Here is a 111,608-nt window from a genome sequence, read left to right on the forward strand (position 1 = left end):
GTGAAGCCGGCTCTTTTATGTATGGCGCACCCTAGAGGATTCGAACCTCTGACCTTTGCCTCCGGAGGGCAACGCTCTATCCAGCTGAGCTAAGGGTGCATTGTTTCTGGCTGCAGGCGGGGCTCTGGTGCACAGGGCCTGCCGCAGGGAGGCGCCATAATACTGATCTCGGTCAGTGGCGTCCAGCAGCGGTTCAGCGCACTTCCAGGTCGTAGTCGATGATCACCGGCAGATGGCTGGAGAACTGCTTGGTCTTGTAGATGGTGGCGTACTCCACGCGGCCGGCCAGGGTCTCGGAGATCACCTGGTAGTCGGTGCGCCAACCGTCGCCTTCGCCCAGGCGACCGGCTGGCCAGTAGCTGTACTCATCGCGGTCGGAGTTGCCGAGGCGGAAGGCGTCGGCATAGCCTACCTGGTTGAACAGCTGGTCCATCCACTGCTGTTCGTGGGGCAGGAAGCCGGAACTGCTGGCGTTGTCGGCGGCGTTCTGCACGTCGTGACGGGTGTGAGCCATCTGCCAGTTACCGCAGAAGATAAACTCGCGACGCTTGCGGGTAATCTTGTGCAGGTGCGCCTGCATGTCGTCAAAGAACTGGATTTTGACTTCCTGGGACTCGGCTTCGGAGCTGGCAGAGGGTGCCAGCAGGGAGCCTATGCTGATGTGCTCGAAGTCCGCCTGCAGGTAGCGGCCTTCCATATCCACGCCGCTGCTGAAGCCGAGGCCAAAGATCAGGGCCTTGGGCTGGTGGCGGGTATAGATGGCGACACCGTTGTAATGCTTGATGCCGGAGTCGAAAAAATAGGCAAAATAACCGTCCAGGTGGAACGGGTCGCCGTCGAGCTCATATTCCAGAGCCCGTAAATCCTGAAGACAGATGATGTCGGCATCCTGCTCGGACAGCCACTCGTACAGGCCGCGCTGGGCTGCCTGATGAATGCCGTCCACACTAAGACTGATAATGCGCATGTTCGCCCCTTGTTTACAGGCTGCGTATGATACCCGAGCTGGCGTCTTAATTGTTAACTTTTATAAAGGGTATCGTTGACTGCGACCACTGAAATCAGGGGTGCCGGGGAGTTTCCCTGTCCCCGGTCAAGGCACAGCCAGCCTGCGAATTTGACTCAATAATAGATGATGTTGCCACCGATACCAGTGGCAGATTGACGGTGCTGATATACGGTGTCTGTCACCCGGTAGCCCGGGGCGTGTGACAGGGTTGCTGCTGGCTGTGTATCATATCTGTTGTACCTGTCACATTAATCAACATAGATTCGGACCTAGTTCATGGAGCAGTACCAGCGAGACTTTATAGAATTGGCCATTAGCCACCAGGCCCTGCGTTTCGGCGAGTTCACCCTGAAATCGGGCCGCACGAGCCCCTATTTCTTCAACGCCGGGCAGTTTCAGACGGGTGCTGCGCTGGCAGCCCTCGGTCGCTATTACGCTGATGCGCTGCAGCAGTCCGGGGTGGATTATGACGTGGTCTTCGGTCCCGCCTACAAGGGGATTCCCCTGGCGGCGACCACGGCGGTAGCCCTGGCGGATCGCCACGGTAAGGACATGCCTTACTGTTTCAACCGCAAGGAGGCCAAGGACCACGGCGAGGGCGGCACCCTGGTGGGAGCGCCGCTGCAGGGCAAGGTGCTGATCGTGGACGATGTGATTACGGCTGGTACGGCAGTGCGTGAGGTGATGGGGATCATCCGTGCCGCAGGTGCCGAGCCCGCCGGTGTGCTGATTGGCCTCAACCGCCAGGAGAAAGGCAAGGGCGAGCTGTCAGCCATCCAGGAGGTGGAGCAGGAGTACGGTATCCCGGTGATCAGTATTATCTGTCTCGAGGATATCATCCACTACCTGGAGGAGCAGGGGGAGAGCGGGCGCGTGGCAGAGATCCGTCGCTACCGCGAGGCCTACGGCGTTTAAGCACCGTTCAGCCACAGGCTGCCACACTGCTGACTTACAGGCCGGGTGGCAGACCGGGTAGGGAGTACTTCCCGCCAGCATAATTATTATCAGGGGTGAAAATCAGGTGTCATTGCAAAAGTTGAATCAGGACAAGGGCCGGGCCTGGGGGCGACAGGCCCTGTTGCTGCTGGCGTTGGGGTGCTTCGGTATCAGCCAAGGAGCGCTGGCGGCCAAGCTCTATCGCTACACCAACGGCGAGGGTGTGCAGGAGTTGAATACCTACTTGCCGCCGGAGTACTCCCAGAATGGTTACGAAATCGTCAACGAGCGTGGCGATGTGTTGCGCACGGTACCGCCGGCCCTGAGTGAGGAGGCCACAGAGGCCTTGCGTGCTGAGCGCATGGAGAAGGATCGGCAGCAGCAGTGGGACAGAGAACTGCTGCGTCGTTATAGCAGCGTGCGGGATATTGAGGCCGCCAAGAAGCGCAAGCTGGCCCAGGTGCAAAACAGTATTCTGATCATCAAGAGCAACATGACCAACATCAAGGGGCAGTTGGCGGAGCAGCACGCCAGGGCGGCGGAAAGCGAGCGCCAGGGCAAGGATGTACCGAAGCCGATTCTGCAAAAGATCGACGGTCTGGAGCGTGAGCTACAGTCGGCGGAAGAGCAGTTGGCGGAGCGTGAACAGCAATTCAGTGACACCGAAGAGAAGTACGATCGCGACCGCGACCGGTTTGCGACCATACGTCCCGATCGTCAATAACCCCTGAAGGCAGCCGAGGCTGCCTTTTTCTTTGCCGGCGGCAGACCGCTGCCGGCGTCTCCCCCGGGCTGTTATCATGGCGCCACAATAATGACTTGAGGGAGTACGCCATGTCCCAAACCGCAATCCTGCAGCCCGTCTGTGTATTGATACTGATCACCATCGCCGTCTGGCTGGTCCTGTTCGCCCGCCGGCTGGGCTACCTCGCCACCCACAAGTTGGACCCTGACCAGATAGCCGATGCCAGGACGCTGGAATCCATGCTGCCGCCGGCGGCTGTGGCGGCCAGTAATAATTTTAAAAACCTGTTCGAAGTGCCGGTGATTTTTTATACCAGCTGCGTCATTGCTGTACTGGCGGGAGTGGTGGACAGTCTGCTGCTGGGCAGTGCCTGGGCTTACGTAAGCCTGCGTGCGCTGCACTCGCTGGTGCACTGCACCTACAACCGTGTGAATCACCGCTTTATGGCCTATCTGGCGAGCTGCCTGGTGCTGTGGTTTATGGTGATCAGGGTCAGCTTGCAACTGTTCTGATGGCCCCGGTGGCGCCTGTCACCGCGGCCACTTGTTGGCTTTTGTGACAGGTGTCCGGCAGCCATAAAAGCTGGTCAAAAACAAGCCTGTCATAGCCCCGGTGAATTTCGCATAATGCCCGCCAGAGGCGGGAATACTCCCGTCGCCAGTCCATCTGAACGTGATTCCATAACAACAGGCCAGCGGCCGCACGATGTTTCCAGAGTTGTTTCTATGATTTCAATTTCCGCCCGAATTGCCGAAGAACTTGGTGCCCAGGAGCGCCAGGTAAATGCCGCCATTGGCCTGCTGGATGAGGGTGCCACCGTGCCCTTTATCGCCCGTTACCGTAAAGAGGTGACCGGTGGCCTTGATGACACCCAGATGCGCACCCTGGAAGATCGCCTGCGCTACCTGCGGGAGCTGGAAGACCGGCGCGCCGCCATCCTCAAGAGTATTGAGGAGCAGGGCAAGCTGACCCCGGAGCTGGCGGCGGACATCAACTCGGCGGATACCAAAAACCGTCTCGAAGACCTCTACCTGCCCTACAAGCCCAAGCGCCGTACCAAGGGCCAGATCGCCCGCGAGGCCGGACTGGAGCCACTGGCCGATGGCCTGCTGGCCGACCCGACCCTGTCGCCGGATGTGGAAGCGCAGAAGTACATCGTTGGCGCAGAGCACAACGACGGTAGCGAAGAGGCGCAGAAGATTACCGATATCAAAGCCGCGCTGGACGGTGCCAAGTACATCCTCATGGAGCGCTTCAGCGAAGATGCCTCCCTGCTGGGCAAGCTGCGTGATTTCCTCAAGACCGAGGCGCAGGTGACGGCCCGGGTGATGGATGGCAAGCAGGCCGAAGGAGCCAAGTTCCAGGATTACTTTGAGCATGACGAGCCGCTCAAGGGTGTTCCCTCGCACCGCGCGCTGGCCATGTTCCGTGGTCGCAACGAAGGTATTCTCTCCATCGCCATCACCCTCGACGGCATTGAGCCGGGTATGTCCCATCCCTGTGAAGCCATGGTGGCCGATCACTGGCAGGTGCGCGACCAGGGTCGCGCAGCCGACGGCTGGCTGGCGGAAGTGGTGCGCTGGACCTGGCGGGTGAAACTGCTGACCCACCTGGAGACCGACCTGCTGGGTGAGCTGCGTGAGCGCGCCGAGGAGGAGGCGATCAAGGTGTTTGCCAGCAACCTCAAGGACCTGCTGCTGGCGGCGCCGGCCGGTCAGGTGGCCACCCTTGGCCTCGACCCGGGCCTGCGTACCGGCTGTAAGGTGGCGGTGGTGGATGCCACCGGCAAGGTACTGGATCACTGCGCCATCTTCCCCACGCCGCCACAGAACAAGATCCGTGAAGCGGAAGCCAAACTGGTGGACCTGTGCAGAAAGCACAACGTGGGTCTGATCGCCATTGGCAACGGCACCGCCTCCCGCGAGACCGACAAGTTTGTCGGCGATGTGCTGAAAGCACACCCGGACATCAAGGCGCAGAAGGTGATGGTGAACGAGGCCGGCGCCTCGGTGTACTCGGCTTCCGAGTTTGCCGCGAAAGAATTCCCCGAGCTGGACGTTACCATCCGCGGCGCCATCTCTATCGCCCGCCGCCTGCAGGACCCGCTGGCGGAACTGGTAAAGATCGAGCCCAAGTCCATCGGCGTGGGTCAGTACCAGCACGACGTCTCCCAGACCCAGCTGGCGCGTTCGCTGGAAGCGGTGGTGGAAGACTGTGTGAACGCCGTGGGTGTGGAAGTGAATACCGCGTCGGCACCGCTGCTGGCGGCGGTATCCGGCCTGAGCCTCTCCATGGCCAACAATATCGTCGAATTCCGCGATCAGAACGGTGCCTTTGGCAGCCGTGATGACCTGAAAAAAGTACCTCGCTTCGGTGCCAAGACCTTTGAGCAGGCGGCAGGCTTCCTGCGTGTAGCCAATGGCAGCAACCCACTGGATGCCTCCGCGGTACACCCGGAGTCCTACGCGGTGGTGGAGCGTATCTCCGGCACCAGTGGCCGCGCCATTGCCAGCCTGATTGGCGACTCCGCTTTCCTGCGCTCGCTCAAGGCGGCGGACTACACCGATGAAAACTTCGGTGTACCCACGGTGACCGACATCATTAAAGAGCTGGACAAGCCCGGCCGTGATCCGCGTCCCGAGTTCAAGACTGCGCAGTTCCAGGAAGGGGTGGAGAAGATCAGCGATCTGGAGCCCGGTATGATCCTGGAGGGCACCGTCACCAACGTCACCAACTTCGGGGCGTTCGTGGATGTGGGTGTGCACCAGGACGGACTGGTACATATCTCCGCACTGTCACACAACTTTGTTAAAGATCCCCGTGAAGTGGTCAAGGCCGGTGACATCGTCAAGGTGAAAGTGATGGAAGTGGATGTGCCGCGCAAGCGCATCGGCATGTCCATGCGTCTCGACGACACCCCCGGTGAGAAGACCTCTGGCCCGGGTGAGCGCAAGGGCGGTGGTGCCCGCCGCAATAGTGGCGGTGGTAACGGCGGCAACAACCAGCGCAGCTTCGGTGGTGGCCAGCAGCAGACGGCGGCCTCCGGTACCATGGCGTCGCTGTTTGCCCAGGCCAACAAAAAGAAAAACGGCCGTCTCTGACGGTCGTCAACCTGCTAACAAACGCTGCCCGTCAATGCGGGGAGCGTTTTTCAGCGACGAGGCAATCCAGCGCAGGCACAGTATTGGACTGTACACGGAAACATGGATCGCCACGCTGCGCTCGCGATGACGGCCTGGATTTGTGCAGCAGCCTGATGGAGGCTGACCCCGGGAGCTGATGACAATGAACTACTGGCTGTTTAAAACCGAGCCGGACGAGTTCGGTATCGATGACCTGCAGAGTCGCGGGCGCGAGCGCTGGGACGGTATCCGCAACTACCAGGCGCGCAACCTGCTGCGCGATCAGGTGCGTTGCGGTGACCAGGTGCTGATCTATCACAGCAGTTGCAAGGCGGTCGGCGTGGCCGGCATTGCCGGTGTGGTGAGTGAACCCTACGCCGATCCGGCGCAGTTCGATCCCGACAGTAAGTACTTCGACCCCAAGGCCTCACCGGAGGCACCGCGCTGGTTTGCGCTGGACGTGGGTTTTGTGGAGAAGTTTCCCCGGGTGTTGCCGCTGGCGCGTATAAAGAGCCAGCCACAACTGGCAGAGATGGTGCTGATCCGTCAGGGGCGTCTCTCCGTACAACCGGTGACCGCCGCGGAGTGGCAGCTGCTGACGACGCTGGCCCGGCAGGGCTGAAATTGAGGTTATACTCTTTTTGACTTCGACTGCTGACACCAGACTGCCGAATACAGGGGGACGGCCATGAGCAAGACCGATAACCATGATGAGCAGGCCTTCCGCGCCGCCATGGGGGATGTCAAACCCCTGCGCCACGCCAGCCGGGTGACGCTGGCGAAAAGCCAGAGCCTCAGTGATATCAACAATCAGGCCCGCCGTGAATCGGCGCTGGCCCAGGTGACCGGCAAGCGCAACGACCTCTCCGGCGATTTTGTTGAACAACTGGAACCCAATGCCATACTCAGTTATCAGCGCCCCGGTGTGCAGCACGGTGTGTTCCGCAACCTGCGCCTGGGTAAGTATGCGGTAGAGGCCCGCCTCGACCTGCACCGTCACACGGTAGAGCAGGCACGGGAGGCACTGTTTCGCTTTGTGAAGGATTGTCTTGAGAACGATATTCGCTGTGCCCTGGTCACCCACGGCAAGGGCGAAGGACGTGAGCAACCGGCACTGCTGAAGAGCTGTGTGGCCCACTGGTTGCCACAGCTGGAAGATGTGCTGGCTTTTCACTCGGCGCAGAAACATCACGGCGCCGCCGGTGCCACCTATATCATGCTGCGCAAGAGCGATCGCAAGCGGCAGGAGAACCTGGAGCGGCACCAGAGGCGGCGAGTGTAGCGGTTGCCGCAGAACATATTCAGTCCCCGCAGGCTGGCAGCACGGAGAGCGGGCGGGGCAGGTTTTTTAAACCAGCAGTTTGCAGTACCCATCCCTTTGAAAATGGTTAAGGAGCTACCATGGATTTCAATCCTGAAGAAATGATGCAGCAGGCCCCCGATCTGGTTATGACCTATGGCGTGAAGGTACTTCTCGCCCTGGTGGTCTTCTTTGTCGGTAAGTGGCTGGCCAATATGCTGGCCAACGGGCTGGAGAAAGGCCTGACCAAAAAGAATGTGGACTCCACGGTGGGGCGCTTTACCCGTAACATCGCCTACTACACCCTGTTGACGGTTGTCATTGTGGCAGCGCTGGGGCAGCTGGGTGTGCAGACCGCTTCTTTTGTTGCCATTATCGGTGCCGCCGGTCTCGCCGTCGGTTTTGCCCTGCAGGGCTCGCTGGCCAACTTCGCTGCCGGTGTGCTGTTGATTCTGTTCCGCCCGTTCAAGGCCGGTGACTTTGTGGAAGCGGCCGGTATTGCCGGTGTGGTGCAGGAGATCTCCATCTTCAGCACCATCCTCCACACCGGTGACAACAAGCGCATTATCGTTTCCAACAACGCGGTGATGGGCGGCACCATTACCAACTATTCCACCCTGCCTACCCGCCGGGTCGACCTGCTGGTGGGTGTCAGCTACGGCGCCGACCTGTCGCTGGTGCGGAAAACGCTGGAAGAGATCGCCGCCGCCGACGAGCGTGTGCTCAAGGATCCGGGCATTACCATCGGCGTCAGCGAACTGGCGGATTCCTCGGTCAACTTCGTCTACCGGGTGTGGGTCAACAGCGGCGATTACTGGCCGACCTACTTTGCCCTCAACGAAGCCATCAAGCGCCGTTTTGATGAGGTGGGTATCGAGATTCCGTTCCCGCAGATGGATGTGCATCTGGATAAGTAAAAGCCTTTTAAGGACGCTGCGCTACAGGACGCCGGGGCTGCAGGATTGAGGACGCTTCGCTACAGGAAAAACCAGAGTGGGCGCTTGCGCCCGCAAACGGTCTGACTGTAGCGAAGCGTCCTGTAGCAACGCGTCCTGACCCCTGTAGCGCAGCGTCCTACTCCCCCTCGCCCCTAATAATCATTATGCCACTCCAGCTCCACCCCCTGCTTTGAGGTGCCGGTGCTGAGGGTGCTGCGCAGGTTTAACTTCGGGGTAAGCTCGATAGTAATGCCGGTACGCCAGGGCTCTGCCGCTTCACCGGTGTGTTCCAGCTCCATGTAGACCCTTTCACCGAGATACTTGCCCGCGCCCACGTTGACGCCGCTGCCGTCGTCGGTCTCCTGGGTACCCACCGTCAGGCTGTCCAGCTGCAGGAAATCACGGGTACTGCCAATGGGGTCAAAGCCGCCACCCTGCAGGGTGGAGATGCCATTGGCCAGCTGCAATGCCTGCATGGGCGTGATGGCCTGCAGGGATTTACCGAACAGCATCCACGACAGGATCTCGTCCTCCGGCATGGGCGGGTCGGAGGTGAGGGTAAAACGCAGCACTTCACTGGTGCCGCTGAGATCCGCACGGATATCCACGCCGGCTTTGGTCAGGGTGCCGCTGGCCAGCAGGGTCAGGTCGCTGTCGTTGATGCTGACATCCCCCTGGGTGAGGGTGAAGCGCTGTCCCAGCAGGTCAAAATGCCCGCGTACCAGCTCGAAGCTGCCACTGATTTCCGGTTTGTGGGCGGTGCCCCCCAGGTGCAGTTGGCCCGACAGTTCGGCGTCCAGGCCGCGGCCACGAAGGTAGGCACGGCGGTCGGTTTTCAGTGTCAGGTCCAGGTCTACCAGCAGCCCACTGCCGGACTCCTCCTGCGCGCCTTGGTCGCTGTAGCTGACGTCGATGGCGGGGATAGCGTCCCCCGGCAGCTGGCTGTCCAGCGACAGGGTAATGGGGTCCAGCAGCAGTGTGCCCTGCATCAGCCAGTGGCGCAGGCTGCCGCTCAGGTGCAGGTTGCCGGATACCGTCCCCTGCACATCGTGGCGCTGTACCAGGTTGAGGGCGTTGGCTTGCAGGTCGATATCGAGAAAGTTGTCGGCGTCCGGCCGCTGCCACTGCAGGGCGCCGGTGCCGGTGAGAATGCCGCCCAGTCCGTCATCGGCGTGCAGGCGGGTCAGGCGCAGCTGCTTGCCGTCGGCTTCGGCTTGCAGCTCGAAAGGTTGCAGGCGCAAACCCAGCAGGGTACTGCTGAAATACCCCTCCTGCAGCTGCAGATAGCCCTGCACGGCCGCTTGCCCGTTCACGGTCAGGTTGGCATCCAGGCGTCCGCCCAGACTGGTGTCGGCTGGCATAAGGAACCCCAGTGCCTGCAGGTCAGCGTTGGCGCGCAGGCCGAAGCCGGGCATGGTGCTGTTGCCCCACAGCCATTGGGCCAGCGCCTTTTTGCTGGCACTGAGTTGTACTTCACCGGGTTGCTGCGGGTTGTTGGCCAACTGCAGCTGGCTGTCCAGCAGCAGTTGGGCGGTGGAATCGCCTTCGCCCAGCTCGCCCCGCCATTGCAGATAGGTAAGCTGCTCGTCGGGCAGGGAGAACTCGCCGCTGCGATAGTAAAAGCTGCCGCTCAGCTGTGCTTGTTGCAACCATTGCGGGTTGCGCTCCGGGGCCGCGGGCAACTGCAGCTGCAGATTGGCGCTGAGAGTGCCCCCGGTGTCGGGCCAGTTAAAGCTGGACGCCAGCGCCATGGGTAACTGCTCGGCATGCAATTGCCAGTGCATGGGGGGAGCTGCCTGGCCGAAGCCCAGTTGGCCGGTCAGGGTCAGATGACCTTCGCTGCCGTCCTGCTGCAGGCTCAGCTGCGCCTCGTCGATGGTCAGTGCCGCCGGCTGCAGCCGGCCGCGCAGTTGCAGCTGCCCCCGGTGGGGTTGCGCGCGATGATGGATGGGGCCGTGCAGATCGAAATCGGTGTCCGGTTGCAGCAGGTTACCGCGCAGGGTGCCCCTGCCGCTGACCAGGGTTAACAGCTCCTGTGGCCACAGTTGTGGCATGAATTCGTTGAGCAGCAGCGGGTCGAAGTTGTCCACCTGCCACTGCAGTGCACTCTGCCCGGTGGCAAAATCGGCGCGGCCTTGCAGTTGCACCTGCAGGTCGCCGTTGTGCAGGCGAGCCTGGCTTACCTGAAAATCGGGCCAGCGTCCTTCGGCCAGCAGTTGCAGCTGCAGTGGGTGGGTATGATAGGCACCCTCTGCCGTGGCCTGCCATTGCATGTTGGTGTGGCGCCACTGTCGGTCGATGGGCCCGCGCAGCTGGAAGTTGCCGACATCGGCGCGCAGCTGTAGCGGTTGCAGTTGTTCCGGCACCTGTACCTCCAGCCGCTGCAGGATGGCCATCACCAGGTCACTGTCGATGCGCTGCCCGGCGCCGCGGATATCGATCTGTTGGCTCGCCAGATTGAGATCGCCGGCGACCTGGGCGCGGCCGCTGGCCTGCTGCTCCCCGGATTGCCATTGAAGGGTGACGTCTGAGCATTTGAGTGCAATGCGTTCCAGACCCAGCAGGCCGCTCAGGCTGCCGTTGGCCTGCCACTGTTGGGGGCGGGGCTGCTGTTCGACCCAGGTGAGGGCCAGCTGCAGGTCGCCCTCGGCCAGGGGTTGCTGCGGGGTACCGCGCAGCTGCAGCGTGCCGCTGGCGTTGCCGGCTTGCAGTTGCGGTATCCAGGGGGTGAGCAGGGTGAGCGGCAGCTGTTGCAATTGCAGTTGCAGGTCCAGCCTGTCGGCGCTGGCAGAACCGGTGATCAGTTGCGACTGCTCATCCACGGTCACTCCCAGTTCAATTCCGTGTAGCTGCAGCAGGTCCCTGCTCAGGCTCATTTTTCCCTGCACCCGCACCAGGTGTTGCTGCCACGGTGCTTCTACCTGCCGTAGTTGCAGATCCAGCACATCATCGCGTTGATGCAGTTCGACCTGCGCCTGCAGTTGCAGCGGCAGCTGTGGCGGGTTGTGCAGTTGTTGCCCCAGCCAGCCACCGGCGGGTTCTTCTATTTGTGCCTGCAGCAGCAGGCTGTCGGGGGCATCGCTGTGGCTGCTGAGTCGGATGCGGGTAACCGGTTCGTCATGCTGTGGCAGAGATTGTGCGCTGACGTTGCCCCGCAGCGGTATCTGTTGCGTCCACAGATCCAGCTCTGCTTGCAGTTGCAGCGCCGGCATCAGCGCCTGGCCATCGGCATCCATCACCTCCAGGCGATCGCTGTGCAGTTGCTGCAGTTGCAGCTGCCAGGGACGAATATCCAATTGTTGCAACAGTGCAGGCAGATCGGGGGGCGATTGGGGCTGGTCAGAGGTTGCGGCAGGCAGGTAGATCCTGGTGACTTCGGCGGTCAGCCGCTGCAGTTGTAACTGCTGTTGCTGCAGGCGGCGCCAGTTGAAGGCGATCTCGCCGTTTTCCAGCTGCAATAGGGGTTGTTGTTGCCGGTACACCGTGAGACGACGGAAGGTCCAGTGATCGATGGCGGGAGAGTAGGGGGCCTCCACTTGCAGATGGAAGTCACCCAGTTGGCGGTTGAGCAGTGGCAGTGAGCTCTGCAGCAGCCACACCCGTCCCTGGGGATCGTTCAGGAGTCCGGCCAGGGTGATGCCCAGCAGCACCGTACACAGCAACAGCATGGCCGCAACAATGGCGGCCAGGCGGCTGGCGGGACGCCAGCGATTGCTGCGGGTTGGCGGTTGTGTGCTGTTCATCAGAACGCCTGCCCGAAGCTGATGTAGAACTGCAGGTCGTCATCGATGCCATCGCGCTTGTTCAGCGGGGTGGCAAGGTCGAAGCGCAGCGGGGCAAAGCGGGTGTGGTAGCGCAGGCCGATGCCCGCGCCCCAGAGCCAGTTTTCGCCAAAGCTGAGGTTGCGATCCGGGTAGGCGTAGCCGCCGTCGGCGAACAGGGTCACGCCCCAGTTACCACCCACCCGCAGGCGCAGTTCCAGGGAGGCCTCCGAGAAGGAGAGTCCGCCGCGGGGATCGCCGTCTTCCAGCTCGCCCACGCTCTGGTAAGGGTAGCCCCGCACCGAGCCGCCACCACCGACATAGAAACGCTGGTCGGCGGGAATGCTCTCCAGCGCTGCGCCGGTCAGCAGTCCGGTGGTGGCCCGCAGTGCCAGGGTCGGGCGCCAGCCCCAGTCATCGAGGGAGTAGTAACCCCTCAGGCTGATCACATTTTGCAGGAAGGTAAGATCCTCCTGGTTGAGATCGGTGTAGGGCCGCAGGCTGATACCACCGTTCCAGCCGCGGGTCGGGTCGAGCAGATTATCGCTGTAGTTGAGTACCAGCCCCAGTGGCATGGACAGCAGTTCGAAGCGTTCGCTGTTGTCATCCTCCTCAACCCTGGAGTTGGTAAATACCAGCCCGATGTTGGTGTGCAGGTGATCGGTCCAGTGCTGGGTCAGCATGGCACCGGCTTCGCGGCTGCGGCTCAGGTAGCTGTCGGTGTCCTCTTCTTCCAGACTGGTGTGCAGCTCCAGGTCCTGTTGCGGTTGCAGGAATTGCGGCAGTGTCAGGGAGGCCTTGGCCAGTTGGTTGATCTGGTCGGCACCGGCTTCAAGCTTCAGGTGTTCGCCGCTGCCCCAGAGGTTGCGGTTTTCCCAGCCGACGGTGGCGCCCTCGCGGGCATCGGTAGTGTAACCGACGGTGGCGCGCACACTGTGGCGACGGCGTTCGGTCAGGCGAAAGTGGACATCGGAGAGCACCAGGTCGCCATCCTGCTGTGGCGGCGTTACGTCATAGTGGACGCTGGTGAGCAGGCCGCTTTGCAGCAGGGTCAGGCGCGCCTCATCCAGCTCACTGACACGCAGGCAGCGGCCGGACGCGATCTGCAGGCTGTTGCGCAGGAAGGGTTCCTCTATATGCACCTGGCCGCTGAAGGTGACTTCGCCGATGCGGATGGCGGGGCCGGGGGTGACCTTGAAAGTGATGTCGGCCTGGTGGTTGTCACTGTCCAGTACGACCTGGTAGTCCACCTGGCCATTGGCATGACACTGCTGGCGCAGGAAGCGCAGCAGTGTGGCACGACTCTCCAGTACCTGTCTGGCCCGCAGCGGCTCACCGGCTTGCGGTTGCAATGACGGCCAGTCGCTGATGCTGTCACCACCGTCGAGGCGAATGGTACGTACCTGGTAGCGGGGGCCGGTATCGATGCTGTAGCCGGCGCTGCCCGAGCTGTGGATGCGGCTGTTGTAATAACCCTCCGAACGCAGCAGCTTGTCGATGGTCTGGCGGGCACGCTGCTGCCGCTGCAGGTCGGAGAGGGGAATGGCGGTGTCACTGTCATCGAGGTTGCGCAGGCGTTTTTGCAATTGCGTGGCGAGGGCATCATTGCGCGGGGTTACGCTGACGGTGGTGCCGCGATTATCCAGCAGCGGCAATGCCACCGCCTGTGTGCCGAGGCACAGCAGCAGGAGCAGAAGCAGGCGTGATGGTTGGAGCAGGGACAAGGCAAACTTCCTGTTGTGCCGGCGTCTTGTAGCCGCTGGTGCGCCGGCGATCTCCGGCCTCTGGCCGGACGGTAAGCGGAATCCTGTCGCTATCTTACTACTGTGTCCGGGGTTATCACATCTGCCCGGTTGCAGCTGCCACTGTGTGGGCAGTGGCAGCTGTCCGCAATCCTCATTTGGCTTGCGGGCGTTGCACGCAGACACGATCACCGTAGTAGTTGTCGGCGTAGTTGCAGTCGCTGGCAGGCTTCTGGGTGGTGGTGTTGGCAATAATGGTTTTGATGGTTTTCATGGTCTGTCTCCCTGGTTGGTGTGGAGTCAGATTACGAAATGGGTCGGGGTAACGGAAATGGGTAATTCCGACCGGAACGATAGGTGGAAACGATTAAGATTTGGGGAGCTAGGAGCTAGGAGCTAGGAGCTAGGAGCTAGGAGCTAGGGACTAGGACGCTTCGCTACAGGACGCTGGCGCTACAGGGTTCAGGGCGCTGCGCGCTAGTGCCTGGTAGTGTTGATGTAGGAGCCCGGTCCCCCGGGCGATCTTTCTGTTCTCACGTTATTGGAGGTCAAAAGAGCTCGCCCGGGGGACCGGGCTCCTACAGCAGGGGGCGGAGTTAACCTTCGCCCAGCGCCGCCTCTGTGAGCGTAAGCTGGTTTTTCAGCCACATCACTTCGCTCATGTTGGTACCGCCGGAGGCTTTCAGCAACAGGCCCATCACCGCTTTTTTGACCGTCAGTGCCGCACTGTTGGTTGGCTCGGCACCCAGTGCCACTTCCACCAGGTGCAGGGCTTCCAGCGGTTGGTTGTCCGCCAGTTTTGCCTGCGCCCGCTGTGCCAGTGCGTCGGCACCGCCGGCCAGCTCCACCAGATCGGCGTCGATGCTGGCGCGGGGTACGCCGTAGAGGGAGGTGGTGTAGTCCATATGGAACCAGCCCGCGTGCTCCTCCCAGATGGTACGCACGGCCCAGTTCACCTTGCCGTGGAATTCGCCGATGGCGATCTCTTCAGGCAGCTGGATCTCGCGCATCAGGGTGTGCACATCCTTGCCGGCGTTCATGCCGTCCAGGGTCTGCTCCAGCACGTAGCTGACGGCGGCGTGCATCTTGTCCAGGCTCTGGCGGATGTTGGCGGCGCCCTCAATGGGATCGCCGTGGCCGGTGATCAGCAGCTCGGGGTTGAGGTCGCGAACTTTTTCCAGGCACTCCAGCCACAGGCGTGCCGAGCGGGGCTTGTCGCCGCGCAGGGTGCAGAGGTTGGGCATGGACATGAACACCGGGCCAAACAGGTTGCCGGTAAAAACCACCTTCTCCCGTGGCATCCACACCACCAGTGCGTCCGGAGCTTCGCCGCCGGGGGTGGAGATCACCTCGAAGCGGCGCTCGCCCACTTCAAAGGCGAACTGTTCATCCACGGCGATATCCGGAATCACTTCCGGTACCGGGTTGTCACGGCCCTTGATGGTGCTGGACCAGATCTTGGCCGAGCGCCCCTTGAGGAAGGGACCGAGGCGATCAAAGAAGTGCCAGGTATCCACGAAGCGGCGCTCGGCCACGATCTTTGTGCCGTTCTCTTTTAGCAGGGGCACACCACCGTAGTGGTCGGCGTGGGCCTGGGTCAGTACCAGGTACTCCAGCGGGCCGGTGCGCACCTTGTCGAAGATGGCCTTGTTGCGCTCGGCGCTGCCCATAAAACCGGCGTTGATGAGCACATCACCGGCGTTGGTGGTGACCAGGTAGGCGTTGGAAATATCCTTGGCCATATAGATGTAGTCGTGGATCACCACGGCATCGGTCTGCTGGTCGCCGGCCTGTACCAGTGAGGCAAGGTGCGGCTTTTTATCGGCTTCGCCTGGGCTCAGGGCTGTCTCTTTATTGTTATCAGCACTCACAGTTTACTCTCCGTCGATCTCAATCATCACTTTGCAGGATTCCGGCGTAGCGGCAATCTGCAGACCTTCCATCACCTGCGACAGTGGCAGGCGGTGGCTGATCATACTGGCGATCTTGTCCTGCAGGCGCGGCATGGCGGCGATAACATCCGGCATTTCGGTGGGGTAGCCCATGGCGGTGGTGATGGTCATCTCACTGGTGAGCATGCGGCCGACAGGAAACTCGATGGGCTTCATGTGGGCTGCGGTAATCACCATGCGGGAGTGGAACTTGGCGATCTGTACCACCTCGGAGAGGATGTTGGGTGCGCCGGCGGCGTCGATAAAGGCGTCGGTACCCACGCCCACACGGCCGTAGGAGGGGACTTCGCCGTGCAGTTTGGCAAGTTCATCCCGCAGGTTGATTTGGGTAGGGTCCAGGGCTGCCTGGGCACCCAGCGCCAGGGCGCGCTCGCGGCGCTCTGCTGCCAGGTCCAGTGCCACCACGTCGATGCCGCGATCCACCAGCCACAGCACCATGCCGAGGCCGATGGGGCCACAGCCGAAGACCACTACCTTGTCACCGGCCTTCACTTCCGCACGGTTCACACCGTGCATGGCGACGGCCAGTGGCTCGCACATGGCGGCGATCTCGTAGGGGATACCCGCGGGGATCGGCAGGATCGAGGCACCCAGCTTGGCTTCCCGCACCAGCAACTCTTCGGTAAAGGCGCCTTCCGGGCCGCCGCTGCCAATGTTACCGGGGGTCATCATCGGGTTGACGATCACTGCGTCGCCCACCTTGATGCCCTCCACATTGGTACCCACTTCCATAATCTCGCCGGCACCCTCGTGCCCCAGCGCCGTAATGGTGCCGGGGGTGGGGATACCGCCAATCTTGATGTAGGAGAGGTCACTGCCACAGATGCCGCAGTTCTTCATTTTCACGACCACATCGTCGGGGCCGGTGGCTGGTCTCTCGTAGGTGTCCAGACGCACGTCGCCGGATCCGTGAATTTTCAGTAAGCGCATAAGGGGCTCCTCTCTTTGTAGGCTCTTTGGCTCTGCAGGCTATCGATTGTTGTAAGGAGGCTTACTTCACCATGGCGCCGCCATCAATGGTGATGGTTTCACCGGTGAGGAAGGAGGAGGCGTCACTGCACAGGTAGGCGCCGATGCCTTCGAAATCTTCGGGGTAGCCAACACGCTTCAGCGGCTGCTGTGGACCCATCATTTCTGCCATGGCGGCAATACGGTCGTCGCCACCCATCATCGGGGTCATGATCAGGCCGGGGGCCACCACGTTGGCGCGGATGCCGAACTCACCGAATTCAACCGCCATGCAGCGGATTACTGCAGCGATGGCGGCTTTGGAGGCAGAGTAGTTCTGCTTGCCGGCCAGGCCTTTGAACAGGGAGAGGCTGCCGCAGGCCACCAGGCTGCCACCGGGCTCACCGGCCTTGGCGCGTTCTACCATGATGCGGGCGCCTTCACGCAGGGTGAAGAAGGCGCCGTGCAGGGCTACGTCCAGGAACTCGTGCCACTTCTCGGTGGGCATATCGAACACGGAGTTGAAGCCCGGGGCACCGCCGGAGTTGGCGAACACGCAGTCCAGGCGACCGAAGTCGGCCATCAGCTGCTTGTAGCCTTCGATGATGTTGGCCTCGGAGGAGACGTCGACCTGATAGGTGATGACCTTGGCGGCGCCGGCGGCTTCCAGCTCGGCCTTGGCGGCGGCGTTTTTCTCGGCGTTGCGGGCCCAGATGGCGATGCTGCCGCCCTGCTTGGCAATACCCTTGGCAAAGCCCAGACCAATACCACCGTTACCGCCGGTGATCAGGGCAACTTTACCGGTCAGATCAAACAAACCTTTGGACATGATTTTCTCCTCGCTGGGCCGCAATCCGGCCTCGTTATCGCTTTTCAAATGTATTAGCGCCCCACTCTACGCTGAAAGCGGGGGTAAAGAACCAAAGCATAGTGTGTTTCAGCCCTGCTGGCCTCTCAACTGCCATCGGTGTCGATCACGGGCCGCTATACGCAGGACTGGCCATGGGAGAGTGTTAAGGAACAGTAAGTCCGGTTCTCGACATGGGGCGGACTGGTTATAATGTCGCCAATCTGCGTCACCGGCTCAAATGCCGGGGAGAATAATCATATGCAATACGCTGCCAATGACCTGATGAAAGTGGATGCCGAGCTGAGCGTCCCGGTCGCTACCGCACAGGTGGTGCGATTCGATATGAAGTCGCCCATCGACCGCACCATGCAGGCGCCCCAGTCCTACTGGCTCGACCTCTGCCTGACCCCGCGCCCGCACAATGCCCGTGGCTGCTACAGCGATCGCTGGGGCCCCGAGCGTTTCGAGCGCCTCGGTAATATCTTTATGTTGCCCGCCGGCGAAGCCCTGCACGCCCGCAGCGACGGCTGTTCTACCCAGTCTTCCATCCTCTGTCACCTCAATCCCGAGGGGCTGCGCGAGTGGTTTGACGATGACCTGCACTGGACCGACCAGCGCCTCAAGGCCTGTCTCGATATCCCGGAGAGCAGCATCCACTCCCTCATGCTGCGCCTGGCGGAAGAGCTGCGTCACCCGGGATTTGCCTCCCAGACCATGGTGGAGCTGATTGTTGCCCAGATCGCCATTGAGCTGAGCCGCTACTGCGTCAATATCAAGGAGCGTGCCGCCAGCGGTGGCCTTTCGGCCTGGCGCCTGCGCCTGATCGAAGAGCGCCTGCAGGAGGTACGTGAAGCGCCGTCGCTGGCGGAGCTGGCGGAGCTGTGCGGCCTCTCGGTACGCCAGCTGACCCGGGGTTTCCGCACCAGTCGTGACTGCTCCATTGGCGACTATGTGGCCAACAACCGCATTGAACAGGCCCGCCGCCTGCTGGCCACCGACACCAGCGTCAAGGCCATCGCCTACACCCTCGGTTTCGCCTCGCCTTCCAGCTTTTGCTACGCCTACCGTCGAGCCACCGGCGAAAGCCCCGGTCAGTATCGCGAGCGCCTGCACCGAGCCGGGCACTGAGCCGGGCTGGTCGCTCAAGACCGGAATCCTGGCTGTTGTTTTGCGGATGATTGATTTAATTTAATAGCGATAAACATAAATCAGGCGCTCAATTGAGCGCCTTTCTGATAATAACAATCCATAAAAACGCTCATCCTATGAAAAAAGCTGCTCTGCTACTGCTGGCCCTTGTGGCTGGCCTGCTGATCTATCGTCACGTCTCCGCTCCGTCCGCCGATCCCGCTACCCTGCGTCAACTGCAAAGTGGTGCCGTGGTGGGTTTTGAGGACCAGGAAAACACTTACGCCTGGAAGGGTATTCCCTTCGCGGCCCCGCCTGTGGATACGCTGCGCTGGCAGGCGCCACGCCCGGTGGCCAGCTGGGAGGGGACCCGCGAGGCGCTGGAACACGGCGCCATGTGCTCCCAGGTAGTGGCCTTTGACTGGATGCCGGTGCACCCGGTGATCGGCTCGGAAGATTGTCTGTATCTGGATGTCTGGAGCCCGCGCCTGAGCGCCGGGCAGGTCAGGACCAGTAACCGGCCGGTGATGGTCTATATCCACGGTGGTGCCAATACCATGGGCATGAGTGGCGCCTTCAAGCAGTTTCGACTGGCTGGGCGCGAGGACGTGATTGTGGTGGCGCTGCAGTATCGTCTTGGCCTGCTGGGCTGGTTCAGCCATCCGGCGCTGCGCAGTCAGGCGCCAACCCCGCTGGACGGCTCCGGCAACTTTGCCGTGCAGGATATGGTCATGGCACTGCAATGGGTGCAGAAAAACATCCGTGCCTTTGGCGGCAACCCTGATAATGTCACCATTTTTGGTGAGAGCGCCGGTGGCATGAATACCGTGGCGCTGCTGGCCTCGCCCCTGGCGAAGGGGTTGTTCCACAAGGCCATTGTACAGAGTGGCAATATACAGACGGTGCCGCTGTCCCAGGCGGAGCACTACCTCGACGATGCGGATCCCGGTTTGCCCTACAGCTCGCGGGAGTTCATCAATCGCCTGCTGATAGCGGATGGCCGTGCCGCTGACCGCGCCGCCGCCAAGACCGTGCAAAATGGTATGAGCGACAGCGAACTGGTGAGCTGGCTGCGGGGAAAATCACCGAAAGAGCTGTTGGGTAACGCCGAGCTGCGCAACCTGTTGGGCTACCAGACCTACAGCAATGTTCGCGACGGTCTGGTGCTGCCGGACAAGCCTTTGCTGGAGCTTTTTGCCGATCCGGCCGACTACAACGCCGTGCCGGTAATCGTTGGCAGTAACCTTAACGAGTACAAATTCTTCCTCTGGCAGCTGGACCGTTTTGCTGACAAACGCTTCGGCTTTCTCGGCCAGTTCTTGGGCTATTTCCCCATCATTAAGGACGCTGACGACTATAATCGTCTGACCGGCTACTTTTCCGACCAGTGGCGGGTGACAGGGGTGAATGAGCCCGCGTCAGTGCTGGCGGCGTCGCAGCCTGGCGAGATCTTTACTTACCGCCTCGACTGGGCGCGACAGAAGGGCGCCCACGGCGTGGATATGTCCGAACTGTTTGGCTCTGCCCACGGCAACGATGTGGTGTTCCTGCTGGGCACCGATGCGGTCTCCAGCTTGCCTACCTACGCCCAGGCGCAGGATGAGAATGACTACGAGGTGTTGGGTAACCTGATGCGGGGCTATTGGGCGGAATTTGCCCGTACCGGCAAGCCGGGGCAGGGTGGCGATACCAGCCTGCCCGAGTGGCAGCCCTGGCAGGCTGAGGGTGCCAACAAAATGCTGCTGGACCTGCCGGGTAAAGGCCTGGGGATGGCGGTAGACCGCCTGACCGTGGCTGAGCTCAAGCAGCGCCTGCGCGACGATCCGAAGATTGCATCGACCCGCGAGCGCTGCGAGCTCTACACGCAGCTGTTCTGGTACGCCCTGACCAAGGACTTCTGGGACGACGAGGAGTACCGGGCATTGGGTTGCGAGGCCTGGCCGCGAGAGAGCTTCAGCGGTCTTATCTAGGAAGCTTCAGCGGTCTTATCTGAGGGCGCTTCACCGGCATTATCCGGGCCCACGGAATCGTGACCGCCCAAGGACATAGTGGCCGGTTTTCGAAGTCAAACAGCGTTGCCAGCGTCGCTGGCAACCTCCACGATAGGCGGCCAGAGTGAGCGGGCTTCCCCGTGGTGGAAGCTGATGCTGCCAACCATACAGTGAATACAGAGATTGAGAGGTTACGGGTATGACACAAACAGTGACTGCCGATGAGTTGATCGCCAAGGCGCAGGCCGCCACCGGTCTGGAAAAATTCGACAGCGACAGCTTCCGCGAAGGCCTGGACATCCTGTTGTCCGACTACAACGCCAGTGGCGCTTCCGCCAATGAGCGTCTGCAGGGTTCCATGGTGATGTCGTTGGCCAACCGCCTGAAAACCACCGACTACCTGGAAAAGAACCCCGAGCTGCTGCAGCGCCCCATCGAGAAGCCGGTGTTTGTCTTCGGTGTACCCCGCACCGGTACCACCCTGCTCAGCAACCTGCTGGCCACCGATCCGGCCCGCCGTTCACCACTGACCTGGGAGATCGACGATCCCGTTCCGCCAGCCACCGACGCCACCCTGACCACCGACCCCCGCGCGGTTGCCCGTCTGGAGATGGAAGCCAAAATGCTGGCGGCCATGCCCGAAATGGGCAAGTACTACCGCAGCTCTGCCATCTACCCCAACGAAGACGTGTACATCATGGCGCACGACTTCAAGACCCTGATGTGGGAATCCCGTGGCAAGTGCGCCAACTACCGCGACTGGCTGCTCTCCACCGACATGACCAGTGCTTATGAATACCACAAGCGCTACCTGCAGGTGCTGCAGCACCACACCACCGGCACCTGGAACCTGAAGATGCCATCGCACTCCCTGTTCCTGGAGACCCTGCTGAAGGTGTATCCGGATGCGCGCCTGGTGCTGACCCACCGCGACCCTCTGACCGCTACCGGCTCTTTCTGCGGCATCATCTCCCAGGGCCACGGTTCCGTCGGTCCGGTGGATGCAGAGTACATCGGCCAGAACTGCCTCTATCAAGCGGTTGAGCACGCCAATCGTGTTATGGACTTCCGCGACAAGTTCGGCGAAGACCGCGTTATCGACGTGCACTACGCCGACCTGATGAACGATCCAATCTCCGCCATGCGCAAGCTCTACGCCGGCCTGGGTGACGACTTCACCGCTGAAGCGCAGCAGGGCATGCAGGATTGGCTGGACGACAACCCGCAGAACAAGTTCGGCAAGCACGAGTACAAACTCTCCCAGTACGGTCTGGACGAGAGCCAGGTGCGCGATGCGTTCGAGCGTTACTCCAGCCGTTACGATGTGGAGCCTGAGGGCTGCTGAGCCCTCTACTGTTGAAGTAAAGAGAAAGGCCCACACTGGGGACAGTGTGGGCCTTTTTTGATTATGGGGTGGAGACTATTTGTTCTGAATGGTTTGGATTCCTGTGAATCCAGCCTTTGCTTTCCGCCTGACTCAAGGCCTCGACCATAATGGCGGCTGCAGCCTTCCGGCTTAGATGGCGGCCTCTGTTGTACACCGGGCCCAGGGTAGGGGAAATATCAATACAGCTCCTGGAGCCACTTGTTTCTTCCGGGCAAAGAATGGTGGCTGGATCGATATAAATCAGATTGTCGTTGGTTATCGGATAGCGGGTATTATCCAGAGCCAACAGGTCATCAGCGCTGGTGTTGTTGTAGATCGTAGGGTATTGCTCCAGCTCGCCAATGTGGCGAGCAAGCCAATGCTTGCCATCGATGGTTGGCGTTGGAAGGGTGCGTACGACAATTACTTTATGGCCTTTTTCCAAGAGCCAATTAATAGCGTTCAGATAGGCGTCCCAGGCCTCGCTCTCCGATGGCGGAGTGGCGCTGGTTGCGCTTTCGGAGTTTAATGAGTGTGCTTTTTTAAAGTACAGTTCATTGGCGCTAACTATAAAAATTCTTTTATCCTGCAGGTTTTCAATAATGTTCTTTCTTTGAGCATTTATTTCCGGGCATATCGACGCATGCCCCAGCCAAATTGGCTGGCTAAGAAACGGACATACTCCATGGGAATAGATTACAAGTCCTTCTTTGTAATCTTGTAGTTGATCATAGATGGATCGTTGATAGTGTCCGACATAGCTATCCCCCAGGAGTACCACCCTGCTGTTACCCATGTTGCAGGCTTCAGCAGGGATTCTTTTGTAGCAATTGATGGTCATTTCGCCGGTATCGGCGCGTCTGCCTTGGTGACTGTCAGGATGGTTGAAGGCACCATATTCTGTGGTGGAAAAATCCTGATAGGCCTGCTGCTGTATGGCGGATAGGCGTAGCAGGTAACCATCTGTGAAACGAGCTCCTGAGCAGAATACTATCAATACTAAGGAGAAGGCGGCTGCTGACGAAGCCAGGGCTTTTTTTGATACTGTCAGTGGGTTTCTGTAAGGCTTCTCAATAAGTCGATAGGAGCAAGCCGCCAGCAAAAATGTCAGTGCGATCAAAAGCGCCTTGTGCCAAGTCCCTGGTTCACCGTTGGCAATGCGGTAAAATGCCAACAGTGGATAGTGATACAGATATGCCGAATAAGAGACGAGCCCGACTTGCACGAAAGGCCTCGAACTCAGAAGTTTGCCGATTGGGTCCGATGTCGAACTGTAGAGGATAATAAGGGTAACACCCAATACTGGCAGTAGTGTGACAGCTCCAGGATGCCCGCTGTTGAAGGTGAATAGCACCATGGAACTGATGATCAACAGCAGGCCCAGGACAGGCAGCGATCTTTGGGCGCTTTTGCTTTGAAACCCCTGATGGTGAATTTCGACATAGGCCAGGCCAGTACCTATCAGAATCTCCCAAAATCGAAACCACGGAATATAGAAACTTAGTGGCTGATTTTCAGTGGTGGTGTGTTGGGCAAGAAGAAAACTGATAGCAGTCAATGCCAATATTGATGGCAGTACTATTTTTCTGGAAAAGCGATACAGCACGACAATCAACAGTGGGAAAAACAGATAGAACTGCTCTTCAATACCCAGGCTCCACAGGTGCAACAGGGGTTTCAGAAGCGCACTTTCCGCGCCGTATTCGATAGCAGTTTCATAAAAGAAAAAGTTGGGCACAAACAGCAGGCCAGCCAGTATGCTGTTGGCGTACTCGGTAAAGTCGTTCGGTAGCAGCGTGATCCAGGCCAACGGCACGGTAAAGAGGATCATGGCAAACAGGGCAGGCAATATACGCCGGGCACGCCGTTCATAGAAGCCGCGCAGATCGATGGTGCCGTTGGTCTGCATCTGCTTGAGCAGGTTGCTGCCAATCAGGTAGCCACTGATAACAAAAAAGATGTCGACACCTAAAAAGCCGCCCCGCAGGAGGGCGTCACCACGGAATATGATTTCGGCGTGATAAATGATGACGCTCACGACCGCGATAGCTCGCAGTCCGTCGATTTCGGGTCTGTACTTCAAAACTGGCTGTCCTTTGCTGTAGAAGCCCGTTCTGGCCTCTTTTCCGTGTTGATGCAATTAATAGTATAAGAATGTTGATTTTATATAATGTGACGTTATTAAGCCACGTGATCTCCAGATTTCAAAGTGGCAAATTGAATGCAGCTGGATAGGCAGGGGCTGCGGAAGGGCAGATGTGTCGGGCTGGTGATCTTCGTGGGTAGCCTGCAGTAAACCGCTTTCAAGGTCCGAGGTTGACGAAAATAGTCCGTCACTGAGGGGTGGTGAGGGAGTCTGGCCGGGGTTCGTAAACCTGGCGGGCGTAAGTTGTCTCGCCCGGCAGTCTGCGGTAACGTTCAGCGCTTTGGCGCCACTTTATACAGCCCGGTGGTGCCGCTCAGGGTTACCAGGGCCGTGCGGCAGAAGTTGATGAAAGCGGATAAACCGGCAGCACAGAAACGTCATAAATGCTTTGAAGAGACCCATCTCGCCATGATCGAGACGGCGGTACGGTTGATCTCCGAGAAGGGTCTGGAGGCGTTATCCATTGCCGCTGTCACCCGCGAAATGGGCATGAACCGCACCACTTTCTACTACCACTTCGAAAGCCGTGACGCACTCATCAATGAGGTCAAGGTGTGGTCGGCGGAGAAACTGGCGGAGGCGTTTGACGACTCCCGGCCGCAGCGGGAGCGCATCGACTACATCACCCGCTTTGTGCTGGAAAATCCCGACGTAGTGAAGTTGTGGATTGAGGAGTTGATCACCGGCGGCGATGTGCGTAACAGTTATCCTCATTGGGACGCGCTGGTAAATGGGATTGCCCAGAGTACCGGGAGTCGCACTGGCGAAGACGCCATTGATCCGGAAGTGTTCAGTGTCATCCTGCTCACCAGTGCCATCGTCGGGCCGCTGGTGTTCCGCAACAGCGTGGATCCGGGGGCCGATATTGGTACCATCGTGGAGCGCTTCCGCGGCGAGCGCGTGCGTCAGCTGAAAGAGGTAGACCTGCTGAGTCGATAACCCTCTGCCCCCGCCAGCTGCCGAACCAAAACAACAATAAATACACAGGCAACCCTCATGAACAGCGTTTCAGTTCCTTTCAATCCGTTTTCCCTTGGTGGCCGCGTGGCTCTGGTGACCGGTGCCGCGTCCGGCATTGGTGCTGCCATTGCGGCACAGCTGGCACAGGCCGGTGCGCGGGTAATCATTGCCGATCTCAATGGTGCAGCCGCTGCTGCCCGGGCTGATGAGTTGCAGCAGCAGGGGTATCAGGCCGAGTCCGTCGCGCTGGATGTCAGCAGCGAAGCCCAGATCGTGGAAGTCTGCGCGGCCGTAGTGGCCCGTTACGGTCTCCCCTGGTTGCTGGTGAACAACGCCGGCCTGCAGGATCGCCAGAGCTTCGTGGACGCCACAGCCGAGGAGTGGGATCGCATGAATGCGGTGAATGCCCGCGGTCCTTACCTGCTCAGTCGTGAGCTGGCCCGGGCCATGATCCAGCGGCAGCAGCCCGGCCGCATTGTGAATATCGCATCCGCGGCCCTGCAGGGCAGCATCGTCCACGGCCTGGTGGCCTATACCGGCTCCAAGGCGGCACTGCTGGGGCTCAGTCAGGCCACCGCCTTTGAGCTGGCGCAGCACGGCATTACCGTCAACACCGTTCTGCCCGGTGGTGTTGCCACGCCCGGGGCAATAGCTGCCACCGGTCCGGTACCGGATGGACCAGCGCGCCGAGCCGTGCCCCTGGGTATGTGTCAGGGAGAGGATATCGCGGCAGCAGTGCTCTACTTCGCGTCGCCGGCGGCACAGCGGGTGACCAATCAGGTGCTGGCGGTTGATGGCGGTTTTTCCGTGACCTGAGGCGTTACCTGAGCACTATCCCCGATTTGCCATATTCGTTACTCAGGAGAGATGAGATGACTACCCCGGAAAAATTGCAGGCCTGGATGGAGCTGTCCGAGGCCAAAGCCCGTTACTGCCGCTATCTCGATAGCAAGGAGTGGGAGGCGTTGGCCAACCTGATGCTGCCGGAGCTGGAGATGGATGTTTCCGGCTCGGCGCCGGATATGCCGGTAATTCAGGGGCGTGACAAGGCGTTGGCCATGGTGCGCGGCTCCATTGGTGAGGCCACCACGGCCCATCAGGTGCACAACCTGGAGCTGAGCCTGCGTGGCGACGAAGCGGACGTTATCTGGGCCATGCAGGATCGGGTGCTGTGGGGCCCGGAAAAACCGTCGCTGGTGGGCTATGGTCATTATCACGAGACTTGGGTGCGCCGCGACGGTGAGTGGAAAATGGCGAAACAGCGCCTCACCCGCCTGCATATGGATTTCGCGCCTCCGGCACAGCCTGCAGAGAAAAGCGCTGGCTGAACCGGCAGAGGCAACCCCGGTTGCCCCGTCAGTCATTTTGCCGCTGGCGGGGTAACCTTAAGATGGCAGGTCAAGATGGGATAACCGTGATTCCCTGATTTGACACTGACTCGCTCAAACAGACCCGTTCAACTACCGCAAGGAACCCGGCTGTGACTACTATTCTGATAAAAAACGCCCAGGTATTTGATGGTACCGGCGCCGAGCCTTTCGCTGGCGACGTACTGATCGCCAACAACACCATTGAATCGGTAACCCCCGCCGGGCAGGCCAGTGTGTCTGCCGATCAAACTATCGACGCCGCCGGCAAATTCCTGATGCCAGGCATGACCGAGGGCCACGCGCACCTCTCGTTTGACGGTTTCACCTGTACAGAAGACCTGATCGCACCCACACCGGAAGCCCATGCTTACCTTACCGCCCGGGTGGCTAAAAAGTTGCTGGATGCCGGTTTCACCAGCGCCTATGGCGCCTCCGAAGCCAAGCTGCGCCTGGGTGTGGCGGTACGTGATGAGATTAATGCCGGCCGCCTGCCGGGGCCGCGCGTACGCGCTGGCTCACTGGAAATCACCGTCACCGGTGGTCTGGGCGACGAGAGCCGCCTGCACAATCCCCGTGGTTCGGAATCACCCGCCATGGTAGTGGATGGTCCGGAAGAGATGCGCAAAGCGGTACGCATCGCCTGCCGCGAGGGTTGCGATAACATCAAGCTGGATGCCTCCGGCGATCCTTTCTACCCGGCGACACCGGCGCACGCCACACCCATGTCCCTGGAAGAGATGCAGATGGCGGTGCGCATCGCCCACAGCTTCGGCAAGATGGTCAACGCTCACGCCCGTTCCATCGAATCCATCCAGAACTGTGTCATCGCCGGCGTCGACATGATCTACCACGCCGAATACAGCGACGAGAAAACCCTCGATATGCTGGAAGAGGTTAAAGACCGCGTCTTTGTCGCCCCGACCGTCGGCCTGTTCTACCACATGCTGCATCACGGTGAGCCCTGGCTGCCCAAGCCAGTGGTGGAAGCCATGGGTATCCCGGCGCTGATTGAGGAGTCCTGCAAGACTCACTCTGAACTGCGCAAGCGTGGCATCCGTCACCTGATTGGCGGTGACTACGGCTTCCAGTGGAACATGCACGGCTTGCAGGCCCGCGACCTGCAGTGCTTTGTGGATTACTACGGCTATACCCCTGCGGAAGCACTGGTGTGCGCCACCCGCAACGGCGGCCTGGCCATGCGTCCGCAGGGCGATCTCGGCACCATCAAGGCCGGCCAGCTGGCGGACATTCTGCTGGTGGACGGCAACCCGCTGCAGGATCTGGGGGTGCTGACCCAGCATGAGAAGCTGGTGATGATCATGAAGGACGGTGCCATTCACAGTATCGCACCGGCGCTGCAAAGCTGATCGGGGCTGTCACTGCTAAAGCCGTCAACCAAAACAGCAAGAAACGGCTCTGTGCGCTTGAGCCGTTTCAACCCTGTCTGTGCCGCCTTCGGGCGGCACAGTTATTTTCGGGCCGCCATTTATGGCAGGCTGGAGTTTCCCGCTCTGTTCGCCACTTGCACTCCTTAACTGGACACCTGATCACTTAGCCGTGTAAGTTTTTACCGCAGTACCACCCAATCAAGGAGTGTGTTGTGCTGCAAGGCGAAAAAATTCTAATAACAGGCGCCACCGGCAAGATTGCCTTTCCCATTGCCAGAGAGCTGGCCGCCAACAATGAGGTGTGGGGCGCTGCCCGACTGCAAAAGCCGGGCGACCGGGAGAGGTTACAGGCCGCCGGTATTACCCCGGTAGCTGTAGACCTGGCCAGTGGCGACTTCTCCATGTTGCCGGACGATTTCTCCTACGTGTTTCACGCCGCCGTCGATCCCGGTCTGGGTGACTGGAACAGTTGTGTCAGCACCAACGCCCACAACTCCGGTGATTTGCTCTACCACTGTCGCAAGGCCAGGGGCTTTGTATTCTGTTCTACAGGCTCGGTGTACGGTTATCAGGGGCAGCGGCCGCTGACCGAGCAGGATCCGCCGGGTGTGCCACTGCGGGCTAACTACAGTTTCTCCAAAATTGCTGCAGAGGAAGTGCTCAAGTGGGTCGCGGGTCACTTCAGCATCCCGCTCACCATTATCCGTGTCTGCTCCACCTACGGTCCCCTGGGTGGCGCGCCGGCGGATCGCTTCAACGCCATCCTGCAGGGCAAGCCCATTCGCCTGCACCCGGATGCACCCAACAACTACAACCCCATCTATGAAGACGACTATGTGGTGCAGGGCATTCGCGCCATGGAAGCCGCGCGGGTACCGGCGCTGACGGTCAACTGGTCCGGCAGCGAAACCGTAAGCATCGAGGATTACTGCAACTACCTCGGCTCCCTGGTGGGCATAGAGCCGGTGTTTGAATACACGCCGGATGCCCATACACCGCTGTGGCCCGATACCACGCTGATGCATGACGTGCTGGGTAAAACCCGGGTACCCTGGCGCGAAGGCATGCGACGCATGGTACAGGCACTGCATCCGGAATTGGTGTTGAAGGAGGGCGAGTGATGGCGGCTCAGGTCATGGACTTGCCCGGCACGCCTTCGGATCAGGTGCCGGAGATACTCGCCACCGGTCGCAGCGATGTGGGCGCGCTGTTTATCTCCATGGCAGAGAAGCACCCCGAAGGTGCCGACGCCGAATACCTGCGCTGGCACAGCCTTGACCATCGCACGGAGCAGATGCGGTTGCAGAGTATTCGCAGTACGTTGCGTGTGGTATCGACCCCGGCCTGCCGCGACGCACGTGCCGCGCAGAGTGAACAGCTGCGGGACACAGATCATGTGATGATCTATTTTTTCCGCAGCGTTGATGGGCTGGATGAATTCAATGCGCTCTCCGATGGGCTGCGCGATGCCGGTCGCTCGCCGTTTATTCTTAACCCGCTGGAGCGTGGCGTGTATAACGTGTCAGAACGTGCGGCCGCGCCCCGCGCCAAAGCCGGTTGTGATGTGCTGCCATGGCTGCCGGTACAGGGAGTCTACCTGCTGATTGAGCAGGGTGAAGCGGTTGCTAACGATGACTTACTGGCGGTGGACGGTGTGGCTGGTACCTGGTCGGCCACCGCGCAATCGCATCCGTTTGCCACTGCCTCCGAGGGACAGCGCATCACGCTCTGCTTCCTGGATGATGACCCGCTGCGGGTGGCGGAGAAAATAACGCCGGTGCTGCAACGGCGCTGGCAAACGTCCGCTGCGATTCCACAACTGGCGGCGCCGTTTTACACTGTGATTCCCTGGCAGTGGGATCGTTACCTGCCCTGAGTTTTCTATCGGAGATTCACCATGACCCTGGATGAGCTGCTGGCCAGAGAATCTATTCGACGCACCATGGCCCGTTATACCACCGCCGGTGATCGCCTGAAGGTGGAAGAGTTTCGCGCGGTGTTTACGGCCGATGGCATCTTGCAGTCGGAGGGTGTGAGTGACGCCGACAGTTTTTATTTTGAGGGGCGCGAGGCCATCGGCGGCTGGTTGCAGCGCTGGCTGGAACCGTCCGCTGACCAATCACCAAAAGCGACGTTTGTGCGGCATCACCTCGCTACCTGCGATATTGAACTGACCGGGCCGGACAGCGCCCGCGCCCGCACCTACTGGACCGCCTACACCGATATCGGTGCCGATCACGGCGGCTACTACCTGGATGAGTTCCGCAAGCAGGGTGATGAGTGGCTGATCGCCCATCGCCGCGTGCGCATGGACTGGCGCGCGCCCAACAGCCTGTTTGTGAGTGCGGTTAGTCGCACACGTTAGCCGCGGACCAAAAGATCGCCCGGAGGACCGGGCTCCTACGGCGTAGGAGCGCGGTCCCCCGCGCGATCCTTTCACCTGGGCTTGTTGCCAATGTATGTGCGGGCTTACTTCGCGCCTCAGCTAAAATCCTCACTGTCGATATTGGCCCGCATGGCTTCACTGTAACGATGGCCATGGATGGTCTGCTGGTTGATTAGTTGATCCAGCCGCTGCAGGACATCCGCGTCGGGTTGCCAGTCGTGACGGGCCATATTCTCTTCCAGGTGTTTCATGTTGCCGGTGCCGGGAATGGCCACCACATGCTCACCCCGTGACAGTACCCAGGCCAGCGCCAGCTGTGCCGGGCTCACCCCCTGTTCGGCGGCAATACCATTGAACTGGCAGATCAGGCCGTAGTTGTGGCCCCAGTTCTCTGGCAGAAAGCGGGGCATGGTCTTGCGGAAATCGGTGTCGCTGATCTGCTCCGGACTCTGCACACTGTTGGCCAGCACGCCGCGCCCCAGTGGCGAGAAAGCGACGAAGGTGGTGCCCAGCTCACGGCAAGCGTCCAGCACGGCAATTTCCGGGTTGCGGGTCCAGAGGGAGTACTCATTCTGCACTGCGGTTATGGGGTGTACCGCTGCTGCCCGGCGCAGGGTAGGGGCAGACACTTCTGACAGACCGATACCCCCGATCTTGCCTTCCTGCACCAGCTGGGCCATACCTTCTATAGCTTCCTCAATGGGAATACTGTCGTCGTGGCGGTGCAGGTAGTAGAGGTCGATGTAGTCGGTCTGCAGCAGGCGCAGGGACTCTTCACAGGCGGCGCGGGTGGCTTTCGGGCTGCAATCAATCCAGCGTTTGTTGCCTTCCACGTAGATGCCGGTCTTGGAGGCGAGGAAGAACCGGTCCCGCAAGCCCCGCAGGGTTTTGCCCAGCAGGGTCTCGTTATGGCCCATACCGTAGAGACGCGCCGTGTCCAGGTGATCGTAGCCCAGGTCCAGGGCGCGGTGCAGGATCTCAACGCCCTGCTCATCCGGGAGCTGGCCGCCGTAGGCCAATGACAGGGACATGCAGCCCAGGCCAATGGGGCAGACACTGTGCGTGCCGAGAGTGCGTTTACCCGCTGCGGGGGTGGCTTGAGTCATAGGCGGCTCCAGTCGGACGAGGCTGTTGATTATTGTTGGTATCGACAGCAGGCCATTGTATGTAGAGAAGTGTTAGCAGGCTGGTATTTGCACAATTGGCTATGCCAGACTCTGCGACCTGATGGTTTTCAGAGCATAACCATAGCACGCCTGAGGGCCGCTGCCTGCTGCCCGGTATGGGCTGCCTGGTATGGCTACCTGGTATAGAGAGATGCGAGAAAACCGACAAACGATAACAATGAGGTGAATGTATGAGCAAACGTCTGCAAGGTAAGGTGGCAGTGATCACCGGTGGTGGAGCAGGATTGGGACAAACTTGCGCGGTATTGTTTGCCCGCGAAGGCGCCGACCTGATTCTGACCGATATCAATGAAGCTGGCCTGCAGGAGTCTGCCGAGCTGGTGCGTGCCGCCGGTGCCCAGTGCTCTGTATACGCCTTCGACATTGCTGACGAAGCGGCGGTGAAAGCGTTTGGCGAAGAGGTGTGCGCCAGCCACCCCAAAATCGATGTGCTCTACAACAACGCCGGTATCGCCTACGGCGAGATCAACAAGATGATCAACGATGTGAGCAAGGATCGCTGGCTGCACTTCCTGGCGGTCAATACCGTGGCGCCCATGCTCATGGCGGAAGCCCTGCGCCCGTCGCTGGCGGCGGCCAAAGGCCTGATTATCAACCAGTCCTCCATGGCTTCCTACGCCCCGGCCACTGTCTATGGTGTGACCAAGGCGGCGTTGAATTCCATCACTTACGGTATGGCCAATATCTACTCTGCGGATGGTATTCGCTGTAACGCCATCGCCCCGGGTCTGATGGAAACCCCTGCCAATAAGGCGGCGCTGCCACCGGAGACTCACGCCCGCATCAAAGGTATGCAGCTGATCGACCTGGACGGTACCGCTACCGATATTGCCAACCTGGCACTGTTCCTGGCGTCGGAAGAGGGCCGCTTTATCAACTGCGATATTCTCAGCTGTGACGGCGGTAACCGCCTGCGGGGCTGGCGCGGCTGATGCCCCTTCGCCATGCAGGAAGTTGAACAGCGCCTGACGCTGAACGAAGTCGAGTGGCACTGCCGGCAGCGGGGTGAGAACCCGCAGCTGGTGTTGCTGCATGGCTTCGGTGGTGACCTGCATACCTGGGACGCATTGCTGCCGCTGCTGCCGGATTCCCTCTCCACCCTGCGTTACGATATGCGCGACTTTGGTTTGTCGCGCGCCCGCCACCCGCAACACCCTTTCAGTCACGCCGACGACCTGTTGTCCCTGCTGGATGCCTTTGAGATTGAGCGTTGCTGCCTGTTGGGCAGCTCCATGGGTGGTGCCACCGTGCTGCATGCGGCACTGAACCATCCCGATCGTGTCAGTGGCCTGGTATTGATCAGTCCTGGCATGGTGGCCTGGGAATGGTCGGAGGCGTGGCGGCAGCTGTGGCGTCCCATGTCCGAAGCAGCCCGTAGCGGTGACCTGGATCGGGCGCGACAACTCTGGTGGCAACACCCCCTGTTTGAATCCACACGCAACAGCACCGCAGCGCAGTCGTTTTACGCTGCGGTGCAACGCTTTGCCGGGCGCCAGTGGGTGCAGGATCCGCAGCAATACAGCTTGCCGGATATCGAAAGACTGCACACCTTACAGGCGCCAACCCTGCTGCTCTCCGGCGCCCTTGACCTGCCGGACTTTCAGTTGATTGCCGATGTGCTCGAAGCTGCGGTGCCCAATTTGCAGCGGCGCAACTTTGCCGATGCAGGGCATATGCTGCATCTGGAGCAGCCACAGGCCTGCGCAGAGGCTGTAGGGGACTTTCTGCACACTTTGCGTTAGGCCAAAAACTATAATAACGAGGAATCACCATGTTCAGAGCTCAACTGAATTTTGTAGTTGTTATGCTGGCAGTCGTGTGGCTTGTCGGTTGTGCCACCACTAACTCGGAGCCGGTGGAGAGCGACACATTTGTTGTGATCGGTGATCGTACCGGCGGCGAGCGTCCCGGTGTCTATGCCGAAATGATGCAGTACGCCGCCACTATACCGGCAAAGGCCTGGTTGTCAGTGGGCGACCTGATCGAAGGCTACAGCGAAGATCCTGCAGTCATTGCCGCAGAGTGGGCCGAATTTGACAAGGTAATGTCTGCCTATGAGGTGGATTTCGAACCGGTACCCGGTAATCATGACATCTCCAATACATTGCAGAAGCAGATGTGGGTAGAGCGTTACGGTCGCACCTATACCAGCGTCCGTTATGGCGATGTACTGTGGTTGCTGCTGGATACGGAAGACCCACCGGTGGCGCTGTCGCCGGAGATGATCGCCGGCCAGGCGCGCTTGATGGCGGCCATGAAAGCCAATCCGGAGGCGACGCAGGCGGCACTGCTGAAGTCGCGGAAGAATACCTCTGAGCCGGTCAAACTGCCGGGCAGCGTGGCCATCAGCGCGGAGCAGCTGGCCTGGGCACAGCAGGTTCTGGAAGAGAATGCCGATGCCCGCTGGACCTTCGTCATTATGCACAAGCCCGCCTGGCAGTATGAGCACCCCCGTTTCCTGGAGCTGGAAACGTCACTGCAACAGCGCAACTACACGGTGATTGCCGGTCATGAACACTATTTTCAGCAGGAGCAGCGCTTCGGCCGTGATTACATTACCATGGCCACCTGTGGCGGCATCTGGTTGCAGGAGGGCGCCGGAAAAATTGATCACCTTCTGGAGATTCGCTGGCAGGGTGACAAGCCCGAGCTGCTGAACCACATCCGGGAGGGTGACAACTTCCGGGTAGTGCCGCTGGCTGACAAATAAAAAATAACCGGGGGAAATTGCTCGATGAAAAAACTGTTGTTGATTGTGCTGGGGTTGCACATCGCTCTGGAAACCCTCATGGGTGGGGTGCTGGTGGTCTCACCGCAGACGCTGATGCCGGATGGGCCGGAAATGCTGTGGCGCGGACTGATCGTGCAGGGCATGTGCGCGTTGGCCACCGTGGTGCCGGCCATCTGGGTCTGGCGTTGCCGTGAGCAGGAACCGGCGCTCAATGTCGGCCTGATCGGTCTGGCTAGCTTTCACAGCTTTATCATCCTGTCACTGGCGCTGACCTCGCCCGCCATCAACGAACTGCCGGGCTACACTCATCACCTGTTGCTGGCCATTGGCTTCTGGGTGCTGTGGGCGCGCCGCCATACCCTGACTGCGGCCTGACATATAGTGCGCAGGGCCTGATCCGGAGTTGACCATGACAGTAATCGGCAAGATGACCACCATCACCGCCAGCGACGGCTTTGAGTTTGATGTCTATGTGAGCGGCGATGTGCAGGGTGCTGATGCCGCTGTTATTTGTGTCATGGAGGCCTTTGGGCTCAACGACCATATCCGTGCTGTTGCTGACGGTTATGCCGCGCAAGGTTACGCTGTCGTAGCCCCTTCTCTTTATGATCGGGAGGCCAAACAGCTGGAGTTTCCATACAGCGATATCCCTCGCGCGGTCCAATCCATGAAGGCCAACGGTTTTGAAAATCCAATCATCGATCTGCGTGCTTGTGTGGCCTGGCTGCAGGCCCGTGGTGTAAAGAAGATTGGCGTAGTGGGCTACTGCTACGGTGGTGCCATCAGCTGGCTGGCGGCAGCCAGAGTCGATGGCATTGATGCCGCCAGCTGTTACTACGGCACGGCCATTACTGCGTTTGCCGATCAGCACCCGCGCTGTCCCACCATCACTCACTGGGGCAGGCAGGACGTCAGCACACCGGAGGAGAAAGTTTCCGCCGTTGCCGCTGACAACCCGCAGGTGGAATTCTACTGGTACGACGCCGGGCATGGGTTTAACTGCACCGGCCGTGCCGATTTTCATCCGCCTTCTTCCGCACTGGCGCTGCAGCGGACGCTGGAACATTTTCGTCAATATCTGGTTTGACCGGTGCTGCAACGTCTGTGTCACCGGATTTTTTATTCCGGTGTTTTTCGCAGCATCCGTTAACTTTTGTTAGCGTTTTAGACGCTGTTGATTGGTTGGGTACGCTCGCTGACAACAAGTGTTTATAACCCCACTTCTTTTTTGCCTGTAGCGGTAGCCTGTTGACTCTGCAGCGGCAGCCTCATTGCCCCATTTCAATCGCCGTGCTTTTATCGGGGCGCCTGCGGGACTCCAACAACCATAAATATGTTCCCGGATTTCAGGTGATCAACTGCCAGCTACTGACCGTGGCAGCTATGGTCGTGCCCGACCCAAATCAGACTTTTTAAGATAACGATAATAGAGTCAGGAGATTCTGATGGACCTAAACACACAACGCCCTGCTCGCAGGGTGTCTGGTACCTTTGCGCTGGCAACTCTGGCAGTGGCGATAGCCAGCACTGCCGTACAGGCCCAGGAAGCCCCCGCACAGAAAGGCGCCCGTACCCTGGAAGAGGTGGTAGTAACCGCCCAGCGGCGAGAAGAAAACCTGAGTGATGTACCGATTTCGGTGGTAGCGATCTCCGATGATGTGCTGTCCCGCGCCGGAGTGGATGGCACTGCTGCGATTTCCGAGATGGTGCCCAGTGTGCAATTGGTACGCTCCGGCCCCTCGGGCATGTTCTTTGTGCGTGGTGTGGGTAATACCAGTGGCGGTACTGGTGAAGAGGGTGCCAACGCCATGTACGTGGACGGTGTGTTCCTGCCGGACCTGAAACAGTCCATTCTCAAGTTCAACAACATCGAGCGTATCGAGGTTCTGAAGGGACCGCAGGGCACTCTGTTTGGTCGTAACTCGTCAGGCGGTCTGGTAAACGTGATTACCAAGGAGCCTGGCGACGAATTTGTCGCCGATATCAAGTTGGGTGTTGCCAACTACGAGACCAGTACCGCGCAGGCCTACGTGGCAGCCCCGCTGACCGATACCCTCAGCGCCGATCTTGCCATCACCTCCACCAATCAGAGTGAGGGCTGGGGCGAGAACGAGTACAACGGCAAGGATGTGATGAAGGGCTGGGATTGGGGTGTGCGCTCCAAGCTGGTGTGGACACCCAGTGATACCGCGAAAATCAGTACCTCGCTGGAGTACACCAAGCAATCCGATGATTTCACCACCTCGTTCCGGTTGGCGCCGGAATCGGTGGGACTGGCACCAGGCTCCGGTGCTTTCCTGCCACCGGATGATCCCTATGACACCAATACGTCTGACCTGCAGGAGAACACCCAGCGTACCTGGGGCGTCAACATTACCGGTGAATTTGACCTGGGCTGGGCTACGCTGACCAGTATCACTGCCCATCGTGATAATGAAAACCTCAGTGCTCTGGATCCGGACACCGGTGCGGCGCCGGTGTACCACATCGATATCGACTCTACCACAGAGTCCTGGCAGCAGGAATTGCGACTGGCGTCCAACGATGCAGACTTTATCAGCTGGCAGACAGGCCTGTTCCTGTTGCGTACCGAAAATGAGCTGAATCCCCAGGAGTCCTACGGCATAGCCCTGGGCGCGGTGGGCGGCGGCACCGAGGTCTACTCAACCCTGACAACCTGGTCGACAGCGGCTTTCGGTGAAATGACCTTCCACCTGAGCGAGGCAACCCAGCTGACGGCCGGCTTGCGTTACACCATGGACAAGCGCAAGATTGAAGCCGAGACCTACATCTACGCTTTGCCAACTATGCCGGTGAGCAGCCTCACTGATTCGGTGGTGGATGAAGAGCCCACCTATCGTTTGGCGTTGCACCATGACCTGACCGACAGCATCAATCTTTACGCGTCCTATAACCGTGGTTTCAAATCCGGCACCTATTCCATGACCGCCTATGTGGATCCACCGGTCGCACCACAAACCATCGATGCGTTTGAAGTGGGTATGAAATCGACCTGGCTGGATGAGACCCTGCGCCTCAACCTCGCGGCCTTCCACTACGAGATCGACGACTATCAGGTGCGAGCGGCCACCGGCGTGGGGGCGGACCCGGTTCTGTTGAACGCCGCCGAGGTGGAAGTGGATGGTCTGGAAGTGGAGTTCGAAGCGCTGCCGACCGATAACCTGCGCCTGTTTGGCTCGGTAACCTGGCTCAAGTCCGAATTTACAGACTTCCCGTTTGCCCCGCACACCATCCCCAATCCATCCAACATTGGCGGTGCCTCCACGGTGCTGACGAGTGCCAAAGGCAATGACACGCCGCTGGCGCCGGAGCTGGCCGGTAATCTGGGGGTGAGCTACACGATTCCTCTGGATTCCGGCCAAGTGGATATGACCCTGCTCTACAGCTACAACGACGGCTACTACTTCGAGCCTGATAACCGCCTGGACCAGCCGGCGTTTGATACCATCAATGCCTCACTGCTGTATCAGGTTGGTGAGCACTGGGCGCTGGAGGCCTGGGGTCGTAACCTGACGGATGAAACCTATTACGTGCAGAAGCTGGGCAGCGCCCTGGCGGATGTGGCGGTGCCGTCGGCGCCGCGTACCTACGGCGTCAGTGTCAGTTACAGCTACTGATACACCGCTGCGGTGACATCGGGACGGGGCTCATAGGGGCCCCGTTTTTTATTCAGTGTCAGAAATTGTTGAGATCGCCATCACCAAAAGGTGCTTCTGCCGGTGCTGTTGCCGCCAGCGCTTCCTTGCAGGCCCTTACCCGGGAAGAGTAGCGGGAGTAGTGCTCAAGCAGCGACTGCTGGATGGCCATTTTCTTCATAAACGAATGTTGCCGTGGGAGCGTCAGCAGGCGACTGCTGGCCTGTTTCATATCGTCGTCCATCACTTGTACGCAGGGATGCAGCTCGAAGTCGCTATATACCGCCTGTTGCCAACTCTGGTCGTACATAAACACTTCGCCGGTGTCCTGGAAGTACATAAGATCGGTGCCGCCGTCTTTATCCAGGTCCTGCACACACATGTCGTAGATCAGGTAATGGGCGCAATAGAGCGATGCCGGGTCGGTCGCGCTTTGCTTGTCATGGTTGCTGGCACAGCCACCCAGCAGTGAGACAGGGCCACACAGCAGCATCAGGGTAACGGCGCAACGACAGGGATTTTTCATGACGCCAGTCTGGACTGGCCGGATGAACACTTGTTGATGATTGCATGAAACTTTGATTACGGCAGTTATGGCGGATATGGCACCTGGCTGAAATCATCCATGTCGGGATCGCCGAAGGGCTGTTCCTCCGCAGGCTGTTTGGTACAAGCGCGGATCTTCGGGTAATAGCGCAGGTAATCGTAGAACAACTCCTTTTTCGCACTCATTTCACCTATCGCTGAACCACCTGGTGGCACGGTTAACAGCGGACTGCTGGCCGCCTTGGTTTCGTCGTCCAGGATTTGTGCGCAGGGGTGCAAGTCGAAGTCTGCCGATATCCGCTCCTGCCAGTCGTGGTCGTACATAAACACTTTGTTGGTGTTACTGAAATACATCAGGTCTGCGCGGCCGTCACCGTTCAGGTCCAGCATGCACATGTCATAGACCAGATAGCGCGTACAGTAGCGCGGTGCGGTCGCCGTGTGGGTAGATTGTGGTGGCGCCGGGCTGCTGCATCCGCCGAGCAGCAGACTGGCGCCACCAAACAGCAAAGTGGCAATGGCGATAGGGCGGGATCTTTCCATGGCGGTCGTCGGCGTGTTCTGTCTGTTACGGGTCTCTTGTCTGTCGCAGTTGCAGGATGCTGCGGATGTCAGCGCGTTTGTGTCGCAAGGTCAGGGTGATGGCGATCTCTTCTGTGGCCGCCAGCAGGCAGAGCCCGGCTGCCAGCCAGATGGGCCATTGCAGCAGCCCCGCACACAGCAGCAGGTAACTGAGGATGGTGCAGGCGACGGCAATTTTGACCAGCCAGGTGTGATAGCTGGTGATGCTGCCGAATTTAACCAGGCCGACCAGGGTTGGCAGGGTAAAACTGCCGACAATAACCAGCCACGCGGCCCAATAATCCTGCACCAGCTCCGGCCACAGTAGCCAGGTGCACAGGGCCAGGGTGGTGTAAATCAGGAAGTCGCCCCAGCTGTCCAGCTGTGAACCGAGAACCGTGATCTGATTGAGGCTGCGGGCGAGAAACCCATCCAGTACATCGGTGAAAATGGTAACCACAACCGTAAGCAGATAGAGCTGGGCGTGTTGTTGCAGTGCCAGCCACAGCAGCAGGGGAGCCATCAGCAGGCGCAGCAGGCTGACCAGGTTCGGGGGTGTGAGCAGGATGCTTTGCATGTAAAAAGCTCCGCGACCAATGTACGGGTTACCCGGGTACATCAATAGGGCTGTTTGCGAATCCCCAACCGGAAGAGTAGCACCGAAAACACCATCTCCAGCAGCATAAACAGCAGCGGTATCAGCAGTACCTCCAGCCACTCCAGTGCCAGCAGGGGTTTCAGCAGCAGCGCCGGCAGCAGGGCTTCGGGCAACTGGTCCAGGCCGGTTGCCCTGGCGCTGGAAGCGCGCCCGAGGCGGCGCTTGCAGAAGCTGGAAAAGAGATCGCCCAGCATGGCCAGGGCAGCGGTCAATGTGCCCAGCCACCAGTGGTGCCCCAGCAGCGGGGCGGACAGCGAGGTCACCAGCAGGGCACTGGCAAGGCCGCGCCAGGTTTTGCTGGGGCCCAGCAGGCGGCGTTGATCCCGCCAGCAGCGGTGAGCGTCCACCGGCCAGCTGTAACGGGCTCCCAGCCAGCGTGTCATCAGCACCGGCATGGAGTTGGCCACGATAATCAGCAGCAACAGGTGAGTGGCGGTGGCAGACATGGGGAACAATCCTTGTTCGGCGGTGCTATTGGTTACCAGCATAGCAGCCGGTGCATCCCTGCGCCGGTCTGAGGTGGTGCTGGTTACTGCGGTGTGGCTTACACGGCGAAGTCGTAACCACCGTTCACCGGGTAGGTCTGACCGGTGATCCAGCTGGCGGCTTCGGAGCAGAGAAACAGGGTCATACCGGCGACATCATCCGGCTTGCCGAAACGGCGGATCACATAGCGGGAGACGTGGGCCTTGGCCTGGTCACTGGCCAGGAACTCGCTCTTCTGTGGCTCCGGAATGGGCGGCTCCAGGGTCGACAGCGAGATGCAGTTGCAGGTGATGTTGTAGCGCCCGGCCTCCTTGGCCAGGGAGCGCATAAAGCCGGTGGCAGCTGCCTTGGCGGCGCCATAAACGGCTAGCCTTGGCTCACCAACACGGCCGGCGTCGGAAACGATGGTGACCACCCGGCCACGCTTCTGCTCCACCATGCCAGGCAGCAGGGCGTGGCAGCAGTTCATCACCCCGGTGAGGTTGGTGTGGAAGTAGCGATCCCAATCGGAGGGGTCGGTTTCCCAGAACAGTGGCGAGTGGCGCATCTCGGTATTGGGGCCGGCGTTCCCGGCGTTGTTCACCAGCAGGGTGATGGGGCCCAGCTCGGCGGTGGCTTTGACGGCGGCCGCGCGCACCGATACCAGATCGCCCACGTCGGCCTGCACGGCACAGGCGGCCACACCCAGTTCACGGATTTCCGCAGCGACCGCTTCGGCGCGCTCCAGCACGTAATCATTGACGGCAATACCACCGGCGTTGTGGTGGGCCAGTTGCAGGGCGATGGCGCGACCGGCACCCTGGCCGGCACCGGTGACAAAGGCAACCTGTCCCTGCAGGTCCAGTGGGTCGTTTCCAATCATTAGGCAACTCCTGTCCGGGGATTACCTGTCCCGGAGCGTTATTGTTATGGTGTTCGTCCCGCGAGGGGGCGGACGGGTTATCGTCGGGCTCGTGGCCTGCAATCAGCATAGTGCCTCAACCGGCACCGGCGGCGATCTTTACGGCTGAATTTCAGTTGACCCGGGCAGTCATTTTTATCATATTCGGCATATGTCGAATATAGCAAAGATAAAACTTAACCCGGCCCAGCAGCACTTCATCGAAGAGCTGGCTACCCTGCTGCTGCCCTGGGGCATGCAGGGCGGGGTCGCACGACTCTATGCCCTGCTGATCCTGCAGCCGGAGCCCGTCAGCCTCGATGCCATCTGTGAGGCGCTGGAAATCAGCAAAAGCACAGCCAGCGTCACTGCCCGCCAGCTGGAGCAGGCCAAGCTGATCAAGCGGGTGCCGGTCAAAGGCAGCAAGCGGGTACTCTATGTGGCTGCCAGTGATAACGCGGCTACGGTGGCGGACCAGGCGCTGATGCTGGGTCGATTTGCTCAATTGCTGAGCTCACACCAGAGCGCGGCCGAGAGCGAGGTGGTGAACCGGCGGCTGCAAACCATGGCTGATTTCTCGCGGGTGATGCAGCAGGTGATGGAAGACGCTATTCGCACTCACAGCAAGGCGTGATCCCGGCCGCTCTGCCGCGGCCTGCCGGATGGTATGATCCTGAACCCTGGTGCGCCTACCAACGGGAACATGCCCACGGAATAACACGGAATAGATGGAACCGAGAACAATGAAAGTTTTCCGCACCCACACCCTCACGGGTATTGATTCCCTGCAGCTGGAACAGGTGGCTGCTCCCGGTCCATTGGCCAGTGGGGAAGTTCGTGTGGCCATGCGTGCCGCCTCGCTCAACTACCGTGACCTGCTGGCCCTGTCAGGCAAATTGCGGGCGCCGGAGGGTGGTTTGGCTGCCCTCTCCGATGGTGCCGGCGAGATCACCGAGGTGGCCCCGGATGTGAGTCATGTAAAGGTGGGGGAGCGGGTGGCACTTACCTTTAATGCCGGCTGGATCGGCGGCGACTGGCGTGCGGATGCGGCGCACCTGAACACCCGCTGCTGTCCCCTGCAAGGGGTAATGCAGGAGGAGATGGTGGTGCACCACAGTGAGGTGGTTACCTTGCCATCCAACCTCAGCTTTGCCGAGGGCGCCTGCCTGCCCTGTGCCGGCGTCACTGCCTGGCACGCACTCTGTGCGGCCCGACCACTGCAGCCGGGCATGAGTGTGCTGTTGCAGGGCGCCGGCGGTGTCTCGACCCTGGGCCTGCAATTCGCCAAGGCGTTTGGTGCCAGGGTGATTATGATTTCGTCGTCGGATGAACGCTGTGAACGATTGAAATCGCTGGGTGCAGACGAGTGCATCAACTATCGCGAAGAGCCCGAATGGCAGAACCGGGTACGGGAGCTGACCGGCGGGCAGGGCGTGGATCTCTCGGTGGACCTGGGTGGCGCGGCCACCATCGACCGTACCCTGGGTGCCACTGCCATGGGTGGTCGTATGGCACTGGTAGGCCTGTTGGGTGGCTGGCCGGATAAACTCTCTTCCATCTTCTCGGCCAGCGTCGATATCACCCCGGTCAGGGTCGGTAGCCGTGACGACTTCGAAGCCATGAACCGCGCCATCGCTTACCAGCGAATCCAGCCTGTCATCGACAGTCGCTACGGTTTTGAAGAGTTGCCACAGGCGCTGCAGCACCTGGCCAGCGGGCGTCAGTTTGGCAAAATCGTGATTGAATTCTGACGGCTGGCTATCAGCCGGCCGCTGTAAGTAACCAACATTCTATTGAGTAACGCCTGGACCCCAATGAGTATTTTTGCCGAAGAAGACACCAATAGCCTCTACCTCTCCCGCACCGATAAAGAGGAGTTGCTGGGCACCTATTCAGATCATGGTATCGAGCTGGAAGGGGAGCACTGGCCGACGGTGGAGCACTATTTCCAGGCCAGCAAGTTCAGCAACAACCTCGCTTATCGGGAGAAGATCCGCAACGCGGCAACCCCGGAGCAGGCTCACAAGCTGGGCGAAAGCTGGCTGAAGCGCAAACGCAGCGACTGGAAACAGGTGCGTGAAGTGATCATGACCCGCGGCGTCTACATCAAGTGCCGTACCTATCCGGCAATTGCGGAACAGTTGCTGCAGAGCGGTGACCAGCGACTGGTGGAGAACAGCCAGTACGACTACTTCTGGGGCTGTGGCCGTGACCGGCGTGGCGATAACCGCTACGGTGCGGTACTGATGAACGTGCGCTCCAAGCTGCAGCAGGAGGCGGCTGAAAACAGCTGAGCTTTCCGCGCTGGCGTGATACTGCGTGCAAGGTGAATTACAGCAGAGCTAACACCGTTGTCGTTCCCGCGAACAAGGTGAATTGCAGCACCGCTGCAAGAGAGGGCACTCCGGGGTGGGCGGGAATCACAATGTCATTCCCGCGAAGGCGGGAATGCATAAGCTGGACACGAATAACAAAAAATAGCTGAAAGGAATCCGAATGATGAGCGACCTGCATCGCCCCCTGTACGTACCGGAAATTCTGGTCAACGCCCTCAACCAGGACGAGACCCGCCCCCTGATACAGCTGCAGGGCAGCGCCGCTACTGCGGGTGCCAGCCTGCTAACCGTCGGTGATGTACGCGATGCCGCCAGCCAGTTTGCCCAGGCGTTACAGGGTATGGGGCTGGGCAAGGGCAGTCGTATCGGGTTGTTATCGCCCAATCGTCCCGAAGTGCTGCACGTTGCCAATGCGGTACAGGTGCTGGCGTCGGTCTACTCGCCCATGCACCCCATGGGCAGCTTTGACGATCACCTCTTTACCCTGACCGATGGCGAGCTGGATGTCCTGATCTTTGATGCCGAACGCTACGGCGATCATGTCGCCAAACTGGCAGCGCAGCTGCCCCGGCTCAAACTGATCTCATTCGGTGATCACCCCCTGGCCACCAACCTCACCACACTGGCTGCCAGCTACGCCCCGCAGAAACTGGTGGCACCGCGGGTCGAGCCCGACGATGTGGTGCGCCTCGGCTACTCCGGCGGCACCACCGGCAAGCCCAAGGCGCTGGCCAGTGTGCAGCGCACCGGCCTGGTGACCATTCAACTGATGCTGTCGGAGTGGGAGTGGCCCAACCCGCCGCGTTTTCTCTCCTGTACGCCTCTCAGTCACGCAGGGGCGGCGATGTTTATTCCGGTGTTGATGAAAGGCGGCACCATGCTGGTATTACCGGGCTTCGACCCGGTCACCGTAATGCAGACCATACAGGACCAGCGCATCAACTGCATGATGCTGGTGCCCACCATGATCTACGCATTGCTGGATCACCCGCGCTTTGATGAGTTCGATCTCTCCAGCCTGGAAACCGTGTTCTACGGCGCGTCGGCCATATCACCACCGCGCCTGAAAGAAGCCATCGAACGCATCGGCCCCGTCTTTATGCAGTTCTACGGTCAGGCGGAAGCTCCCATGTCGGTCTGTGTGCTGCGCAAAAGCGAACACGACATTAACGACCTGCAGCGACTGGCCAGCTGCGGCCGTCCCAGTCCCTGGTTGCATGTGGAAATGCTGGATTCGGACAACCAGCCGGTAGCCGATGGCGAGCCCGGTGAAATCTGCGTGCGTGGCCCACTGGTGATGAATGGCTACCGCAACAACCCCGAACTCACCGCCGAAACCTTCTCCGGTGGCTGGCTCCACAGTGGCGATGTCGCCGTGCGCGATCCGGGCGGCTTCCTGCGCATTATCGACCGCACCAAGGACATGATCGTCAGCGGTGGTTTCAATATCTACCCGCGCGCAATCGAAGACATCCTCGCCGAACACCCGGCGGTATCACAGGTAGCGGTTATCGGCGTACCGCACGAGAAGTGGGGTGAGGCGGTAAAGGCCCTGGTGGTGCTGCGGGCTGGGCAGTCAGTCGCCGCCGAAGAGCTGGTAGCGATGGTGGCCGATCGCAAGGGCGCGTACCAGGCGCCCAAGTCGGTGGAGTTTATTGATGCGATTCCGCAAACGCCGGTGGGTAAGCCGGACAAAAAGGCATTGCGGGCGATTTATCAGGCTTGATGTGAGCGGAGAAGAATGTTGCGCCAGATTTTGTCGGGGCGATTTTGAAAATTATCGGGGCGGTGCCCTTTTAGCTGCCTGAAGGGATTTTTTAAGATTGTTCGCCATGAAAATCAGGTGGTTACAAGTAGGTGGAAACTGGATGCCCAATTAAAAGGGCATCCTGCTAATTACTATTATGAGGGCGCAGCCCTCATTAACAGACTGTTATAGCTAAATGAAGAAATTACTACTTTCATTAATCATCGTGGCACTTTCAGGTTGTTCTGGGCCTTCAATTTATGAGCAAGTTGCTAACGACATGAATGGTGCAGAGTTAATTGATAAAGTGTGGTTGGTCGGCATTGACTGGATTCCATCAGGCAAAGAAATAAACTATCAACTTTCTGCCGAGGATCGTGATCTCGCAAAAAGTGCCCTCAACTCATGTGTAGGTGAACTTACTGAGGAAGCGGGCAACGAATTACAGCAGCCAAATACTAAAAGGCTATCTGTTGCAACAATACAACTAACATTGTGTATGCAAAGAAAACAATGGGAGCCATCTGTAAGCTCCGCAATACTTACGAGATAAGCTATAACAAGGCGGTGTTGTCGCCTTCGGCTGGGACTGCCATTCCGCTGGCGCTCCATGTCAGCCCCAAACCGCGGCGTTAGGGTGAAAAAGAGAATATGGAAGCGATCACCATAGTTGCAACAATAATCGGTATTGCCGCAGGAGTGGTCACACTAATCAAGGAATGGCCCGTTATAGTCAAGGCGGCTTCTACGTTACGGGAGAAGGCTGCCAACTCTAAGCTGCCAGACTTTAAGCGGCGAAAATTGATGGTGGCCTTATCTTTAGGAGTCGCAGGGTCGATAATATATGCCTCGTTTCCTTTGCTAAAGGAAACAGTGAAGAAATTATCAACAGTAAGGCGACCTTCTGAAAATGATAAATTTGTAAAAAATGAAACTTCTGGAATCATACATCATGCAGAGGTTTGTGCAAATCATCTTCCCAATAACCTCCTGGCGGTAGAGCCCAGAGAGCTAATATCTTCTGAGTCTATTCATGAGTCAAAACTTAATCACATTGCGAGCCTAGAAGACTTAGAAATTGAGCGTGAAGCGATCATCATAAACGCTATAAAGAAAAGTCCAACTAGCACACACCTGTACAAATATCTTGTAAGTGAGTGGGGCCGTAAGAAAGAGTATTCTAGAATACATACATTTTTGGAGACGAATCTGGAGCACTTGAAATCACTTCTGTCTCAGTACGCATATGATAAACGTCTCAATAAAAAGTACGAAAAGGCTATAGCTGAACTAGAGCAACGTAGAGATAAGGCTCGGTATCTTGCGAAAATGGCTAATTTTTCTTGAGCTGTTGTGTTTCGGGGAAACTGCAATTGGCCTGAGCCAATTGGCGAGGGTGGTTCGACTCCACCGCAGCTCACCCTACAAGTGGCTGTTGCCGGACGCGACTACGCTGCGCTCTGGCACGCCGCAAAGCCAAGTATTGAGCATTTTTGGAGAAAGTGGTGGCAAAAATCGATTCAGACGTACTGATCAAAGCCGAAAGCGTCATGCCAATAGAGTTAGTTCAGTCAACAAAAAACCTATTAGATGTCGTCATTTCCAACATCCCATTTATGGTGACGATCTGCGTGGTTATTTGTGCTGCAACAGTAACATACCGGAGCAACCGAAAATCAGTAGAAGCTCAGAATAAACTGTCTCAAAAGGCATTAGAAAAACAAACAGAGTTAGCAAATGAAGCCAAGGACGCTGAGCATCAAAACAAAATATCTGAGTTTCGCCACCACTGGCTCCAAGAAGTTCGAGGCACCGCATCCGAGTTAATTAAAGTGATTCATGCATGTCAATACTTCACTATGGTTCGTAATTTTTCCGATGATCGCGTCAAACAAATTGAAAAAATAACCTCCGATCTTGAAGTCAAAAGTTTACATGATGAACTAAAGGTTTCTTATGAGACCCTTATGCAGAAAAGAGCAGACTTCTATAAGTATAATGCAAAGTTGAGATTGCTTTTCAAAAACGGTGACTCCCAGACAAAAAAATTGTTTGAGTATCTTGACGGTGTGCTCGCCGATATGGGCGCTTTAGATAAGAGGGAATTGGATAATAAAGTAATAGAAAGTATCACGGTGGAGCTTCAAAAAATCCTCAAAGATGAATGGGAAACCACCAAAAAGCGCTCATGGCTGTAATATGCTTAACAAGGTGGTCAACGGGTCGCCAACTGCGCTGCGCTCCGTTGGCGCCCATTACCACTGGCGTTATGCATTTTATGAAGTAACACTAAGAATTGAGGAATTGATATGAACCCTTTAGATGCGCCACCAGAATTTTTGGATGTTCCTCCCGAAGAACAAGATGATTTCTATAGCGATGACGATCTTTTCAAAATCCAGTCTTGGGGTGCGGATCTAAGCTTTCGAGAATTAATATCACGATATGATGAAGATGAGCTTGTAAAGCCGGAGCTTCAAAGATATTACGTTTGGGATAAGTCAGAAGCATCTAGGTTTATTGACTCAATTCTCCTTGGATTGCCAGTTCCTAGTATTTTTCTGGCCAAAACAAAAAATGAGAAACTGTTGATAATTGATGGTTATCAACGCCTGATGACAGTGCGAGATTATGTAAAGGGAATTTTTTCAAAAGATGGAAGGGTGTTTAAGCTGTCAAGAACTGAAAAGGTTCATTCAAGATGGAGAGGAAAGGCTTTTGCAGAGCTTGAAGAAGAAGAGCAACGCAGAATAAGAAATACAACCATCCACGCAATTATATTTATGCAACGTAGCCCCTCTGTTGGTGATACTAGCTTGTTCCAGGTTTTTGAACGAATAAATTCAAGTGGAAGAACTTTGCTTCCGCAGGAAATAAGGAATTGCGTCTATCAAGGACCATTTAATTCTTTGCTATTAAAGCTCAATGAAAATGAATCGTGGCGAAGGTTGTTTGGAAAGGAGCTAATAGATGATCGCATGCGAGATGTTGAATATATTCTGCGTTTTTTTGCATTGTCTTCAGATCAGATACTATTCGACGATGACCCGCCATCGAGAATATCACTCAAAAAATACCTTAATCAATTCATGGATCTATTCAATGATCAGGAGTATATGGCCTCATTTGAAAGTAAATTCACAAATGCTATTTCTAAAGCCGAGGAAGCATTCGGCGAAAGTGCTTTTCACAATATATCGCAAACAGATCCCAATCATTTGGTAGAGCGTTTTAGTCCCACCCTTTTTGACTCGGTTCTTGTGGCATTCTATCTGGCGGAGAGAGACGGGAAACCTGGTATCGGGGCCGACTCTGCTAAATCTAGAAAGCAAGAAATTCTAAGAGGTGAAGAATTTCAGCGCCTATTATCTCAAGAAACGATGAGGGTCCCGAACATCCGAGACAGAATCTTTAGAATGTATAACGCATTATTCTCGGAGTGATTGGCAATGAATAATAATGAGGTGTCTCAAATTCTCTGCGATTGCGCCGATGAATTAGAGAATATTCGCGCATTGCTCGTTGGATTGGGTGATGGTGCCAATCCGACCCCTTATGTAAAAAAGTATGCAGTTATCAGGGCAACTGGTGCCATTGAAGTTGGATTCAAGCAAATAATAGCGGACAAAGTTGATGAAGGATGCAACGTACAAGTTAAAAATTTCATCAAGAAGAAAGTAAGAGAGTCATCGTTTAACCCTAAATTTGGATTGATAGAGAATCTGTTGACCGAATTTGATCAACGCTGGAAAGAAAAATTTGACGAATTGCTCGCACTTGAAGATAGGCCCGCATTAAAGGGGGCATTAACGGAGCTGGTTAATGCTAGAAACGAGTTTGCTCACGGAGGCAATCCAAATGTGGGTATCGAAAAGACAATCTCATGCTTTGAAAATGGAAGGAAGGTGCTAAAAATTCTTGATGAAGTTGTTAATTACAATTTCGATGAATAATGCATAACAAAGGCGCGCAGTTAACCGCTGAAAAACGCGGCGGGACAGCCGAAACTCCGCACCTTTTTGTGAAAACGATCCGCTTATTTTTGCACAAGAACGCGCTCCATTTTGGCTGCCTCTGGCGCCGGAGTTAGGCATTAGAGGATGGCATGGGCAGGAAACTAACGATATACATGCTTGATGGATCGGCGACTGGTCCGAAAACGGTCGAGATAGGTAATTGGTCAGGTAAAGCAGTTTTTTCGCCTCGTGCAACGCTAAAAAGCTTGCTCGATCGGCCTGAGTTCGATGCGCCAGGCATCTATTTTCTTCGTAGTGAAAGCGAATCCTACGAGTTTGATGAAAGGATCTACATCGGAGAGGCTGAGGAGCTTCGAGCACGTCTTAAGACGCATATTGCGGAACGGGATTTTGACTCAATGGTCTGTTTTCTCAGTAAGGACGAGATGCTGACTAAGGCTCATATCAAATACTTGGAATCGCGCATCATCGCTCAGGCGCGTGAGGCCAACAGTTCATTTGTAGAGAATAGTAATAATCCCAAGGGCTCAAGGTTGTCGGAGGCGGATGTCTCTGATATGGAATACTTCATTGAGCAGATTAAACTTATCCTCCCAACCGTAGGGGTGAACTCGCTCGTTGTAGCAGCGCCCCACAATATAGCCACTGACTCTCAACTTCAGAACACGGGTGGCACACTCTACAAAATTAAGTCTAAAAGCTTGGATGCAACAATGATCGAGACGGACGGGGGGTTCGTCGTAAAAGCAGGCTCCCAAGCCAGCTTGAAAACTTCGAAATCGATCGCAGAGGGTTGGCTAAAAATACGGAAGAAACTCTTAGACGCAGAAGTCTTGAGGCAGAAAGGGGGCACTCTAGTATTTGCTGAGGATGCGAGCTTTTCTTCCCCAAGCGCGGCATCATCAGTTGTGCTTGGTCGGCAAGCTCCAGGCCCCGTGTCTTGGGTTAATGCGGCTGGGGAAACGTACAAAGAAGTGCAAGAAGGGGCTGCCGATGCCTAACAAGTGCAGGCACGGTGATACCCATTACATTGCACCTTTGGATCCATTTCATGGGTGCGTATTCTGCAAGCGGTAGGCACCACCAAAGGAATGCAAATGAATAAAGTATATGAAGCACCAGCGAGCGACATTTCTACCCAACTTGAAAGCACTATTCCCACAAGGCCTATGTCTGTTTCTGTTTTGGGTTGGCTTTTTATTCTCGCCGGCATTCTCTATACCACTTATTTATAAAGCCGGTCTATTCACTGTTCAGGAAACTTCTGAAGGTGGCAAATTCTCGGTTAACTTAATCTGGTTTTTGCTTATCTGGAGCGGATATATGCTCTTGGTTGGCAGTAGCCTTTCCAGGTACTTTGCGGCATTATTTGGCTTGTTAGCTTTCATCTTGCCGGGGATCGCAGTCATATACATCTGCTTTATCAGCAATGCTAAAACATTCTTCGCAAAAAAGTCGTGCCTTAACTGCGGCCATAGCAAATTTCGTGTCGGCAACCCTATCGTCACGTCAATTCGTTGCCGAAAATGTAGCACGAAGGTCAAAGTCTAATTCCTGAAAAAGTTCTCAGGTGCAATCCGGCCACAAGAAATCCTGGCCTCCGCGGGACAACCTACACTGCGTTTCGGTTGCCCCTTGGAAAAGCGTTAAGCACTCTCACAGGTAAGCATCGTGATTTTGGAAACGACTCGTCTAGTAATAAGGGAGATCTCAGAAGCAGATCTGGATAATCTGGGGGCAATGCTTGCTGATGAAAGGGTTATGGAGTTTTCTGTTAATGGCCCTATGAATAAGCTTCAAACGTTGGAATTTATTAAGTGGTGCAAGTCTTCTTATCAAGACCATGGTATTGGCCCATGGGCATTAGAAGATAAAGAGGTGGGTCATTTATAGGCTTTGCTGGACTCAGCGAAGAACTTATTGATGGCAACCAAGAAGTCCACGTCGGATATAGGCTCGCAAGGAATTACTGGAGCAAGGGCTTTGCCACCGAAGCCGTTAGATCCGTTGTAGACTATGGCTTAAACATTAAAGCGCATGAGTACATCTGCGCAATTATTGAGCCTGAGCACCATTCCTCCATAAAAGCTATAGAAAAGGCTGGGTTCAATTTATCCAAAACAACCGTGTTTCATGGAAAACACGTTAATATTTATCGAAAAGGTAACTGAAAAGGCTAGGCCGCAAGTGCATATCAAGTCGCAGGAATCGCTCCCGCTGGTTGTTGGTCCAGCCAAAGCTCTGAACCTTTTGGGTATGGCTGCGCCAGTGTATACCCAAAAGTCGCTTCACTTTGTCCTCCCCTCTGGGAGCGTTAAGAGGTAGAAATTGGATGTTCAAATCTGCAATGAAAGCTATGACGATGCGGCGCGAATACATGAAGTTACAGCGGAGGCATTTTTAAATGCCCCCCATGCCGATCATACAGAGCAGTTCATTGTTGATGCCCTTCGTCGCGCGGAAGCGTTAACGATCTCTCAGATTGCGATGGTTGACGGGGAGATTGTTGGCCATGTTGCAATATCTCCGGTTACCCTATCAACCGGAGTGACAGGCTGGTTTGGCCTTGGGCCAATATCGGTTCTTCCTGAATTTCAAGGTTGTGGGGTGGGTTCCCGGTTAATGGAGAGTTCGCTTGCCTCTCTCCAGGCAATGAACGCGTCTGGCTGCGTAGTGCTTGGCGATCCTGATTATTATGGCCGTTTCGGGTTCAAGGCTGTAGAGGGGCTGCGCTACCCCGGTGTGCCTGCAGAGTATTTTCAGGCGTTATCGTTTTCCGGAGTGATGGCGCTAGGGGACGTAGCCTACCATGTGGCATTCTCGGCTCAGGGGTAACTAAGCCAGGCATGGCGAATGCTATGGTGCAATGCGTCTGCGCCTGCCTGTTTTTAGGGGAAAGGTTTATATAGGTATGAATAAATGAAAGTAATTGTCGCAATCTCCATTGCTGTTGTCGCCTTTCTGTTTGTGAAGCGCTATGACCTCTACGAGGCTACGGATGGCCTGGCCAGTTCTTATGAGGTCGTGGAGGAAGATTTTTTCCTGAAGGGAAGCTGCGTTTCCAAAGGAGAACTCCTTGAAAGACCTTTCAGGTGTGTCGGCCATAATGTCTGGGGTGGGTTCGTCAAGAAAAACCATGACTACAACAAAGAGCGCGAAGTTGATTAAGGTGATATCAGGTGCGCATATAAGGAAGTAATGTTACTGAGGATCAACAGTCGAGCCTTGAAGCTGGTAAGAGTAAGCGGCCCGGGGTGCCGGATTCGCCCGGCTGGCAAAGGGAGAGTCAGAGGTTACTTATTTGCCAGAGAGTAACTGTCACTATGGATATGCCCAGAGCTGTGACCAGATAAAGTATCCCGCGTCTGTTTACAGGGAAGGACCGCATTGATCGGCCGGATGCGGGGGACGGATATCCTTGGCTCGCTTTCCTCAGACCGCGATAGCGGGCCATCAGGTAGTCCAGCTCTTTTGTGGTTATGCTGACGTCCTGCCTGAATCGCTCAAATATCTGACCGTCGTTGAGTGCCTCCCTGGATCTTCCGAATCCTCGTTCGAAGAAGTTTTTCCCGATAGCCGACGGGGCACCAAGCCGGTCGATTGACTGGTAGAGCTCGCTGGCTTGCCGATGCCATTCGGTAAAAGCCTTGCCCCGGTACGCCAGGGGATTATTGCTGATTTTTTCCAACCCCTGTTTTACGTCAACCAATTGCCTCGCCAACAGTTGGTGGCTGTCAGGGTCGTTACTGCTACACCGCAGTGAGTTGCTTTTGTAGCGGCCAATAGCTGTGGGCATGACATTCAGGTATCCGTGTGCAGAGGTTCCCATATTCGGGTCGGGTGCGTCAGGCATCAATATAGCGGCGTTGCTCTTATTGGCACGAGAACCCCATCAAAGAACAGGCAGTTTGTCTCCTGTGATCGGTCAGGTATATTGATTGGCACAATAACGTGAAGGAACCTTGTTGCAGGCTCAGAAAATATTGCGGCAACAGGAAGGTCATTCAATGTTGACCAGAGAAGGATGGCGATGATGGAAAAAGCAAATATTGACGGTGTGGGTATTGCTTACGAACTGCTTGGTGATCGCCGCGCTCCGCTCATCGCATTGACTCCGGGTGGGCGCTTTACCATGGATGTTCCCGGTTATCGGGAAATGGCGGAAGAGTTTGTCCGACAGGGCTATCAGGCCCTGATCTATGATCGTCCCAATTGTGGCTATTCTGACACCTGCCTGCTTGGCGAATGTGAATCGGAGAATCAGGCAGAGGCGCTGGCGGGGCTGATCAAGACGTTGGGGTTGGGGCCTGCTGTGATTGCCGGTGGGTCGGGTGGGTCCCGGGTGTCGATGCTGGCGGCTTCCCGGTATCCGGATCTGTGCTCCCATCTTGTGCTCTGGTGGATCAGCGGTGATCCCATTGGTTTGATGTAACTGGCAACCTACTACTGTGGTGAGGCGGCAACCCTGGCCAGTTCAGGTGGGATGGTGGCGGTATTGAAGGCGACCTCTTGGTCCGAGCATCTGGGCAAAAACCCCAGGGCCAGGGAGACATTGCTGGCGATGGATCCGGATAAATTTATCGCCATTATGCAGAAGTGGGCCGCCGCTTATGCACCATCCGGGATATCGCCGGTGCCGGAGATGCAACCGCGTCACTTTGCGCAGCTCAATATGCCCACACTGGTGTTTCGCAGTGGCAGGAGTGACCTGTCACATACCCGGGCTACCAGCGAGTGGGTTCACCGCTTGATTCCGCACTCATTGCTGCTGGAGCCACCCTGGGATGATAACGAGTGGAACCGGCGTTCTGCCCAAACCATGGCGGGTACGGACGGGCATACGTTGTTCCGCAGTTGGCCGAAGCTGGTTCCGGCCATTGTGGACTTCCTTGTGTCCAACCCGTGACCGGCCGGTTAATCGAGGCCTGAACATCCCTGTTCAGTGAAAACCGGAGTATCTCCCTCTCCTGCCGCGAACCAGCGGCTGCGACTCGCAGCTGCTGATGTAAGATTGGACGGACAGATAATTTAACTGCTTCAAAAAAATCCCGGCCAGCTTGGGGGCTGTGTGTCAACGTCTCCTGAAACCCGGATAGCCAAAGTCAGACTGCACTGGCTTACACTATCCGGATTACCCATACACAATAGCCAATCTTCTATAGTTGGTTCACTCATAGAAAGGTCTGATGGATTGTCATGACAAAGCGCATAGGGATAAGCCTCGTCATTTATGTGGCATGGATTGCGGTTACCTTGTTGGGCGCCAGGCTGATAGTAGCCGACGATACGACCCTTAACGAATTGGTCACCTCGGGAATTGGCTGGCATTTTGCTGCCGCGATAGCGCTGTTGCTAACGGCGATTTCGGTTTTCAAATGGCGGGATATGCACTTTACCAGACCGCACTCGCTGGTTCGCACTTTGTGGTTTCCGGGGATTTACCTGGTGCTTTTTGCCAGCGGTGTCGCCTTCCTCGGGGCGCCTCCCTTGGGCGTGGTGGTGTTTGTGGTGATCAATACGTTGATGGTCGGGGTGTCGGAAGAGCTCATGTTTCGCGGTGTCCTGTTCCGGGCGCTGGCCGCGTCGATGTCCATCTGGAGGGCTATTATTGTTACTACGGTCTTGTTCGGGGCCGTGCACACCCTGAATGTTTTTATCACCGGTGAGCTGGGGGAGGCGCTGGTCCAGTCTGTTGCTGCGACCATGAGCGGTCTGGTGCTCATCGCTATAGTGATCCGGACCGGATCGATATGGCCGGCGATTACCTATCACTTCCTCTGGGACTGCCTTCTCTTTCTCGTCAGCAGCAGTGTGGCCTCCGGGAATCAGGGGGTGCCCACCGGTGATCCTGGTCCGTTGGCGTTCTATATTCCGGTGTTGCTGAATCTTCCCAATTTTATCTGCGCGCTTATACTGTTGCGCCATGTTGGCAGGAGTCACGGCAGTACCTTGCAGCGGCATTCCGCCCCGGGGGATACCGCAGGGCGGCTCTGATCAATGAGTAACCCCTGCCTGCTCCGGTTTTATAAAACCTTACTCTTCAATTACCCAAGCTGAATCGGATCATGACCCCAGCCATCAACCTCGCCAAAAAGCAGAAAATTACTCACACAGTCCATGAGTACAGCCACGATCCCGGCCATGAGTCCTACGGCACCGAAGCGGCAGAAAAGCTGGGTGTGGCGGCCGCACAGGTGTTTAAAACCCTGGTGGTGAGTCTCGATGGCAAGGAGTTGGCAGTGGGCGTGGTGCCGGTCTCATCCATGTTGAGCATGAAGTTGATCGCCAAGGCGCTGGGGGCGAAGAAGGCGGCCATGGCCAATCAGGCGGATGTGGAGCGCTCCACCGGCTATGTGCTGGGAGGTGTCAGCCCGCTGGGCCAGAAGAAGCGGCTGAAGACCGTAATCGATGCGTCGGCGCAGGGCTTTGATTCTATCTACGTCAGCGCCGGCCGCCGGGGGCTGGAGATAGAGCTGGCAGCAGAGGATCTGAGAAAGCTGGTTGGCGGCATCTTTGCCCCGATTGCCCAGGGGGCTGACGGTTGATGGTCGCTGGTGCCGGTCGGCACATGGTTGATTTTATGGGCTGTTGGCCTATTGTAGGGGAGTGAATTCTTCACAGGGCCGTGACCGATAGTGTGGTGCCGCCGGTGTCAGGCGGGTCAGGGCTGTCCAGGAGTTTGGTCAACAAACAAGGCAGGGGAAGCAGTTATGAAAACATCAGCAGTATTGGTCTCCGTTCTGGCTTTATCCGGTGTTCAGTTCGCCTTGGCAGGCGATAGCGCCGCCGATAAGGATTTCATCAAGTCCTTCAGCTCGTCTTTTATGCAATCCTGTGTGGAGTCCTCACCCAAGGCCACCTGCAGCTGTGTGCTGGATGACCTGGTGAAGAAGTTCTCGCCCGCCGAGATGGAGGATACCGCCAAGGTTTCCGAATACGTGAAGAGTGTGGCGACGCCCAAGTGCCAGAAGTGATCTGGCGCCGGGCTGAGGTAATGGCAAGCCCGAATTCACTGCAAAAGGGCTACCGGACGGCCCGGTAGCTCGTAAGCCTTTCTGTCATATCTTTTCCGACTGATCTGTTGGCCTGCCCACAAAAAAATTGTGTGTTGCGTGCCGGTGCCGGTGCCGGTGCCGGGGTGGCGGGCATGCCATGTAATCAACATCTGAATATTGGGGAAGCGGATGAATGCCGTCGTTATTGCTGTAGCGATTATGTTGGGCTTGAGCCTGATGCGGATCAACGTGGTGTTATCGCTGGTGCTGGGCGGCATTGTTGGCGGGGTGGTGGGTGGTCTCTCGCTGACTGCCAGCATTGAAGCCTTCAACGGTGGTTTGGGCGGGGGCGCTACGGTTGCCCTGAGCTACGCCCTGTTGGGCGCCTTCGCGGTCGCCATTGAGAAGTCCGGGCTGCCGGACCTGCTGGCAGCGAAAGTGCACGCCCTGCTGGGGCGCCAGTCCAGTGCCAGGGAGGTGGCGCGCATCAAGTACCTGCTGCTGTCGCTGACCCTGCTGATCTCTGTCTGCTCCCAGAACCTGGTGCCGGTGCATATCGCCTTTATCCCCATGCTGATACCGCCACTGCTGCACCTGCTGCACGAGTTGCGGCTGGATCGGCGGCTGATTGCCTGCATCCTGACGTTTGGCCTGACCATGCCTTACATGATCCTGCCCATCGGCTTTGGCGGCATCTTTATGAACGAAATCCTGCTCAAGCAGTTGCAGGCCAACGGGCTGAGCGGGATCGACAGCGGTATGATCCCGGCGGCCATGGCCATCCCGGTGGCGGGTATGGTGATGGGGTTGTTGATCGCCGTCTTCTACACCTACCGCAAGCCGCGGGACTACACCCTGGAAGCACTGGATGATCCGGGCCACCCGTTGCCGGAAAGTGTGGTGACCGGTGCTGCACCTGCCTCCGGCAAAAGCTTGATGCCGCTGCTGGCCATTGTGTTGGCCTTTGCGGTGCAACTCACCACCGAATCCATTGTTGCCGGTGCACTGGTGGGCTATCTGGTGTTCCTGGTGGGCGGTGTGTTCAGTCTGAAAGAGTCCAACGACGTGGTGATCAACGGCATGAAACTGATGGCGCAGATCGGCTTTGTGATGATCGCGGCGTCGGGTTTCTCCGAGGTGATCAAGGCCACCGGTGATATCGGTACGCTGGTGGATACCTCGGCGGCGTGGATCGGTAACAATCAGGCACTGGCGGCATTTGCCATGTTGGGTATCGGTCTGCTGATCACCATGGGCATCGGCTCCTCGTTTTCCACGGTGCCGATCATTGCTGCTGTCTATGTGCCATTGGCGTTGCAGTTGGGCTTCAGTCCGCTGGCGATTATTGCGCTGGTGGGAACGGCGGGTGCGCTGGGGGATGCGGGCTCGCCCGCGTCTGATTCAACCCTTGGGCCTACCATGGGCCTGAATGCCGATGGCCAGCATGATCATATCTGGGATTCGGTGGTGCCTACGTTTATCCACTACAATATCCCGCTGATCATTTTTGGTTGGCTGGCGGCGATGTGGCTGTAGCCGGTGCGGACCATTCGGGGATGGCTCATTGGCGTAGCTGATTGCATACTTGCCGACACAGTTTTTGCCCGCTGTCCCTCGCAGTAGCGAGGCGGCATCATGACCGGATAAAAGAATGATAAAAAAATTAAAGCAAACCCTGCGGCGCTTTGCCGTGCCTGAGGATAGCCCGAGGGCGTTTCTTGCCCGCGGTCGGGAGCCACAAATCAAACGCCTGGTAGTCTGCGCCGGTGACAGCATTACCCATGGAGTGATGGGGGGCGACTATGTGGCGCTCCTGCAGCAGGCGCTGACACCGGATGGCTACGGATTTGTGAATGCCGGCATCAATGGCGACCTGGCGTATAACGTCGACCGGAGGCTGGATAAGATCATTGCCTGCCAGCCGGATGTAGTGACGCTGCTGGTGGGCACCAATGACGTTAACGCCACCCTGGGTGGCAAGGTGGAAGCTCTCTACCGCGACAAAAAGCAGATTCCCGTTACGCCGACCAGGGACTGGTATGTTGAGCAGGTACGCAGCATCCTGCAGCGATTACAGGCCGGGGGTGTCGAACATATAGCGGTGCTCAGCCTGCCCATGCTGGGGGAGGATACGGACAGCGATCTGAACGCGAGGATCCTGCAGTACAATGTCGTCCTGCGATCCCTGTGCGAAGAGTTGGGCGTTAGTTACCTGCCACTGCACGAGACCCTGATGAAGTTACTGCCGGCCGGGCATCGGCCTCCCCGTTACCAGGGCAGTCAGGCACCGGCATTCAAGGCGTTGGCGCGTCACTATTTGCTGGGGCAGGGGTGGGATCACATCTCCCGTAAGCAGGGCTTTTACCTGGTGACAGACCACATTCACCTGAATGACCGTGCGGCGGCGGTGATCCGTGATTTGATCATGAATTATCTGCGCGGCCTGGAGTAAGCGCCGCGGCAGGCGGAGCGCTGGTGATGTCAGCGCCCCTGGTCAGGCGGGGTTAACAATAGCTTCGGCTGGCGGAATGCCGGAAAACATATTGGGTTTCAGCCAGCTCTCCACGTTATTGATCATGGCCTTGGGGCCCACCAACTGCAGCCTGCCTTCGGCGATGGCCTTGCGGTAGCTGATGTCCCCCATCCACACATCACACATGGTTTTCAGGTCGACATTGAAGTAGATGTCCACCTCGTGTCCCGGATCGTGCACGCACACATCCACATCGTTGTTTTTCACCACCATCCACCAGTTGGCGTACTCACTGAGATCCCTGAAGTTGAAGCGGATAACGGTCTCGTTGCCGATCAGGTCTGCGGGGCTGATGCTTCTTTGCAGGTGCAGCATCAGCAGTTCCAGGTCGTAGTCCTCGTCAGAGAGCTGGCGCCGGGCCCAGCGCATACCCCAGATGCCCACCTGTTCCAGAATCGGCAGCAACTCGCGGCAAGCTTCGGTCGGAAAGTATTCGTAGCCGCGCTGCCCGTGAATTTTCCGTTTTACCACCAGGCCCTGCTTTTCCAAAGACGCCAGTCGTTTGGTGAGCAGGGTCGGTGACATCTGGCTGAGGCCGCGCTGGAATTCGTTGAAGCGGGTGAAGTCGCACAGCAGCTCCCGAATGAGCAGCAGCGTCCACTTCTCGCCCAATACATCCATCGCCTTGGCGATGGGGCAAAACTGGTTGTAACCCATGGTGAACCTCAATCTTCCTTAATCTGTAGCTGGATACTACACAAAATGTAGTTCATCCCTCCACTTTGTGCAGTTCAGGCACCGCGCCGCTTTCACTAATCTGGTCACCAGTCCTGAAAAGCAGGAATCGACACAAAAACAGTAGTGACACAGGAGGAGCAAGACGTGAGCACTCTACACAATTCCCCCATCGACAGCCGTACCCTGCGCAATGCGCTGGGTTGTTACCCCACAGGTGTGGCCGTAGTGACAACCCGTGGTCGCTGCGGTCAGGCGGTTGGCATGACAATCAACAGTTTCTGTTCCATCTCCCTGGACCCTCCCATGCTGGGCTGGTGCCTGGACCTGCGATCCGGAAGCTACACCGACTTTCGCTGTGCCCGTGGCTTTACCGTCTCGGTACTGAACGAGCAGCAGGCGGATCTGGCGCGTCGATTCGCAACCAGGGGCGCCGACAAGTTTGAAGGCATCAACCTGGAGGCGCTTAACCAGGACGGTATCGAATTGCCTGGAGCCTGCGCCGCGTTTCGTTGCCGGCTGCAACGGGTAATCCCGCTGGGTGATCACGTGATGCTGGTGGGACAGGTGACGGCGTTCGGCAGTGCTGACAGGTCGCCACTGACCTTCGTACACGGCGGCTTCCGCCAGCTGCAAACCACTCTGGATCAGGCCGCCTGACGGCCAACAAGACATTCATATAACAACGCAATAACTATACTTAGCTAATAAATGAGGTAGACAAAATGACTGGGTCAACAGCGGTAAACTTCAACAAAAATCACCTGGACGAGATTCTGCACAGGATTGGTCCACAGATCGCCGATAACGGCAAACTGGCAGACGCCACCGACACTCTGTCGCAGGACAACTATCGCCTGCTGCGTGAGGCGCGGGTCTTTTCAGCCATGGTGCCCGGCACCTTTGGCGGCGGCGACCAGAGCTTTCCGGCCATGTGTGAATTCCTGCGTTCACTGGCCAAATACCACCCCTCCACCGCACTGTCGGTCTCCATGCACCAGCATATTGTGGCGGCCAATATCTACAATCATCGTCATGGTCGTCCCGGCAAGGCGCTGTTGGAGAAGGTGGCAGGCAAGGAGCTGGTCCTGATCAGCACCGGCGCCGGTGACTGGCTGGCCTCCACCGGTTCGCTGGAGAAAGTGGAAGGCGGTTACCTGATGAACGCCACCAAGCACTTTGCCAGCGGCTCGCCGGCAGGCGATGTACTGGTGACATCGGCGCCCTACCACGATCCGGTGGAAGGTTGGCAGGTATTTCATTTTCCTGTCTCTACCCTGTCAGAGGGTGTGACCATTCTGGATAACTGGGCGCCCATGGGCATGCGCGGTTCCGGCTCCAACAGCGTCACCCTGGAGAATGTGTTTATTCCCGAAGAGAGCATCGCGGCACGTCGTCCCCGCGGCGATTACCACATGATGTGGTCGGTGATCCTGCCGGTAGCCTTGCCGCTGATCATGTCGGTCTATCGCGGTATTGCCGAGCTGGCAGCGGAGAAGGCCCGTGAGCGTTGCAAGGAGAGCAGTGATCCGGTGACCCCATATATTCTCGGTGAGATGGAGAACGCCCTGACCGTGGCCCAGCTGGCGGTGGATGACATGATCAAGCGCATGGAAAACTTCAACTATGAAGCCACCCTGGAGACCGTGAATGAGGTGATCAAGCGCAAGACCATCGCTGCGGAAGCCTGCAAGCGCTGCGCCGCCAAAGCGGTAGAAGCCTGTGGTGGTCCCGGCTTCCTGCGCGCCTTTGGCATCGAGTCGCTGTTGCGGGATGTGACCGCATCCCACTTCCACCCCATGCAGGAGAAGCGCCAGCACCTGTTCACCGGCTCTCTGGCGATGGGTAACGAGCCTCCAAGCCAGGCTTTCTGACCCTGCACCGTCTCAACGGTGTTTTGCCTGCCCCCTGCCGGTGACGGCCGGGGGCTTTTTTGTTCTGAATCCGGCTCAGGTCCTGCAAACCAAAGTTCGTCACTCCCGCGCAGGCGGGAGTCCATATTCGCCCGTGTCCATCATTTTTCTCAGCTTTCCGGGCAGGTGTTTGTGCTTATGTAGTGCACTGCTACAGATAGTGTAGTGCGTTAATACACTGCGTTCAGTATTGCCAAAGCGTGACATTTCATACTCTGACATCAACGGCAAACGGGTTGGAGGAGATGACAATGGAACGCGCACTGGAATACCGCAAAAATCATCTGCTGGCGAAAGGCATTGTGTTCGCCGCCTACATGATCATCAGCATTATCGGCATCGAGTTTGGCAACCCCTACCTGGCTCTGACCCTGGGTACGCCCATCTGGTTTTTCGGGGTCAATGCGGTGGCCTATCTGGTGGAGTGCCTGCAGGGCCACGAGCATCTGCATCATCGCATTTAGTCCAATGGCCAGCGCGGGAAATTTGGGCTATGGTTGCCGTGTTCCGCAATGGGGCGACTCAAATTCTCAGCAAGGTAGCGATGATGATGAAAACGACATGGTTGAAGTCGGCCGCACGGCTGGCAGCAGCTCTGGTGACAGCGGCCGTAGCCAGTCAGGCTGCGCAGGCGCAAGAGCAGAAGCCCAATATCCTGGTGATCTGGGGTGACGATATTGGCTGGCAGAACGTCAGTGCCTACGGTATGGGCACCATGGGGTATACCACTCCCAATATCGACAGCATTGGCACAGAAGGGGTGCGCTTTACAGATCATTACGCACAGCCCTCCTGCACCGCCGGTCGCGCAGCGTTTATCACTGGGCAGTACCCCATTCGCTCAGGCATGACCACCGTGGGACAGCCGGGTGACAAACTGGGCCTGCAGGCAAAATCCCCGAGTCTGGCAGAGGTGCTGAAGGGCGCCGGTTATGCCACTGGCCAGTTTGGTAAGAACCACCTGGGCGATCGCAACGAACACCTGCCTACTGTGCACGGCTTCGATGAGTTCTTTGGCAACCTCTATCACCTCAATACCCAGGAAGAGGCCGAGCAGCGGGATTACCAGAACTTTGGCAAGGCCTATGCCGGCAGTCTGGAAGCCTACGAGAAGAAGTTCGGTACCCGCGGAGTGCTGCACTGTACCGCCAGCGACAAGAGCGACTCTACTGAGGACCCTCGCTTTGGTGTCATGGGTAAGCAGAAGTGTAAAGACACCGGCCCCCTGACCCAGGAGCGCATGAAGGACTTTGATGCCGGTGAGGTCATTCCGAAGGCATTGGCGTTTATGAAAAAAGCCAAGTCGGAAGGCAAGCCTTTCTTCGTCTGGCTCAATACCACCCGCATGCACCTTTACACCCGTCTTGACGATAAGTGGCGCTACGCCGCCGAGAAGTACAGCTCCGAGGCGGACTATCACGGTTCAGGGATGCTGCAACACGATCACGATATCGGCCTGGTACTGGATTTCCTCAGCGCCAGCGGCCTGAAAGACAACACCATCGTCTGGTACTCCACCGACAATGGCCCTGAGCACTCCTCCTGGCCTCACGGTGCCACCACGCCGTTCCGCGGTGAGAAGATGACCACTTACGAAGGTGGTGTGCGTGTCATCTCCATGCTGACCTGGCCCGGTAAGGTCAAGCCCGGCACCGTGCTCAATGGTATCCAGGGGCACCAGGATATGTTCACCAGTCTGGCGGCTGCTGCCGGTGTGAAGGATGTGGCTGCCGATATGATGAAGCAGAAGAAGCAGTACATTGACGGTGTCAACAACGTGCCCTACTGGCAGGGCAAGGCTGATCACTCCGCCCGCAATCACATCTTCTACTACTACGAAAGCAAGCTGACCGCCGTGCGTATGGGGCCGTGGAAATTCCACTTCTCCACCAAGGAAGACTACTACGCTAATCTGGTGCCGCGCACTGCGCCCCTGGTCTTTAACATCCGCATGGATCCGTTTGAGAGTTACGATAACAAGGACTCCTACGGCCACCTGCTGCAGAAGGTCTCCTGGCTGATGCAGCCGATGGGAGAGCTGATGCAACAGCACCTGATGACCATGGCCAAGTACCCGCCGGTGCAGGGGGGCAAGAGCTTTGATATGTCCAATGTAGTTCAGGAATTTATCAATAAATCCAAGCAGTAATCGCCATAGGCTGCCGTCCCCCGGGACGGCAGCGACTTCGAATTTCCCCTCTCTGTTTCTCCCTTCTCGTATCTTTGAGACCTTGTATGCCTGTTGTCGAATACCGGGAACTTGCCGGCGTTAAGCCAGCGCTGTTTCTGCCGCTCCTGAACAGTGCCAGGGTACGCCAGCACCTGATGACACATGCTGCATTTACCGAGGAATCGGCGGCAGCCTGGTTACAGGAAAAGCGTGATCTGAACACCCGCAAGGGGTGTTGGCTCAGGGCCGTATGGCAGGCTGGCACGCTCGCCGGGTGGTGCGGAATTCAGCCGGACGCCGATCATTTTGAGCTGGCCATTGTGCTGGCGGATGATCACTGGGGCATCGGCCCGCAGATTTTTCGTGAGCTGATGCGGCAGGCGAAAGCCCTGGGTCATCCTGTGGTTTACATTCACCTGCTGCACACCCGGCCGGAGTACAACTTCCTGCGCAAGCGGGCCAGTCGTGTGCTTGCCAGTGAACTGAATGGCCACCGTTTTATCACCTATGAACTGCCAACTGGTTGACTGTGGGGTGTGAGGCTCTCATCAGAAGCTGGCGGAGCCAGCTGCTATAGTGCGGTGCTAACGAGTGGTGCCGGGATAGGCGCCGTATTTCTCCAGTAATCAATCAGGAGCCGATGTGGAAACGGTCAACAGGGAACAGGTTACTGCCGGGCAGGCGGTCTACAGTAAATTCACTCTCGCCATTTACGACGCGCTGGTGCTGGGTTTTTCCTGCCGCTGGTTGTGGCGCTGTGACGCGAGCCTGATGCTGGAGCAGTACGATCACCTCGCCAGCGACAACCACCTCGATGTAGGGGTGGGCAGTGGCTACTTTCCCGATCGCTGCTACTTCTCATCGCTGAAGCCACGTATCGCCCTGATGGACCTGAATGAAAGCTCACTGGCCTACACCGCCAAACGCATTGCCCGCTTCGAACCAGAGACCTATCAGCGCAACGTACTGGAAGATATGAGTGTGGAGGGCCAGCCGGGTTTTGACTCCGTAGGCCTGAATTTTCTGCTCCACTGTGTGCCGGGCTCGATGGAATACAAAGCTGCCATCTTCCGCAATTGCCTCACGGTTATGAATCCCGGTGCAGTACTGTTCGGGGCTACTATCCTGGGGCAGGGTGTCGAGCCCAACCGGGGCGCTCGCAAGTTAATGGCGTTCTATAACCGCAAGGGCGTTTTCTCCAACCAGCAGGATTCCGCTGCGGCACTGGAAGCGCAGCTGAAAAAGTATTTCTGCAATGTGAAGGTCACTGTCGAGGGTTGTGTAGCCCTGTTCTCGGCTGAAAAGGCCAGGGCCTGATCCATGTGGCGCGGCGCTGTATGATCAGTGCCTCCGCCGGTAAATGATCCATCCCGCCAGTCCGGCCAGGAACAGCAGGCCCGCCAGAGCCAGCAAGCCACACAATCCCAGCAACAGGTAGAGCAAGTGACTGTCAGGGGTGATGGCCAGCCAGACCGTCAGCTCGTCCCGGGCCTGTTGCAGCAATCCGGGCCGTTGCCACCAGGGCTGCCAGCCCTGAGTGTCCACCGAGGCAGCCATGCGTAAACCGTAGAACGGATAGATCTGGTGCGGCGCGCCGGGGTCCAGGTTGGAAGCGTGCAGCCCGATGTGGATGTAGTTGAAGCTGCCACCCATCAGGCCGCGGGTCCACTCATCACAGCGCCAGCAGCCACCTTCCCCCTTCGAGCGCCAATCTTCTACCCACTCCCATACGTTGCCCGCCTGTCCCCAGGTGCCGTAGGCGCTGCGGGCCTCAGGGTAGGCGTCAACTTCGGAGACATAGGTGGGGCCGCCTTCCGACAGATGTTCATCGCGCTGGTAGTTGGCGCTGAAGCGATCGCCGGGGGGCGCCAGGTTGTTGGGTGGTTCGTCGGTGCCGGTGGGGTACTGCCAGTACTTGTAGGAGCTGAATTTCTGCCGGTCAAAATAGGCTGCCTTGTACCACTCGTCGACGCTGGGCAGGAACACCAGCGCACCGGGGTTGCGTCGGGCAGGCAGGTGATCAGGGGCCGCGGCGCTTTCACCGCAGGCGGGGAAGGCGCGGGTGTCATAGGCACCGCGCTCGTCGGTGCCTTCCAGCTGTCCGTCATCGTCTGGATCCGGCGTACGCAGGTAGTGCAGGTAGTTGGCGTAGTAGGCACCGGCATACCAGTTGACGTAGGTCGCCGGACGCCGTTCCCAGCCGGGTCTGGCGGCAAACTGTACGCGGCCGTCGATCACTTCCCTGTGCAGGCCGCCGACCACACCGTCACTCATGACGTCACGGTAGAGACACTTCTGTTCCGCCTCTTTGGCGCCTGCACGATTGAGCATGTCCGCCCATTGCTGATTGGTGACTTCAGTCGCGCCGATGAGGTATGGGTAGCGCACCACACCACGCCGGTAAACACTGGGTGACAGGTAGTCGGCGTGTCCGACCTGCACGTATTCCACGCCGTTGATTCCTGTCAGGGGATACTTTTCTGTCGTGGGTGCGTTCAGTAAAGCCGCCTTTGTTTCGGTATCCGCTTTTGCTGGCGCTGGTGGCAGTGGCGTCGCAGTGGTGGCTACCCGAAAGCCAAAGGTCGATAATTTTTCCTCGGGTCGTTCCGCATCCCGGTAGTTTTTGGCAAGGCTGGAAGCGGACATAAACACCGAGCCACCCAGTGCTGTCTTGTTGTGTCCGGCGGTGTCTTCCACCCACTCCATGACATTGCCGGCGAAATCAAAACCACCGAAGGCGCTGGCAGAGTTACTGTAGTTGCCCGCGGCGGTCAGGTGCGGGAAGGGTGCCGCCCAGTGACCGGCGAAGTAGGTGGCGCCGGGTGCTGAAGCGGACAGGCCGGCGGCGGGAGTGCTTTCACCGGTGGCGTAAGTGGAATAGCGGTCGGTGTCAGGGTGATAAAACGCCGCCTTGTACCACTCGTCGTGGTTGGGCAGCCAGAAACGGGCGCCGCTATTGCGTTGGTCTGCGACCCGCACGGTGCTGGTGTCATAGGCACCTGTGTCCGCAGCGCCTTCGGTGATGCCAGGACCGGAGTGTCCGGGTGTCGGGCGACCGAAGTGCAACCAGTTCACATAACGCGCCGCGTCGAGCCAGGAGACAAAAGTGACCGGCAGCAGCTCGTATCCGGGCTTGGCTTTATAGGAATAGTGCAGACCTTCCTGAGCGCGGGCAATGCCCCCCCAGAAGTGGTCCTGCATCAGCGGGGTATAAAGACCAAATGGGTCCGACTCACGGGCGACAGCGTTGAGAAACCCGGCGTAGTCGCTGTTGGTGATTTCGTACTTGCCGATCCGGAAGGGGTAGCCCACCGCACCGTGGCCAGTATCCGGATCGGCGTGGTTGCCGGGATGGCCCACTGCCACAAATTCCAGTCCGGCATCCGGCAGATCAGTGGCCAGGGATAGCAGGGGGAAAAAGAGCCAGAACAGTGTCGCCAGACAGAGCGAAGGGAGTTTCATGTGAAGTCCGTATCAGGTGGAAGCATCGCGCAAAGGGTTACCGGGTTAACGGGGAGCAATCAGCATCCTGCTGGCGGCTCCGGTATCCAATATGCCTGACGGTCGGATGAGCGGCAAGACAGGGGCGGCTGCGGGATGGTCCCTGCGGCGCAAAGGGATGGCTCGTTCCTGTTTATATCTGTTCGGCTATTAGCCGTTTGCACATTATTCCTGCAGGCGATTTCCACCGCGAATTGCGTGGCGGACGCGCCGTTGGACACCGCAGTTTCTGAATCCGGAGCTTATACTGAAGCTACGGTATTGGTTGCAGCTTCAGTTCCGGCGTTGTGTTCGACCAGGAGCCGGTTGACGCTGTAACGGCGAGTCAAATGGACGACCTGCGGCTGACTTGTGATTGAGGCCGCCGCAGGCTGGAGGTCAGCATGCAAAATTATGTGACTGAGCAAGAGCTTGCCGGCGCCCGCGCCTATGAAAGTCTGCATGTGCCGGCACTGTTCGGGCAGTGGTGCCAGCGGATGCTGGACGCGGCGGAGGTTGGCAGCGGCGAGCGGGTACTGGATGTGGCCTGTGGGACCGGGGTGCTGGCGCGAGCGGCAATGGCCAGGGTTGGCTTCAGCGGTTACGTGGCCGGGGTGGACCCGGCGCCCGGTATGCTGGCGGTTGCCCGCGAGCTGGAACCACATTGCCACTGGCGTGAAGGAGTGGCGGAGGCCATCCCCTTTGCCGACCATGGTTTTGATGCGCTGCTGTGCCAGTTTGGGCTGATGTTTTTTACGGATCGGCCACAGGCGTTGCGGGAGATGGCCAGGGAGCTACGCCCCGGCGGCAAGCTGGCACTGGCAGTGTGGGATCAGCTGGAGCATATGCAGGCCTATGCGGTATTGGTGGACATACTGCGCCACCTCGTCGGCCCTGAGGCCGCCGCGGCATTGAGTGCGCCCTTCTGCCTGGGGGACCGCGACCGCCTCATGGACCTGATTGATGCGTCGCCGCTGGAAGCGGAAACCCTGATCACCATTCCCGGCAGCGCACACTTCCCCGATATTCGCACCATGGTGGAAGCTGACTTGCGCGGCTGGTTGCCGGTGATGGGGATCCACCTGTCGGAGCCGCAGATTGTGTCGATCCTGGGTGAGGCGCAAATGGCCCTGGCCGAGTATCGGGATGATGACGGCCATATCGTATTCCAGGTGCCGGCGCATATTGTGACTGCCACTGTGCATTAAGGACTGGATACCCACAGGAGTTTAACGTTGGCAATGGAGTGCTTTAACCATGAGTGAGTCCGGCGACCGGAACAGCCGCCTGAAACAGTACGCTACGTTGGGGGTGGTGGTTGGCACGGCCCTTTGGACCGGTTTTTTCTTTCTGTTCCTGGTGTGCAGCGCGCTGTTTCCGGAGCTGGTGCCCGACAGCTGGTTTTTGCAGATGGTGCTGGCGCATCCGGCAGGCACCATGGGTATAGCGATTTCTGCGATCTCCGCGTTTTCAGTGGTGGCGGTGCTGGATGTGTTTGCCCGTGACCCCATTGAGTTTCGGGTGTGGGGCTTCGAGGTGAAAGGTGCGGCTGGCCCGGTAATTCTCTGGGTGCTCTGTTTTCTCGCGCTGGTAGTGGGTACGGCCATGTTGTGGGATACGAGTGCCACATCGTGAAGCGCGGCCTTAGTAAATCTTTGCTTTTTTTGAATCCTTCTCGCCCCGTCGCGCTGTTCAGTGCAACCGGTTTATGAAAAACTGCCTGCGCTGTCGATAGTAACCTGCACAGCACACAGAACCCTTTCCGCTCCCGCGCTAACTCATCGCTCCCCGGGTGAACTCCATGATCGATTACGTGGCAACGTTTATTTATTTCTTCGCGGTGATCGATCCCATCGGCACCATCCCGGTGTTTCTGGCCGTGACCAGCCAGCACCAGGCTGGAGAGCGCGCGAAAATCGCGCTGCTGGCGTTTCTGGTATCGCTGGCGGTGCTGCTGTTTTTTATCGTCGCCGGCGAGATCATTCTCACGGCCATGAAGATTCCGCTGTCGGCGTTTCAGGTGGCCGGCGGCATTGTGCTGTTCCTGTTCGCGCTGACCATGATCTTCGGTGAGGGTAAACCCGAACAGGAGATGAAACTGGTGAGGGGTGGCAATGAGACTGCTATCTTTCCGCTGGCGGTGCCCTCCATTGCCAGCCCCGGTGCCATGTTGGCGGCGGTACTGATGACGGAAAACAGTCGCTACAGTTTGTGGGAGCAGGCGCAGACTGCCGCCACTATGGTGGCGGTGCTGCTGGTGGCGCTGGTGTTAATGCTTGGTGCCAATTTTGTACACCGGCTGATTGGTGCCAGCGGGGCCAGCATTATCAGTCGCGTGATGGGACTGATTCTGGCCTCGGTGGCGACGGCCAATACCATGGCCGGGATCAAGGACTATTTCGCCGTCTGACGGCCTCAGGATTGAGCGGCTGCCGGGCGACGCGGGCGGCGACGGCGGCGGGGCTTGCCGGGGTTGCTGTTGTCACCGCTGGCGTTGCGCCCCTGATTCTGACCTTGTCCCTGGCCTTGGGCCTGACTGCGACCCTGTCCCCGACCTTGCCCCTGTCCGCGCGGACGTTCATCACCGCTGTTGCCATGGTGTTTTTTCGGACGGTTGGTGCGCGGCTTGTCCGCGGCGGCCTTGCCGTGTTGTCCCTGGGAAAATTCTTTCAGGGGATGCTGCGGCTCAAAGCCTTCAATGACTTCGCGGGGAATGGACTGCTTGGTCAGGCGTTCGATATCCCGCAGTTGAATGCTCTCATCTTCACTCACCAGTGACAGCGCTTCGCCGCTGGCGCCGGCACGGCCGGTACGACCGATGCGGTGCACGTAATCTTCCGGCACGTTGGGCAGGTCCACATTGATGACGTGGGGCAGTTGGTCGATGTCGATGCCGCGAGCGGCGATATCGGTGGCGACCAGTACCTGGATCTTGTTCTGTTTGAAGTCGGCCAGCGCTTTGGTACGCGCATTCTGGCTCTTGTTGCCGTGAATAGCGGCTGATTCAACGCCTGCGGCCTCCAGCTGTTTCACCAGTTTGTTGGCGCCGTGCTTGGTGCGGCTGAACACCAGTACCTGGTGCCAGTCGTTGCTCTTCACCAGGTGAATCAGCAGTCGCGCCTTGGCGGACTTGTCCACCGGGATGATGCGCTGTTGCACGCGCTCCACGGTGGTGTTGCGGGGACTGATGTCGATCTCCAGCGGGTTGTGCACCAGGCCCTTGGCCAGGGCACGGATGTCGTCGGAGAAGGTGGCGGAGAACAGCAGGTTCTGGCGCTTGGCGGGCAGCAGCTTGAGGATGCGCTTGATGTCGTGGATAAAGCCCATGTCCAGCATGCGGTCGGCTTCGTCCAGTACCAGGATCTCCAGCTGGCTGAATTTCACCGCGTTCTGGTTGTAGAGGTCCAGCAGGCGACCCGGGGTCGCCACCAGGATATCGGCACCGCGGCGCAGGGCCTGCATCTGCGGGTTAATGCTGACGCCGCCAAAGACGATGGCGGAGCGCAGGGGCAGGTGTTGACCGTACTCGCGCACACTCTCGGCCACCTGAGCCGCCAGCTCGCGGGTGGGTGTGAGCACCAGCGCCCGCGCCTGGTTGGAGCCCACCTTGGGGCCGTCCTTGAGACGCTGCAGCATGGGCAGGGTAAAGCCGGCGGTCTTGCCGGTGCCGGTCTGCGCTGCCGCCATCACATCGCGCCCTTCCAGTACGGCGGGAATGGCCTGGGCCTGAATGGGAGAGGGGGTGTGGTAGCCCTGGGCATCCACGGCATCAAGCAGCTCGCGGCACAGGGGCAGGTCAGAAAAGCGCATGGGGGTATCCGGCAATCAAGAGAGGCGGCAGAGGCCGCAAAGGGCGGCAAGCTTACCGTATTGCGGGTCCGGCTTCATGGGTTTTTTGGTTATATGGCCCGGGCTGGCGCGCTCTCGCCGCAGGGAGGTGGTTATGGGGTGGGAGCCCGCTCCGCGGGCGATGGGTTGTCCGCGGCGCTGGATTTGTGATGGTTGCGGAACGCCAGCATCAAAATAGCCGGCAGCAGCAACAGGTCAAATACCAGCGCCGCCAGCAGGCCGATGCTGGTGAGCAGGCCGAAATAACCCATGGGCACAAAGGAGCTGGTGAGCAGGATCAGGAACTGGCTGCAGAGGATAACGGTGGTGGTCATTACCGCACGACCCGCCTGGCGGTAGGTACGGGCCAGCGCCGCGGCCGGGGCGATGCCCTTGCGTACCCGCTGGATAAAGCCGTGATAGATGTGGATGGTGTCGTCGATGGCGATGCCCACCGCCACACTGGCAATCATGGTGGTGGCGATATCCAGGTCGATGCGCAGCAGCCCCATGACGATAAAGATCAGCACGATGGGGGACAGGTTGGGGATCATGCACAGGGCCGCGTCGCGCAGGGAGCGCCAGGAGGCCAGCAGTAACACGAAGATCAGCAGCAGGGCACCGCTAAGGCTCTTGATCTGGCTGCTGATCAGCAGCCCTTCCAGGTCGGCAAACAGGCGACCGGCACCACTGATCTCCCACTCGATGCCTTCACCGTTCAGTACCCAGTCCGCTTCCACCAGTTGCCGGGTATCGTTGATCAGGGTACGAATCTCCTGCGCGCCGTGGACGTTGGCGCTGATGGTGAGGCGGGTGGTCTGGTAGTTGCTGTCGAGGAAGTCGAACAGGTCCTCGCCGTCATACACCAGCAGGTACTGGCTGATGAGGTTGGGATCGTCGGGGATGGTGCGTTTGGCGGGATCCTCGGCGTTGAAGCCCCAGTTCATCTCTTCGATAAATTCCGCCACCGACAGGGTCTTGTCCACGGCCGGGTTCTGCTCCAGCGCCTGTTGCAGCTTGCGCATGTGACGCAGGGTGGCGGGTTGCAGCAGGCGGTCGGGATCGTCGCTGCTGAAGACGATCTCCAGCGGCAGGGTGCCGGAGAGCTTCTCCTCAATGTGGTTGGTGTCGACCCGTATCGGGTGCTGCTGCGGGAAAAACTCCAGCAGGTTGGTCTCCGCCTTGATGCGCAGCATCAGCGGCGCGGTAACCAGCACTGCCACCGAGATGACAGTGATCACCAGCAGCGGGCGGCGCACACCGAGGCGCATCATGGTGCTCACCAGGGTATCCAGATGCTGCAGGCCGCTGCGCCGGCGGGGCCAGGGCTGGCGGTCAAAGTAGGTGAGGATGGGGGGCAGCAGGTGGATGGCCACTACGTAGATGAGGCAGACACCGAGGGCGGCGGTGAGGCCAAAGGTGCGGATGGGGGGGATAGTGCTCAGTCCCAGTGACGCCAGCCCAATAGCGGTGGTGAGGGTGCTGTAGAGCGCCGGGCGACTCACCTCCTGCATGGCGTGGCGCACCCGCTCGCGCCCCTGCAGGCCGCGCTGCGAGGCGCCGGCGAGAGTGTTGTAGATGTGGATCAGCACCGCCATGGTGAGGGCTGAGAGCAGCGGTGGCAGGATGCTGGAGATGGAGTTGAACGGCTGGTCAAACAGCACGTAGAGCGCCATGGTGCTGTTGACCACGGCGCCGGTGACCGCACCGGTGATGATTACCGCCAGCAGGCGCCGGAACAGCACCCAGGTGAGCAGCAGGCCGAGGCCGGTGACCAGCGGGATAAAGATCATGTTGTCGTGCAGGATCATGCGGATCTGCGCCACGTCGGTGGCGATCTCGCCACTCACCGCCGTCAGGTAACCCTGCAGTCGCTGCTGTTTGACCCGCTCCAGAATGGCCTCTTCCAGCTGCATGTTGAGCAGGCTGCTGTCCAGCGCGGTGGGAATAATCACCATGGCCAGGGCGGAGCCGTCGCTGGCGATCATGGTGCCATTGGCAAAGCGGTCCTCCAGCGCACGGGCCAGGCGCTCCCGGGGCCGGGTGTCGTCCAGGGTATCCAGGTCGAACAGCGGGGTGACCAGGAAGCCATCCTCGGTGCCCTCAATGTGGTCCTGGCTGGTGACGGCCATGACCTCTTCCACCGCCTCCAGCTCGCCGATCTCCTGCGCCAGGTCGTCATAAGCCTGCAGGAAGCCGTCGGAGTAGAGCGCCACCCCTTCAAACAGCAGGATGACAACCTCATCGCTGGGGAAAATCTCCCGTACCTGATCGTTGAATACCCGGCTGGGGGAGTCCTCCGGCAGGTAAGTGGCGGGGGCGTTATTGATGTTGAGTCGGGGCAGGATGGCGTTGGGCAGGGCCGAGATGGCCAGCAACAGCAGCAGGCAGGCGTAAGTGCTCCAGGGCAGGTTGCGCAGGCGCTTGCCCAGTTGCCGGTCGACGGCGGAGACGAGGCGAATCTCGACTACATCCTCGTCATCAAAACGGTTGTGGCAGGCGAGCAATTCGGCCTGCAGTGGTTCGCCGCTGGCGGTACGCAGGATGACATCGAGGCTGGGCAGGGATTTGCTGTCAGCCGGTGTGCGCTGGCCCTGCTTCAGCAGCAGGGCCAGCTCTTCCTTGTCCAGGCCGATGGCGTGATCCAGCAGGTTGGAGGCCAGCAGGCCGCTGTCGCTGGTGTAGCCGAGCCGCTCCAGCAGGGCGCTGTTGACCTGCACAAAAATGCCGTCGTCCAGCAGGGCACGGGGCTCCCCCGGTTTATCCGGTAGCGGGCGCGCTGAGCGGGGGGCATCCATGGTGCTGCTGATGGGGCGATCCTCGGCTGTGTGGGGGTGGCGGGGGCGTCAGGATCAGAGGCTGGCGCGCCAGCCCAGGGTCAGCAGGGAGTCCTCTTCGTAGAAGCCGCCCACACTGCCTTTTTCGCCGTCAAAGGCGTGCGCCTCCAGATAGATTTCCTGATTCCTCAGGCCGGTATAGGTCAGTTCCGGGTTGATGTACAGGTCCTCTTTATCCAGCCCGGCGTTAAAGCGCAGGCGCGCCCGCCACTGGTTGTTGGCAAACGGCATCTCCAGCGAGCCGTTGAGAGAGACCATCTCGTCCCGGTCCATCACCGAGGGTGCGCCCAGCAGCTGATTGCCGGTGACCTGCAGGTTGACCCGTGCATCGCCATCGCCGGGGAAGAGTTCCAGTGCCACGCCCCAGGCCACGCTCTCGACACTGTCGAAGCGACCGTCGCTGCGGGTGACCGGGGTGTCGCTGTTCCAGGCGGCTTCCAGTTTCAGGGTGCCGCCGAGGGCTTCAAAGCCGGCATCGGCACCGACGGTAGTGGAGCGCAGGTAGCGGGCCTCGATACGGCCGCTGGCCGGGTTGAAGGCGAAGTAGGGCTGGGTGCCGATGCCCCGCTGCAGGGTAACCGCGTAGTCGAAGCCATCACCCAGCTGGCTGAAGCGCAGGCCGCCACCGCCATCGGTGTCCGGGGCCCTGTCGCTGATGGGGGCGTTGCGGACTACAAACTCCGCCTGGGCGGTGGTATCGAGGCCGAGAATGGTGCCTTCGCGACGGTTAATCGGGTACCAGACGCTGTCCTGTCCGGGCAGTTCGGATTCGCGGAAGCGGGGCAGGTAGAGGAGGTCGAGTTTGCCGTTGGCAATAAAGTGCTCGTAGCGCACGGCGGCGGATGCCAGGCGGCGATCTTCCAGATCGTCCAGCAGACCGCGGCGCAGGTCCTGGGTACTGAGTTTGTCCGATGGGGGTACTTCGTCAATACGGCCCCAGAGTACCCGTTGGGCGCCCAGGGTGAGGATGCCGCTTTCGCCCTTGTAGCGTACAAAGGTTTCGTCATAGTCGAGGTCGGCGTCGTTCCATTCACCCTGCGGCACCGTCTGGTTGTTGTTGTCGGGCTCCTCTTCGAAGGCATCGCCGCGAACGCTGCCCTGTAACTCCCAGGGGCCGCTCTGCCAATTGAGGATGGCGGTGATATGGGCGTAGCCCTGATAGTCGGCAGTGCTGTCGGTGTCGAACACGCCAGCTTCGAGGCGGATGGGGTCAAGCTTGAAGCTGAGGCCGTTATCGGTGGTCTGTGCGGAGGTAACCTGACTGTTGTCACGACGCGGTGCTTCTTCGCTGATCAGGCCGCTGCTGCCGTCGTCAATGATCAGGCTGTCGCTGTCGTCTTCTATGGTCAGGGAGGCGTCGTCGCTGTCTTCGTCGATGATAAGCAGGTCCTGGGCCTGGCTGTGGGGAGCGGCCGGCAGGGTCAGGGCGAGGAACAGGGCGGGTAGCCAGCGGGTGTGTGTGTCGGTCATCTCAGGTCCTGGTAGTTGTTGTTATGTGTTGGTTGAAAAACGGGGTGGGGCCACCGCTCAGGGTTTCTGGCCTTTGGGACGGAATGGCAGCTCACGGCTCTCGTCTGCCAGGCCCCGCTGGGTAAACAGTGTATCGGTCAGGCCTTGGTCGTAGACGATGTCGGTGGTAACCAGGCGCGTGCGGGTATCCTTTTTCAGGTCCTGCATGGCACTTTCGTAGACAGTCCAGTAACCCTGTACCTTGCGGATCTTGCTGGCCTGCAGGCGTTTGGTCGGGCTCTTGCCGCGGGTGTAGAAGTCCACCCGCAGGGCCAGCAGCAGTTTTTCATGGATGCAGCTCACCCGTTTGCTGTAGACCGAATTGGATTTTTTCACCGGGATGCTCTCCAGCAGGATGCAGGGCACGCCGCCCACCTTGTCTTTGCCGATGATGCGGTGGTTGTCCATATCCACCTCCCGGTCGCCCAGGTCTTCGTAGAAAAAATCGGAGCCGACAAAGCGGCCGCCCTTGCGGCTGGAGGCGATGCGCCGCACCTTGCCGAGGGAGGGCAGGTAGAGCCACTGGTCGGAATCGTCACCCTTGTGGTCCATGGTGAGCAAGCCGGTGCCGGCGATATCGTTGGGTTCGATAAAGCGCATCAGTACGCCGCGCTCGCCGTTGCCGCGATCAATCCCGTAGCTGTAGAGCAGGCGCTGTTTATCCACTTTGCCTTTGCTCTCCAGCAGCATTACCACACGAGCGGCGTGATCCTGGCCGGCGGGGCGATCATAGACGGCCTGCGCCAGCGCGGTGGCATCGGGGGTGGCTTTGGGGGGACTGGCTGCCAACAGGACACCGCTGCAACCCAGCAGCGCCAACAGGGTGCTGCAGCGCTTCCGCAGGTGCGATTGAGGTTTGCCCGGACGTGCGCAAACCTGTTGCAGATGGGTAGTCATGGAGCAGTCATTCCGTTGTTGCGGGCGCTGGGGTGGCCCGGTCACGTTCCTGTGTAGCCGAAAAGGCCACCCCATTCTACCTATGGAAGTCACAGGCATAAAAGGCGTCACAGTTTTTTCTTTGCGCTGTCGAATCTGACGACAGGCGACGGCCGGGCTGTATTTATTGGTGCCGTGTGAGTTGCGGCGATCTGCTACCATCAGCGCCATAATCAGGGTGCTGGCCGACGTTGTGGTGGCCGGCGCCCAAATCGCAGAGGGGAGATTTATGGCAGTTCAGGCATTGCCCATTATCAAGGCATTGGCGCCTTACGTGGCACAGATTGCATCGGTGGCGATCCCGGCGTTCACGTCCCGTAAGGATGATGTCAAAACCGATCCGGTCGTGGTGCAGCAAATCGAGGAGCTGCAGGCGGCCGCGACCCAGAATGCGCAGTCCATTCACACCCTGGCCGAGAAGCTGCAACTCACTATGGAGGCGGCAGAGGTGGCTGCCAGCGAAGCCCGTCGGCAGGTGGAGCTGTTCCGCCGTCTGCTGTTTTTATCCCTGGGGGTGTCGGCCCTGTCACTGTTGGGGTGTGTGGGGCTGTTGCTGACCCGGGGAGGATGAGGCCCGGACAGACATTGACTCAGCCAGGCGTGGCCTCAGGCGCTGCCGCTCTCGTCCACAATCGCCTGGATCGATTGCGCCAGCCAGGCTGAGATCTCCATCTCCCGTGCCGGGTTGTTGGTGATGATCGGCAGCTGCCGGGAGTAGATCACGAAGCTGGTGGCCAGCATGAAAATTTCGGTGGCCCGGGCCTCGGCCCCCGGGCCGCCGAGCCAGCGGGCAAACGGGCCAATCACATGTTCCTCGGTGACCCGGGCGGTGATGCCGCGGGCGTCGGGGTCGCCTGCCGACAGCGCGATAATGGCCGGCGGCGTAATCTCCTGCTGCGGGTCGTTGAACAGCGCCACCAGCCGCTTACCTATCTCCTTGCGATCCCCCTCCATCACCCCTGCCAGGCTGACGGCGTCTGTCAGCGCCGCTTCGAACAGCCCCGCCTTGGAGCCAAAGTAGCGCAATAGCATGGGTGAACTGATATCCGCTGCCTCGGCTATGTCACGGATGCCGGCGCGGGCGTAACCCACTTCGGCAAAGGCCTTTTGGGCGGCCAGCAGAATTCGGGCTTTGGTCTGTTCGGCGTTGCGGCGCTTGGGGGTTGTGTTCATCGAGGCTCGGGTTCAATGGTGTAAAAAGTGCCAGGGCAGGGTAAACGAACTCTTGCGCGGACGGCAATTGCGACATAAGTTATCAGGTGATAACTTATGTCTTGCTCATCAACATAACCATAAAAAGGAGTATCGCAATGGCAACGTTCATGCTGGTTCACGGTGGTGGACACGGTGGCTGGTGCTACCAGCCAGTGGCTAAGCGGCTGCGGGCGGAAGGGCACGAGGTGCACGCACCCTCCCTCACCGGGCTGGCGGATCGCTCGCACCTGCTCAGTGACACCATCAATCTGGACACCCATATCACCGATGTGGTGCAGCTAGTGGAGTATGAGGACCTGCGGGATGTGATCCTGGTGGGGCACAGCTACGGCGGTATGGTGATTACCGGGGTGGCGGATCGCGCCACGGATCGCATTGCCAATATCGTCTACCTGGATGCGGCCTACCCCATGCATGGCCAGTCGTTGGCGGATGTGGCTGCCGATATGATGGCGGCAGCGCATCAGGACATGCAGGTGGTGGACGGTGTGGAGCTGGTGCTGTTCCCCGGCTCCTATCCCATGACCCCGGATAACTACTACGGTGTGACCGATCCGCAGCAGATTGCCTGGATGAAACCCAAGCTGACGCCACACCCCTGGGCCTGCTTCACACAGAAGCTGGAGCTGGGGAATGAGGCGGCCATGCGTCAGCTGCCGCAGTCGTTTATCGCCTGTACGGCGAACCTGCTGGATGAGTACCGGGAGGCGCTGAAGTCCCTCTGCCAGGGGCGTTTCTGGGAGATCGATACCGGTCACGACCTTATGATCACCGAGCCGGACTTTGTCGCCGATGCCCTCTGCAAGATCGCGGCGGAGGTGGATGGTCGCTGAGCCAGCCTGCCAGCGCGGTTAAGGGGCGGCCTTCGGGTCGCCTTTTTTGTTTGGGCTTGCCTGCACCGGAAGCACTTGCTTCCGCGGTGTGAGCGCGATATTGTAACCAGCTGATCACACTGTTACCAGTCGGTTACAGTGTGGCGGGTGAGTGGTTGATTTTATTGATGCCCGTCCCGCTCAGCGGCAATGAGGGCGCGGCAGGATTCGTGTGTCACCGGTTGTTATGGTTCCGTGACAGGGGGTTCTGCAGCAACAGCAGTTTCCCCCGGCCTGCTAAGCTGAGTGGAAGGTCGGCACAGCACGGTTTTTCGGGGGCTTTTGCCGGCGTTCATATTCAACAGTGATGTTGACTAAAAAGGGGGTGGCATAGTAGTCTACGGCGGTTTTTAGTCTGCTGAAATCGGGTCTCGCGTCAGCTGGAACTGCTGGCATTCCGGGGTCTGAATCACTCCCCCCGTATTACCCGTTTAAATAAAAGATTGTGGCCATTCGCAACCCATACAGTTGTGTAGAGTTTGAATTGAGAGGAGATGAATAATGACAATTGATGTCAAGTCGATAGATCCCGGTACGTTGAAGGAGATTTACCGCCAGATGTCCCGCATTCACGAGGTGGATAAAGCCATCCAGGCGGGCCTGTCCAGTGGTAAGTTTATGTTCACTTACTGGCCAATGACCGGTCAGGAAGGCATCCCAGCTTCCATCGCTCCTCTGATCACCAGCGAAGACCACATGGTGACCATCTACCGTGGTATTCACGATCAGGTGGCCAAGGGTGTACCCCTGAAAGGCCTGTTCGCTGAAGCACTGGGTCGTGAAGGCGGTGTGAACAAGGGTAAAGGTGGTTCTCCACACATCTCCGATCCTTCTTCCGGTTCCATGCTGACCACCGCGATTGTGGGCGCCGGTGCGCCGATCGCCAATGGTCTGGCGTTGGCTGAAAAGCTGCGCGGCACTGACAAGGTCACCATCGTTAACTTCGGTGATGGTGCCACCAGTATCGGTGCTGTGCACGAAGCCATGAACATGGCCGGTGTGTGGGAGCTGCCGGTGATCTTCCTGTGTCAGAACAACCTGATCGGTGAGTACACGGCGATTCCTGATTACACCAAGGGCGAGAACTTCACCTCCCGTGCAGAAGCCCTGGGCTTCCGCGGCGTGCGCCTGAACGGTAATGATCCGGTGGCGTTCCACAACGGCATGAAAGAGATCATCGCCAGCGTGCGTGAAGGCAAGGGTCCTGTATTTGTTGAGGCCATGACCAATCGTCTGGGTCCTCACGCCGGTGTGGGCTGGAGCCACCTGCTGAAAGGTGATGACCTGAAAGCAGCCAAGACCGACTGGCCGGTGCCTGCCACCCGTCAGGCGCTGCTGGATGCCGGTATCTGCACCGAGGAAGAGCTGGCCGATATCGACAACTCCGCCAAGGCCGAAGTGGCCGAGGCTGTTGAGTGGGCCATGAACAGCCCTGTCACCGGCGAAGACGAAATGCTGCTGGACGTCTACGGCGATCCAGATGTTGTGCCGCGTCGTGGCCAGCGTATCAAGCGTGAAGCCGAGCCCGAGTGGACCGGTGAAACCAAGACCATGGCGATGTTTGAAGCCGTTCAGGACGCCCTGGATCTCTCCATGCAGGCGGACGAGAACGTCTACTGCCTGGGTGAGGATATCGGTGACGATCCCGGCGGTGTGTTCAAGTGCTTTAAGGGCATGCAGAGCAAGTGGGGCGAGCGTATCCGTCCTACCCCGATTGCCGAGCAGGCCATTATCGGTTGTGCCACTGGTTCTGCCCTGGTGGGCATGAAGCCGGTTGCCGAAATCATGTTCGCCGACTTCGTTGGCGTGTGTATGGACCAGATCACCAACCATGCGGCCAAGCAGCGCTACATGTCCGGTGCGACCACTACCGTGCCTATGACCGTACGTATGATCTGCGGTGGTGGTATCGGTGGTTTCGGTGCCCAGCACTCCCAGTCCACTGAAGCCATGCTGTTGCATCAACCAGGCCTGAAGATCGTTTACCCAAGCACTCCTACCGAGGCCAAGGGTCTGCTGATGAGCTGTATTGCGGATGAGGATCCGTGTATCCAGTTCGAGTCCATGATGCTGACCTACGCCCTGAAGGAAGAAGTGCCTGTGGGTGACTACCGCATCCCTCTGGGTGTGGCCAAGGTCAAGCGCGAAGGTACCGACATTACTCTGGTGACCTACGGTTGGCAGGTGATGCAGTGTCTGCTGGCAGCGGAAGAGCTGGCCAAAGAGGGTATCAACGCCGAGGTTCTCGACCTGCGTACCTTGCTGCCGCTGGATTATGATCGTATTCTCTCCTCCGTCGAGAAGACCGGTCGTGCACTGGTGGTACACGCCGCGGTAGAATTCTGTGGCCTGGGCTCCGAGATCGCGTCTACCATCAACGAAGAGTTGTTCACCAAACTGAAGGGCCCTGCCGCCAGATTCGGTGCGGCCTATGCGCCGATTGCGTACTCCAAAACCATTGAAACCGCGCAGGTGCCGAATGTGAACAGCATCGTTGCCCGTGTTCGTGAGATGTTTAAGTAAATTAAGGGGATTTCCATGTCTACTTCTTTAACAATTCCAAAGCTGCAGATGTCTTCCACCGAAGGCACCCTGGCTGAGTGGCTGGTAGAAGATGGCGCGACTGTAGAAGAAGGTCAGCCAATCTACTCTCTGGAGACCGATAAGTCCGTTCAGGAAATCGAAGCTCCTGCTGCCGGCAAGCTGGTACAGAAGCAGCCTGCGGGTGAAACCTACCCGGTAGGTACCGAGATCGGCGAAATCGTTTAAGGTTTCCCTGTCTCAGTGAACAGAACAACTGGCCCCTTTTGGGGCCAGTTGTTTATCGGCCCCCGCAAAACCCGGGGGTAGCGCTTTCGCAGGTATCGGAGAGCAGCAAGATGAGTATTGAGGTGCGACTGCCACCAGTGGGCTTCTCCACCCGCAAGGTCATGCTGGCGGAGTTTCTGGTTGCCGATGGTGCTACAGTGGAGAAGGGCCAGCCCCTGTACATGTTGGAGCTGGACAAGACGGTGCAGGAGATGGAAGCGCCCGCAGCCGGTACGTTGAGAATTCTCGCGAAGCCGGGCAAGGTCTACGAGGTGGGTACGCTGATCTGCGAGATCGTGTGACCTGCCAGCGCCCCCTGCAGTGGCGGGCGGGCAACGAATTAACCGGATACTGAATGGCTGGCGAGGCCGCCATTCAGCAGACAGACAAAAGGTGATGAAATGGAACTGAAGGATAAAGTAGTAGTGGTAACCGGTGGCCTGGGATCCCTGGGTCGTGCCGTAACCGAAGAGGCGGCCAAGCGCGGTGCCACCGTGGTGGCTGTGGATGTGGTTGATGGCCAGCCAGCTGCAGGTGTCGAGTCCGTTGTGACTGCTGACCTGGGTGATGCCGAAGCCACTGCCGCGGCCATGGCGGGTATCGCCGCCAAGCACGGCCGCATTGATGCGCTGGTGAACATTGCCGGTGGTTTCGTATGGGAAACCATCACCGATGGTTCCATCGACAGCTTTGACCGCATGTACCAGATGAACGTGCGCACCGCTGTGAATGCCAGCAAAGGCACCCTGGCCCACTTCCCCGAAAGCGGCGGCCGCATCGTCAGCATCAGCGCCATCGGTTCCCTCAAGGGTGAGTTCGGTAACGCCGCCTACTCCGCGTCCAAGGCCGGTGTTTCCCGCTTTACCGAGTCCCTGGCGGTCGAGCTGAAGGAGCGCAACATCACCGTGAATGCGGTTATGCCCAGCATTATTGACACCAAGCCCAACCGCGATGCCATGCCCGACGCTGACTACTCGGCCTGGGTTGCACCGGAAAAACTGGCAGAAGTGATTCTGTTCCTGGTAAGCGATCGCGCCGAAGCGGTAACCGGAGCCCTGATCCCGGTAACCGGCCGCGTCTGATCACGCGGATCACAGATAAGCCCAATGCCGTCGTCGCGAGCGCAGCGTGGCGACCCATGTTTACTGTGAGGCAGGTTGCAGCGTGCCAGGCATGAACAGCTTCGGCTCTGAAAAACACCCCTCGCAATGATGGGGCAGGGTTTATCATTAACAACGACGGCACCTGCGGGTGCCGTTTTTGTTTATGGCCGGCGCCTCTGCGCTTATCCTGTCATGCATGAATCCTGAATCCCGGAATCTGTTATGAGCCTTACTCCCGAAGCCTATGCCCTTCACCTGCTGCAGACCCTGCAGTGTGGCGGTATGGCTGTGGCCAGCGACGGGCGCCCCGCTGACAGATTGTGGGCTGAGTCGGGGGCGATGTGGTTGACCGGGCATGCCGATGCAGATCCCCGCGCTTGCCCCGCGCCCCTCGCGGCTGTTGCCCAGGGTGCCTGGCTGGCTCTCTGTGCGCTCACTGGTGGTCGCCTGAATCCTGCGGCGCTGGACGCTCATAAACTGCTGGGCGAACGTGCGGCCATTGCCGGTTACAGTCGTCAGGGACGGCAGTCTGCCGGAGCTGCCTGTCAGTTGTACGACTGTGCCGATGGCGTACTGGCACTGAACCTTGCCCGTGATGATGACCGCGACTTGCTGCCAGCCTGGCTGGAGGAGGATGTCACCGACGAGAGCCTCGCTGACCTGCTGCAACAAAGGCCGTTGTCGCTGTTACTGGAGCGCGGTCGTTTGCTTGGGCTGGCAGTAGCTGCGGTAGCAGCACCGGAGACCTGCACGGCGTGGTTCGGGGCTAAACGATATGCCGAGCCTGTCGTGCCGCGGAAGCGCGTCCCGCTGGTGATTGACCTGAGCTCGCTCTGGGCTGGCCCATTATGTGGCCAGTTGCTGGCACAGGCCGGCGCGCGGGTGATCAAGGTGGAGAGTGAGCAGCGGCCCGATGGCGCCCGGCAGGGGCCGACAGATTTTTTTGATTTGATGAACGACGGCAAAGAGTGTCTGTCGCTGCCGTTACACACTGCAGCAGGTAAAGCGCAGCTGCGCACCTTGATACTGCAGGCGGACATTGTTATCGAGGCGTCCCGTCCGCGGGCGCTGGAGCAGATGGGCATAGTGGCCGCGGAGCTGTTGCAGCAGAAGCCGGGATTGGTGTGGTTGAGCCTGTCCGGTTATGGCCGTGCGGAACCACAAAGAGACTGGATTGCTTACGGCGACGACGCCGGTGTGGCTGCCGGACTGTCGTGGCTGGTGGGCGGCGATCGCGGCGACCCGGTCTTTTGCGGCGATGCCATTGCCGACCCGTTGACTGGTTTACACGCGGCCCTGCTGGGCTGGCATGACTGGCAGCGCGGCGGTGGCCGCTTGCTGGAGCTGTCACTGCAGCAGGTGGTGAGTTTCAGTATTGCCGCCGGCAGTGCCGACATCACCGGAGCTTATGATGTTGTCCCGCCGCAGGCGCGTCCGGTGCTGGCTCGGGCGGCGGCACTGGGTGCTGACAATCCGCGTTTGCTGCAGGAGTTTTTGCCATGATGGCGCTGATCTTGCGCGGTGTGCAGCTGTGGAATGGCCGGGTGGTGGATGTGCGCCTGCGCCAGGGGCGTATTGCAGCTCTGCAGGCGTCGCTGTCGCCGGAGGCCGGGGAAGAGGTGATCGCTGCAGCGGGTAAGCTCTTGCTGCCCGGGCTCTGGGATCACCATCTGCACCTGTTGGGTACCGCCGCGGCACGCAGTTCGGTGACTTGTGGCCCGCCTTCGGTCACCAGTGAGCAGGAGTTGGAGCAAGCGTTGCGGCTGGCCGTTAATCCGGGCGGCCACTGGTTGCGCGGTGTGGGTTACCACGAGAGTGTATGTGAACACCTTGATCGACGATGGCTCGACAACGTATGCCCCTCGGTGCCCGTGCGCATCCAGCATCGCAGTGGCATGTTGTGGGTGCTGAACTCCCGGGCGCTGGAATTGTGCGGCATTACCGACACAGATGACCTGCCGGACGGTGCTGGTTGCGACAGCGATGGTCATCCTGATGGACGCTTCTACAACCTGGATCGCTGGCTGGGGGAGCGCTTGCCGCGGCAGTTGCCGGATGTACGTTCACTGTCGGCGGAGCTGGCAAGTTATGGTGTGGTGGGCGTCACCGATACCGGCGTTAACAACACTCGCGAAACGCTGAAGCTGTTGCAGCAACTGAGCGACAGTGGTGAGTTGTTACAGAAGGTCTGGATGATGGGCAGTGAAGACCTGCACGGCGTGCTCAGCGGGCACGAGCAGGTGCGCCCCGGCCCCCTGAAAATTTACTTGCGTGAAATTGACCTGCCGGATTTCGAACAGTTGGTGGCGCAAATGCAGCGCGCACACCAGCACCTGCGCGCGGTGGCCATTCATTGTGTCACCCTGGCGGAACTGCACTTTGCGCTGGCGGCGCTGGCGGAAGCGGGCAGCCTGGAAGGTGATCGGATTGAACACGCCTCGATTGCCGACGATGCGGCTATTGAGCGTATGCAGGAGCTGGGTGTGACGGTAGTCAGCCAGCCCCATTTTATTGCTGAGCGCGGCGTACAGTATCTGCAGGATGTGGCAGCCGACGAGCAGCCGTTGCTCTATCGCGCGCAGTCGTTTTATCACCAAAAGGTCGCGTTTGCCGCCGGCAGTGATGCACCCTACGGTGACGTAAATCCCTGGCAGGCGATGGCGGCCGCCGTCAGTCGCCGCAACCACGACGGCGTGGTGATGGGTGCGGAAGAGTGCCTGACCGTCGAGCAGGCATTGGCGGCCTATTGTGGTAATCCCGCTTTGCCCGGTTCCGGTATGCGCCTGCCGGCGGTGGGGCAGGCTGCCGATTTGTGTCTGCTTAACGGTGACAAAGCAGCGGTGCTGCATGATCCTGCCGCGGTGTCGGTGGCACTGACATTGTGTGCCGGCCAGGTTATTTATCGCGCCCCAAACTTTCAACAGAATGGACTGAGTGAGTAGTGTCTATGCAGACGGCCATTGTCCTTCCCCGGCAGGACCTCCAGGATCACGACTGGCTGCTGCGGCAACCCTGCCCGGTGATTGCCTGGGGCGAGGGAGATCCCCGGCACTGCAACAGCGCCGATGTACTGGTGGCCAGCGAGAAGGAAGCAGTCGCCCTGGTGGAGCGAATAAACAGCGCGCCGCAAACCGCGATGACCCTGGTGCAGGTGTTGCGGGCGACTGAATCCCTGCCGCCGGAGCTGGGGTTGAATGTGGAATCGCTGGCCTATTCCACACTGCAGTCCGGTCCGGAATTCAATCACTGGCGTGAAAGTTTTGTGGCAGATCCGTGGCCGCAGGAAGAGGGGCCGGTGGTGCAGATGGTGCGCGAAGAGGAGCGGCTGTTGTTGACCCTCAATCGTCCGCAGTTGCGCAACTCCATCACCATCGAAATGCGTGACGCCCTGGTGGAGGCGCTGGAGCTGGCGCAACTGGATGACAGCATCAGCCAGGTGGAACTGCGGGCAGCGGGTGCCTGTTTCAGTGTCGGCGGTGAGCTGCGGGAGTTCGGCAGTTTTCCCGATCAGGCCACGGCCCATTGGGTGCGGTCGGTGCACAGCCCGGCTCGCATGCTGTCACGGGTGTCGGATAAACTGACCTGCTATGTGCACGGCGCCTGTCTGGGTTCGGGCATGGAGTTGCCCGCTTTTGCTTCCACGGTAGTAGCGCATCCGAAAACGTTTTTTCAGCTGCCGGAGTTGCAGCTGGGACTGATTCCCGGCGCCGGTGGTACCGTCAGTCTCACCCGTCGTATCGGTCGCCAGCGCACCGCGTGGCTGGTACTCAGCGGTCGCCGCATTAATGCCAGAACCGCTTTGGAGTGGGGCCTGGTGGATGCGATTGAATAAACCCTTCCGATAAATCACAAGGAACTGTTATGGCTGCTGCGGGATTACTGGCGCTGCTGGATGATATTGCGACGTTACTGGACGACGTCGCCCTGCTCAGCAAGGTGGCGGCGAAGAAAACCGCCGGCGTACTGGGTGACGACCTGGCTCTCAACGCGGAGCAGGTCTCCGGTGTGCGCGCCGAGCGCGAGTTGCCGGTGGTGTGGGCGGTGTTCAAGGGCTCAGCCATTAACAAGGTGGTGCTGGTGCCGGTGGCGCTGTTGCTGAGTGCCTTCCTGCCGCAGGTGATTACCCCGCTGCTGATGATTGGTGGTGCCTTTCTCTGTTACGAAGGTTTTGAAAAGGTTGCGCACAAATTCCTGCACGCCTCCGACAGTAAATCAGAGGCGGACCAGTTGCAGTCGGCCATTCATAATCCGGACATTAACCTCGCGGAATTTGAAAAGGCCAAGATCAAAGGTGCTATCCGCACGGATTTTATTTTGTCTGCTGAAATTGTGGTGATCGCGTTGGGTGCGGTGCAGTCCGCCGATATGGTCACCCAGGCTACGACCCTGGCGATTGTCGCAGCGCTGATTACCATCGGCGTATACGGTGTGGTGGCAGGGATCGTCAAGCTGGATGACGCCGGTCTCTATCTGATGCGCTTGCCTGGTGATACTGTGGTGGCTCGCGGCAAGCGCCTGTTTGGTCGCTTCCTGTTGCGCTCCTGCCCGTGGCTGATGAAGGCACTCTCCATTCTCGGCACGGTGGCCATGTTCCTGGTCGGTGGTGGCATTCTGCTGCACGGTGCGCCGGTTGTGCATGAATTTCTGCATCATGGATTGGCCGCGTTGCTGCCACACAGCGCGATACTGGAATCGCTGATGGGGCCACTGCTGGGTGCTGTCGCGGGCCTGGTCGCGGGTGCGGTATTGGTGTCTGTGATGACGCTGGTGGGCAAGCTCAGGCGATAGCGCCGGGGGACGCAAGATTGATCAGAACATTACCGGGATGGGTGGAGTACGGAGCGTTCCTGCTGGCGCTGGTGGCGGGCTGTATCAACGCCATTGGCCTGCTGGGTTTCGAGCATCAATCCGTATCCCATCTCTCCGGGACTGCCACCCTGGTGGGTGCAGGGCTATTGGGTAATCCTCTGCTCACTACGCTGCATCTGCTCGGGGTGCTGTTGTCCTTTTTTGTTGGTGCGATGCTGGCGGGCTTTCTGTTGCACGGTGCTTCTCTCAAGCTCGGGCGGCATTACGACACGGCACTGTTGCTGGAGGCAATACTGATCCTTGGGGCATCGGTGTTGCTGTCGCAGGGGTCGGTCTATGGCCACTTTGCGGCGTCCGCCGCCTGCGGGCTGCAGAATGCACTGGCGACTACTTACAGTGGTGCCATTATCCGTACCACCCACGTTACAGGTATCTTTACCGACCTGGGGATCATGATTGGCTCCCTGTTGCGGGGCGAAGCTTTCGACCGGCGCAAACTGCAACTCTTTCTGTTGATCATCAGCGGTTTTATTGCCGGTGGTACGGTCGGTGCCTTGCTGTTTGCGCAGTGGCAGTTTGATGCTCTCTATGCGCCGGCGGTTACCTGCCTGTTGCTGGCGGCGGCTTACCATCTCTACAGCAAGACTCATCGCTGATGCGTTGTGGCCTGTGGCTGTGTGAGCGAGGCTAATGTGATTGGGGACAATGTGAATGCGGATAGTGTGATCGCAGCTCATGTGATCGCAGGTAATTCACTTGCCGGAAAATTCCGCTTTCCGTTTTTCCATCAGGCTCATGGCGCCTTCGCGGGCATCGTTGGTGGTAAATGTTTTTAATTGCACCTGCTCCTCCCGGTCAAGGTGTTGCTCCAGGCTGCTATCCCAGCCTTCCCAGGTCAGTTGACGGATGGTCCCAAGGGCCACGGTGGGGCCTGCGGCAATCTCCTGCGCCAGCGCCATGGTCTCTGCCATAAAACTATCGTCGTCGAACACCCGATTGATCAGCCCCCACTCCAGCGCCTGCGTGGCGGAGAGGCGGTTGCCCATCAGCAACAGCTCCTTGGCCCGTGCCCAACCGATGTATTTGGGCAGTGTCCAGCTCAGGCCGCCATCGGTTGATACACCGACGTTGCGGAACGCAGCCAAAAAATACGCAGACTTCGCGGCGACAATCAGGTCGCCGGTGAGGGCGTAGGAGAACCCCAGGCCGGCGGCGGGACCATTGATCGCAGTGATGATGGGGTAGGGCAGGTTTTTCAGCAGTTTTATCACGTGATGGTGGTGGGTACTGAGGCTGACCGGGTCACTCTCGGTCGCCTGTGAGTTGCCTCCCATCATGCCGAGGTTGCCGCCGGAACAGAAGGCGCGCCCGGCGCCGGTAATCACCAGGCAGCGAAAGTTCTTTTGCGGGTCGCTGGCAAAGCGCACCGCGTCGCGCATCTCCCGGGCCATGGCAGGGCCCATGGCATTGAGGCTGGCGGGGTCGTTGAGGGTCAGCTTGAGCACGCTGCCCGCCGTTTCTAATTGCACTGTTTCCATACCCGCTCCGCACTTGGGGTTCGAGGGCGGGACCGTTGCCGCCGCCAGTCTGAATTGACACAAATATTTCATGATGACACCATGGTGTCAAATTGAAATAGAGAGAATAACCGGGTAGGGGAGTGGCAGATGAGTAGCCGTGTAGAACTGACAGAGGCACAAATTGACCAGTACCAGCGTGATGGGGCGATATTGCTGAAGGGCATTCTTACCCCGGAGGAGCGGCAGCTGCTGGAGCAGGGGGTGGAGGAGTCCTACACCAACCCGGGCAAGCGGGCCACCCGTGCCAGCGACCAGTCCGGTGAGGGCGAGACATTCCTGGAGACCTTCCCGGCACTGCGCAGCCCCTCCCTGCAGCAGTTGCTGGATGTCGGTCGCATACCGGAAATCGCGGCGCGTATGATGAGAGCGCCGTCGGCGCAGCTGATCCTGGACCAGATTTTCTACAAGCAGAAAGGCCGCATTATTCCCACCCCCTGGCATCAGGACACCCCCTATCTGAAGGTGCGTGGTGACGACATGGTGCGGGTGTGGGTGACAGCGGATTACTCCCCCAAAGAGCTGACCCTGAAGATTGTACGTGGCTCCCACCGCTGGAATGTGATTTACGATCCGCGCCTCGGGGGTGGCCAGAACGAGGCCCTGAAAAAAAGCAACGAAGGCAAGATGCTGAGTCTGAGCAATCGCACGGCCGACGCGCCGGTGGTGCCGGACATCGACCGTTACGCCGACAGTTTCGATATCCTCAGCTGGGATGTGGAGCCCGGCGATGCGCTGGTGTTTAACGGCAATATGCTGCACAGCGCCGGCGGCGCCGACAATCACCCCACCCGGCGCCGGGCTTACACCAGCATGTGGGGTGGCCCGCAGCTGCAGTACGTGATCCCGCCCGACAATGCCATCCCGACACTGGCGGATGTCAATGGCTTCAAGGTGCCCAGTGGCTCCATGATCGGTGATTACCCGCAGGCCTTCCCCATCGGGTGGCAGGCATGACCCGGGCCGCGGCCAGCGACAGGCAAGCCCGCAGCCTGAAATCCCATCCCCTGGTGCAGCTGGTGGATGAAGTGGCCCGCCTGCAGGGGCGCCTGCAAAGTGTCTTTGCCGAAGTGCAGCAGGGTTCCGGGCTGAAAACCATGGAAGACCTGGTGCTCAATGCCATTGTTGAGGCGGATCATCCACCTACCGTGCCACAGATTGGCCGCAGCCTGGGGCATCCCCGCCAGGTCATACAGCGCGCCGTCAATAGCCTGCTGGAGGAGGGTTATCTGGAAAAGCAGCCCAACCCGGATCACAAGCGTGCGCCGATTTTCACCTTGACCGGCAAGGGGCAGACGCTCAAGCAGCGATCCGATGTGCAGGCGCTGGAGATCGCCGATGCGTTTCTCGAACGCATTGCCGGCCCGCGCTGTGAAGAGCTGGCCCTGGGCCTGAAAGAGGTGCGACGGGCTATGGAAGCGTTTGCCCGCGAGCGTCCATCCAGCACCAATGGAAGAAGGGGTTAGGAGCCATGCCAAGAGCGGTAATGGCGGACCAACTGGGTCCGCTGGAAAACTATACCCTGCGTGATTACCACCCGGGTGACCCGGCTCCCGGGCAGGTGCGAATTGCGGTGCGTGCCGTGGGTGTCAGCTTTGTGGATGTGCTCAATGCTACCGGCCAGTACCAGGGCAAGGCCCCGGTACCTTTCATTCCCGGCAGTGAATTTTCCGGTGTTATTGATGCTGTGGGCGAAGGTGTGTCGCAGTGGTCTGTCGGCCAGCCGGTGATCGCCAGTTCCTGGGGGGGTGCCTTTGCCGATCTGGCAAACGTGGATAGCAGAAGCGTCAGTCCCATGCCCGAGGGTATGAGCTTTGAGTGCGCGGCAGTGTTCAAGGTGAGTGCGCTGACGGCCTGGCATGGCCTGGTGGATCGGGGCCAGTTGCAGGTGGGAGAAGCCCTGTTGGTGTTGGGCGCCGGCGGCGCCACCGGCTATGCCGCCGTGCAGATCGGTCGCCACCTTGGTGCGCGGGTAATCGCGTCGGCGTCGACGGAGGCCAAGCGGCAGATGGCGCTGGCAGGTGGTGCGGATGTGGCGGTGGATGCGCGGGGCGACGATTGGCGCGAGGCAGTAAAAGCTGCCAATGGCGGCAAGCCGGTGGATGTGGTGTTTGATCCGGTGGGTGGCGACACTACCGGGCTGGCCTTCCGCTGCCTGGGTTACGGCGGTCGCCATCTGGTGGTGGGCTTTCCGGGCGGGATCAGCGCCTTACCCACCAACCTGCCGTTACTGAAAAGTGCCGCCCTGGTGGGGGTCAACCTGCAGCAGCAAAGCCTGAATGATCCAGCCAGGGCGGCAGCCAACAGTCGTAAGGTGTTTGAGCTTGCGGAGCAGGGGTTGTTGACGCCGGTGGTGGCGGAGACCTACGCGCTGGAGCAGTTTGCCGATGCCATGACCAGTGTGGCCGGGGGCAAGGGTGCAGGCAGGATCGTGCTGAAGCTGGCGTGACCCCACCCGCAGGCGCAGTACCCGGGGTGGGTAGGGGCATCATCAGCTGGATGGCTGGGCGCCCTGGTCGGCTACCGCGGCATTACCGGTCTCCTTGCTGAGCGGCTGGCTGATCTCCATCACCTCGTTCCAGCCATCTTCAATAACGCGCCGGACTTTCGCCTTGCGGAGGTTGCCGGTGTAGAGCTTGGAGAGCACCTGTGGCGTCGGATAGATGGATTTATCCGAAGTGATCTCCTTGTCGATCAGGGGGATGGAGTCCAGTACCGGGTTGGGGTACCAGATGTAGTTGGTGTTGGCTGCGGCGACGTCGGGACGCAGCAGAAAATCGATAAACTCATGGGCCTCGTCTACGTTGCGGGCCAGCTCCGGGATAGCCAGCATATCCACCCACATTTGCGCCCCTTCACGGGGGATGGCGTAGGCCAGCTCAACACCCTCGGCGGCTTCGGCCATGGCCTGGTAGATGTCACCGCTGTAGCCGATCACCACACACAGGTCACCCTGGGCGAGGCGCTCGTTGTAGTCGCTGGCGTTAATGGAAATGTACGGGGCTATCTTTTTCAGCAGCTTTTCACTGGCGTCCTGATAGTCCTGTGTCCGGGGGGAGTTGGGGTTGCGGCCGAGATAGTTGACGGCGGCAGCGAACACCTCGTAAGGGGCGTCAATCACCGACACGCCGCAGGCGGAAAGCTTGGCGACATTGGCGGGATTGAAGACCAGGCTCCAGGAGTCAGTGGGGGCATCGGCACCGAGGACTTCCCTGACCTTGTTGATGTTATAGCCAATACCGGTGGTGCCCCACATATAGGGAATCCCGTGGGCATTCTGTATATCCAGCTCTGAAACCTGTTTCATCAGTTTTGGGTCAAGCTTGGGGTAGTTTTTCAGCCTCGCAGTATCCAGCCGCTGGAAATAGCCTTTCTTCAGCTGCTTGCCCATAAAGTCGATGCTGGGTACCACCAGGTCATAGCCCTGTCCGCCCTTGAGGATAATCTGCTCGACTTCCAGGTTGCTGTCGTAGGTGTCGTAAACCACCTTGATGCCGGTCTCTGCCTCGAAGCGCACCAGCAGTTCTGCATCGATATAGTCACTCCAGTTGTAGATTCTCAGCTCCCGCTGCTCCGTTGCCGAGGAGGATCCGCTGCAGAGCAGGCAGCTGATGGCCAGCAGGGCGGAGGGCCAGTAGGTGGGGATTCGTGCAGCGAAATTCTTGAACATCTTGGTGCGCCTAAAACAGTTATATGGACTGTGTTGTTTTATGCAAAATATGTGCGAGGAGGTGGGTTCTCAGAGAAACCGGCACGGAAACGGGACAAAATGCTTGCAGACAGGAGTAGGCAGAGGATATTTCTGCTGATGTGACCGGCTTTGCAGGCAAGGGTGGGAGTCGTGGTCGTGCAGGGTGCCGGCTCGGTAAAGTATTTGCCCCCTATTGGGGCGTGGGCAGTACCCGTCTTTCATGAGGGTTTGCCTGCCAGTGGCCGGAGGGCTATTCTTTTATCCCCTCAATGCCCCGGGTCGGACGGGGAACGTCGGCAAGGCATTGGGGCAAGGATTAACAGACAGACTAAGGAGTGTCTGCAGGTGGTTATCAAGGAAAACTCCAGCAGGGAAAAAGCCGGCATGGCGTTGTACGGGAGTCGGACAGCGTGAAGCATCGTCAGGATATTGATGGTTTACGGGCGCTGGCGATTCTGCCGGTTATGGCCTTCCACGCCGGTTTTCCCTGGATCAGTGGTGGCTACCTCGGTGTGGATGTCTTTTTTGTCATCAGCGGCTTCCTCATCACCCGTATCATCCTGGAAGAAGTGGAAGCGAAGCGCTTTTCCGTGGTGAAGTTCTACGAGCGGCGGGCGCGCCGCATACTGCCGGCGCTGGCTATTGTGGTGCTGGTTACGTCACTATTGCTGCCCCTGTTTGCCGGCCTCTCGCCCGGCATCCTGCAGGACTACGGGGCGAGCCTGCTCAGCGTTACCTTCTTCGTCTCCAACATCTACTTTTTCACCCACTCCGGTTATTTCGGCAACGTCTCCGAGTTGTCACCGCTGTTGCACACCTGGAGCCTGGCGGTCGAGGAGCAGTTCTACCTGATTTTCCCCTGGGTGGCGCTGCTGGCGATGCGCTTTGGCCGGCGGGTGTTTTTTGCCGTATTGCTGGTGGGTACAGCAGTCAGCCTGATGATCGCCGAGTGGGGCTGGCGAAATTCGCCCATTGGCAACTTCTACCTGATTCCGCCGCGGGCCTGGGAGCCATTGCTCGGCGCCGTGGCGGCCTTTCTGGTGATGAGCAACAGCCGGCTTGTGCAGATCGGCCCGCGTGCACAGTCGCTGCTGGCGGGGCTTGGGCTGGTTGTGGTGGTGGTGAGTTATTTCACCTTCCAGCCCACCACCCCGCACCCCAGCCTGCTGACGGTGGTGCCGGTGACGGGCGCGGTACTGGTGGTGCTGTTTGGCGGTCAGGCGGGCTGGGCCTGTCGCCTGTTGTCCTCCCGGCCACTGGTGCACATCGGTCTTATCAGCTACAGCCTCTACCTCTGGCACCAGCCGGTGTTTGCCCTGCCCAAGCTGGCCTGGGGCAGCCACTTGCCCCTCTCTGCCACGCTGGCGATGCTGCTGGTGACCTACCTGTTGTCACTCTGGTCTTTCCGCTACGTGGAATCACCGTTCCGCGATCGCCAGCGCTTTTCCCGCCGTGCCGTGTTCGGCTATTCCGCCGCTACCATGGCCTCCATGACGGTGGTGGCACTGGTGGCCATGGTTAACCTGGAGTTGCAGCGCCCCTTCTTCCCGCAGGATATGCAACGCTATGAAACCCTGCTGGAGGCGGAAAATTCGCACCAGCACCAGCCCATTTACCAGCAAGGGTGCAAATTCTGGAACTACGAGTTGTCAGCGCAGTTTCGCCAGCGTTTCAGCGAGTGTGAGGCAGAATACGGCAAGGCGCTGGTGGTGCTGGGAGGCAGTCACGGTATTGATCTCTATAACGCGGTTGCCCCGGATTCCCGCAACCCCTTTGTGGTGGGTTTGTCCCGCGGCTACTGCCGGGCGCACGAGCCGTTACAGGCGGAGCAGTTCCCGGCCAAATGTTTCTATGACGATTTCCTGGTCTTCGCTAAGGAGCACCGCGAGTCTATTGGGCGGGTACTCTATACCCAGACCCCGGACCGCCTGTTCCGTCGCCAGATGTGGCTGGCGCAGGAGAGCGACCTCTCTCTCAGGCATGTGGATCAGGTGGTGGATTATCTGGCGCGACTGCACCGTGAGGCGCAGGTGCCAGTGACCATGATCGGCATGCTGCCACCGATGACGGTGTCGCCGATCCATCTCAACTTCCGCGCTGACCTCGAGAGCCAGCTGGCCCAAAGCATCGACCCGCAGACGTTAAAGATGACCGCCTATCTGGATCACACCTTCAGCGAACGGTTAGCGCCACACGATATCGATTACCTGCCCAAGTTGCAGGGCTTCGAGCTGCGTTATCCGCAGGACCTGATGAGTAATGGCAGTCTGACCTACTCCGACAGCCGCCACCTCAGCAGCGAGGGCGAGCGCCTGTTTGGCGGGCGGCTGGTGAAGTTCCTGTTTCCCTGAGGCTCCCCCGCTGCTCAGCGGGGGAGGCAAAGGATCAGAAGTCGAGAGCGACGCCGATACCGATCTGGCGGCCCTGGGTGGCAACGCTGGAATCCCCCCGTACATTCGGTACGCGATAGACGCTGTTGTCCGAGTCGGTGAGGTTGGTGCCCCACAGGGAGTAGGTCAGGCGCCCGGAGGGATCGGTCCAGGAGATCCGAGCGGCCACAGTCTCGTAGGATGGTTCCTTGGTGTAGTCACCCACCTGCCAATAAAAGCCTGGGCTGAAAAAGGCGCTGACGTTACTCGACAGTTCGCCATCAAACAGCGGCATGACGTGGGTGAAGCCGAGGTTGGCTGTCCACTCTGGTGTGCGGGGAATACGGCTGCCGGAGGCGTCGTAAGGCGCGACCACCTGTGCCACTACCGGTCCGGTCGCGCCGGATATGGGCTGGGTCACCTGCGCATTTTCAAACTCCTTGAACTCGGCCGTCTCGGCCCAGTTAACGCCGAAGTTGAACGAAAGGGAGTCGGTAATCGGGCCGTCGGCGGTAAGTTCCAGGCCGCGCATTTCGGCTGACGCGGCGTTGGTAAGGGAGAGCACCACCACATTGTTGACGGTGGCAAAGGACGATACCTGGATATCGTCGTATTCATAGGCGTAGGCCGCCGCGGTCAAGGTAATGCCCCGAACCCGGGTCTTGGCACCGATCTCCAGCGCGTCCACCTCTTCCGGATCCACCGGAATGCCGAGACTGCTGTAAGCGTCGTAAACACCACTCTTGAAGCCGTTGCTCAATGACAGATAGACGTTGCTGTCGTCGCTGAGGTCGTAGCGCACCACGCCGCGGTAAGTTGGGCTGGTCCAGGTCTCTTTGTCTTTCAGGTTAACGGAGTTATTGAGCAGTGTGCGGTAGCGGAACTCCTTGGTCTCCGAGGTATAACGGGCGCCGAGGGTGAAGTGCAGTTTGTCCGTAGTGTCCCAGGTGACCTCACCAAAGCCGGCGTAGGAGCTGGTGTCCACCTGACTGGTAAAGCTGGAGACTTTGGTGCCATCCGGCGCGTCGCCGGAGAACACGGTCCAGTGGGGGTTGCCTGCTTCGGAATCGTAGTAATAGAGGCCAGCCAGCCAATTGATGGAGCCAGTGGCGCCGGAGAAGTTGAACTCCTGGCTGAGGTTCTCCTGGTATTGGGTCAGGTTGAGGGCAAAGCCCGGGGCGCTGGAGCGATCCACATCTGCCTGGTACTCCAGGTCCATATCCCGGTAAGCCGTAATGGAGCGGACGGTGACAGCGTCGCTGTTCCAGGTGGCGTCAAGGCTGACACTCTTGCCCTCAAGATCCTGTTTGGGTTGGGTCGATCCCGCGTATTTGAATGGCTGGCTGGGAATGGCTCCAGGGATGGGGTCGGAGCCCTTGGGAGGCCAGACGGTGGCGATGGTGTCGTTCTTCGCCTTCATGGTATCGGCGGCCAGCGTCATCTCCAGGTTGTCCGTCGCCTGAAACAGCAACTTGCCGCGAATCAGGTGATTGTCAGGATCGCCATATTCTCTGCCCTCGTTGGGGCCAATACCATCAATGTAACCGTCGCTGCTGCGATAGGTCCCGCTCAGGGAGGCGGCTACTTTTTCGCTCAGGGGGCCGGTGACAAACAGGCTGGTTTTCCACTCGTTGTAATCAAAACCGTAATCCACGCTGGCGTTGGCCTGGGGCTCGAAAGCCGGTTTGCGGGTAACAATGCGAATCGCACCGCCGGTCGCGTTGCGTCCAAACAGGGTTCCCTGTGGGCCCTTGAGAACTTCCACCCTTTCAATATCGGCGAGGTCAAACAGTCCGGCCATCGGCGCGCCGAGGTAGACATCATCGAGATAGATAGAGACGTTGCTCTCGTCGCCGGGGGAGGTGCCCTGTGACGAGACGCCGCGAATCACCGGCACAAAACCGAGGCCGTTGTTGACGGTGGTCAGGCCCGGAACGATTTGTTGCAGGTCGCCGGTGGAGCCGATACCGGCATCGGACAGCTCGGCAGCGGTTACAGCGGTGATGGACATGGGTACATCCAGTAGGCGCTCGGTGCGCTTCTGGGCGGTAACCAGAACTTCTTCGATAACCGGTGTACTGGTGGGTTGGGCCAGGACGTTGCTGCTGGCAAGAATGGCAATGGTGGTGGCTAACACGGATTTGGTGGTTTTCATATCAATCCCTGAACTCTGTTTTTGTTATGTAAGTTCTTTTGGATAATGAGATCACCTGTTGGCAAGGTGAATTATCCATGGCAACACAGACGCGCACAGTGTGATTATTTTTAATGAGCCGTGCGTGAACTTTATCTTCGGTGCAAATGAAAAGCCTGTCAAAACCGTGGCGCACGCACGAAGGTGCCAATGACGGCAGTGGTTACCGCTACTGTTCCGGAATAAATATGAAAGGACTCAAGGAGTTAAGCCGCCACCACAGCCAGTGATCTGCGGTGGCGGAAAAAATGCGTGCGGGTAAAGAAGGGTAAAAGTCGCGTACTGCTGTAATTAATCCGCCAGTCGCGCCACGTCCACAGAGACGTTGAGGGTGGGTGTTTGGCCACCGCCAAAGATCACACCTTTCAGCGGCGTGACGTCAAAGAAGTCACGGCCCCAGGCGGTGATGATGTGCTGCTCGCCGGCAAGGCACTCATTGGTGGGGTCAAATTCAAACCAGCCTTCGGTGGGTGAGTAGACCGAAATCCACGCATGGGTGGCGTCAGTACCTACCAGCTTCTCCTTGCCCGGTGGCGGCAGCGTCTCGATATAACCGGAGACATATTTGGCCGCAAATCCCAGCGAGCGCAGGCAGCCAATCTGTAAATGGGCAAAGTCCTGGCATACACCTTTGCGGCTCTCCAGCACTTCGTGCAGGGGCGTGGCGATGGTGGTGGACTGGGGTTCGTAGCTGAACTCCTTGAAGATGCGACGGGTGAGGTCCATCACCGCAGACAGCAGCGGACGATCGTCGGCAAAGGAGGGGGCGGCGAACTCCTGCAGTTCACTGCTGGCGCGAATCATGGGTGATTCCAGCTGATATTCACGGGCCTGCAGGGTTTCAAAATCCTTGGCCTTTTTCATCAGCTCCCGGGCCTGGGCACAGGTGATGCCGAAATCGAGGTTGAGATTGGAGCGCTGCGGGCCGGTGTTTACTTCACTGGTGGCAGAAATGATCAGCTTTTTGTGCGGGCGCTGAATCTCAAAGTGAAACGCCATGTTGCCGAAGTAGTCCTGGCGACGGGTGGCGTAGGCGCTCATGGGCTGTACGTCGACATCGCTTTTCAGGCACTTCTGCCGCAGGGTGGTGCGGGGGATCATGTGCGCCAGGTTGTAGCAATGGCTGACGCGATCGCTGTAGCGGTACTCGGTAATGTGCTTGATGCGGTAGCGCACTTACAGGTTCTCCCAGGTATTGCTGACCAGTTGCTGCGACACTTCGCGGTGATCGAAATATTTGTCACTGAGCAGGTCGCTGATGGTAGCCAGTGACAGGTGCAGGTTGTCCAGGGTCTGCAGCAACACCTGGCGTTCGCCGTCGTTGCGGGAACTGAGCTCGGTGAGCAGGGACAGTTTGATCAGCGTTTCGGCGTGCAGGGTGGCGCGCTCTTCCGGCGGCAGTTCGTGTTTGGTCTCCTGCACCCGCGGCAGCTTGCGAATGTGGGCGCTGAGCTGCTCCAGCTGGTGCAGCAGTGAACGCGGGTTGGAGGTGTCCATCATCACCAGGTCGAGGGTGGACTGCACACCCATGCGCGCGCGGTAGCGGCGGCGGTAACTGATGAGCGCTTCCACGGAGAGCAGCAGCGACTCCAGCAGGACGTTCTGGTCCGCTTCCGGGCGTTCCGGCACCACCAGACACTTGATCAGGCTGGTGGTCTGATGGGCGCGTTCCAGGCGGCGGCCGATATCGATAAAGCGCCAGCCGAAGTCGCGGATCATACTCTCGTGGGCCAGGCCGGAGAGGGCCATGAGCGCGGTTACCAGCGGGTCGATGGCCTCCTCGGGCGCAGAGAAAAGGTCGGTGCTGACCAGGTCGTCCAGGCTGCTGAGGGCGTCGCGGATGTCGTTGATCACCCGGGTGGTGTCGGACGACAGCAGTTCCTGCGAGGCGTCAGCACAGAACAGCATGGCGTTCAGGGTCGAGCGCACGCTGCCACTGAGGGCCACGTCATTGAGGATGCGCAGCAACTCCGGCTCGGGATCGTTGATCAATTCTTCGGTGGCATTGATAAAGCCCGGGTGGGTTACCGTGGTCTCCGTCAGGGTCTCCAGCAGCAGGCGCTGGCAGTCCGGGGAGATGGGCTCCTCGCTGTTGAGCATGACAAACACGGTGCGCAGCAGGCGCAGGGTGGCCTCGGCGCGCTCGGCATAACGTCCCATCCAGAACAGGTTCTCCACCACCCGGCTGGGCAGGCTGATCAGGTCCGCTTCGCGCACCGGTGCAATCGCCGTATCGACGCCGCCGGCCGCGCCTTCCGCCGCCATGGGCTCGGAGCTGATAATCCAGGTGTCCTTGCTCTGGGCACCCAGCTGGTTGGAGATAATAAAAGCGTCTTCGGTACCGCCCACCCGGGTCAGGCCGCCGGGCATGATGCTGTAGGAGCCGGAGCCGGCAACCGCAAAACTGCGCAGGATTGAGGGGCGCGGTATCAGCTCGCCGTTGCTGAAGGTGGGCAGGTAGCCGGCTTCAACAATGGGTTGCCCGACGTACTGCATGGGGTCGGCGAGGATGCGGGCTTTCAGCTCCTGCAGCTGTTTGGCTGTGAGGTCGCGCCCGCAGGTGCTGATCTTGCCGTGGCTGCGGTAGATGGGTTTGATCACCAGCGATGGCAGGTTGGCCAGCACGTATTTCAGGTCTTCCGCGTCGCCGCACCAGTAGGTGGCTACCGATTGCAGCCGCAACTCGCGACCCAGTAACTCTTTGGCAATGCCGGGCAGGTACTTGAGGAAAATCGGGTTTTCCAGGATGCCGGAGCCCAGCGGATTGGCAATTACCACGCGGCCGGCGCGGGCCACTTCCAGCAGGTTGGGTACGCCCAGCTGGGAATCGGAGCGCAGCTCTACCGGATCGCAGAACAGGTCGTCCACCCGCCGCAGGATCACATCCACCCGCGACAATCCGTCCAGGGCTTTCATCCACACATAGCCATTGCGCACCACCAGGTCGCCACTCTGTACCAGGTGGAAGCCCAGGTAGTTGGCAAAATAGGCGTGCTCGAAATAGGTCTCGTTGTGGGCGCCGGGGGTCAGTACCACCACCCGTGGCTGGTCCTGGTTGGGGGAGAGGGCAATCAGCTTGCTGCGCAGCTGCTGAAAGAAGCCGGCCAACCGGTGCACCTGGCTGCTGCGGAACAGGCTGGGGAAGACCCGCGACATGACCGTGCGGTTTTCCAGCGCGTAACCGGCGCCACTGGGACACTGGGTGCGGTCGGTGAGGGCACACATATTGCCGTCGTCGCCACGAATCAGGTCTACCGCCTGCAGGATCAGCTGGTGCTCACCGGGCACCTGCAGGCCGTGGCAGGCGCGCAGGAAGCCGCGGTGGGCATAGAGCACCTCCGGGGGAATGACTCCCTGGCGCATCAGGTGGCGCTGGCCATAGATGTCCTTCAGCAGCAGGTTAAACAGTTCAGAACGCTCCAGCAGGCCACCTTCGATGGTGCCCCACTCCTCGCTGCTGATCAGCGAGGGGACCAGGTCCAGGGCCCAGGTGTGGCTGGGTGACTGCTGTTCGTCGTAGATGTTATAGGTGGCACCGTCATCCCGCAGGATACGTCGCGCCTTGTTGGCGCGGTCTTCCATAGACAGTGCGCCCAGGGACTGCAGGCTGCCCAGCAGGTTTTCCCAGAACGGCTTGATGGTGCCGTCCTCTGCAAACACCTCATCCTTGAACCGGGTGCCGGATTCGTAGTGCAGCGACTCTTCAGTGGCTTCGCTGATGGTGGAGGAGGATTGCGATTGCATGATCTGGAACTCTGTGAACCTTTAAGGGACCCGCTGCGGACAAGCTACAACACCCCGGCCGCTGGGCCGGGGTGGCGGAAAGGCCGGCTATTATGTCACTGACAGGGGGTCCAGCATAAGTGGGGTGTGAAGTCTGTCACGCCGGATTCCTCAGAGCAGCGGTCCACCCGGCGGGCGGCGGCGCAGGTCGAGGGTGTGTGGGTACTCATCCGGGGCCTCCTCTGGCGGTGGCGCCATGGGTTTGGAGAGGTCATTGGGGTAGAAGCTGCGCAGGGCATCCACATCCGGCCGCGGGGTGTAGGGCCCGGCGGTGTAGCTGGTGGTGTCGTAGCGGTTGCCACGGCGCGATTCTGCCTCGAAGGCGTTGACCGGGAAGGTCTCATAGCTACGCCCGCCGGGATGGGACACGTGGTAGGTGCAGCCGCCAATGGAGCGGCCGTTCCAGGTGTCGATGAGGTCGAATACCAGCGGCGTGTGCACGCCAATGGTGGGGTGCAGCGCGGATGGCGGCGCCCAGGCCTTGTAGCGCACACCGCCGACGCTCTCGCCCTGGCGGCCGGTGTTTTTCAGGGGCACGCGGCGGCCATTACAGGCCAGTACGTAGCGGCCTTCGGTCATACCGCTGACCCGCACCTGCAGGCGCTCTACCGAGGAGTCCACGTAGCGGGCGGTGCCGCCGCCGCCACTCTCTTCACCCAGAACATGCCACGGTTCCACCGCCCAGCGCAGTTCGATCTCGATATCGTCGATCTTGGTGCGGCCGTAATGAGGGAAGCGGAACTCCTCGAACGGCAGCAGCCACTCCAGGCGGAAGGGGTAACCGTGGTCGTTGAGATCCTGTACCACTTCCTTCATATCTGCCCACAGGTGATGAGGCAGCATAAAACGGTCGTGCAGCTGGGTGCCCCAGCGCACCAGTGGCTTGTGGTAGGGCTCTTTCCAGAAGCGGGCGACCAATGTGCGGATCAGCAGCGCCTGCACCAGCGCCATGCGGCTGTGGGGCGGCATTTCGAAGCCGCGGAACTCCAGCAGGCCAAGACGTCCCGTCGGGCCGTCCGGCGAGTAGAGCTTGTCCATGCAGAACTCGGCGCGGTGGGTGTTGCCGGTAATGTCGATCAGCAGGTTGCGCATGATGCGGTCGATCAGCCATGGCTGGTCGATGATGCCCTCGGGGATCTGCTGGAAGGCGGTTTCCATCTCATACAGCATTTCGTCGCGTCCCTCGTCCACCCGTGGTGCCTGGCTGGTGGGGCCGACAAAGGCGCCGGAGAAGACGTAGGAGAGGCTGGGGTGGTGCTGCCAGAAGGTGACCAGGCTGCGCAGCAGGTCGGGACGACGCAACATGGGGCTGTCGGCTGGCGTGCGACCGCCGATGGTGATGTGGTTGCCACCGCCGGTGCCGGTGTGGCGGCCGTCGAGCATGAACTTCTCGGTGCCGAGGCGGGATTCCCGCGCCGCTGCATAGAGCTCCATGGTATTGTCCACCAGCTCTTTCCAGTTGTGGGCGGGGTGGATGTTGACTTCGATTACACCCGGATCCGGGGTTACCAGCAGTTTCTGCATGCGGTAGTCACGGGGCGGTTCATAGCCCTCGATAATCACCGGCATTTCCAGCTTCGCGGCGGTCTCCTCAATAGCGGCGATCAACTCGACGTAGTTGTCCAGGCTGTAGACCGGCGGCATAAAGATGTAGAGACGGCCATCGCGGGGCTCCACACACAGGGTAGTGCGGATCACCTGGCGCCATTGCAGCTCTTTCTTTACTTCTCCTTTTGCCTTGGCGGTTTTGGAGTCGGCTGCGGCACGGTTCTCCGCCGCGCTCTTGCCGGGCACCTGCGGTACCGGCTGCCGCACCGGCATCATCTCGGGGCCCACCGGCTGTACCGGGGAGACGGGGAAGTTCCATTCCGTGGGCAGCGGCGAGTGGGGCGTGAACGGGTCCTGGGTGGCATTCACCTCGGTCTCGGCGGCGTAGGGCAGGTCCGCCAGTGGCAGGCGCAGCCCCATGGGGGAGTCGCCGGGAATCAGGGTGAGGTGGTCGCGGCGGGTCTCCCACATACAGGTGTGCCAGCAGTTGGAGACATAGTCCCACTCCAGCGGCAGCAGGTAGCCGGTGGGGGTGCCGAGGCCGCGTTCAAGGATCTTAGCCAGCCGTGCACGCTCGCCCTCATCCTTGGCTTTACCCAGGGCTGAGTCGATATTGGTGGGTAGCTTGCGCTCCTGCATCAGGTAGTAGAGGCCATCCTCATAGGCGGGCTGGGCGTACTTGTGGCTCATGCCCAGCAGGTCGGTGAGGGTGGTGACAAACTTCTTGGCGTCGTGGGCGGTGAAACCGTAATCCTTGTCCACCCGCCCCAGCAGCTGCTGGCGTTTCCACAGGGGGGCGCCGTCTGTGCGCCAGAAGACACCCAGCGCCCAGCGTGGCACTTCTTCACCGGGGTACCACTTGCCCTGGCCGTAGTGCAGCAGGCCGCCGGGAGCGAAGTGGTCCCGCAGCCGCAGCAGCAGGGTCTTGGCCAGGCTCAGTTTGTGGGTGCCGAGGGCCGCGGTATTCCACTGCGCGGATTCCATGTCGTCGATGGAGACAAAGGTGGGCTCGCCACCCATGGTGAGGCGGATGTCCAGCGCCTGCAGGTCGGCGTCCACGATATCGCCCAGCGCCATCACTTCATCCCACTGCTCCTCGGAGTAGGGTTTGGTGACGCGGGGGTCTTCGAGGATGCGGCTGACGTCGTTACTGTGTTCAAACTCCACTTCACACTTGTCGGTGAAGCCGTCGATCGGTGCCGCGGAAACCGGGTCGGGGGTACAGGCCAGCGGGATATGGCCTTCACTGGCAAACAGCCCGGAGGTGGGGTCCAGACCCACCCAGCCGGCGCCGGGCAGGAACACTTCGCACCAGGCGTGCAGGTCGGTGAAGTCCTCTTCGGCACCGGAGGGGCCGTCGAGGGATTTTTCGTCGGGCTTGAGCTGTACCAGGTAGCCGGAGGCGAAACGCGCTGCCAGCCCCAGGTGGCGGAACAGCTGTACCAGCAGCCAGGCGGAGTCGCGACAGGAGCCCAGGGCCAGTTCCAGCGTCTCCTCCGGCTTCTGTACACCGGGTTCCATGCGGATGGTGTAGTCGATCATCTTTTCCAGCGTCTGGTTAACGGCCACCAGGAAGTCGATGGTGCGCCGTTCACTGAGGTCGATACTGTCTTTGAGCTTGTTAAACAGCGGGCCGTGCTCTGCGGTCTCCAGATAGGGCAGCAGTTCCTTCTTCATCTGCTTGGGGTAGGTGAAGGGGAAATTCTCGGCGTACTCCTCCAGAAAGAAATCAAACGGGTTGATGACCGTCATGTCTGCCTGTACTTCCACTTCAATAGACAGGTGATCGGTCTTCTCCGGGAAGACGATGCGGGCGAGGAAGTTACCGAAGGCGTCCTGCTGCCAGTTGATAAAGTGATCGGCGGGACTGACCTTGAGGCTGTAGCTGTGAATCGGGGTGCGGGAGTGGGGCGCGGGTCGCAGGCGGATGGTATGCGGCGACAGGTTCACCAGTCGGTCGAACTTGTAATAGGTGTTGTGATTGAGAGCGACACGGATGGTCATGGCTGACAATTACCTCGGGTAAATTGGCTGCGGCAGTAAATAACGGCACGCCCGCAGGTTGGCAATGCGGGCGTTGCAAGTCCCAAATGTTCAGGCGTGGCCCGGGTTAATCCTCGGGGAACCAGGCCTCATTGATAATAAAGTGAATACTGGTGAGGCTGATCTGCAGGTGATTGAGAAACTGCAGCAGCTCCTCGCTGGGCTCGTAGAAGTCCAGTTCGTCATTCAGTTTCGCTTCTATATCTTTCAGCTTTTTGATGGCGGCCTTGCCATTGGGCAGCTGGGCGCAGGAATTCATGATTACCTGCAGGCAGTAGGCTACGGATTTGGGGAACACCGGGTCGCGCAGCAGGTAGGGCATGACTTCGCCACCTTTGACCGGGGTGCGGGTGGTGTGCAGGTAGTACTGGGTGGCGTTGAGCGAGCGCAGCACGCTGCCCCAGATGATCTGCTGGCCACTGGGGTTGAAGTCGTCATCGGGCAGCTCCAGTACCGCCGTCAGTCCCGCTTCCAGGTAGCGGGAGGTCATGTCGCCCCGCTCCAGGTGGCTGCCTATGGTAAAGAAGTCCCAGGATTCGTCGTGGGGCATGGTGCTGTAGAGCAGGCCGTTGATCTGCAGGCAGCCCTTGATCACCTCTTCCAGGAATTCGTGCCGGGTGCGGCGGTCGATACCCTGGTCGATATGCTCCTGCACAAACAGGCACATTTCACAGATCATCTCCCACGCCTCTTCCGGCACCGCGTCGCGGGTGGTGCGTACGTTTTCACGCACGGCCTTGAGGGAGCTCAGCAGGCTGGAGGGGTTCTCCGGATCCGCCAGCAGGAATTTCACCACATTGCGTTCGTTGCGCTGGCTGTAGCGCTCGCCAAATGCCTCTTCCAGATCGTTGATAACGATCAGGTTGTACCAGCTCTGTTTGATGGTGGTGGGCAGGTCAAACAGCAGGGACTGGTAAATGCTCACCAGACGCGCGGTGCTGGCAACACGTTCCAGATAGCGGGCAGTCCAGTACACCCGCTCGGCGACTCTCGATAACATCATAGTTGTTTCTCTCTGATCCCTTATTTACCGGACTCTTTATTGGTACCGGTTTCTTTGGCGTCGGTGGCTTTGGTTCCGGCAGCTTTGGTTTTGGTGGCTTTGGTGTCGGTATCGACGATCCAGGTATCCTTGCTGCCGCCACCCTGGGAGGAGTTCACCACCAGTGAGCCCTTGCGCATGGCTACACGGGTCAGGCCGCCGGTGGTGACGTACTTGTTTTTGCCCTGCAGCACAAACGGGCGCAGGTCGAGGTGGCGGGGCTCCGGTTCGTTGTCTTCGCCGATAAAGGTGGGAGCGGTGGAGAGCGCCAGCGTCGGCTGGGCGATGTAGTTGCGGGGGTTGGCCTTGATCAGTTCGGCAAATTTCTTGCGTTCCTTGGCGGTGGAATGCGGACCAATCAGCATGCCGTAGCCGCCGGACTCGTTGGCGGGTTTAACCACCAGCTTGTCGAGGTTCGCCAGTACATAGTCACGCTGCTTCTTGTCGTAGCAGAGGAAGGTTTCCACGTTGTTGATCAGGGGATCCTGGTCCAGGTAGTACTTGATCACGTCTGGCACGTAGGCATACACCACCTTGTCGTCCGCCACGCCGGCGCCCGGGGCGTTGGCCAGGGCTACGTTGCCGGCGCGCCAGGCGCGCATCAGGCCGGGGACACCCAGTACCGACTCCTTGTTGAACACTTCCGGGTCGAGGAACAGGTCGTCGATACGGCGATAGATCACATCCACCCGCTCCAGTCCGCCGATGGTCTTCATGTAGAGGCAGTCATCTTCCAGTACCACCAGGTCGTTGCCCTCCACCAGTTCGGCACCCATCTTCTGGGAGAGGAAAGCGTGCTCAAAGTAGGCGGAGTTGTAGATGCCCGGCGTCAGCACGGCGATAACCGGCTTTTTCACCCGCCGGGGTGACAGGCTGGTGAGGGTCTCGAACAACTGACTGGGGTATTCTGCGACCGGCGCGATGTCGATCTTCTCAAACACCTCCGGCAGTACCCGTTTCATGATGGAGCGGTTCTCCAGCATGTAGGAGACTCCGGAGGGCACACGCAGGTTGTCCTCCAGCACATAAAACTCGCCGTCCTTGTCACGCACCAAATCGGTGCCGCAGATGTGCGCCCACACACCAAAAGCGGGCGACATGCCTTCGCACTCCTTACGGTAGTTGGCGGACTGCTTGAGGACGTACTCGGGGATTACACCGTCCTTGATTATGCGTTGCTCGTTGTAGAGGTCGTCGATGAACAGGTTCAGTGCTTCCAGCCGCTGCTTCAGCCCCGCCGCAGTGCGGTCCCACTGCGGCTTGGTGATTACCCGCGGAATAATATCAAACGGCCAGGCGCGATCGATATTGCCCTCGTCGGTATAGACCGTGAAGCTGATGCCCATCTCCTTGATGGTGAGCTCTGCGGCGGTCTTTCGCATCGCCACCTCTTTGGTGGAGAGGGACTTCAGGTAATTGAACAGCTCTTCCGAGCCTGGCCGGGGTTTGCCGGACGGGTCGAGGATCTCATCGTAAAAATCACTGGCGGGATAATTTTTCCAGTCGTTGACCATAGTGTGTTCTCGATGCTGCGAATCTGATTGTAAAGAGAGCGGGTGACGCGCCTCAGGCGCGCGGGGGAGGGAGTGTTGGGGCTGGTCTAGTCGGAGCGAACTGGTCGACCGTGTCATTGGATATTCTTCCTGAATGGACATAACCCTACCGTTTATGCAGCTACTGTACCAATGCCCTTTGGGGGTGTACAGAGAATAACGGCCAAGGTCGGGCCGGATTTGCAGATGGCGCGGGAGGAGTGATTACGATGCTGGAAGGCGGAAGTTACAGGCCCAATGTTTCATAGGTTTTACCAATAAAAACGAGCGGGACTAACGATTTAATTAATCGAAGGCCGTTTCATACACTGATCCTCGTCGAAGCAAACAACACTTTGCAGCCAACCTGAACTACCCACTGACGAGGAAATGACTATGTCCAGCTCTCTGATCAACACCCCAATCAAGCCATTCACCGCCTCTGCATTCCACAATGGCGAATTTGTAACCGTCAGCGATGCTGACCTGAAGGGCAAGTGGTCCGTGTTCTTCTTCTACCCAGCCGACTTCACCTTCGTTTGTCCGACCGAGCTGGGTGACCTGGCTGATCACTACGAAGAGCTGAAGGCTCGCGGTGTTGAAGTCTACTCCGTGTCTACCGACACCCACTTCACCCACAAGGCCTGGCACGACAGCTCTGACACCATCGGCAAGATCCAGTACCCGATGATCGGCGACCCTACTGGCCTGATCACCCGCAACTTCGAAGTGATGCGCGAAGATCAGGGTCTGGCAGACCGCGGTACCTTTATCGTCGACCCTGAGGGTGTCATCCAGGCGATGGAAGTGACTGCCGAAGGTATTGGTCGCGATGCGGCGGACCTGGTGCGCAAGATCAAGGCGGCCCAGTACGTAGCAGCGAACCCGGGCGAAGTGTGCCCTGCCAAGTGGAAAGAGGGTGAAGCGACCCTGGCTCCATCTCTCGACCTGGTAGGCAAGATCTAAGCCGCCAACGCCGGGCTTGCGGGCCCGGCTGCTTTTCACCGGTTAAGACTAACCGGTTTGCCATGGCCGTTGGCCTGGCCCGGCTTCCTGAATTTTTGGAGAACCATCATGTTGGATACGAACCTGAAACAGCAATTGACAGCTTACCTGCAGAAACTGGTGCAGCCGGTGGTTCTGACCCTGGCGACGGATAGCAGTGCCAAATCCCAGGAGCTGGAAACCTTTGTAGATGAACTGGCCTCTCTCAGTCCGCAGTTGCGGGTGCAGAAAGGCGAAGCGGCCAAGGGGCGCGCCCCGGTCATGGGCATCGGCGTCGAGGGGCAGGCCCCACGCATTGAATTTGCCGGTATCCCCATGGGCCACGAATTTACCTCACTGGTGCTGGCATTGCTGCACACCGGTGGTCACCCGGCCAAGGCCAGCGTCGAGCAACTGGCTCAGATCGCGGCCCTGGAAGGGGAGTACGAATTTGAAACCTACGTATCACTGAGCTGCCAGAACTGCCCCGATGTGGTCCAGGCCCTGAACCTGATGGCGGCACTGAACCCCAACATCCGCAACACCATGGTGGATGGGGCGCTGTTCCAGAGCGAAGTGGAAGGCCGCAATATCATGGCGGTGCCCACGGTGTACCTGAACGGCCAGCCGCTGGCGTCAGGTCGTATGACTCTGGACGATATCCTCACCAAGGTGGATGACAAGGCAGAAGCCCGTCAGGCGGAAGCCCTGGCCGGCAAGGAGACCTTTGATGTGCTGGTGGTGGGCGGTGGCCCGGCCGGTGCTGCGGCAGCCATCTATGCCGCCCGCAAGGGGATTCGCACTGGTGTATTGGCGGAGCGCTTCGGCGGTCAGGTGATGGATACCATGGCCATTGAGAACTTCATCTCCGTGCAGGAGACCGAAGGGCCGAAGCTGGCAGCGAACCTGGAAGCGCATGTACTCAGCTACGATGTGGATGTAATGCGCGGCCAGCTGGCGGCCAACATTCGCCGTAACGGCCTGATCGAGGTGGAGACCGCCAGCGGTGCCGTGCTCAAGTCCCGCTCGGTGATCCTGGCTACGGGTGCCCGCTGGAGATCCATGAACGTCCCTGGCGAGCAGGAGTACCGCGCCCGCGGCGTGGCCTACTGCCCCCACTGTGACGGCCCGCTGTTCAAGGGCAAGAAAGTGGCGGTCATTGGTGGCGGTAATTCCGGTATTGAAGCGGCCATCGACCTGGCCGGTGTGGTTGAACACGTCACTGTGCTGGAGTTCGCCGACACCCTGCGTGCCGACGAAGTGCTGCAGCGCAAGGCCCGCTCACTGCCCAACGTGGACATTATCGTCAATGCCCAGACCACCGAGGTGGTGGGTGACGGTAACAAGGTGACGGCGCTGAACTACAGGGATCGCGTCAGTGGTGCCGAGCACACCCTGGAGCTGGCGGGTATCTTCGTGCAGATTGGCCTGGTGCCCAACACCGAGTGGATCAAGGGTGATATCGAGCTCAACGGCCGCGGTGAGATCACGGTCGACGGCCGCGGCCAGACTTCGATGGAAGGTGTCTTTGCCGCCGGTGATGTGACTGACTCCGCCTACAAGCAGATCATTATCTCCATGGGCTCTGGTGCCACCGCTGCTCTGGGGGCTTTTGATCACCTGATCCGCACTTCGGTGCCGGAGGAGGAGAGTGAGGCGGCCTGATTGCTGCTGTTAGTCTGACTGGAAAGCCCGGCCTTGTGCCGGGCTTTTTGGTTTTGGCGGCTGGGTAGTTGTGTTTATGGGCTTTGGGAGGGAATTTGGACTTGGGGTTTCGCCCTGTGGGGCGAGTTACTTTTCTTTGTTTGGGCAAAGAAAAGTAACCAAAAGAAAGCCCAGCCCCACCTCCGCGCCGGAAAGCAAAAAGACGCTTTCCGGTTCCCTGCGCTCCTCGCGCTTCCGGGGTCGCCTTGATGCGCCTTCCATGGCGCAACAAGGCTAAGCCGGCCGTCCATGGCCGTCTTCCCCCTCCAGCACTGCGGTGCTCGGCGCTGCGCAAGGGGCCCCGAGTCCGTGCCACATTCAAATATGAAAAGACAAAACAAACGCCTCTGAACCGTACATTTTCAATTCAATCTGCATTCAGAATTTAAATGGTTTTTAGGGTACGGAGTGCGGACTTGAACCCGGGGCGCCCTTTCTTTTGGTTACTTTTCTTTGGGCGACAAAGAAAAGTGACTCGCCCGGCAGGGCGAAACCAAAGCCTAAATAACAGCACATAATTAGTCCCCTTCTAAGCCAGGGTGTCGATTCATGACGAATAGGGTTCCTGTGCGAATCAGGTGCATAGGTAACACTCCGGCAAAACTGTGGATCCCGGATAGCCGCGCACCCATACCCTTGAGGTAAGGCCTTGCAGCAGAGTTCCGCCCGCTAAAACGCTACCCAATAGGCGGCCCTGTAACCTCGCTGTCACCTCCCGTTCATCCCCCTGTCACAGCTTCGCAGTAGTTTTGTCGCAATTACCTGCAGAGCCAGCCGCCCCATGATCAACATCGAACAGACCGTCTGTGACAGATTCCCCGCCTTCGGACAGCAGCCCGACGTTATCCGCCGTTCTACGGTGTCGCTGTTGCGCAAGCTGACTCATGAGCAGGAGATCAACCAGTTCCTGTTGCGTCACGGCGGCCTCGATCCCATCGAGTTTATCGACTGTGTGTTTGACCACTTCAATGTCAGCTACACCGTCTCCAATCGCGACCGAGCCAACATCCCGTACACAGGTCGGGTGGTGATCATTGCCAATCACCCCATCGGCTCGCTCGATGGCCTGGCCATCCTGCGCTTGGTGAGCGAAGTGCGGCAAGACGTCAAAATTATCGCCAACGACATGCTGATGGCCTTTGAGCCCCTGCAGTCGCTGCTGCTGCCTCTGGATAACATGGGTGGCACCGGTAACCTGAAGAGCTTTCGCGCGGCGCTTGAGCAGTTGCAACAGGATGGCGCTGTGATTGTCTTCCCCGCCGGTGAGGTGTCACGTGCACGCCCCTCCGGCGTTCGCGATGGCCGCTGGCGTCCCGGTTTCCTGAAACTGGCCCGGCGTGCCGGCGCGCCGGTACTGCCGATTCATATCAAGGCCAAGAACTCGCTGCTGTTCTACGGTGCCTCCATGGTGTTCAAGCCACTGGGGACCATGCTGCTGGCCAAGGAGATGTTTAACAAACACTCCGCCACCATTCACTTTCGCGTCGGTGAGCCTATTTCCCCGGCGTCGCTGGAGTCCGACTCACTCACCGACCGGACGCTGATCCAGCGGTTGAAGAAACACCTCTACAAATTGGGCAAGCGCAACCAGAAAAAGCGGCCGCTGTTTGTGACCGAAAAAACCATCGCTCACCCGGAAGATCGCGGACGCCTGTTGCAGGAGTGCCGTACCATGGAGCTGCTGGGTGAGACGCGGGACGGCAATCGCATCCTGCTGACCCGCTACGCCGACAGTCCGGTGATGATGCGTGAACTGGGTCGCCTGCGCGAACTGACCTTCCGCAAGGTGGGGGAGGGTACCGGCAGTCGCCGGGACCTGGACGATTTCGACCGGGACTACCAGCACCTGCTGCTGTGGGACCACGACGCCATGACCCTAGCTGGCGCCTACCGCCTGGGTGAGATGGCCCCCTTGATGCGGGTTCGCGGGGTACAGGGGATTTATACCCACTCACTGTTTAACTTCCAGCCTGATTTCCAGCCTTTCCTGGAGCAGGGGATCGAACTGGGCCGCAGCTTCGTTAACCCGCAGTACTGGGGCAAGAACAGTCTCGACTACCTGTGGCAGGGTATCGGCGCCTACCTGCGTCACCAGCCAGAATTGCGCTATGTGCTCGGCCCGGTCACCATCAGTGCCCGTTTCCCCAAGCGCCTGATTGACCACATGGTCTATTACTACCAGCGCTACTATGCCTGTCCGCAGGCCCTGGCCAGTGCCCGTCAGCCCTACTTTATCGAGCCGGAAACCCACCGCGAGCTGGCGATCTTCTACGCGGGGCTCGATGCGGAAGAGGGGTTTGCCAGCCTGCAGCGGCTGTTCAACGATGCGGGTGAGAAGGTGCCGGTGTTGTTCAAGCAGTACGCGGCGCTGTTTGAAGAGGGTGGCTTCCAGTTACTGGCGTTCAGTGTCGATCCGGATTTCAGCGACTGTATCGACGGCCTGTTCCTGGCAGACCTGCACAAACTGAAGCCGGCCAAGCGCAAGCGTTATTTGGGGGAGTGAGAAGGGCAGGACGCTGCGCTACAGGATTCAGGACGCTTCGCTACAGAAGACAGAAGAAAAGATCGCCCGCGGGAGCGGGCTCCTACACGGGATGTGATATACATCGTAGGAGCCCGCTCCCGCGGGCGATCTTTTTCAACGGTGGCGCAATA

98 protein-coding genes, 1 tRNA gene and 1 pseudogene are annotated in these 111,608 nt (G+C 59.0%); 71 read left to right on the top strand and 29 right to left on the bottom strand.

What is annotated here, in order from left to right; all coding sequences use genetic code 11:
• Positions 1-22: 22 nt before the first annotated feature.
• A tRNA-Arg gene (locus GSF27_RS12290) sits at positions 23-99 on the bottom strand.
• A 94-nt stretch (positions 100-193) separates the two neighbouring features.
• A complete protein-coding gene (locus tag GSF27_RS12295) occupies positions 194-967 on the bottom strand; it encodes an exodeoxyribonuclease III (protein ID WP_160969476.1) in 774 nt (257 codons plus the stop codon).
• A 318-nt stretch (positions 968-1,285) separates the two neighbouring features.
• Between GSF27_RS12295 and pyrE the strand changes: the two genes are divergently transcribed.
• From pyrE to GSF27_RS12330, 7 genes are all read left to right on the top strand, one after another.
• The gene (pyrE, locus tag GSF27_RS12300) at positions 1,286-1,924 is read left to right on the top strand and encodes an orotate phosphoribosyltransferase (protein WP_160969478.1); all 639 of its coding nucleotides are present in this window, start codon (positions 1,286-1,288) and stop codon (positions 1,922-1,924) included.
• Positions 1,925-2,036: 112 nt separating this feature from the next.
• Complete coding sequence (locus GSF27_RS12305) at positions 2,037-2,669, top strand: hypothetical protein (protein WP_160969480.1); 633 nt, start codon at positions 2,037-2,039, stop codon at positions 2,667-2,669.
• Positions 2,670-2,779: 110 nt separating this feature from the next.
• Positions 2,780-3,202, top strand: a complete 423-nt coding sequence (locus GSF27_RS12310; protein ID WP_160969482.1) for an MAPEG family protein — start codon at positions 2,780-2,782, stop codon at positions 3,200-3,202.
• A gap of 213 nt (positions 3,203-3,415) precedes the next feature.
• Entirely contained in the window at positions 3,416-5,791 is a 2,376-nt protein-coding gene (locus tag GSF27_RS12315) for a Tex family protein (protein WP_160969484.1), read from the top strand.
• Between the two features lie 184 nt (positions 5,792-5,975).
• Positions 5,976-6,434, top strand: a complete 459-nt coding sequence (locus GSF27_RS12320) for an EVE domain-containing protein (protein ID WP_160969664.1) — start codon at positions 5,976-5,978, stop codon at positions 6,432-6,434.
• Between the two features lie 66 nt (positions 6,435-6,500).
• A complete protein-coding gene (gene smrA / locus GSF27_RS12325) occupies positions 6,501-7,094 on the top strand; it encodes a DNA endonuclease SmrA (protein ID WP_160969486.1) in 594 nt (197 codons plus the stop codon).
• A 119-nt stretch (positions 7,095-7,213) separates the two neighbouring features.
• Positions 7,214-8,029 (top strand): mechanosensitive ion channel family protein, encoded by an 816-nt coding sequence (locus GSF27_RS12330; RefSeq protein ID WP_160969488.1) that lies wholly within the window; start codon positions 7,214-7,216, stop codon positions 8,027-8,029.
• Positions 8,030-8,202: 173 nt separating this feature from the next.
• On the opposite strand, the gene GSF27_RS12335 is transcribed toward GSF27_RS12330, so the two are convergent.
• From GSF27_RS12335 to GSF27_RS12355, 5 genes are all read right to left on the bottom strand, one after another.
• Positions 8,203-11,793: a translocation/assembly module TamB domain-containing protein gene (locus GSF27_RS12335; protein ID WP_160969490.1), complete on the bottom strand. Its 3,591-nt coding sequence runs from the start codon at positions 11,791-11,793 to the stop codon at positions 8,203-8,205.
• Complete coding sequence (locus GSF27_RS12340) at positions 11,793-13,535, bottom strand: autotransporter assembly complex family protein (protein WP_160969492.1); 1,743 nt, start codon at positions 13,533-13,535, stop codon at positions 11,793-11,795. The genes GSF27_RS12335 and GSF27_RS12340 overlap by 1 nt, the downstream gene beginning before the upstream one ends.
• A gap of 614 nt (positions 13,536-14,149) precedes the next feature.
• Entirely contained in the window at positions 14,150-15,424 is a 1,275-nt protein-coding gene (locus tag GSF27_RS12345; RefSeq protein ID WP_202410431.1) for an MBL fold metallo-hydrolase, read from the bottom strand.
• A gap of 3 nt (positions 15,425-15,427) precedes the next feature.
• On the bottom strand, positions 15,428-16,435 hold the full coding sequence (locus GSF27_RS12350; RefSeq protein ID WP_160969494.1) for a zinc-binding dehydrogenase: 1,008 nt from the start codon (positions 16,433-16,435) through the stop codon (positions 15,428-15,430).
• Between the two features lie 61 nt (positions 16,436-16,496).
• Positions 16,497-17,282: an SDR family NAD(P)-dependent oxidoreductase gene (locus GSF27_RS12355; protein ID WP_160969496.1), complete on the bottom strand. Its 786-nt coding sequence runs from the start codon at positions 17,280-17,282 to the stop codon at positions 16,497-16,499.
• Between the two features lie 279 nt (positions 17,283-17,561).
• Between GSF27_RS12355 and GSF27_RS12360 the strand changes: the two genes are divergently transcribed.
• The 3 genes from GSF27_RS12360 (at position 17,562) to GSF27_RS12370 (ending at position 21,767) form a co-directional block, all read left to right on the top strand.
• Positions 17,562-18,431 (top strand): helix-turn-helix transcriptional regulator, encoded by an 870-nt coding sequence (locus GSF27_RS12360; protein ID WP_202410432.1) that lies wholly within the window; start codon positions 17,562-17,564, stop codon positions 18,429-18,431.
• 137 nt (positions 18,432-18,568) lie between these two features.
• Entirely contained in the window at positions 18,569-20,401 is a 1,833-nt protein-coding gene (locus tag GSF27_RS12365; RefSeq protein WP_160969498.1) for a carboxylesterase/lipase family protein, read from the top strand.
• A gap of 220 nt (positions 20,402-20,621) precedes the next feature.
• Positions 20,622-21,767, top strand: coding sequence for a sulfotransferase (locus GSF27_RS12370; protein WP_160969500.1), 1,146 nt, complete (start codon positions 20,622-20,624; stop codon positions 21,765-21,767).
• Between the two features lie 61 nt (positions 21,768-21,828).
• Here GSF27_RS12370 and GSF27_RS12375 read toward each other — a convergent pair whose 3' ends face one another.
• Entirely contained in the window at positions 21,829-23,871 is a 2,043-nt protein-coding gene (locus GSF27_RS12375) for an acyltransferase family protein (protein WP_160969502.1), read from the bottom strand.
• A gap of 408 nt (positions 23,872-24,279) precedes the next feature.
• On the opposite strand from GSF27_RS12375, the gene GSF27_RS12380 reads away from it, so the two are divergent.
• The 7 genes from GSF27_RS12380 (at position 24,280) to GSF27_RS12410 (ending at position 30,017) form a co-directional block, all read left to right on the top strand.
• Positions 24,280-24,873 (top strand): TetR/AcrR family transcriptional regulator, encoded by a 594-nt coding sequence (locus GSF27_RS12380; RefSeq protein ID WP_160969504.1) that lies wholly within the window; start codon positions 24,280-24,282, stop codon positions 24,871-24,873.
• Between the two features lie 57 nt (positions 24,874-24,930).
• A complete protein-coding gene (locus GSF27_RS12385) occupies positions 24,931-25,710 on the top strand; it encodes an SDR family NAD(P)-dependent oxidoreductase (RefSeq protein WP_160969506.1) in 780 nt (259 codons plus the stop codon).
• 56 nt (positions 25,711-25,766) lie between these two features.
• Complete coding sequence (locus GSF27_RS12390; RefSeq protein ID WP_160969508.1) at positions 25,767-26,222, top strand: nuclear transport factor 2 family protein; 456 nt, start codon at positions 25,767-25,769, stop codon at positions 26,220-26,222.
• 152 nt (positions 26,223-26,374) lie between these two features.
• Positions 26,375-27,631 carry an amidohydrolase family protein gene (locus GSF27_RS12395; RefSeq protein WP_160969510.1) on the top strand — a complete coding sequence of 419 codons (1,257 nt, stop codon included), beginning with the start codon at positions 26,375-26,377 and terminating at the stop codon, positions 27,629-27,631.
• A 233-nt stretch (positions 27,632-27,864) separates the two neighbouring features.
• Entirely contained in the window at positions 27,865-28,773 is a 909-nt protein-coding gene (locus GSF27_RS12400; RefSeq protein ID WP_160969512.1) for an NAD(P)-dependent oxidoreductase, read from the top strand.
• Positions 28,773-29,528: a hypothetical protein gene (locus tag GSF27_RS12405; RefSeq protein ID WP_202410433.1), complete on the top strand. Its 756-nt coding sequence runs from the start codon at positions 28,773-28,775 to the stop codon at positions 29,526-29,528. Before GSF27_RS12400 ends, GSF27_RS12405 begins: the two co-directional genes overlap by 1 nt.
• Positions 29,529-29,549: 21 nt before the next feature.
• Complete coding sequence (locus GSF27_RS12410; RefSeq protein WP_160969514.1) at positions 29,550-30,017, top strand: nuclear transport factor 2 family protein; 468 nt, start codon at positions 29,550-29,552, stop codon at positions 30,015-30,017.
• Between the two features lie 116 nt (positions 30,018-30,133).
• Here GSF27_RS12410 and GSF27_RS12415 read toward each other — a convergent pair whose 3' ends face one another.
• On the bottom strand, positions 30,134-31,144 hold the full coding sequence (locus tag GSF27_RS12415) for an aldo/keto reductase (protein ID WP_160969516.1): 1,011 nt from the start codon (positions 31,142-31,144) through the stop codon (positions 30,134-30,136).
• Between the two features lie 251 nt (positions 31,145-31,395).
• Here GSF27_RS12415 and GSF27_RS12420 point away from each other — a divergent pair, with 251 nt between their 5' ends.
• The 6 genes from GSF27_RS12420 to GSF27_RS12445 all read left to right on the top strand — a co-directional run bounded on the left by GSF27_RS12420 (position 31,396) and on the right by GSF27_RS12445 (position 37,594).
• Positions 31,396-32,157, top strand: coding sequence for an SDR family NAD(P)-dependent oxidoreductase (locus GSF27_RS12420; RefSeq protein WP_160969518.1), 762 nt, complete (start codon positions 31,396-31,398; stop codon positions 32,155-32,157).
• A 12-nt stretch (positions 32,158-32,169) separates the two neighbouring features.
• A complete protein-coding gene (locus GSF27_RS12425; RefSeq protein WP_160969520.1) occupies positions 32,170-32,967 on the top strand; it encodes an alpha/beta fold hydrolase in 798 nt (265 codons plus the stop codon).
• Positions 32,968-32,996: 29 nt separating this feature from the next.
• Positions 32,997-33,935 carry a metallophosphoesterase gene (locus tag GSF27_RS12430; protein ID WP_160969522.1) on the top strand — a complete coding sequence of 313 codons (939 nt, stop codon included), beginning with the start codon at positions 32,997-32,999 and terminating at the stop codon, positions 33,933-33,935.
• Positions 33,936-33,959: 24 nt separating this feature from the next.
• The gene (locus GSF27_RS12435; RefSeq protein ID WP_160969524.1) at positions 33,960-34,331 is read left to right on the top strand and encodes a hypothetical protein; all 372 of its coding nucleotides are present in this window, start codon (positions 33,960-33,962) and stop codon (positions 34,329-34,331) included.
• Between the two features lie 34 nt (positions 34,332-34,365).
• Complete coding sequence (locus tag GSF27_RS12440; protein ID WP_160969526.1) at positions 34,366-35,043, top strand: dienelactone hydrolase family protein; 678 nt, start codon at positions 34,366-34,368, stop codon at positions 35,041-35,043.
• A 358-nt stretch (positions 35,044-35,401) separates the two neighbouring features.
• Positions 35,402-37,594 (top strand): TonB-dependent receptor, encoded by a 2,193-nt coding sequence (locus tag GSF27_RS12445; protein ID WP_160969529.1) that lies wholly within the window; start codon positions 35,402-35,404, stop codon positions 37,592-37,594.
• A gap of 58 nt (positions 37,595-37,652) precedes the next feature.
• Here GSF27_RS12445 and GSF27_RS12450 read toward each other — a convergent pair whose 3' ends face one another.
• The 5 genes from GSF27_RS12450 to GSF27_RS12470 all read right to left on the bottom strand — a co-directional run bounded on the left by GSF27_RS12450 (position 37,653) and on the right by GSF27_RS12470 (position 40,725).
• On the bottom strand, positions 37,653-38,138 hold the full coding sequence (locus GSF27_RS12450; RefSeq protein ID WP_160969531.1) for a hypothetical protein: 486 nt from the start codon (positions 38,136-38,138) through the stop codon (positions 37,653-37,655).
• A 65-nt stretch (positions 38,139-38,203) separates the two neighbouring features.
• A complete protein-coding gene (locus tag GSF27_RS12455; protein ID WP_160969533.1) occupies positions 38,204-38,701 on the bottom strand; it encodes a hypothetical protein in 498 nt (165 codons plus the stop codon).
• Between the two features lie 25 nt (positions 38,702-38,726).
• Positions 38,727-39,296: a CDP-alcohol phosphatidyltransferase family protein gene (locus GSF27_RS12460; RefSeq protein ID WP_160969535.1), complete on the bottom strand. Its 570-nt coding sequence runs from the start codon at positions 39,294-39,296 to the stop codon at positions 38,727-38,729.
• Positions 39,297-39,337: 41 nt separating this feature from the next.
• Positions 39,338-39,865, bottom strand: a complete 528-nt coding sequence (locus GSF27_RS12465; protein ID WP_202410434.1) for a CDP-archaeol synthase — start codon at positions 39,863-39,865, stop codon at positions 39,338-39,340.
• Between the two features lie 56 nt (positions 39,866-39,921).
• Complete coding sequence (locus tag GSF27_RS12470; protein ID WP_160969537.1) at positions 39,922-40,725, bottom strand: SDR family NAD(P)-dependent oxidoreductase; 804 nt, start codon at positions 40,723-40,725, stop codon at positions 39,922-39,924.
• Between the two features lie 190 nt (positions 40,726-40,915).
• On the opposite strand from GSF27_RS12470, the gene GSF27_RS12475 reads away from it, so the two are divergent.
• From GSF27_RS12475 to GSF27_RS12575, 21 genes are all read left to right on the top strand, one after another.
• On the top strand, positions 40,916-41,377 hold the full coding sequence (locus GSF27_RS12475; protein ID WP_160969539.1) for a GbsR/MarR family transcriptional regulator: 462 nt from the start codon (positions 40,916-40,918) through the stop codon (positions 41,375-41,377).
• A gap of 109 nt (positions 41,378-41,486) precedes the next feature.
• Positions 41,487-42,494: an NAD(P)-dependent alcohol dehydrogenase gene (locus GSF27_RS12480; RefSeq protein ID WP_160969541.1), complete on the top strand. Its 1,008-nt coding sequence runs from the start codon at positions 41,487-41,489 to the stop codon at positions 42,492-42,494.
• 63 nt (positions 42,495-42,557) lie between these two features.
• On the top strand, positions 42,558-43,037 hold the full coding sequence (locus tag GSF27_RS12485; RefSeq protein WP_160969543.1) for an NADAR family protein: 480 nt from the start codon (positions 42,558-42,560) through the stop codon (positions 43,035-43,037).
• A 202-nt stretch (positions 43,038-43,239) separates the two neighbouring features.
• On the top strand, positions 43,240-44,805 hold the full coding sequence (locus GSF27_RS12490; protein WP_160969545.1) for an AMP-binding protein: 1,566 nt from the start codon (positions 43,240-43,242) through the stop codon (positions 44,803-44,805).
• 217 nt (positions 44,806-45,022) lie between these two features.
• Entirely contained in the window at positions 45,023-45,379 is a 357-nt protein-coding gene (locus GSF27_RS12495; RefSeq protein WP_160969547.1) for a hypothetical protein, read from the top strand.
• A gap of 98 nt (positions 45,380-45,477) precedes the next feature.
• Complete coding sequence (locus tag GSF27_RS12500; RefSeq protein WP_160969549.1) at positions 45,478-46,173, top strand: hypothetical protein; 696 nt, start codon at positions 45,478-45,480, stop codon at positions 46,171-46,173.
• Positions 46,174-46,331: 158 nt separating this feature from the next.
• On the top strand, positions 46,332-47,024 hold the full coding sequence (locus GSF27_RS12505; RefSeq protein ID WP_160969551.1) for a hypothetical protein: 693 nt from the start codon (positions 46,332-46,334) through the stop codon (positions 47,022-47,024).
• A gap of 111 nt (positions 47,025-47,135) precedes the next feature.
• Positions 47,136-48,269, top strand: a complete 1,134-nt coding sequence (locus tag GSF27_RS12510) for a DUF262 domain-containing protein (protein WP_160969553.1) — start codon at positions 47,136-47,138, stop codon at positions 48,267-48,269.
• A gap of 6 nt (positions 48,270-48,275) precedes the next feature.
• Positions 48,276-48,779 carry a HEPN domain-containing protein gene (locus GSF27_RS12515; protein ID WP_160969555.1) on the top strand — a complete coding sequence of 168 codons (504 nt, stop codon included), beginning with the start codon at positions 48,276-48,278 and terminating at the stop codon, positions 48,777-48,779.
• 176 nt (positions 48,780-48,955) lie between these two features.
• Positions 48,956-49,804 carry a GIY-YIG nuclease family protein gene (locus GSF27_RS12520; RefSeq protein WP_202410435.1) on the top strand — a complete coding sequence of 283 codons (849 nt, stop codon included), beginning with the start codon at positions 48,956-48,958 and terminating at the stop codon, positions 49,802-49,804.
• Between the two features lie 670 nt (positions 49,805-50,474).
• Positions 50,475-50,696: a GNAT family N-acetyltransferase gene (locus GSF27_RS12525; protein ID WP_160969559.1), complete on the top strand. Its 222-nt coding sequence runs from the start codon at positions 50,475-50,477 to the stop codon at positions 50,694-50,696.
• A gap of 26 nt (positions 50,697-50,722) precedes the next feature.
• A complete protein-coding gene (locus GSF27_RS18110; protein WP_370462604.1) occupies positions 50,723-50,974 on the top strand; it encodes a GNAT family N-acetyltransferase in 252 nt (83 codons plus the stop codon).
• A gap of 157 nt (positions 50,975-51,131) precedes the next feature.
• Complete coding sequence (locus tag GSF27_RS12535) at positions 51,132-51,638, top strand: GNAT family N-acetyltransferase (protein ID WP_160969561.1); 507 nt, start codon at positions 51,132-51,134, stop codon at positions 51,636-51,638.
• Between the two features lie 84 nt (positions 51,639-51,722).
• On the top strand, positions 51,723-51,971 hold the full coding sequence (locus GSF27_RS12540) for a hypothetical protein (RefSeq protein ID WP_160969563.1): 249 nt from the start codon (positions 51,723-51,725) through the stop codon (positions 51,969-51,971).
• A gap of 862 nt (positions 51,972-52,833) precedes the next feature.
• Positions 52,834-53,235: an alpha/beta fold hydrolase gene (locus GSF27_RS12545; protein WP_160969565.1), complete on the top strand. Its 402-nt coding sequence runs from the start codon at positions 52,834-52,836 to the stop codon at positions 53,233-53,235.
• Between the two features lie 63 nt (positions 53,236-53,298).
• Positions 53,299-53,709: a hypothetical protein gene (locus GSF27_RS12550; RefSeq protein ID WP_160969567.1), complete on the top strand. Its 411-nt coding sequence runs from the start codon at positions 53,299-53,301 to the stop codon at positions 53,707-53,709.
• 290 nt (positions 53,710-53,999) lie between these two features.
• Positions 54,000-54,797 (top strand): CPBP family intramembrane glutamic endopeptidase, encoded by a 798-nt coding sequence (locus GSF27_RS12555; RefSeq protein WP_160969569.1) that lies wholly within the window; start codon positions 54,000-54,002, stop codon positions 54,795-54,797.
• Positions 54,798-54,868: 71 nt separating this feature from the next.
• On the top strand, positions 54,869-55,348 hold the full coding sequence (ybaK, locus tag GSF27_RS12560; protein WP_160969571.1) for a Cys-tRNA(Pro) deacylase: 480 nt from the start codon (positions 54,869-54,871) through the stop codon (positions 55,346-55,348).
• A 165-nt stretch (positions 55,349-55,513) separates the two neighbouring features.
• The gene (locus GSF27_RS12565) at positions 55,514-55,777 is read left to right on the top strand and encodes a hypothetical protein (RefSeq protein ID WP_160969573.1); all 264 of its coding nucleotides are present in this window, start codon (positions 55,514-55,516) and stop codon (positions 55,775-55,777) included.
• 210 nt (positions 55,778-55,987) lie between these two features.
• On the top strand, positions 55,988-57,334 hold the full coding sequence (locus tag GSF27_RS12570) for a Na+/H+ antiporter family protein (RefSeq protein WP_160969575.1): 1,347 nt from the start codon (positions 55,988-55,990) through the stop codon (positions 57,332-57,334).
• A gap of 115 nt (positions 57,335-57,449) precedes the next feature.
• The gene (locus GSF27_RS12575; protein WP_160969577.1) at positions 57,450-58,250 is read left to right on the top strand and encodes an SGNH/GDSL hydrolase family protein; all 801 of its coding nucleotides are present in this window, start codon (positions 57,450-57,452) and stop codon (positions 58,248-58,250) included.
• A 42-nt stretch (positions 58,251-58,292) separates the two neighbouring features.
• Here the strand turns inward: GSF27_RS12575 and GSF27_RS12580 are convergent, their stop codons facing one another.
• Entirely contained in the window at positions 58,293-59,000 is a 708-nt protein-coding gene (locus GSF27_RS12580) for a helix-turn-helix domain-containing protein (RefSeq protein WP_202410436.1), read from the bottom strand.
• Between the two features lie 153 nt (positions 59,001-59,153).
• Here GSF27_RS12580 and GSF27_RS12585 point away from each other — a divergent pair, with 153 nt between their 5' ends.
• From GSF27_RS12585 to GSF27_RS12610, 6 genes are all read left to right on the top strand, one after another.
• Positions 59,154-59,666 (top strand): flavin reductase family protein, encoded by a 513-nt coding sequence (locus GSF27_RS12585; RefSeq protein ID WP_160969579.1) that lies wholly within the window; start codon positions 59,154-59,156, stop codon positions 59,664-59,666.
• Between the two features lie 65 nt (positions 59,667-59,731).
• On the top strand, positions 59,732-60,880 hold the full coding sequence (locus tag GSF27_RS12590; RefSeq protein ID WP_160969581.1) for an acyl-CoA dehydrogenase family protein: 1,149 nt from the start codon (positions 59,732-59,734) through the stop codon (positions 60,878-60,880).
• 290 nt (positions 60,881-61,170) lie between these two features.
• Entirely contained in the window at positions 61,171-61,383 is a 213-nt protein-coding gene (locus GSF27_RS12595; protein ID WP_160969583.1) for a hypothetical protein, read from the top strand.
• A gap of 29 nt (positions 61,384-61,412) precedes the next feature.
• Positions 61,413-63,068, top strand: coding sequence for an arylsulfatase (locus GSF27_RS12600; protein WP_202410437.1), 1,656 nt, complete (start codon positions 61,413-61,415; stop codon positions 63,066-63,068).
• Between the two features lie 86 nt (positions 63,069-63,154).
• Entirely contained in the window at positions 63,155-63,616 is a 462-nt protein-coding gene (locus tag GSF27_RS12605; protein ID WP_160969585.1) for a GNAT family N-acetyltransferase, read from the top strand.
• 115 nt (positions 63,617-63,731) lie between these two features.
• Positions 63,732-64,406 carry a class I SAM-dependent methyltransferase gene (locus GSF27_RS12610; RefSeq protein WP_160969587.1) on the top strand — a complete coding sequence of 225 codons (675 nt, stop codon included), beginning with the start codon at positions 63,732-63,734 and terminating at the stop codon, positions 64,404-64,406.
• 24 nt (positions 64,407-64,430) lie between these two features.
• Here the strand turns inward: GSF27_RS12610 and GSF27_RS12615 are convergent, their stop codons facing one another.
• Positions 64,431-66,551, bottom strand: a complete 2,121-nt coding sequence (locus GSF27_RS12615; protein ID WP_160969589.1) for an SUMF1/EgtB/PvdO family nonheme iron enzyme — start codon at positions 66,549-66,551, stop codon at positions 64,431-64,433.
• A 422-nt stretch (positions 66,552-66,973) separates the two neighbouring features.
• On the opposite strand from GSF27_RS12615, the gene GSF27_RS12620 reads away from it, so the two are divergent.
• The 3 genes from GSF27_RS12620 to GSF27_RS12630 all read left to right on the top strand — a co-directional run bounded on the left by GSF27_RS12620 (position 66,974) and on the right by GSF27_RS12630 (position 68,979).
• Positions 66,974-67,777 (top strand): methyltransferase domain-containing protein, encoded by an 804-nt coding sequence (locus GSF27_RS12620; protein ID WP_160969591.1) that lies wholly within the window; start codon positions 66,974-66,976, stop codon positions 67,775-67,777.
• A gap of 49 nt (positions 67,778-67,826) precedes the next feature.
• Positions 67,827-68,204 carry a hypothetical protein gene (locus GSF27_RS12625; protein WP_160969593.1) on the top strand — a complete coding sequence of 126 codons (378 nt, stop codon included), beginning with the start codon at positions 67,827-67,829 and terminating at the stop codon, positions 68,202-68,204.
• Positions 68,205-68,370: 166 nt separating this feature from the next.
• Positions 68,371-68,979: a MarC family protein gene (locus GSF27_RS12630; protein ID WP_160969595.1), complete on the top strand. Its 609-nt coding sequence runs from the start codon at positions 68,371-68,373 to the stop codon at positions 68,977-68,979.
• A gap of 5 nt (positions 68,980-68,984) precedes the next feature.
• On the opposite strand, the gene GSF27_RS12635 is transcribed toward GSF27_RS12630, so the two are convergent.
• The 4 genes from GSF27_RS12635 to GSF27_RS12650 form a co-directional block, all read right to left on the bottom strand.
• Positions 68,985-70,379 (bottom strand): DEAD/DEAH box helicase, encoded by a 1,395-nt coding sequence (locus GSF27_RS12635; protein ID WP_160969597.1) that lies wholly within the window; start codon positions 70,377-70,379, stop codon positions 68,985-68,987.
• A 131-nt stretch (positions 70,380-70,510) separates the two neighbouring features.
• On the bottom strand, positions 70,511-73,195 hold the full coding sequence (locus GSF27_RS12640; RefSeq protein ID WP_160969599.1) for an MMPL family transporter: 2,685 nt from the start codon (positions 73,193-73,195) through the stop codon (positions 70,511-70,513).
• 54 nt (positions 73,196-73,249) lie between these two features.
• Positions 73,250-74,704: a hypothetical protein gene (locus tag GSF27_RS12645; protein ID WP_160969601.1), complete on the bottom strand. Its 1,455-nt coding sequence runs from the start codon at positions 74,702-74,704 to the stop codon at positions 73,250-73,252.
• A gap of 57 nt (positions 74,705-74,761) precedes the next feature.
• Positions 74,762-75,640 carry an outer membrane lipoprotein-sorting protein gene (locus GSF27_RS12650; protein WP_160969603.1) on the bottom strand — a complete coding sequence of 293 codons (879 nt, stop codon included), beginning with the start codon at positions 75,638-75,640 and terminating at the stop codon, positions 74,762-74,764.
• Between the two features lie 268 nt (positions 75,641-75,908).
• Between GSF27_RS12650 and GSF27_RS12655 the strand changes: the two genes are divergently transcribed.
• On the top strand, positions 75,909-76,250 hold the full coding sequence (locus GSF27_RS12655) for a hypothetical protein (RefSeq protein ID WP_160969605.1): 342 nt from the start codon (positions 75,909-75,911) through the stop codon (positions 76,248-76,250).
• A 35-nt stretch (positions 76,251-76,285) separates the two neighbouring features.
• Here GSF27_RS12655 and GSF27_RS12660 read toward each other — a convergent pair whose 3' ends face one another.
• Positions 76,286-76,852, bottom strand: a complete 567-nt coding sequence (locus tag GSF27_RS12660; RefSeq protein ID WP_160969607.1) for a TetR/AcrR family transcriptional regulator — start codon at positions 76,850-76,852, stop codon at positions 76,286-76,288.
• A 137-nt stretch (positions 76,853-76,989) separates the two neighbouring features.
• Here GSF27_RS12660 and GSF27_RS12665 point away from each other — a divergent pair, with 137 nt between their 5' ends.
• The 10 genes from GSF27_RS12665 to GSF27_RS12710 all read left to right on the top strand — a co-directional run bounded on the left by GSF27_RS12665 (position 76,990) and on the right by GSF27_RS12710 (position 87,142).
• A complete protein-coding gene (locus tag GSF27_RS12665; protein ID WP_160969609.1) occupies positions 76,990-77,727 on the top strand; it encodes an alpha/beta hydrolase in 738 nt (245 codons plus the stop codon).
• Positions 77,728-78,267: 540 nt separating this feature from the next.
• On the top strand, positions 78,268-80,289 hold the full coding sequence (locus GSF27_RS12670) for a thiamine pyrophosphate-dependent enzyme (protein WP_160969611.1): 2,022 nt from the start codon (positions 78,268-78,270) through the stop codon (positions 80,287-80,289).
• A 15-nt stretch (positions 80,290-80,304) separates the two neighbouring features.
• Positions 80,305-80,535 carry a biotin/lipoyl-containing protein gene (locus tag GSF27_RS12675; protein ID WP_160969613.1) on the top strand — a complete coding sequence of 77 codons (231 nt, stop codon included), beginning with the start codon at positions 80,305-80,307 and terminating at the stop codon, positions 80,533-80,535.
• Positions 80,536-80,645: 110 nt separating this feature from the next.
• Positions 80,646-80,876, top strand: a complete 231-nt coding sequence (locus GSF27_RS12680) for a biotin/lipoyl-containing protein (protein ID WP_160969615.1) — start codon at positions 80,646-80,648, stop codon at positions 80,874-80,876.
• Between the two features lie 99 nt (positions 80,877-80,975).
• The gene (locus GSF27_RS12685) at positions 80,976-81,656 is read left to right on the top strand and encodes an SDR family NAD(P)-dependent oxidoreductase (RefSeq protein ID WP_160969617.1); all 681 of its coding nucleotides are present in this window, start codon (positions 80,976-80,978) and stop codon (positions 81,654-81,656) included.
• Positions 81,657-81,899: 243 nt separating this feature from the next.
• Positions 81,900-83,180 (top strand): CoA transferase, encoded by a 1,281-nt coding sequence (locus GSF27_RS12690; RefSeq protein ID WP_160969619.1) that lies wholly within the window; start codon positions 81,900-81,902, stop codon positions 83,178-83,180.
• Positions 83,177-84,619 (top strand): amidohydrolase, encoded by a 1,443-nt coding sequence (locus tag GSF27_RS12695; RefSeq protein WP_160969621.1) that lies wholly within the window; start codon positions 83,177-83,179, stop codon positions 84,617-84,619. Before GSF27_RS12690 ends, GSF27_RS12695 begins: the two co-directional genes overlap by 4 nt.
• A 5-nt stretch (positions 84,620-84,624) precedes the next feature.
• Positions 84,625-85,509, top strand: coding sequence for an enoyl-CoA hydratase/isomerase family protein (locus tag GSF27_RS12700; RefSeq protein ID WP_160969680.1), 885 nt, complete (start codon positions 84,625-84,627; stop codon positions 85,507-85,509).
• A gap of 29 nt (positions 85,510-85,538) precedes the next feature.
• On the top strand, positions 85,539-86,465 hold the full coding sequence (locus GSF27_RS12705; protein ID WP_160969623.1) for a DUF808 domain-containing protein: 927 nt from the start codon (positions 85,539-85,541) through the stop codon (positions 86,463-86,465).
• A gap of 17 nt (positions 86,466-86,482) precedes the next feature.
• Entirely contained in the window at positions 86,483-87,142 is a 660-nt protein-coding gene (locus tag GSF27_RS12710; RefSeq protein WP_160969625.1) for a YoaK family protein, read from the top strand.
• A gap of 96 nt (positions 87,143-87,238) precedes the next feature.
• Here GSF27_RS12710 and GSF27_RS12715 read toward each other — a convergent pair whose 3' ends face one another.
• Complete coding sequence (locus GSF27_RS12715; RefSeq protein WP_160969627.1) at positions 87,239-88,024, bottom strand: enoyl-CoA hydratase-related protein; 786 nt, start codon at positions 88,022-88,024, stop codon at positions 87,239-87,241.
• Positions 88,025-88,153: 129 nt separating this feature from the next.
• Here GSF27_RS12715 and GSF27_RS12720 point away from each other — a divergent pair, with 129 nt between their 5' ends.
• The 3 genes from GSF27_RS12720 to GSF27_RS12730 are packed head-to-tail and all read left to right on the top strand — an operon-like array spanning position 88,154 to position 90,512.
• Positions 88,154-89,020 (top strand): phytanoyl-CoA dioxygenase family protein, encoded by an 867-nt coding sequence (locus GSF27_RS12720; RefSeq protein WP_160969629.1) that lies wholly within the window; start codon positions 88,154-88,156, stop codon positions 89,018-89,020.
• Positions 89,017-89,529, top strand: coding sequence for a MarR family winged helix-turn-helix transcriptional regulator (locus tag GSF27_RS12725; protein ID WP_160969631.1), 513 nt, complete (start codon positions 89,017-89,019; stop codon positions 89,527-89,529). Before GSF27_RS12720 ends, GSF27_RS12725 begins: the two co-directional genes overlap by 4 nt.
• Before the next feature lie 20 nt (positions 89,530-89,549).
• A complete protein-coding gene (locus tag GSF27_RS12730) occupies positions 89,550-90,512 on the top strand; it encodes an NADPH:quinone oxidoreductase family protein (RefSeq protein WP_202410439.1) in 963 nt (320 codons plus the stop codon).
• A 42-nt stretch (positions 90,513-90,554) separates the two neighbouring features.
• Here the strand turns inward: GSF27_RS12730 and GSF27_RS12735 are convergent, their stop codons facing one another.
• The gene (locus GSF27_RS12735) at positions 90,555-91,733 is read right to left on the bottom strand and encodes an extracellular solute-binding protein (protein WP_160969635.1); all 1,179 of its coding nucleotides are present in this window, start codon (positions 91,731-91,733) and stop codon (positions 90,555-90,557) included.
• Positions 91,734-92,164: 431 nt separating this feature from the next.
• Here GSF27_RS12735 and GSF27_RS12740 point away from each other — a divergent pair, with 431 nt between their 5' ends.
• On the top strand, positions 92,165-94,105 hold the full coding sequence (locus tag GSF27_RS12740; protein ID WP_160969637.1) for an acyltransferase family protein: 1,941 nt from the start codon (positions 92,165-92,167) through the stop codon (positions 94,103-94,105).
• A gap of 34 nt (positions 94,106-94,139) precedes the next feature.
• Here the strand turns inward: GSF27_RS12740 and GSF27_RS12745 are convergent, their stop codons facing one another.
• From GSF27_RS12745 to GSF27_RS12770, 6 genes and pseudogenes are all read right to left on the bottom strand, one after another.
• Positions 94,140-96,278 (bottom strand): TonB-dependent receptor, encoded by a 2,139-nt coding sequence (locus GSF27_RS12745; RefSeq protein ID WP_160969639.1) that lies wholly within the window; start codon positions 96,276-96,278, stop codon positions 94,140-94,142.
• Positions 96,279-96,608: 330 nt separating this feature from the next.
• Positions 96,609-97,493 (bottom strand): transglutaminase family protein, encoded by an 885-nt coding sequence (locus tag GSF27_RS18115; RefSeq protein WP_160969641.1) that lies wholly within the window; start codon positions 97,491-97,493, stop codon positions 96,609-96,611.
• Positions 97,494-100,061 (bottom strand): circularly permuted type 2 ATP-grasp protein, encoded by a 2,568-nt coding sequence (locus tag GSF27_RS12755; RefSeq protein ID WP_160969643.1) that lies wholly within the window; start codon positions 100,059-100,061, stop codon positions 97,494-97,496.
• A 150-nt stretch (positions 100,062-100,211) separates the two neighbouring features.
• Positions 100,212-103,652, bottom strand: coding sequence for a DUF2126 domain-containing protein (locus GSF27_RS12760; protein ID WP_160969645.1), 3,441 nt, complete (start codon positions 103,650-103,652; stop codon positions 100,212-100,214).
• A 106-nt stretch (positions 103,653-103,758) separates the two neighbouring features.
• Complete coding sequence (locus GSF27_RS12765) at positions 103,759-104,694, bottom strand: alpha-E domain-containing protein (RefSeq protein WP_237457542.1); 936 nt, start codon at positions 104,692-104,694, stop codon at positions 103,759-103,761.
• 110 nt (positions 104,695-104,804) lie between these two features.
• Positions 104,805-106,247 (bottom strand): annotated as a pseudogene (locus GSF27_RS12770) (circularly permuted type 2 ATP-grasp protein); the annotation flags it as partial.
• 414 nt (positions 106,248-106,661) lie between these two features.
• Between GSF27_RS12770 and ahpC the strand changes: the two are divergent.
• The 3 genes from ahpC to GSF27_RS12785 all read left to right on the top strand — a co-directional run bounded on the left by ahpC (position 106,662) and on the right by GSF27_RS12785 (position 111,456).
• Positions 106,662-107,231 (top strand): alkyl hydroperoxide reductase subunit C, encoded by a 570-nt coding sequence (ahpC, locus tag GSF27_RS12775; RefSeq protein ID WP_160969649.1) that lies wholly within the window; start codon positions 106,662-106,664, stop codon positions 107,229-107,231.
• 108 nt (positions 107,232-107,339) lie between these two features.
• Entirely contained in the window at positions 107,340-108,914 is a 1,575-nt protein-coding gene (gene ahpF / locus GSF27_RS12780) for an alkyl hydroperoxide reductase subunit F (RefSeq protein WP_160969651.1), read from the top strand.
• An 820-nt stretch (positions 108,915-109,734) separates the two neighbouring features.
• Positions 109,735-111,456: a lysophospholipid acyltransferase family protein gene (locus GSF27_RS12785; RefSeq protein ID WP_160969653.1), complete on the top strand. Its 1,722-nt coding sequence runs from the start codon at positions 109,735-109,737 to the stop codon at positions 111,454-111,456.
• The last annotated feature ends 152 nt before the right edge of the window (positions 111,457-111,608 follow it).

Source organism: Pseudomaricurvus sp. HS19, assembly GCF_009857815.1.
Classification (GTDB): Bacteria; Pseudomonadota; Gammaproteobacteria; order Pseudomonadales; family Cellvibrionaceae; genus Pseudomaricurvus.

Excerpts from the sequence above, each read along its gene's own strand:
- smrA (WP_160969486.1), top strand. The coding sequence starts at position 6,501 with ATGAGCAAGACCGATAACCATGATGAGCAGGCCTTCCGCGCCGCCATG.
- GSF27_RS12570 (WP_160969575.1), top strand. The coding sequence starts at position 55,988 with ATGAATGCCGTCGTTATTGCTGTAGCGATTATGTTGGGCTTGAGCCTG.
- GSF27_RS12625 (WP_160969593.1), top strand. The coding sequence starts at position 67,827 with ATGAGTGAGTCCGGCGACCGGAACAGCCGCCTGAAACAGTACGCTACG.
- GSF27_RS12670 (WP_160969611.1), top strand. The coding sequence starts at position 78,268 with ATGACAATTGATGTCAAGTCGATAGATCCCGGTACGTTGAAGGAGATT.
- GSF27_RS12615 (WP_160969589.1), bottom strand. The coding sequence starts at position 66,551 with ATGAAACTCCCTTCGCTCTGTCTGGCGACACTGTTCTGGCTCTTTTTC.
- GSF27_RS12470 (WP_160969537.1), bottom strand. The coding sequence starts at position 40,725 with ATGATTGGAAACGACCCACTGGACCTGCAGGGACAGGTTGCCTTTGTC.
- GSF27_RS12655 (WP_160969605.1), top strand. The coding sequence starts at position 75,909 with ATGGCAGTTCAGGCATTGCCCATTATCAAGGCATTGGCGCCTTACGTG.
- GSF27_RS12335 (WP_160969490.1), bottom strand. The coding sequence starts at position 11,793 with ATGAACAGCACACAACCGCCAACCCGCAGCAATCGCTGGCGTCCCGCC.
- GSF27_RS12685 (WP_160969617.1), top strand. The coding sequence starts at position 80,976 with ATGGAACTGAAGGATAAAGTAGTAGTGGTAACCGGTGGCCTGGGATCC.
- GSF27_RS12360 (WP_202410432.1), top strand. The coding sequence starts at position 17,562 with ATGCAATACGCTGCCAATGACCTGATGAAAGTGGATGCCGAGCTGAGC.
- ahpC (WP_160969649.1), top strand. The coding sequence starts at position 106,662 with ATGTCCAGCTCTCTGATCAACACCCCAATCAAGCCATTCACCGCCTCT.
- GSF27_RS12490 (WP_160969545.1), top strand. The coding sequence starts at position 43,240 with ATGATGAGCGACCTGCATCGCCCCCTGTACGTACCGGAAATTCTGGTC.
- GSF27_RS12575 (WP_160969577.1), top strand. The coding sequence starts at position 57,450 with ATGATAAAAAAATTAAAGCAAACCCTGCGGCGCTTTGCCGTGCCTGAG.
- GSF27_RS12675 (WP_160969613.1), top strand. The coding sequence starts at position 80,305 with ATGTCTACTTCTTTAACAATTCCAAAGCTGCAGATGTCTTCCACCGAA.
- GSF27_RS12370 (WP_160969500.1), top strand. The coding sequence starts at position 20,622 with ATGACACAAACAGTGACTGCCGATGAGTTGATCGCCAAGGCGCAGGCC.
- GSF27_RS12485 (WP_160969543.1), top strand. The coding sequence starts at position 42,558 with ATGAGTATTTTTGCCGAAGAAGACACCAATAGCCTCTACCTCTCCCGC.
- GSF27_RS12420 (WP_160969518.1), top strand. The coding sequence starts at position 31,396 with ATGAGCAAACGTCTGCAAGGTAAGGTGGCAGTGATCACCGGTGGTGGA.
- GSF27_RS12475 (WP_160969539.1), top strand. The coding sequence starts at position 40,916 with ATGTCGAATATAGCAAAGATAAAACTTAACCCGGCCCAGCAGCACTTC.
- GSF27_RS12295 (WP_160969476.1), bottom strand. The coding sequence starts at position 967 with ATGCGCATTATCAGTCTTAGTGTGGACGGCATTCATCAGGCAGCCCAG.
- GSF27_RS12635 (WP_160969597.1), bottom strand. The coding sequence starts at position 70,379 with ATGCGCTTTTCTGACCTGCCCCTGTGCCGCGAGCTGCTTGATGCCGTG.
- GSF27_RS12650 (WP_160969603.1), bottom strand. The coding sequence starts at position 75,640 with ATGACTACCCATCTGCAACAGGTTTGCGCACGTCCGGGCAAACCTCAA.
- GSF27_RS12700 (WP_160969680.1), top strand. The coding sequence starts at position 84,625 with ATGCAGACGGCCATTGTCCTTCCCCGGCAGGACCTCCAGGATCACGAC.
- GSF27_RS12595 (WP_160969583.1), top strand. The coding sequence starts at position 61,171 with ATGGAACGCGCACTGGAATACCGCAAAAATCATCTGCTGGCGAAAGGC.
- GSF27_RS12680 (WP_160969615.1), top strand. The coding sequence starts at position 80,646 with ATGAGTATTGAGGTGCGACTGCCACCAGTGGGCTTCTCCACCCGCAAG.
- GSF27_RS12385 (WP_160969506.1), top strand. The coding sequence starts at position 24,931 with ATGAACAGCGTTTCAGTTCCTTTCAATCCGTTTTCCCTTGGTGGCCGC.
- GSF27_RS12600 (WP_202410437.1), top strand. The coding sequence starts at position 61,413 with ATGGTTGCCGTGTTCCGCAATGGGGCGACTCAAATTCTCAGCAAGGTA.
- GSF27_RS12500 (WP_160969549.1), top strand. The coding sequence starts at position 45,478 with ATGGAAGCGATCACCATAGTTGCAACAATAATCGGTATTGCCGCAGGA.
- GSF27_RS12510 (WP_160969553.1), top strand. The coding sequence starts at position 47,136 with ATGAACCCTTTAGATGCGCCACCAGAATTTTTGGATGTTCCTCCCGAA.
- GSF27_RS12410 (WP_160969514.1), top strand. The coding sequence starts at position 29,550 with ATGACCCTGGATGAGCTGCTGGCCAGAGAATCTATTCGACGCACCATG.
- GSF27_RS12755 (WP_160969643.1), bottom strand. The coding sequence starts at position 100,061 with ATGCAATCGCAATCCTCCTCCACCATCAGCGAAGCCACTGAAGAGTCG.
- GSF27_RS12640 (WP_160969599.1), bottom strand. The coding sequence starts at position 73,195 with ATGGATGCCCCCCGCTCAGCGCGCCCGCTACCGGATAAACCGGGGGAG.
- GSF27_RS12405 (WP_202410433.1), top strand. The coding sequence starts at position 28,773 with ATGGCGGCTCAGGTCATGGACTTGCCCGGCACGCCTTCGGATCAGGTG.
- GSF27_RS12565 (WP_160969573.1), top strand. The coding sequence starts at position 55,514 with ATGAAAACATCAGCAGTATTGGTCTCCGTTCTGGCTTTATCCGGTGTT.
- GSF27_RS12665 (WP_160969609.1), top strand. The coding sequence starts at position 76,990 with ATGGCAACGTTCATGCTGGTTCACGGTGGTGGACACGGTGGCTGGTGC.
- GSF27_RS12785 (WP_160969653.1), top strand. The coding sequence starts at position 109,735 with ATGATCAACATCGAACAGACCGTCTGTGACAGATTCCCCGCCTTCGGA.
- GSF27_RS12310 (WP_160969482.1), top strand. The coding sequence starts at position 2,780 with ATGTCCCAAACCGCAATCCTGCAGCCCGTCTGTGTATTGATACTGATC.
- GSF27_RS12730 (WP_202410439.1), top strand. The coding sequence starts at position 89,550 with ATGGCGGACCAACTGGGTCCGCTGGAAAACTATACCCTGCGTGATTAC.
- GSF27_RS12645 (WP_160969601.1), bottom strand. The coding sequence starts at position 74,704 with ATGACCGACACACACACCCGCTGGCTACCCGCCCTGTTCCTCGCCCTG.
- GSF27_RS12380 (WP_160969504.1), top strand. The coding sequence starts at position 24,280 with ATGAAAGCGGATAAACCGGCAGCACAGAAACGTCATAAATGCTTTGAA.
- GSF27_RS12425 (WP_160969520.1), top strand. The coding sequence starts at position 32,170 with ATGCAGGAAGTTGAACAGCGCCTGACGCTGAACGAAGTCGAGTGGCAC.
- GSF27_RS12440 (WP_160969526.1), top strand. The coding sequence starts at position 34,366 with ATGACAGTAATCGGCAAGATGACCACCATCACCGCCAGCGACGGCTTT.
- GSF27_RS12735 (WP_160969635.1), bottom strand. The coding sequence starts at position 91,733 with ATGTTCAAGAATTTCGCTGCACGAATCCCCACCTACTGGCCCTCCGCC.
- GSF27_RS12330 (WP_160969488.1), top strand. The coding sequence starts at position 7,214 with ATGGATTTCAATCCTGAAGAAATGATGCAGCAGGCCCCCGATCTGGTT.
- GSF27_RS12455 (WP_160969533.1), bottom strand. The coding sequence starts at position 38,701 with ATGGAAAGATCCCGCCCTATCGCCATTGCCACTTTGCTGTTTGGTGGC.
- GSF27_RS12545 (WP_160969565.1), top strand. The coding sequence starts at position 52,834 with ATGATGGAAAAAGCAAATATTGACGGTGTGGGTATTGCTTACGAACTG.
- GSF27_RS12520 (WP_202410435.1), top strand. The coding sequence starts at position 48,956 with ATGCTTGATGGATCGGCGACTGGTCCGAAAACGGTCGAGATAGGTAAT.
- GSF27_RS12315 (WP_160969484.1), top strand. The coding sequence starts at position 3,416 with ATGATTTCAATTTCCGCCCGAATTGCCGAAGAACTTGGTGCCCAGGAG.
- ybaK (WP_160969571.1), top strand. The coding sequence starts at position 54,869 with ATGACCCCAGCCATCAACCTCGCCAAAAAGCAGAAAATTACTCACACA.
- GSF27_RS12480 (WP_160969541.1), top strand. The coding sequence starts at position 41,487 with ATGAAAGTTTTCCGCACCCACACCCTCACGGGTATTGATTCCCTGCAG.
- ahpF (WP_160969651.1), top strand. The coding sequence starts at position 107,340 with ATGTTGGATACGAACCTGAAACAGCAATTGACAGCTTACCTGCAGAAA.
- GSF27_RS12320 (WP_160969664.1), top strand. The coding sequence starts at position 5,976 with ATGAACTACTGGCTGTTTAAAACCGAGCCGGACGAGTTCGGTATCGAT.
- GSF27_RS12725 (WP_160969631.1), top strand. The coding sequence starts at position 89,017 with ATGACCCGGGCCGCGGCCAGCGACAGGCAAGCCCGCAGCCTGAAATCC.
- GSF27_RS12465 (WP_202410434.1), bottom strand. The coding sequence starts at position 39,865 with ATGCTGGTAACCAATAGCACCGCCGAACAAGGATTGTTCCCCATGTCT.
- GSF27_RS12540 (WP_160969563.1), top strand. The coding sequence starts at position 51,723 with ATGAAAGTAATTGTCGCAATCTCCATTGCTGTTGTCGCCTTTCTGTTT.
- GSF27_RS12515 (WP_160969555.1), top strand. The coding sequence starts at position 48,276 with ATGAATAATAATGAGGTGTCTCAAATTCTCTGCGATTGCGCCGATGAA.
- GSF27_RS12695 (WP_160969621.1), top strand. The coding sequence starts at position 83,177 with ATGATGGCGCTGATCTTGCGCGGTGTGCAGCTGTGGAATGGCCGGGTG.
- GSF27_RS12745 (WP_160969639.1), bottom strand. The coding sequence starts at position 96,278 with ATGAAAACCACCAAATCCGTGTTAGCCACCACCATTGCCATTCTTGCC.
- GSF27_RS12590 (WP_160969581.1), top strand. The coding sequence starts at position 59,732 with ATGACTGGGTCAACAGCGGTAAACTTCAACAAAAATCACCTGGACGAG.
- GSF27_RS12555 (WP_160969569.1), top strand. The coding sequence starts at position 54,000 with ATGACAAAGCGCATAGGGATAAGCCTCGTCATTTATGTGGCATGGATT.
- GSF27_RS12355 (WP_160969496.1), bottom strand. The coding sequence starts at position 17,282 with ATGTCCAAAGGTTTGTTTGATCTGACCGGTAAAGTTGCCCTGATCACC.
- GSF27_RS12765 (WP_237457542.1), bottom strand. The coding sequence starts at position 104,694 with ATGATGTTATCGAGAGTCGCCGAGCGGGTGTACTGGACTGCCCGCTAT.
- pyrE (WP_160969478.1), top strand. The coding sequence starts at position 1,286 with ATGGAGCAGTACCAGCGAGACTTTATAGAATTGGCCATTAGCCACCAG.
- GSF27_RS12450 (WP_160969531.1), bottom strand. The coding sequence starts at position 38,138 with ATGAAAAATCCCTGTCGTTGCGCCGTTACCCTGATGCTGCTGTGTGGC.
- GSF27_RS12390 (WP_160969508.1), top strand. The coding sequence starts at position 25,767 with ATGACTACCCCGGAAAAATTGCAGGCCTGGATGGAGCTGTCCGAGGCC.
- GSF27_RS12445 (WP_160969529.1), top strand. The coding sequence starts at position 35,402 with ATGGACCTAAACACACAACGCCCTGCTCGCAGGGTGTCTGGTACCTTT.
- GSF27_RS12460 (WP_160969535.1), bottom strand. The coding sequence starts at position 39,296 with ATGCAAAGCATCCTGCTCACACCCCCGAACCTGGTCAGCCTGCTGCGC.
- GSF27_RS12350 (WP_160969494.1), bottom strand. The coding sequence starts at position 16,435 with ATGCGCTTACTGAAAATTCACGGATCCGGCGACGTGCGTCTGGACACC.
- GSF27_RS12715 (WP_160969627.1), bottom strand. The coding sequence starts at position 88,024 with ATGGAAACAGTGCAATTAGAAACGGCGGGCAGCGTGCTCAAGCTGACC.
- GSF27_RS12760 (WP_160969645.1), bottom strand. The coding sequence starts at position 103,652 with ATGACCATCCGTGTCGCTCTCAATCACAACACCTATTACAAGTTCGAC.
- GSF27_RS12605 (WP_160969585.1), top strand. The coding sequence starts at position 63,155 with ATGCCTGTTGTCGAATACCGGGAACTTGCCGGCGTTAAGCCAGCGCTG.
- GSF27_RS12630 (WP_160969595.1), top strand. The coding sequence starts at position 68,371 with ATGATCGATTACGTGGCAACGTTTATTTATTTCTTCGCGGTGATCGAT.
- GSF27_RS12365 (WP_160969498.1), top strand. The coding sequence starts at position 18,569 with ATGAAAAAAGCTGCTCTGCTACTGCTGGCCCTTGTGGCTGGCCTGCTG.
- GSF27_RS12690 (WP_160969619.1), top strand. The coding sequence starts at position 81,900 with ATGAGCCTTACTCCCGAAGCCTATGCCCTTCACCTGCTGCAGACCCTG.
- GSF27_RS12435 (WP_160969524.1), top strand. The coding sequence starts at position 33,960 with ATGAAAAAACTGTTGTTGATTGTGCTGGGGTTGCACATCGCTCTGGAA.
- GSF27_RS12705 (WP_160969623.1), top strand. The coding sequence starts at position 85,539 with ATGGCTGCTGCGGGATTACTGGCGCTGCTGGATGATATTGCGACGTTA.
- GSF27_RS12620 (WP_160969591.1), top strand. The coding sequence starts at position 66,974 with ATGCAAAATTATGTGACTGAGCAAGAGCTTGCCGGCGCCCGCGCCTAT.
- GSF27_RS12415 (WP_160969516.1), bottom strand. The coding sequence starts at position 31,144 with ATGACTCAAGCCACCCCCGCAGCGGGTAAACGCACTCTCGGCACGCAC.
- GSF27_RS12660 (WP_160969607.1), bottom strand. The coding sequence starts at position 76,852 with ATGAACACAACCCCCAAGCGCCGCAACGCCGAACAGACCAAAGCCCGA.
- GSF27_RS12430 (WP_160969522.1), top strand. The coding sequence starts at position 32,997 with ATGTTCAGAGCTCAACTGAATTTTGTAGTTGTTATGCTGGCAGTCGTG.
- GSF27_RS12720 (WP_160969629.1), top strand. The coding sequence starts at position 88,154 with ATGAGTAGCCGTGTAGAACTGACAGAGGCACAAATTGACCAGTACCAG.
- GSF27_RS12495 (WP_160969547.1), top strand. The coding sequence starts at position 45,023 with ATGAAGAAATTACTACTTTCATTAATCATCGTGGCACTTTCAGGTTGT.